Origin of the sequence: Lacticaseibacillus styriensis (genome assembly GCF_030770295.1) — a bacterium.
GTDB classification, from domain to species: Bacteria; Bacillota; Bacilli; order Lactobacillales; family Lactobacillaceae; genus Lacticaseibacillus; species Lacticaseibacillus casei.
The window spans coordinates 1-115,343 of the sequence record NZ_CP132483.1 but is presented as its reverse complement, the minus strand read 5'-3'; the positions used below and the strand labels follow the sequence as shown (position 1 = coordinate 115,343).

Annotated in this window: 100 protein-coding genes, 1 pseudogene and 1 riboswitch (1 of these 102 running past the window's edge); of the genes and pseudogenes, 45 read left to right on the top strand and 56 right to left on the bottom strand. The window is 48.5% G+C overall.

Annotated elements, in window-relative coordinates; all coding sequences use genetic code 11:
* The 7 genes and pseudogenes from LACSTY_RS00505 to LACSTY_RS00475 all read right to left on the bottom strand — a co-directional run.
* On the bottom strand, positions 1–1,110 hold the 5' portion of the coding sequence (locus LACSTY_RS00505) for an MFS transporter (RefSeq protein ID WP_306390938.1). Its footprint begins 117 nt before the window's first position; 1,110 of the gene's 1,227 nt are visible here — the first part of the coding sequence; its start codon is at positions 1,108–1,110; the stop codon falls past the left edge of the window.
* Positions 1,088–1,828, bottom strand: coding sequence for a HesA/MoeB/ThiF family protein (locus LACSTY_RS00500; RefSeq protein ID WP_010490066.1), 741 nt, complete (start codon positions 1,826–1,828; stop codon positions 1,088–1,090). Before LACSTY_RS00500 ends, LACSTY_RS00505 begins: the two co-directional genes overlap by 23 nt.
* A gap of 83 nt (positions 1,829–1,911) precedes the next feature.
* Positions 1,912–2,175, bottom strand: a complete 264-nt coding sequence (locus LACSTY_RS00495; protein ID WP_010490067.1) for a MoaD/ThiS family protein — start codon at positions 2,173–2,175, stop codon at positions 1,912–1,914.
* 163 nt (positions 2,176–2,338) lie between these two features.
* Positions 2,339–2,488 (bottom strand): annotated as a pseudogene (locus LACSTY_RS00490) (transposase zinc-binding domain-containing protein); the annotation flags it as partial.
* A gap of 70 nt (positions 2,489–2,558) precedes the next feature.
* Positions 2,559–3,617: an aspartate-semialdehyde dehydrogenase gene (locus LACSTY_RS00485; protein WP_087911293.1), complete on the bottom strand. Its 1,059-nt coding sequence runs from the start codon at positions 3,615–3,617 to the stop codon at positions 2,559–2,561.
* Between the two features lie 3 nt (positions 3,618–3,620).
* Entirely contained in the window at positions 3,621–4,628 is a 1,008-nt protein-coding gene (gene dapF / locus LACSTY_RS00480; RefSeq protein WP_087911292.1) for a diaminopimelate epimerase, read from the bottom strand.
* Position 4,629: 1 nt separating this feature from the next.
* Positions 4,630–6,009: an aspartate kinase gene (locus LACSTY_RS00475; RefSeq protein WP_087911291.1), complete on the bottom strand. Its 1,380-nt coding sequence runs from the start codon at positions 6,007–6,009 to the stop codon at positions 4,630–4,632.
* Positions 6,010–6,499: 490 nt separating this feature from the next.
* Positions 6,500–6,679, top strand: a riboswitch (Lysine riboswitch).
* A gap of 136 nt (positions 6,680–6,815) precedes the next feature.
* On the opposite strand from LACSTY_RS00475, the gene lysA reads away from it, so the two are divergent.
* The 10 genes from lysA (at position 6,816) to LACSTY_RS00425 (ending at position 18,178) form a co-directional block, all read left to right on the top strand.
* Entirely contained in the window at positions 6,816–8,165 is a 1,350-nt protein-coding gene (gene lysA, locus LACSTY_RS00470; RefSeq protein ID WP_087911290.1) for a diaminopimelate decarboxylase, read from the top strand.
* A gap of 9 nt (positions 8,166–8,174) precedes the next feature.
* On the top strand, positions 8,175–8,879 hold the full coding sequence (gene dapD, locus LACSTY_RS00465; protein ID WP_087911289.1) for a 2,3,4,5-tetrahydropyridine-2,6-dicarboxylate N-acetyltransferase: 705 nt from the start codon (positions 8,175–8,177) through the stop codon (positions 8,877–8,879).
* Between the two features lie 6 nt (positions 8,880–8,885).
* Positions 8,886–10,037 (top strand): N-acetyldiaminopimelate deacetylase, encoded by a 1,152-nt coding sequence (locus tag LACSTY_RS00460; RefSeq protein WP_087911288.1) that lies wholly within the window; start codon positions 8,886–8,888, stop codon positions 10,035–10,037.
* Positions 10,038–10,306: 269 nt separating this feature from the next.
* Positions 10,307–11,212: a 4-hydroxy-tetrahydrodipicolinate synthase gene (dapA, locus tag LACSTY_RS00455; RefSeq protein ID WP_087911287.1), complete on the top strand. Its 906-nt coding sequence runs from the start codon at positions 10,307–10,309 to the stop codon at positions 11,210–11,212.
* The gene (dapB, locus tag LACSTY_RS00450; RefSeq protein WP_087911286.1) at positions 11,209–11,976 is read left to right on the top strand and encodes a 4-hydroxy-tetrahydrodipicolinate reductase; all 768 of its coding nucleotides are present in this window, start codon (positions 11,209–11,211) and stop codon (positions 11,974–11,976) included. The genes dapA and dapB overlap by 4 nt, the downstream gene beginning before the upstream one ends.
* Before the next feature lie 148 nt (positions 11,977–12,124).
* Positions 12,125–12,394, top strand: coding sequence for a hypothetical protein (locus tag LACSTY_RS00445; protein WP_087911285.1), 270 nt, complete (start codon positions 12,125–12,127; stop codon positions 12,392–12,394).
* A 242-nt stretch (positions 12,395–12,636) separates the two neighbouring features.
* Positions 12,637–14,130: an MFS transporter gene (locus tag LACSTY_RS00440; RefSeq protein WP_087911284.1), complete on the top strand. Its 1,494-nt coding sequence runs from the start codon at positions 12,637–12,639 to the stop codon at positions 14,128–14,130.
* 291 nt (positions 14,131–14,421) lie between these two features.
* A complete protein-coding gene (locus tag LACSTY_RS00435; protein ID WP_087911283.1) occupies positions 14,422–16,722 on the top strand; it encodes a glycoside hydrolase domain-containing protein in 2,301 nt (766 codons plus the stop codon).
* A gap of 106 nt (positions 16,723–16,828) precedes the next feature.
* Positions 16,829–17,455 carry a hypothetical protein gene (locus LACSTY_RS00430; protein WP_087911282.1) on the top strand — a complete coding sequence of 209 codons (627 nt, stop codon included), beginning with the start codon at positions 16,829–16,831 and terminating at the stop codon, positions 17,453–17,455.
* A 120-nt stretch (positions 17,456–17,575) separates the two neighbouring features.
* Positions 17,576–18,178: a hypothetical protein gene (locus tag LACSTY_RS00425; RefSeq protein ID WP_151466775.1), complete on the top strand. Its 603-nt coding sequence runs from the start codon at positions 17,576–17,578 to the stop codon at positions 18,176–18,178.
* A 92-nt stretch (positions 18,179–18,270) separates the two neighbouring features.
* Here the strand turns inward: LACSTY_RS00425 and LACSTY_RS00420 are convergent, their stop codons facing one another.
* The gene (locus LACSTY_RS00420; RefSeq protein WP_087911280.1) at positions 18,271–18,747 is read right to left on the bottom strand and encodes a hypothetical protein; all 477 of its coding nucleotides are present in this window, start codon (positions 18,745–18,747) and stop codon (positions 18,271–18,273) included.
* 47 nt (positions 18,748–18,794) lie between these two features.
* A complete protein-coding gene (locus LACSTY_RS00415; RefSeq protein WP_151466776.1) occupies positions 18,795–19,322 on the bottom strand; it encodes a hypothetical protein in 528 nt (175 codons plus the stop codon).
* Between the two features lie 285 nt (positions 19,323–19,607).
* On the opposite strand from LACSTY_RS00415, the gene LACSTY_RS00410 reads away from it, so the two are divergent.
* On the top strand, positions 19,608–20,330 hold the full coding sequence (locus tag LACSTY_RS00410) for a hypothetical protein (protein WP_087911278.1): 723 nt from the start codon (positions 19,608–19,610) through the stop codon (positions 20,328–20,330).
* 49 nt (positions 20,331–20,379) lie between these two features.
* Here the strand turns inward: LACSTY_RS00410 and LACSTY_RS00405 are convergent, their stop codons facing one another.
* A complete protein-coding gene (locus tag LACSTY_RS00405) occupies positions 20,380–20,961 on the bottom strand; it encodes a TetR/AcrR family transcriptional regulator (RefSeq protein WP_087911277.1) in 582 nt (193 codons plus the stop codon).
* Positions 20,962–21,153: 192 nt separating this feature from the next.
* On the opposite strand from LACSTY_RS00405, the gene LACSTY_RS00400 reads away from it, so the two are divergent.
* Positions 21,154–21,465, top strand: a complete 312-nt coding sequence (locus LACSTY_RS00400; protein ID WP_087911276.1) for a DUF4260 family protein — start codon at positions 21,154–21,156, stop codon at positions 21,463–21,465.
* A gap of 32 nt (positions 21,466–21,497) precedes the next feature.
* Here LACSTY_RS00400 and LACSTY_RS00395 read toward each other — a convergent pair whose 3' ends face one another.
* Positions 21,498–22,046, bottom strand: a complete 549-nt coding sequence (locus LACSTY_RS00395) for a GNAT family N-acetyltransferase (protein ID WP_087911275.1) — start codon at positions 22,044–22,046, stop codon at positions 21,498–21,500.
* Between the two features lie 135 nt (positions 22,047–22,181).
* On the bottom strand, positions 22,182–23,372 hold the full coding sequence (locus tag LACSTY_RS00390) for an NAD(P)/FAD-dependent oxidoreductase (protein WP_087911274.1): 1,191 nt from the start codon (positions 23,370–23,372) through the stop codon (positions 22,182–22,184).
* A gap of 334 nt (positions 23,373–23,706) precedes the next feature.
* On the opposite strand from LACSTY_RS00390, the gene LACSTY_RS00385 reads away from it, so the two are divergent.
* Complete coding sequence (locus LACSTY_RS00385; RefSeq protein WP_087911273.1) at positions 23,707–24,540, top strand: CPBP family intramembrane glutamic endopeptidase; 834 nt, start codon at positions 23,707–23,709, stop codon at positions 24,538–24,540.
* A 107-nt stretch (positions 24,541–24,647) separates the two neighbouring features.
* On the opposite strand, the gene LACSTY_RS00380 is transcribed toward LACSTY_RS00385, so the two are convergent.
* The 7 genes from LACSTY_RS00380 to LACSTY_RS00350 form a co-directional block, all read right to left on the bottom strand.
* A complete protein-coding gene (locus tag LACSTY_RS00380) occupies positions 24,648–25,304 on the bottom strand; it encodes a Crp/Fnr family transcriptional regulator (RefSeq protein WP_087911272.1) in 657 nt (218 codons plus the stop codon).
* 187 nt (positions 25,305–25,491) lie between these two features.
* Entirely contained in the window at positions 25,492–26,073 is a 582-nt protein-coding gene (locus LACSTY_RS00375) for a ferritin family protein (protein WP_087911271.1), read from the bottom strand.
* Positions 26,074–26,084: 11 nt separating this feature from the next.
* Positions 26,085–26,312 carry a heavy-metal-associated domain-containing protein gene (locus LACSTY_RS00370; protein WP_049172431.1) on the bottom strand — a complete coding sequence of 76 codons (228 nt, stop codon included), beginning with the start codon at positions 26,310–26,312 and terminating at the stop codon, positions 26,085–26,087.
* Between the two features lie 19 nt (positions 26,313–26,331).
* Positions 26,332–28,188 carry a heavy metal translocating P-type ATPase gene (locus LACSTY_RS00365; RefSeq protein ID WP_087911270.1) on the bottom strand — a complete coding sequence of 619 codons (1,857 nt, stop codon included), beginning with the start codon at positions 28,186–28,188 and terminating at the stop codon, positions 26,332–26,334.
* Between the two features lie 214 nt (positions 28,189–28,402).
* Positions 28,403–28,927 carry a PadR family transcriptional regulator gene (locus tag LACSTY_RS00360; RefSeq protein WP_087911269.1) on the bottom strand — a complete coding sequence of 175 codons (525 nt, stop codon included), beginning with the start codon at positions 28,925–28,927 and terminating at the stop codon, positions 28,403–28,405.
* A 143-nt stretch (positions 28,928–29,070) separates the two neighbouring features.
* Positions 29,071–30,771 carry an MFS transporter gene (locus LACSTY_RS00355; RefSeq protein ID WP_087911268.1) on the bottom strand — a complete coding sequence of 567 codons (1,701 nt, stop codon included), beginning with the start codon at positions 30,769–30,771 and terminating at the stop codon, positions 29,071–29,073.
* A gap of 525 nt (positions 30,772–31,296) precedes the next feature.
* Positions 31,297–32,304 (bottom strand): dipeptide epimerase, encoded by a 1,008-nt coding sequence (locus LACSTY_RS00350; RefSeq protein WP_225362704.1) that lies wholly within the window; start codon positions 32,302–32,304, stop codon positions 31,297–31,299.
* Between the two features lie 347 nt (positions 32,305–32,651).
* On the opposite strand from LACSTY_RS00350, the gene LACSTY_RS00345 reads away from it, so the two are divergent.
* The 16 genes from LACSTY_RS00345 to LACSTY_RS00270 all read left to right on the top strand — a co-directional run bounded on the left by LACSTY_RS00345 (position 32,652) and on the right by LACSTY_RS00270 (position 51,100).
* Positions 32,652–33,899: a betaine/proline/choline family ABC transporter ATP-binding protein gene (locus LACSTY_RS00345; RefSeq protein ID WP_087911266.1), complete on the top strand. Its 1,248-nt coding sequence runs from the start codon at positions 32,652–32,654 to the stop codon at positions 33,897–33,899.
* A 2-nt stretch (positions 33,900–33,901) separates the two neighbouring features.
* Positions 33,902–34,531: an ABC transporter permease gene (locus LACSTY_RS00340; RefSeq protein ID WP_049172409.1), complete on the top strand. Its 630-nt coding sequence runs from the start codon at positions 33,902–33,904 to the stop codon at positions 34,529–34,531.
* 11 nt (positions 34,532–34,542) lie between these two features.
* A complete protein-coding gene (locus LACSTY_RS00335) occupies positions 34,543–35,472 on the top strand; it encodes an osmoprotectant ABC transporter substrate-binding protein (protein ID WP_049172407.1) in 930 nt (309 codons plus the stop codon).
* Positions 35,472–36,134: an ABC transporter permease gene (locus LACSTY_RS00330; RefSeq protein WP_003615771.1), complete on the top strand. Its 663-nt coding sequence runs from the start codon at positions 35,472–35,474 to the stop codon at positions 36,132–36,134. The genes LACSTY_RS00335 and LACSTY_RS00330 overlap by 1 nt, the downstream gene beginning before the upstream one ends.
* Positions 36,135–36,699: 565 nt before the next feature.
* A complete protein-coding gene (locus tag LACSTY_RS00325; RefSeq protein WP_053091149.1) occupies positions 36,700–37,452 on the top strand; it encodes a gamma-glutamyl-gamma-aminobutyrate hydrolase family protein in 753 nt (250 codons plus the stop codon).
* Entirely contained in the window at positions 37,449–38,831 is a 1,383-nt protein-coding gene (locus tag LACSTY_RS00320) for an APC family permease (RefSeq protein WP_087911265.1), read from the top strand. Before LACSTY_RS00325 ends, LACSTY_RS00320 begins: the two co-directional genes overlap by 4 nt.
* The gene (locus tag LACSTY_RS00315) at positions 38,824–39,207 is read left to right on the top strand and encodes a RidA family protein (RefSeq protein ID WP_010490145.1); all 384 of its coding nucleotides are present in this window, start codon (positions 38,824–38,826) and stop codon (positions 39,205–39,207) included. The genes LACSTY_RS00320 and LACSTY_RS00315 overlap by 8 nt, the downstream gene beginning before the upstream one ends.
* A gap of 3 nt (positions 39,208–39,210) precedes the next feature.
* A complete protein-coding gene (locus LACSTY_RS00310; RefSeq protein WP_087911264.1) occupies positions 39,211–40,356 on the top strand; it encodes a trans-sulfuration enzyme family protein in 1,146 nt (381 codons plus the stop codon).
* Positions 40,341–41,105 (top strand): helix-turn-helix transcriptional regulator, encoded by a 765-nt coding sequence (locus LACSTY_RS00305; protein WP_306387719.1) that lies wholly within the window; start codon positions 40,341–40,343, stop codon positions 41,103–41,105. Before LACSTY_RS00310 ends, LACSTY_RS00305 begins: the two co-directional genes overlap by 16 nt.
* Positions 41,106–41,625: 520 nt before the next feature.
* The gene (locus LACSTY_RS00300; RefSeq protein WP_049169051.1) at positions 41,626–42,468 is read left to right on the top strand and encodes a DUF3100 domain-containing protein; all 843 of its coding nucleotides are present in this window, start codon (positions 41,626–41,628) and stop codon (positions 42,466–42,468) included.
* Positions 42,468–42,914 (top strand): hypothetical protein, encoded by a 447-nt coding sequence (locus LACSTY_RS00295; protein WP_070650938.1) that lies wholly within the window; start codon positions 42,468–42,470, stop codon positions 42,912–42,914. The genes LACSTY_RS00300 and LACSTY_RS00295 overlap by 1 nt, the downstream gene beginning before the upstream one ends.
* The gene (locus tag LACSTY_RS00290) at positions 42,915–44,246 is read left to right on the top strand and encodes an amidohydrolase family protein (RefSeq protein ID WP_087911263.1); all 1,332 of its coding nucleotides are present in this window, start codon (positions 42,915–42,917) and stop codon (positions 44,244–44,246) included.
* Positions 44,210–44,950 (top strand): sulfite exporter TauE/SafE family protein, encoded by a 741-nt coding sequence (locus tag LACSTY_RS00285; RefSeq protein WP_087911262.1) that lies wholly within the window; start codon positions 44,210–44,212, stop codon positions 44,948–44,950. The genes LACSTY_RS00290 and LACSTY_RS00285 overlap by 37 nt, the downstream gene beginning before the upstream one ends.
* 414 nt (positions 44,951–45,364) lie before the next feature.
* Positions 45,365–45,967, top strand: coding sequence for a TetR/AcrR family transcriptional regulator (locus LACSTY_RS00280; RefSeq protein WP_087911261.1), 603 nt, complete (start codon positions 45,365–45,367; stop codon positions 45,965–45,967).
* Positions 45,964–49,326 carry an MMPL/RND family transporter gene (locus LACSTY_RS00275; RefSeq protein ID WP_087911260.1) on the top strand — a complete coding sequence of 1,121 codons (3,363 nt, stop codon included), beginning with the start codon at positions 45,964–45,966 and terminating at the stop codon, positions 49,324–49,326. Before LACSTY_RS00280 ends, LACSTY_RS00275 begins: the two co-directional genes overlap by 4 nt.
* 391 nt (positions 49,327–49,717) lie before the next feature.
* Positions 49,718–51,100, top strand: a complete 1,383-nt coding sequence (locus LACSTY_RS00270; protein ID WP_306390935.1) for an MFS transporter — start codon at positions 49,718–49,720, stop codon at positions 51,098–51,100.
* 195 nt (positions 51,101–51,295) lie between these two features.
* Here the strand turns inward: LACSTY_RS00270 and LACSTY_RS00265 are convergent, their stop codons facing one another.
* Complete coding sequence (locus LACSTY_RS00265; RefSeq protein ID WP_087911258.1) at positions 51,296–51,832, bottom strand: TetR/AcrR family transcriptional regulator; 537 nt, start codon at positions 51,830–51,832, stop codon at positions 51,296–51,298.
* A 173-nt stretch (positions 51,833–52,005) separates the two neighbouring features.
* Between LACSTY_RS00265 and LACSTY_RS00260 the strand changes: the two genes are divergently transcribed.
* Complete coding sequence (locus LACSTY_RS00260) at positions 52,006–53,172, top strand: alpha/beta hydrolase fold domain-containing protein (RefSeq protein ID WP_087911257.1); 1,167 nt, start codon at positions 52,006–52,008, stop codon at positions 53,170–53,172.
* A 282-nt stretch (positions 53,173–53,454) separates the two neighbouring features.
* On the opposite strand, the gene LACSTY_RS00255 is transcribed toward LACSTY_RS00260, so the two are convergent.
* Positions 53,455–53,775, bottom strand: a complete 321-nt coding sequence (locus LACSTY_RS00255) for a hypothetical protein (RefSeq protein ID WP_049171850.1) — start codon at positions 53,773–53,775, stop codon at positions 53,455–53,457.
* 230 nt (positions 53,776–54,005) lie between these two features.
* On the opposite strand from LACSTY_RS00255, the gene LACSTY_RS00250 reads away from it, so the two are divergent.
* Positions 54,006–54,269, top strand: a complete 264-nt coding sequence (locus tag LACSTY_RS00250; RefSeq protein ID WP_080978142.1) for an AbrB/MazE/SpoVT family DNA-binding domain-containing protein — start codon at positions 54,006–54,008, stop codon at positions 54,267–54,269.
* 222 nt (positions 54,270–54,491) lie between these two features.
* Here LACSTY_RS00250 and LACSTY_RS00245 read toward each other — a convergent pair whose 3' ends face one another.
* The 6 genes from LACSTY_RS00245 to LACSTY_RS00220 form a co-directional block, all read right to left on the bottom strand.
* Positions 54,492–55,409: a glycoside hydrolase family 43 protein gene (locus tag LACSTY_RS00245; RefSeq protein ID WP_087911256.1), complete on the bottom strand. Its 918-nt coding sequence runs from the start codon at positions 55,407–55,409 to the stop codon at positions 54,492–54,494.
* 51 nt (positions 55,410–55,460) lie between these two features.
* Positions 55,461–57,980: a glycoside hydrolase family 30 protein gene (locus tag LACSTY_RS00240; protein ID WP_087911255.1), complete on the bottom strand. Its 2,520-nt coding sequence runs from the start codon at positions 57,978–57,980 to the stop codon at positions 55,461–55,463.
* Between the two features lie 29 nt (positions 57,981–58,009).
* A complete protein-coding gene (locus LACSTY_RS00235) occupies positions 58,010–59,029 on the bottom strand; it encodes a sugar kinase (protein WP_010490166.1) in 1,020 nt (339 codons plus the stop codon).
* A gap of 67 nt (positions 59,030–59,096) precedes the next feature.
* Positions 59,097–59,789, bottom strand: a complete 693-nt coding sequence (locus LACSTY_RS00230) for a GntR family transcriptional regulator (RefSeq protein ID WP_087911254.1) — start codon at positions 59,787–59,789, stop codon at positions 59,097–59,099.
* A gap of 221 nt (positions 59,790–60,010) precedes the next feature.
* The gene (locus LACSTY_RS00225; RefSeq protein ID WP_080978143.1) at positions 60,011–61,453 is read right to left on the bottom strand and encodes an MFS transporter; all 1,443 of its coding nucleotides are present in this window, start codon (positions 61,451–61,453) and stop codon (positions 60,011–60,013) included.
* A 39-nt stretch (positions 61,454–61,492) separates the two neighbouring features.
* Positions 61,493–62,518 carry a zinc-binding alcohol dehydrogenase family protein gene (locus LACSTY_RS00220; RefSeq protein WP_087911253.1) on the bottom strand — a complete coding sequence of 342 codons (1,026 nt, stop codon included), beginning with the start codon at positions 62,516–62,518 and terminating at the stop codon, positions 61,493–61,495.
* Positions 62,519–63,192: 674 nt separating this feature from the next.
* On the opposite strand from LACSTY_RS00220, the gene LACSTY_RS00215 reads away from it, so the two are divergent.
* The 8 genes from LACSTY_RS00215 to LACSTY_RS00180 all read left to right on the top strand — a co-directional run bounded on the left by LACSTY_RS00215 (position 63,193) and on the right by LACSTY_RS00180 (position 73,531).
* On the top strand, positions 63,193–63,963 hold the full coding sequence (locus LACSTY_RS00215; RefSeq protein ID WP_087911252.1) for a GntR family transcriptional regulator: 771 nt from the start codon (positions 63,193–63,195) through the stop codon (positions 63,961–63,963).
* Between the two features lie 546 nt (positions 63,964–64,509).
* Positions 64,510–65,805: an MFS transporter gene (locus tag LACSTY_RS00210; RefSeq protein WP_087911251.1), complete on the top strand. Its 1,296-nt coding sequence runs from the start codon at positions 64,510–64,512 to the stop codon at positions 65,803–65,805.
* 50 nt (positions 65,806–65,855) lie between these two features.
* Positions 65,856–67,433 carry a glycoside hydrolase family 30 protein gene (locus LACSTY_RS00205; RefSeq protein ID WP_087911250.1) on the top strand — a complete coding sequence of 526 codons (1,578 nt, stop codon included), beginning with the start codon at positions 65,856–65,858 and terminating at the stop codon, positions 67,431–67,433.
* Positions 67,434–67,651: 218 nt separating this feature from the next.
* Positions 67,652–69,286: a mannitol dehydrogenase family protein gene (locus tag LACSTY_RS00200; RefSeq protein WP_087911249.1), complete on the top strand. Its 1,635-nt coding sequence runs from the start codon at positions 67,652–67,654 to the stop codon at positions 69,284–69,286.
* A 4-nt stretch (positions 69,287–69,290) separates the two neighbouring features.
* Positions 69,291–70,376, top strand: a complete 1,086-nt coding sequence (gene uxuA / locus LACSTY_RS00195; RefSeq protein WP_049171839.1) for a mannonate dehydratase — start codon at positions 69,291–69,293, stop codon at positions 70,374–70,376.
* Positions 70,376–71,806: a glucuronate isomerase gene (gene uxaC / locus LACSTY_RS00190; RefSeq protein WP_087911248.1), complete on the top strand. Its 1,431-nt coding sequence runs from the start codon at positions 70,376–70,378 to the stop codon at positions 71,804–71,806. Before uxuA ends, uxaC begins: the two co-directional genes overlap by 1 nt.
* A gap of 24 nt (positions 71,807–71,830) precedes the next feature.
* Complete coding sequence (locus LACSTY_RS00185; protein WP_087911247.1) at positions 71,831–72,802, top strand: sugar kinase; 972 nt, start codon at positions 71,831–71,833, stop codon at positions 72,800–72,802.
* Positions 72,803–72,880: 78 nt separating this feature from the next.
* Complete coding sequence (locus LACSTY_RS00180) at positions 72,881–73,531, top strand: bifunctional 4-hydroxy-2-oxoglutarate aldolase/2-dehydro-3-deoxy-phosphogluconate aldolase (RefSeq protein WP_049171844.1); 651 nt, start codon at positions 72,881–72,883, stop codon at positions 73,529–73,531.
* 188 nt (positions 73,532–73,719) lie between these two features.
* Here LACSTY_RS00180 and LACSTY_RS00175 read toward each other — a convergent pair whose 3' ends face one another.
* The 11 genes from LACSTY_RS00175 to LACSTY_RS00125 all read right to left on the bottom strand — a co-directional run bounded on the left by LACSTY_RS00175 (position 73,720) and on the right by LACSTY_RS00125 (position 87,993).
* Positions 73,720–74,004: a hypothetical protein gene (locus LACSTY_RS00175; RefSeq protein ID WP_087911246.1), complete on the bottom strand. Its 285-nt coding sequence runs from the start codon at positions 74,002–74,004 to the stop codon at positions 73,720–73,722.
* A gap of 318 nt (positions 74,005–74,322) precedes the next feature.
* Entirely contained in the window at positions 74,323–78,669 is a 4,347-nt protein-coding gene (locus LACSTY_RS00170; RefSeq protein WP_087911245.1) for an FIVAR domain-containing protein, read from the bottom strand.
* Between the two features lie 442 nt (positions 78,670–79,111).
* Positions 79,112–80,923 carry a beta-glucuronidase gene (uidA, locus tag LACSTY_RS00165; RefSeq protein WP_087911244.1) on the bottom strand — a complete coding sequence of 604 codons (1,812 nt, stop codon included), beginning with the start codon at positions 80,921–80,923 and terminating at the stop codon, positions 79,112–79,114.
* 472 nt (positions 80,924–81,395) lie between these two features.
* Positions 81,396–81,725 (bottom strand): AzlD domain-containing protein, encoded by a 330-nt coding sequence (locus tag LACSTY_RS00160; protein ID WP_010490208.1) that lies wholly within the window; start codon positions 81,723–81,725, stop codon positions 81,396–81,398.
* Positions 81,712–82,422 (bottom strand): AzlC family ABC transporter permease, encoded by a 711-nt coding sequence (locus LACSTY_RS00155; protein ID WP_010490210.1) that lies wholly within the window; start codon positions 82,420–82,422, stop codon positions 81,712–81,714. The genes LACSTY_RS00160 and LACSTY_RS00155 overlap by 14 nt, the downstream gene beginning before the upstream one ends.
* A gap of 199 nt (positions 82,423–82,621) precedes the next feature.
* Entirely contained in the window at positions 82,622–82,888 is a 267-nt protein-coding gene (locus LACSTY_RS00150) for a bacteriocin immunity family protein (RefSeq protein ID WP_087911242.1), read from the bottom strand.
* A 33-nt stretch (positions 82,889–82,921) separates the two neighbouring features.
* Complete coding sequence (locus LACSTY_RS00145; protein WP_087913207.1) at positions 82,922–83,554, bottom strand: DUF6198 family protein; 633 nt, start codon at positions 83,552–83,554, stop codon at positions 82,922–82,924.
* 206 nt (positions 83,555–83,760) lie between these two features.
* Positions 83,761–85,203 carry a C69 family dipeptidase gene (locus tag LACSTY_RS00140; RefSeq protein ID WP_087911241.1) on the bottom strand — a complete coding sequence of 481 codons (1,443 nt, stop codon included), beginning with the start codon at positions 85,201–85,203 and terminating at the stop codon, positions 83,761–83,763.
* A gap of 286 nt (positions 85,204–85,489) precedes the next feature.
* On the bottom strand, positions 85,490–85,834 hold the full coding sequence (locus LACSTY_RS00135) for a hypothetical protein (RefSeq protein WP_087911240.1): 345 nt from the start codon (positions 85,832–85,834) through the stop codon (positions 85,490–85,492).
* Positions 85,835–85,866: 32 nt separating this feature from the next.
* Positions 85,867–86,478 (bottom strand): sugar O-acetyltransferase, encoded by a 612-nt coding sequence (locus LACSTY_RS00130; RefSeq protein ID WP_087911239.1) that lies wholly within the window; start codon positions 86,476–86,478, stop codon positions 85,867–85,869.
* Between the two features lie 138 nt (positions 86,479–86,616).
* Positions 86,617–87,993 carry an Nramp family divalent metal transporter gene (locus LACSTY_RS00125; protein WP_087911238.1) on the bottom strand — a complete coding sequence of 459 codons (1,377 nt, stop codon included), beginning with the start codon at positions 87,991–87,993 and terminating at the stop codon, positions 86,617–86,619.
* Between the two features lie 230 nt (positions 87,994–88,223).
* Here LACSTY_RS00125 and LACSTY_RS00120 point away from each other — a divergent pair, with 230 nt between their 5' ends.
* A complete protein-coding gene (locus tag LACSTY_RS00120; RefSeq protein WP_087911237.1) occupies positions 88,224–88,862 on the top strand; it encodes a TetR/AcrR family transcriptional regulator in 639 nt (212 codons plus the stop codon).
* A 256-nt stretch (positions 88,863–89,118) separates the two neighbouring features.
* On the top strand, positions 89,119–89,892 hold the full coding sequence (locus LACSTY_RS00115; protein WP_087911236.1) for a sulfite exporter TauE/SafE family protein: 774 nt from the start codon (positions 89,119–89,121) through the stop codon (positions 89,890–89,892).
* 106 nt (positions 89,893–89,998) lie between these two features.
* On the opposite strand, the gene LACSTY_RS00110 is transcribed toward LACSTY_RS00115, so the two are convergent.
* The 3 genes from LACSTY_RS00110 to LACSTY_RS00100 are packed head-to-tail and all read right to left on the bottom strand — an operon-like array spanning position 89,999 to position 91,710.
* Complete coding sequence (locus LACSTY_RS00110) at positions 89,999–90,319, bottom strand: hypothetical protein (RefSeq protein ID WP_087911235.1); 321 nt, start codon at positions 90,317–90,319, stop codon at positions 89,999–90,001.
* Positions 90,320–90,327: 8 nt separating this feature from the next.
* A complete protein-coding gene (locus tag LACSTY_RS00105) occupies positions 90,328–91,134 on the bottom strand; it encodes an HAD family hydrolase (protein ID WP_049172011.1) in 807 nt (268 codons plus the stop codon).
* Between the two features lie 24 nt (positions 91,135–91,158).
* Positions 91,159–91,710, bottom strand: coding sequence for a TetR/AcrR family transcriptional regulator (locus tag LACSTY_RS00100; RefSeq protein WP_049172009.1), 552 nt, complete (start codon positions 91,708–91,710; stop codon positions 91,159–91,161).
* 185 nt (positions 91,711–91,895) lie between these two features.
* On the opposite strand from LACSTY_RS00100, the gene LACSTY_RS00095 reads away from it, so the two are divergent.
* The 3 genes from LACSTY_RS00095 to LACSTY_RS00085 all read left to right on the top strand — a co-directional run bounded on the left by LACSTY_RS00095 (position 91,896) and on the right by LACSTY_RS00085 (position 96,639).
* Positions 91,896–92,597, top strand: coding sequence for an ABC transporter ATP-binding protein (locus LACSTY_RS00095; RefSeq protein WP_087911234.1), 702 nt, complete (start codon positions 91,896–91,898; stop codon positions 92,595–92,597).
* A 9-nt stretch (positions 92,598–92,606) separates the two neighbouring features.
* On the top strand, positions 92,607–95,180 hold the full coding sequence (locus tag LACSTY_RS00090; RefSeq protein WP_087913206.1) for an ABC transporter permease: 2,574 nt from the start codon (positions 92,607–92,609) through the stop codon (positions 95,178–95,180).
* Positions 95,181–95,382: 202 nt separating this feature from the next.
* Positions 95,383–96,639 (top strand): cell wall hydrolase P40, encoded by a 1,257-nt coding sequence (locus LACSTY_RS00085; protein ID WP_087911233.1) that lies wholly within the window; start codon positions 95,383–95,385, stop codon positions 96,637–96,639.
* A gap of 196 nt (positions 96,640–96,835) precedes the next feature.
* Here the strand turns inward: LACSTY_RS00085 and LACSTY_RS00080 are convergent, their stop codons facing one another.
* From LACSTY_RS00080 to LACSTY_RS00060, 5 genes are all read right to left on the bottom strand, one after another.
* On the bottom strand, positions 96,836–97,945 hold the full coding sequence (locus LACSTY_RS00080) for an NAD(P)/FAD-dependent oxidoreductase (RefSeq protein ID WP_087911232.1): 1,110 nt from the start codon (positions 97,943–97,945) through the stop codon (positions 96,836–96,838).
* A gap of 17 nt (positions 97,946–97,962) precedes the next feature.
* Entirely contained in the window at positions 97,963–99,036 is a 1,074-nt protein-coding gene (locus tag LACSTY_RS00075) for an ammonium transporter family protein (RefSeq protein ID WP_087911231.1), read from the bottom strand.
* Positions 99,037–100,089: 1,053 nt separating this feature from the next.
* Complete coding sequence (locus LACSTY_RS00070) at positions 100,090–100,284, bottom strand: hypothetical protein (RefSeq protein WP_010490250.1); 195 nt, start codon at positions 100,282–100,284, stop codon at positions 100,090–100,092.
* A 232-nt stretch (positions 100,285–100,516) separates the two neighbouring features.
* Entirely contained in the window at positions 100,517–101,536 is a 1,020-nt protein-coding gene (gene cydB / locus LACSTY_RS00065; RefSeq protein WP_010490252.1) for a cytochrome d ubiquinol oxidase subunit II, read from the bottom strand.
* Positions 101,529–103,007, bottom strand: coding sequence for a cytochrome ubiquinol oxidase subunit I (locus LACSTY_RS00060; RefSeq protein ID WP_087911229.1), 1,479 nt, complete (start codon positions 103,005–103,007; stop codon positions 101,529–101,531). Before LACSTY_RS00060 ends, cydB begins: the two co-directional genes overlap by 8 nt.
* Before the next feature lie 357 nt (positions 103,008–103,364).
* On the opposite strand from LACSTY_RS00060, the gene LACSTY_RS00055 reads away from it, so the two are divergent.
* Positions 103,365–103,871, top strand: a complete 507-nt coding sequence (locus tag LACSTY_RS00055; RefSeq protein ID WP_025013654.1) for a type 1 glutamine amidotransferase domain-containing protein — start codon at positions 103,365–103,367, stop codon at positions 103,869–103,871.
* 79 nt (positions 103,872–103,950) lie between these two features.
* Here the strand turns inward: LACSTY_RS00055 and rpsR are convergent, their stop codons facing one another.
* From rpsR to dnaA, 10 genes are all read right to left on the bottom strand, one after another.
* Positions 103,951–104,187, bottom strand: a complete 237-nt coding sequence (gene rpsR, locus LACSTY_RS00050) for a 30S ribosomal protein S18 (RefSeq protein WP_003568467.1) — start codon at positions 104,185–104,187, stop codon at positions 103,951–103,953.
* 89 nt (positions 104,188–104,276) lie between these two features.
* Positions 104,277–104,870: a single-stranded DNA-binding protein gene (gene ssb / locus LACSTY_RS00045; RefSeq protein WP_010490295.1), complete on the bottom strand. Its 594-nt coding sequence runs from the start codon at positions 104,868–104,870 to the stop codon at positions 104,277–104,279.
* 29 nt (positions 104,871–104,899) lie between these two features.
* On the bottom strand, positions 104,900–105,196 hold the full coding sequence (gene rpsF, locus LACSTY_RS00040; protein ID WP_010490297.1) for a 30S ribosomal protein S6: 297 nt from the start codon (positions 105,194–105,196) through the stop codon (positions 104,900–104,902).
* Positions 105,197–105,322: 126 nt separating this feature from the next.
* Positions 105,323–105,754, bottom strand: coding sequence for a single-stranded DNA-binding protein (gene ssb / locus LACSTY_RS00035; RefSeq protein WP_087911228.1), 432 nt, complete (start codon positions 105,752–105,754; stop codon positions 105,323–105,325).
* Between the two features lie 180 nt (positions 105,755–105,934).
* Positions 105,935–108,559, bottom strand: a complete 2,625-nt coding sequence (gene gyrA / locus LACSTY_RS00030) for a DNA gyrase subunit A (protein ID WP_087911227.1) — start codon at positions 108,557–108,559, stop codon at positions 105,935–105,937.
* Positions 108,560–108,632: 73 nt separating this feature from the next.
* Positions 108,633–110,594 carry a DNA topoisomerase (ATP-hydrolyzing) subunit B gene (gene gyrB, locus LACSTY_RS00025; protein ID WP_087911226.1) on the bottom strand — a complete coding sequence of 654 codons (1,962 nt, stop codon included), beginning with the start codon at positions 110,592–110,594 and terminating at the stop codon, positions 108,633–108,635.
* Between the two features lie 41 nt (positions 110,595–110,635).
* Positions 110,636–111,754: a DNA replication/repair protein RecF gene (gene recF, locus LACSTY_RS00020; RefSeq protein ID WP_087911225.1), complete on the bottom strand. Its 1,119-nt coding sequence runs from the start codon at positions 111,752–111,754 to the stop codon at positions 110,636–110,638.
* Positions 111,751–111,963, bottom strand: coding sequence for a S4 domain-containing protein YaaA (gene yaaA, locus LACSTY_RS00015; RefSeq protein WP_047106738.1), 213 nt, complete (start codon positions 111,961–111,963; stop codon positions 111,751–111,753). The genes recF and yaaA overlap by 4 nt, the downstream gene beginning before the upstream one ends.
* 717 nt (positions 111,964–112,680) lie before the next feature.
* Positions 112,681–113,820, bottom strand: a complete 1,140-nt coding sequence (dnaN, locus tag LACSTY_RS00010) for a DNA polymerase III subunit beta (protein WP_010490312.1) — start codon at positions 113,818–113,820, stop codon at positions 112,681–112,683.
* Between the two features lie 173 nt (positions 113,821–113,993).
* Complete coding sequence (gene dnaA / locus LACSTY_RS00005; protein WP_047106740.1) at positions 113,994–115,343, bottom strand: chromosomal replication initiator protein DnaA; 1,350 nt, start codon at positions 115,341–115,343, stop codon at positions 113,994–113,996.

The following is a 115,343-nucleotide window of genomic DNA, read 5'->3' as shown; positions in this document are numbered from 1 at the left end:
TGCGCTACCAAACATTGTTGGGCCTAAAATGTTCTGCAACTGTCCCCCCAAATTTATAGCACTCAAGTCAGTGGTTAAGGATTCAGAACGACTATAAATCACCATGTACATCGCTAAGGCAGCACTGCTAAATAACTCGGCTAAGACTTGACTGACTATTAACATTAACAAAGCCATAAAGATGAGAGTATCAATATGCATTACGGTTATTACGGACGTGACAAGGAATGAAGCTGCTATTATTGCGCCTGATATAACCCATAGCCTATCATACCTTCTATTCTCAGCGGCCCAGGTGTTTACCTTCCCTTGAAATAAGGAAATAACCACTGTATTAATAATAAAGGCCATCGGTGATAGCCAACTATAGTTTTTAAAGTACATGACAACTATTAATGGAACATACACACTCAATAAAGTCCTATGAAAAGAAAACAGGAAATTCTCCATGATAAGCAATCTTCTAAACTTATTTGCCAATGCAGACTTTATCACCTTTATAGATATTGGCTTTTTTAAAACCTTACCAGACGTTACAGCTACACCTTTCAATGCCGTTCTGTATAAAAAAATCACCAGCAAAAAAGACAGGGAATTTGTAATCACAGTTGGCATTAATCCCCAATTTATAGCGAGCAATAAAAAACTAAATCCAGCTCCTAGACCATATCCAATGTTTGTTGGCAACATCATTTTACCCATTAAAACTGTCGCGTCTCTTTTGGATAAAGGCGAAATTATTAGACTTCTAGTTAAAGAAGCAGCAGATCTATCTATAATTCCAAATAAGGACATATATATTAAGAATTGAAGATTGCCACTTATAAACAGCCAGCATAGTGCACCCACGCCTCTTAAAAAATATGAAATTGAAAACAATTTAAGCCTTCCATATTTATCTGCTAAATAACCCACTGGCAGCGATGATATCATCCCTGATATCGCAGATAAGGTTAGCCCTATCCCAATAATACTCGGAGATACGTGACTGTACGTAGAGAAAAAAACCGTTGAGACACTAACGAATGATCCAGTCCCAAAGGAATCAATTCCTGAAGAAAGCAAAGCAGCAAACTGTATATTGTTTCTAGGCTTTTGTTTTCTTACCACAGGCTGGACACCTCGGATTTTTTGGTATAGGAAGTTTATAATAATCATTTTGAAAGTTTGAGCAGGACATTAAATAGCCTCGCGCTAGCTCTCCTTCCTTCAAAGCAATCTTTAAGACTTCATTAGCACCCATAATCCCGGCAATCCCTGTTCCAATGCCCCAAACAGCTACAGGACCTTTTCTGCTTTCAGGCAAATCTGGGAATGCACATTGTAAGCATGGATCATCGTCAGTTAGTCTTGTAAACGCATAACCATATCCATATTGAGCGGAGACATGAACCATTGGAACTTTATAATCAACAGCATACTGATTCACCATCAATCGTTGCTCAGGACCATCTCCGCCTTCTAGGATCACATCAAATCCACCCAACAGATCATCTATGTTGTCGGGAGTTACCTTTTCGACTGAGTATTCTATTTCAATGTCCGGGTTGAGCAATCTTAACTTCTTGGCAGCGGCTACGGCTTTATATTCACCAATGTCCTCAGTTGTATATAGAATCTGTCTATTCAGGTTGCTTAACTCTACCCTATCAAAATCAATAATTTTAATTTTGCCGATGCCAGCAGCTGCTAGATAATACAGAAGCGGCGACTTCACACCACCAGCGCCAACGCTAACAACGCTAAAGTTGTTTATTAATTGTTGGCCATGCTCCCCAACCTGAGGCATGAGTAATTGTCTATTGTACCGTGAATTGTTAAATTCCATATTATTCTCCTAAAGTTTAAAATATGTGATATTTATAAAATAAAAATGGCCACCTGATTGTAGGTGGCCATTCTTATTTCCGTTTAGCCATCGCAGGTCATAACAGAGGCAAGCATAACCTCGTCATTAGGATTGACTGGTTGATCAACGGTTGCCAATTTTCCGTTAATCAAGACGCGGCAAAGAAGCCGTGGCTTATTGGTTCTCTCATCAAACAAGTTATGTTTCAGGTCGTCATCTTTGAATGCAACATCTTTAACGATCTCGCTCACAGTAGAGCCAGAGGACAAGATGGATCCCTTCCCAAGGCGGCCTTCTGCAATACCACGAAGTTTAACATTGACCATAAAATCACTTCCTTTACTTTTGATAAGTCAAAGTTAAGGCAAGCCTAAACAAAATGCAACCCAAATTTTAAAAAATAACGTTTAATTACGGCCTTATGCTAATTTGATTATCATTTTAAGTTCAGAAGCACAGAGCGCTTTTGGGTCGCTTTTACTTTGCAAAAGCGACCCATTTAGTGTTACGACAGCCTTCACAAACAAATAAACGATAACCTTTTTGAATATCTCCGCAAGATTCAAATTTGGCAACCTCTTTTTTTACCACTGGCCGAATTCTTCGTCCATGGTTCTTCAAAAGTTTATAATTCTTTATACGTTAAAAAAACCGACACCACCCCGCCGCCAAACAGCGACCATACATGGTATCGGTCCTAACATATTTTTTACTTCGGCTGAATCAAGCCCATCGCATCCATCGTCTCCGCAATTTGCATGGAATTCCATGCGGCACCCTTGAGAAGATTATCGGAAACATCCCACATGTGGAAGAAGCGTGGATTTTCTGCATCGGCGCGAATACGCCCGACAAAGACCTCTTTACTGCCAACGGCGTTTCTGGCTTGCGGGTAAAGTTGCTGGCTCGGATCATCTTGAACAACCACGCCGGGCGCCTCTGCTAACGTTGCGCGAATGGCGTCAGCGGTAGCATTGCTATCTTCCACTTCGAAGTAAACTTCTTCTGAGTGGGCAATGGGAACCGGAATGCGGACACAGGTGGCGGTGACTTTAATCGCATCGCTGTTCATATCGCCGGCCATGATTTTCTTGGTTTCATGAATCATTTTCCATTCTTCATGACTGTAGCCGTCTGGTTCGAAAACATCAATCTGCGGCAAGGCGTTGAAGGCGATCGGATAGTGCTTCTTATCGCCGGCAGTCGGTAAAATTTTCGGCTTCAGCGGCTGGTCATCCAGTGCTGCCCGGGTTTCATCAAACAATTCATTCATGGCCGACTGTCCGGCACCGGAAACTGCCTGATAGGTCGAGACAACAACCTGTTTCAAGCCAAATGCCTTACGAATTGGCTCCAGCGCTGTGACCATCTGAATTGTTGAACAATTAGGGTTGGCGATGATACCTTGATGATGGCGCAGTGCCTCAGGATTTACTTCTGGCACAACCAACGGAATATCCGGTTCCATCCGAAATGCGCTGGTGTTATCGACCACCACGGCGCCGGCTTTAATGGCTGCCGGGGCAAACCGTTTGGAAACCGACCCGCCAGCGGAAAACAGCGCAATGTCAATACCTTTAAATGAATCATCGGTTGTTTCGTGAACGGTTAATGTTCCATCGCGAAACGGTACCTTTTTGCCTTCTGAATGCTTGCTGGCAAGTGCCAAAACCGATGCAATCGGTAGTTTGCTTTCTGCGACCATTTTCAACATCCGGGTTCCAACGGCTCCGGTTGCACCCACAACTGCTACGTGATAACCACTCATGATTTAAACTCCTTCTGTCAATGTGTCAACCAATGCGCGATGCGGTAATGCGGCAACGAATCGTTCATAAGCCGCCTGCTCGCTCGTCTGCTTGATAACCGCCTGCTGCAAATCGCCGCCGATCAATGTTGCTTCTGGCAACGTAATCGTGGCGGTAACCGTCGCATTGCCGATTAATTCAATCCAATAATGGTCGTGATCGCGATGAACCACCGTTTTGACCATTCCTCCTGGATTATACACGGTATTGACGCGATCCAACGCCGCTTGGTGGGGATGGGTCAAAATAAACGCCAGGGTCGTTGCTGACATGCCGGTGCCGCAAGCATTGGTAAACCCGACGCCGCGCTCATAGGTCCGGGCAAACAGCGTATCCTGCCCTAAGATTTCGGCAAATGTGACGTTAACCCCTTCCGGAAAATAAGGATTTTCCCCGTTCAATTGCTTGCCAATCCGTTCAAGATCAGGACCAGCCAACTCGTCCTTGGACACAAACGCAATCAAGTGCGGATTGGGCACGGCAACTGCGGTGAACTTCAGATGCGGATGAATAGCCGGCAAAACCGTATCAACAATGCGATCCGTGCCTAAATTAGCAAACGGCAAAGCCTGTGGCGCAAAACTAACCGGGGAAATTTCAACCGAATATGCCGGTACGCCGGCAGCTAATGGCTTCTGCTTGGCGACCGCCAAATCCGCAAAGTCAGTGTGGACGCGGAATGATGTTTGGCCGGTTTTTTCACTTAAATATCGTGCCACCGTCCGCAACCCGTTGCCACAAAGCTTGGCAAAGCTACCGTCCGTATTAACGACGGTCATTTTTCCCGCTGTTCCAGGTGCATCCGTAATCGCCAAAACACCGTCCGCACCGCCTAGCAAACCAGTCTGACTGTCGGTTAGCCGTTGCGTCAATGTCGCCAGCTGCGTCTTCGTCAACGGCTGGGTCAGTTGCGTTTCATCCAATAAAAAGAAACTATTTTCGGAACCGTGAACTTTTTGCAATGTCACCATGTTAGTGTACCTCCAGACGCTGATTAATCGGAATGAAAAAGGCGTTGTAAATTGCCTTGACCGCGCGATTGGCTGACTCCCGCGAGGTGCCTAGCATCAGTGAAATCTGCGAGGCGCCTTCGTTGATCATCGACACGTGAACACCGGCACTCGCTAACGGCTGCAAAATCGTCTGAATCAAGCCAGTCCGCTGCGCCATTCCTTCGCCGACAACCATGATAATCGCGTAATCATCGATCCACTTCAAAACATCGGGATGGACCGCCGCTTGGATCTCATCGCACACAGCCTTCCGCTTGGCCTCGTTCAGCTGCCGATCATCCAGAATAATCGTCAGATCGTCAATCCCGCTTGGCATATGCTCGTAGCTGATGCCGTGTCGCTCCAAAACCTGCAGCAACTTCAGTGTAAAACCGACTTCCTTATTCAATAGATAACGATGCAGGTAAATGGCGCCGAAGTGTTGCGAACTCACGATGCCGGTAATGGCGTGCTTCGGAACAAAATGCTGTTCGGGAACAATCATGGTCCCAGGAGCATCAGGATGATTAGTGTTCTTCAAATTAATGGGAATCTGTCCCGCAATGGCTGGCAAAATTGCTTCATCATGAAAAACGCCAAACCCACCATATGAAAGCTCCCGCATTTCCCGATAAGTCATTTCCTGAATCATCTGGGGATTTGCCACCACACGCGGATCAGCTGCGGCAACCCCATCCACATCGGTAAAGTTTTCATATAAGTCGGCGTGAAAACCGTTGGCGAGAATGGCTCCGGTGATATCGGAACCGCCGCGCGAAAAAGTGGCAATGGCACCTTTACTGGTATACCCATAGAACCCAGGCACCACCAGCACACCCAGCGGTCGACTAAAAGTTTCCAAATGCGTGTAAGTTTCACGTGAAACTTCCGCATCATTCGGATCATCGGTCACCACGATGCCCAAGTCTTTCGGCTCGCCATAAGTAGCTTCAATACCTTCATGATTCAAAACGGCGGTCATCAGAAACGCATTCAACTTTTCGCCGCGAGCCTTGAATCCGGCCAGAAGATAATCGCGATTGGCAAATGCCTTTTTCGGTAATTGGTATAGTTCTTTTCTGATTTGCTGCATGACTTGGGGATCAAGTCCGAAATCATCGGCGATTGCGTGATAACGCGCAACAATTTCGGTAACGACTGCAGTTGCTGATTCATGGCGCAAGACCGCTTGGGCATACTGAATCAACAAGTCTGTCACTTTAACGTCACCGGGATGCCGTTTACCAGGCGCGCTAGTCACCATCACCTGCCGCGCAGGATTTGCTTTCATGATTGCCACAACTTTGGCAAACTGCGACCCATTTGCTAATGATGACCCGCCAAACTTTACGACCCGCACGATAAACTGCCTCCCTAATGGGTTCTCTATCGCAAGCAACTCGCAGCTATTCGCTCACAGACATCGCGTTTTGTCAGCTCGTTTCTGCAAATGAGAACTCTGTCATTTTATTTTGTACTTTAGCAGACTCTCCCAGAAACACAACCCCCAGCGACGGCGGAAAATCAGCACGTTTTGTCGGCATTGCATAGAAACAAAGTGTTGAAATTTGTTTCTAATTTTTTTGCTCAAATGGGTGACGGGGCGTTTGGGGTAGTGGGTGGCGAACAATGGGCTGGCGCAGGAACGAGTCTGCATGTAAGGAGCTTGATTCAATGGCTAATCTCTGCTGCTCTCGTAAACGCGTTCACTGGGCCAGAAACCTGCGTGTAAGGACCTCAGGCGCAATGGCCAAGTTCGGGCCATCACGCCTGAGGCCACTTACACTCCGGTTTCTAACCGGCCCAGTTCACGCTCTTGACGCCTTCGTTTTTTTATTATAGTCTGGTGATAAACAGATAGAGGTTGCAACCAACATGAGTATCCGAATCGAGCGAGATCCTTCGCATTGACATTTGGTGAAAGGGGCGGTTGCCGAAATGGGGGCGCCGGGATCGGCAAGCCTGTTGGGCCAGGGTTGAATAAATCCTGTACTGTCGCTTAGAAACCTAAGCGGGGCGCTATCATTCAAGTAGATTGCAAGTTGGGATCTTTTTGTTTGACGCGTGGCCAAACAAAAGGATCCCTTTTCGTTTGCCATCGCCCTGCCGTAACGCGTTCACTGGGCCAGAAACCGGCCCAGTGAACGCTCAAGGAGGATGCCTGATATGAATTTTGCTACAAATCAAGAAGGTCAATTAACCATTGGCGGCGTTGCGGCCAGTCAACTGGCGCACACGTTTCAAACACCGCTTTACGTGTATGATGTCGGAGCGATTCGCCACCAGATTCGCGCGTTTAAACAAGTTTTTGAGGCTGCCAACGTCCGTTATGCTGTCAGTTATGCTTCCAAGGCGTTTGCGACCATTGCAATGTACGATGTCGCCAAGGCTGAAAACATTCATGTCGATGTGGTTTCCGGCGGCGAATTATACACGGCTCAAGCCGCCGATTTTCCCATGGCAAAGGTCAGCTTTCATGGCAATAACAAAAGCAAAGCTGAATTGCAACAAGCACTGGATGCCGGCGTCGGCACGATCATCGTGGACAATTTTCATGAATTGGATCTGCTTGATGAGCTCTTGAAAGCAGCAGTTGGCCAACAAGATGTTTTGATTCGGGTCGCTCCCGGGATTAGCGCCCACACCCATGCTTATGATCAAACCGGCCAAACTGACAGTAAATTCGGCTTTGATCTTGAAAGCGGGCAGGCAGATGAAGCAGCCAAGCGGATTTTAGCCGACGAACATCTGAACCTGCTCGGCATCCACGCCCATATCGGCTCGCAGATTTTTGAAGTAGCCGGATTTGAAGCCGTCACCCAAAAGCTGCTGACAGTCCTCGATAACTGGCACCGGCAATTCGGTTTCACCCCGCAAGTGCTCAATGTCGGCGGTGGGTTCGGGATTGCTTACACCAGCCAGGATGATCCGTTGCCGCCAGAAGCGTTTGTCAAAGCCATTCTGAGCACCCTCAAGACGCAAAGTAGTCAGCTCGATTGGCCGCTTCCGGCAGTCTGGATTGAACCGGGGCGGTCGATTGTCGGCCCCGCCGGCTACAGCCTTTACACGGTCGGCAGCCGTAAAGACGTGCCTGGGCTGCGGCCATATGTTGCAGTTGACGGCGGCATGGGCGACAACATTCGCCCCGCCCTTTATCAGGCGCAATACACTGCGGTGGTTGCCGATTACCCGACCGCCAAGCCAACCGAGCATGTCCATCTCGTCGGCAAGTACTGCGAATCCGGGGATATTTTAATCGACGATGCCCCATTGCCCGCCACCCAGCCAGGTGATGTGGTTGCCGTTTTCGACACCGGCGCTTATGGCTACTCCATGGCATCCAACTACAACCGCAACCCGCGGCCGGCCGTCGTTTTCGTTGAAAATGGCCAGGCCCAGCTGGTCGTCACGCGCGAAACTTACGCCGACTTGATTCAGCACGATCACCACTACGCCGCACCGAGCTCGTCAACACCCGCAACCACCGCCAACAACGCTACTACCGCAACCAAATAGGAGGCCATCATGGCACAATTAGACACCCAAAAGATCATTTCAACCATTGCCAACAGTCAGAAAACAACACCCGTTAAGGTCTATCTCAAAGGCGAGTTAGCTGATTTGCATTTTCCAAAAAGTGTTCACGCATTCGTTGGGGAACACACCGGAACGGTCATCGGCGACTGGGCGGTTATTCAGCCAATTTTGAAAAAGGCCAAGCTTGACGACTACTATGTCGAAACCACGGGTCGTAATACCGGCGTTCCTTTGTTGGATATCAAAGCGGAAAATGCCCGGATTGAGCCCGGCGCGATCATCCGCGACCAGGTTCTGATCGGCAACAATGCAGTGATCATGATGGGCGCCATTATCAATATCGGCGCTGAAATCGGTGATGGCACCATGATCGACATGGGTGCGGTGCTGGGCGGTCGAGCGATTGTCGGCAAGCATTGCCATATTGGTGCCGGTACCGTTTTGGCCGGCGTGGTAGAACCGCCGTCAGCGAAACCCGTCACAATCGGTGATCACGTCATGATCGGCGCCAATGCGGTGGTTCTTGAAGGCGTGTCGGTCGGCGAAGGGGCGGTTATTGCCGCCGGAGCTGTCGTCATTAACGATGTGCCGGCACACACGGTGGTTGCCGGCGTTCCCGCCAAAGTCATCAAGCAGGTTAACGATCAAACGGAAGCCAAAACCGTCCTGCTCGACGAACTCAGAAAGCTGTGATTTTTAATGAAGGAAGCTGAATTGATTGCCATTCGCCGCCAGCTCCATCAAATCCCCGAGCTAGCCTTGCAGGAAAAAGAAACGCATGCCTTCCTACTTAAAACGGTGCAAAGTTTTCCGCAAACCCACCTCACCATTCGGACACTGCCTAAATTGCCAACTGCCTTACTGGTCAAAGTTCACGGACAAAACCCGCAACGAACCATCGGCTATCGAACTGACATTGACGCCTTGCCGGTGACGGAACAAACCGGCTTACCGTTTAGCTCGCAGCATTCCGGCATCGCCCATGCTTGCGGCCATGACATCCACATGACAGTTGCGCTAGGAATTCTGGATTATTTTGCCCACCACCAGCCAAAAGATAATTTGATTTTCTTCTTCCAACCGGCCGAAGAAAGCAAAAACGGCGGCAAATTGGCCTACGACATGGGCACTTTCACCGGTGATTGGCACATCGATGAGTTTTACGGCTTGCACGATCGCCCTGACTTACCGGCTGGTACCATCAGCACGCGGCTTGGCACTCTTTTTGCCGGGACAACTGAAATCAATGTCGATCTCATCGGGAAAAGCGGCCACGCAGCCTTGCCGCAAAATGCCAACGATATGATCGTGGCGGCCGCCAGTTTTATCAACCAGATTCAAACCGTTGTTGCCCGTAACGTCAGCCCCACCGACAGCGCGGTCATCACGTTTGGCCTGATGCGCGCCGGAACCATTCGCAATGTGATTGCTGGACGCGCCCACCTGGAAGGTACTTTACGCGGGTTCACCCAGAAACAAATCGATTTCTTACAGCAACGTATCCGCGATATCGGTCGGGGAATCGCCGCCAGCTTCAACTGCGACGTCAACGTTGATTTGAATCAAGGCGGCTATTATCCGGTCGAAAATAACCCGCAGCTGACCAAAGATTTCATTCAATACATGCAATCCGATCCAGCCGTCACGTTTGCACCCACAGGCTCCGTGATGACCGGGGAAGATTTCGGCTATCTATTGAATAAAATTCCCGGCACCATGTTCTGGCTAGGCGTTAACGATCCAGATTCCCAACTACATGCCGCCGACTTTTCACCAGACGAAGCTGCGTTAGCACCAGGTGTCACAGCAGTTGTGCATTTTCTGGAACATCGGATGGCGGAAAATAATTGAATCAGTAGCTATCGATATTGACTCATGCTTGATGCGCCGAGACGGCTTTCACCATACGCGCTCCGGAGCAATCATCATGCACTCACTGGCGCAAAAGCTTACCCGTAAAAAGCACCAGCTCGCGCTTAACCATAACGCGCTCGCCAGCGCAGAAGCCTGCATGTAAGGACCTTGGTCGCAATGGCAAAGGCCGCCATCACGCCCAAGGCCACTTACACTCCGGCTTCTACCCGCGTTGGCTCACGCTCATTTTAATTGGAGGTTTTTGAATGCAAAAAGCAGAATTGATCACCGCGATTGTGACACCGTTTAATGATCGCGATGAAATTGACTACGCAGTCATGCAACGGTTGGTTGATCATCTGATTGCAGAAGGCACCGATGGCTTTGTCGTCGGCGCTACTACGGGTGAAGGGCCGACGCTCAGCCATGACGAGAAAATTACCTTGTACACGCGGTTTGTCGACATGGTTCACGGCCGAGCACTGGTCATTGCCAATTCAGGGTCGAATAATACTCGGGAGACCGTTGATTTTACCCATGAAGTCGGCGGGATTGCCGGGATTGACGCAACGCTGGTGGTCGTGCCTTACTACAACAAGCCTGATCAAAACGGCATGATCGCTCACTACACGGCGGTCGCGGCCAACGCCCAAAAGCCGATCATCATTTACAACATCCCCGGTCGAACCGGCGTGAAGATGCTGCCGGAAACCGTGGCAACGTTAGCGCAAAACCCCATGATTCAAGGCATCAAGCAATGCGGCAGCCTCGCCGCCCTGAGCGACATCATTGATCGAACCAAACACGATGCTTTTAGTGTCTGGACCGGCGAAGATGCTCAGGCGCTGACGATTAAAACACTCGGCGGTATGGGCGTGATCTCGGTTGCTTCCCATCTTTACGCACACAGCATTCGGGAAATGTATGCGGCATTGGATCGCGGCGACATCACGACGGTGGCTGCGCTGCAACGGCAACTATTGCCGAAAATGGCTGCTTTATTCCATTTTCCATCGCCTGCCCCGACCAAAGCTGCACTCAACGCATTAGGCTTCAATGTCGGCAGCCCGCGTCTGCCAATACTGCCATTAACTGCCAAACAACAACAGGAACTCGCCCATCTCTTAGGCGTTCCGGACCTATCAGCCATTGAAGCGGAGGTGCTCGCATGATTCACGTTCTTGTCGCCGGTTTTCGCGGTGCCATGGGTCAAAAAACCGTCAAAATGATCCAGTCACATTCAGATTTCGCATTAAGTGCCGTTTTTGACCCTAAAATAACCATCAATAACCCGCAAAATTACGGATTACCGGCTGAGGTCAAAGTCCTCAACCGTTACGATCAACTCAACGCTAGCGTTGCCGATGTCTGGGTCGACTTCACCAATCCCGGCGCGGTCGCCGCTAACACCGAAGCCGCGATTAATGCCGGCATCCATCCGGTCATTGGCACAAGCGGGATGGCGCCGGCTGATCAAGCGCGCCTCATCAAGCTAGCCAAAGCGAAACACCTCGGCGGCCTGATCGCACCAAACTTTGGCCTCTCCGCCGTTTTATTGATGAAATTTGCCCAAGAAGCCGCCGCCTATTTTCCTGATGCCGAAATCATTGAAATGCACCACCAAGACAAAGCCGACGCCCCTTCAGGCACCGCCATCGCCACCGCGCACAAAATCGCCGCCGGACGTACCCAAAAGCCATTGTCCACCATCGACAACGACACCCGCGGCCAGCGCATCGATGACGTCCCTGTCCACGCCGTCCGCCTACCCGGCTACATCGCCCACGAAGAAGTTCTCTTCGGTGGCCCGGGTGAAGCCCTCACCATTCGCCAAGACTCCTTCGACCGCCAAAGCTTCATGCAAGGCGTTGCCGTCGCCATTAGCAAGGTGCAGGAAGCGGATCAGTTGGTGGTTGGGTTGGAAAACTTTTTATAGAAAAATAGAAAACGCGTTGATCGATTTTATGAAAAAGAATCGATCAACGCGTTTTTGACTGTAAGTAAAACTACTTTGTCTGTCCATTCTTTTTGCGTGCCTTTACCAAATCGAATCGATATACTCATACTTACAGGAGGACAGGCCAATGAGTACAAAACAGCATCAAAATCAAATACTCGGTTCATTCACTGTTAAACGCACCGGTAACGCGCTTAGTTTGCCGATACCCGCTGAGGCAGGCGTTACTGAAGGTCAGGAATATCTTTTATCCGTTACCGAAGACGGTACATTGAGATATGAGCCTCAGCGAATGAACCCATGGCACACAGAAACCATTCGAAAAATTGATTTTGCTGCCATGAAGAAAAACATTGGAATTGCTTCCGAAGAGTCATCACGAGGGAAAGAAATATAATCTAACAATTGGAATAACCTGCTTTCGGAACTTCCAACTGATTTTAAAGGCACACCTACGCTCCCAAGCAGCACACCATCACATTGGCTGTGCTGCTTTTAATTTGCCTCCATCCCATAATCGAGAACAAAAAGTTGACACCGTGTCACTTTAGCGTTAAGCTCATTTTCGAAAGTGACACAGTGTCACCATTGCTCAAAACGAGCCGTCAAGTTATCAACATTATGGGAGGTCACACACCAATGACCAAAAAGAACAGTATCTTTGCTCTAAGCATCTTCATCATTGGCGTTTTCATGTCAGCGCTAGACAACGGCATCATCTCCAGCACGCTGTCAACGATCAATTATTCTTTTCACGTCAATGAAGTTCAAGGAACATGGGCGATTACCCTGTATACCTTGGGCATGGCCATTGCAACGCCGATTATCGGTAAACTAGCTGACAAATTCGGCCGCCGCAAATTATTTTTGATTGAAATTCTGATTTTTGCCATCGGGTCATTGCTCGTTGCGTTAAGCCCGAGCTTTATCTTCTTCCTGGTCGCGCGGCTCGTGCAGTCCATTGGCGGTGGCGGAATTTTCATCATTGCGTCTAGCCATATTCTGGCAACTTACCCCAAACCGCAACAAGGCGCCTTACTCGGTGCGCTGGGTGCCGTCAATGGGATCGCCTCAGTGGTCGGACCCAATCTCGGCAGCCTGATCTTAAACATCACCGGTCAATGGCACTGGCTATTTCTCATCAACCTGCCGATCGCCGTCTTCATCCTGATCAGCGGGTTCATCGCCATTCCCGAAACCAAAGCCGCAGCCATCAATGGTCTAGATTTGAAGGGGCTCGTATTCTTGACATTAGGCATTTTCAGCACGATGCTGGCCATTACCAATTTGAACAGTGATCAGCTGCTAGCCAGCGTCCTAACGCCACAAGTCTGGGGCCTGTTCCTACTAAGTCTCGCCTTTTTCTTCGGCTTCACGCGGATTGAAAAAGGCATTCGCGGCAACGTCGATCCTTTCCTGCCATACAAACTCATCAAAAGCCCGGGATTCCTGCTGACGCTATTCATGGGCCTCTTATCCGGCGCCTTAATTGCCGTTTTTGTCTTCATCCCCAGCTTTGTTGAGCAGCGATACGGCATTTCAGCCAACAACAGTGGTGTCTGGATGAGTGGTATTGGTCTAGGTTCGATCGTCGGCGCTGGGGTCGGTGGGATGTTAGTCGGCAAACTCGGCGCGATCAAATCCATCATTGTATCCGGGACGCTTTCCACAATCGGCTTTGCAATGGTAGCCTTCCTCAGCCCCACAACGCTATGGTTCATCATCGCCTCAACAGTCGCCGGTATCGGCTTCGGCATGCTGATGGGCGCGCCATTCTCCGTCCTCATGTCTGAAATCGCCAGCCAAAAAGACAACGGCGTCGCACTCGGCACCCTTTCCGTCAGCCGCCAAATCGGCCTGACAATCGCCCCAACCATTTACGCTACACTCATTCAGACAGGCTTCAGCAAGCTAGCGGTAAAAGGCGGCACCGCTTCAATCGAAAGCTTCTACCGCGGCCTACAGGGACTTGCCGCCAGCACGCATAAAAATCAACTGCTGCAAAACTTCTATGCTATCGCCCAACAAGCCTACCAAAACATGTTTTTCCTATCAGTCGCCGCTTCCGCAATCATCTTGCTAGGCGGTCTCTATCTGCAGGCGCGGCATCGCAAGCTTGATGAGATTGCGTGAACAGCGAGCATTTTTGCCAAGCGAACAAGTAACCACTAACTGGTCGCTTGGCAGAAGATAAGAATCGTCTCACCAGCTATTTTGCTGATGCGGCGATTTTTTATTTCTAGAAATTTTTAAAAATATTTGCGTGTTACGAACACCTGTTCCCACAACGATTCCCGCCATTTCAGCGTCTGTTTGACTTTATTTTTAGAAAAAATCAGTTGTCAATTTAAAAAAATGAGTGCATACTGATTTTGTTGAACCGAACGTACGTTCCCTTTGGCAATTATACGAGGGGGTTTTAACATGGCAGATCAAGCAGTATTAGAAGTTCAAAATTGGCTCAACGCGACTTATGGCAATGTGTCAGGTTTTGAGAAAGTAAATCCAGATGGTCATACCGGGTGGCCAACGATTTACGCATTACGTGAAGCATTGCAACACGAACTTGGTATCACGGATATTGGCGAAGGATTTGGTCCGGCAACGCGGTCAGCGCTGGCTAGCGTTGTTGGCAATCTGAAACCAGGTTATACAGGTAACATTGCACAGCTAATCCAAGGTGCCTTTTGGTGCAAGGGTATCGATCCAGGAAGCAACTTGAATCAAGAGTTTTCAACTGCAACACAGCAAGCCTTCAAAACCTTACAAACCGATGCAGGACTTAATGCAGACGGTATTGTAACCGTTAATTTAATGGCAGCACTTTTCGACATGAGCGCCTTTGTTCTGGTCACTGGTGGCGATAAAAATGTTCGTCAATTGCAACAATGGCTCAATGCTGACTATAGCCAATACATTGGGATCATGCCTTGTGATGGTATTTACCAGCGCGATACCAATGTCGGTCTCATTTATGCGTTGCAACGCGCACTTGGCATCTCTGCTGATGTTGCAAACGGGAACTTCGGCGATGCTACCAATGCAGCTTTGAAAGCAGTGAGCCTTTCTGTCGGAGCTACCGGTTTACTCGTTAAAATTGTCAAATACGGCCTTTATCTGAACAGCATGTATGATGGCGATTTTGGTGAAAACTTTGGATCCGATGTAGCAACAAGCATTATCAAATTTCGGAAATTCATGAAGTATCCAAACGAAGACTCCGGTGTTGCAGACTACACAGTCATCAAGGGGCTCGTTACAAGTAACGGTGACACAGGCCGCGATTCAATCGCGCTCGATACAGCAACCCAACTGACGGCAACTGATGTGCAACATTTCCGCGACTATGGATTCAGCATCGTTGGCCGGTATCTCACAGGAACAGTCGGTGCCGATTTCAAACCAAAGAATCTTACGTCAACAGAAGTTAAAACAATTCTGGATGGTGGCTTAAAGTTCTTCCCGATCTACGAAGATGGCGGCTACGTTGAGAGTTACTTCACTGCCGCCCAAGGTCAAAAAGACGGACAAACGGCAATCAGTACAGCGCTCAGCTTAGGTTTACCTGCCGACACTGTCATCTACTTTGCGGTGGACGTTGATTTTCAGGAAGGCGACATTGATGGGACGGTTATTCCGTATATCAATGCTGTGCAGAACGTTTTGATTGGCTCTATATACAAAACCGGGATCTATGGGACTCGAAATGTTTGTCTTCATGCTGAAAAAGCCGGTATCAGTTACAGTTTTGTTGCTAATATGTCTTACGGTTGGAGTGGCAACTTAGGCTTTAAGATGCCCGATAACTGGGCGTTTGATCAGTTTGTCGAATATCCAATTTACGGCATCGACATTGATCAGGACGCAAGCTCTAACCGAGATATGGGTGTTGCAAAAGTCAACTCGCCAACTAAAGATCGCAATACCCCATTCTTTGACCAGCTAAAATCTGTAGAAGATTACGCCTTTGCCTATATTCAACAAACGGGTGTCAATACAACACCTGCAGAACTAATTGCGCAGTTTTATCGACAATTTAAATATGTTGGTGCAGACTGGATACCTGTTGCTGGTGGCACTAACACAGGCTGGTTGGCTAAAGTAAATGCTTCTTTAGGAGTTTCGGGGGCAAATCAGATTGAACCCCTCTATGACAGTGCAACTGGTATTCGGATCGGCACGGATCATTTGATGGCAGCCTTAAATTCACTATTGTTTTGGGGTGAACCTCAGTCTGCGTCAGGCATCCAAGATTTAGGTGGTTGGTGTGGAGATCTGTTGACGGCTATCAACGATGCGCACCGTCAAATTGCTAAGTATAATTCATTTTACGATTCCTTGACCGATGTCGTGGGAAAAGGACAATCATTCGGACCAGAAGACTTAATTGATGACATGGACGCCATTAACTTATATAGTTCTATTCGAACAGAAAATGATTTGCCAGACGGTGCCACACCATCCGCAATCATTACCGAGTACTATTCTGAGCATGGAAATGAACAAAGGGCTAACTCCTATCTGAATAATCGATTCGACGGTTCTTTAGACAGATTGTCATCGGACACAAATACTTTACTCACTGGAGGTACGGGTTCTTGGGGACAAGCATACAGTGTTGCATTAGCCGCTTTTAAAAAATTTAAGGCTCCATATGATTACTCCAGTTCAGAAGCAGTAGACGCCGCAAAAGTTTATAAAAATGTAATTGACAGTCATCTTTAATCTTTAGTTAAAAATCTTCAGCTCAAGAAGATAAGACTTTTTAAGTATGACAATATATCAGGTGATAATGATGTATTGTCATACTTTTAATGTTGGAGAAATAAGAATGAAGAGCAAGCTGTATTTCAAGAAAAGCACCATAGTGTTCTTAATCTTACTGAGCGTCCTACTGGTAAGCGCGAACTTTGCCATGATTCAAACAGAACTGTCATTTTTTTTGATCGCCATAACAATCTTGCTGTTGCTTCTCATTGCTTTTCTGGACGGTCGGAAATTGACATCAATCCGTTGGTTTCTCAAAACACTCCGAATCGGTGCTGCTCTCTGCCTGCTCATGGTTTCTTTAAGCGTTCATGAAACCGGATTTTCAACTGGCGGTGAGGTGTCGGCGCTACAAATGTCTTATTCTCACAGTACAGCCATCACGATTGGCCACAGAAAATTCATGCTAACAGAGGCGGATAATATGGCCGGCCATACAAAGACCTACTTTTTCAATTTATACGAGCGGCAACCATTCTTCTTTCATCGCGTTAATCCGACTTTTTGTTTTGTGCAGTCTACTAATAAAACGCCTGAAAGAAGTCCTTTATGGGTATTCAAGAATGTGGTCCTCAGGAACCATCACGTGGTATTCGGGCCAGATACTGAATATATCAATGACAGTCCAGACGTTAAAACTTTCTCATCGGAACAGATTAATTTTCAAAAAATTGTAGGAGAATGGCATTAAGTTAAATTTTCGTCCAAAGCATTCTTCGTTCTATTTATTGATAATACGCCAAGATAGCGTTGTATTCGTTTGAATGAGCCTCAATCATTCAGCACAAACTTAACAACTTGGAGAAGTAAAGTGAAGAGGAACATTTGCTTTAAAAAAAACACCATATTGTTGTTGATCTTGCTTATCATCCTTCTGGTCTCAGCAAATTTCGTCATGATCCAAACCGCACTGGCATTTTTTTGGATTGCGACAACAATCTTACTGTTGCTTCTCATTGCTTTTCTGGACGGTCGCAAATTACCATCAATCCGTTGGCTTCTCAAAACGCTCCGAATCGGCGCTGTCCTCTGCCTGTTCATGATTTCTTTAAGCGTTCATGAAACCGGATTTTCAACTGGCGGTGAGGTATCGGCACTACAAATGTCTTATTCGCATAGTACGGCCATCACGATTGGCCACGGAAAATTCATGCTGACAGAGGCAGATAATATGGCTGGTCATACAAAGACCTACTTTTTCAATTTATACGAGCGGCGACCATTCTTCTTTCATCGCGTTAATCCGACTTTCTGCTTTATAGAATCGACCAATAAAATTCCAAAGCAAAGTTACTTATGGATTTTCAAGAATATCGTGCTTAAACATCGATTGTCGGTCACTGAGCCAGATACTGAATACATCAATGGAAGTCCCGATCCCAAAGAGTTTGTCTCATCGCAAATTAAATTTTAAAAGTAAATTCTCTTTAGAAACAGCGATTTTAAGCTGGATCCGGACGGAAACCTGATATCCATGCTGCTTATTTGTACATTTAAACTTAATTTTTAAAATGAACTCATTTCAAAAATAAAAAAGATCAGGAAACTCCCGAAGTCTCGAATCACAACACCTGCCAGCCTCTTCACAAATGAAGCCTCTGGCAACTTATTCTTGTTCGTCTTGCCAACGCGTTGGAGAAAAAATGATGTTGCGGATGTATAAATAGCGAAGAACAGTAGAAAAATCGAGACTATTAAATAAGCATTCTTGGCGCTTGCCGGTAAGACCGTAATAGACCCCAGCGAAAAAGAAAGAATGAAGATATAGCTGATTGTCACACCAGCTAGAATACGGTTGAAAATTTTCCCGATTGCATTATCGATAAACTTTCGATCTATCGCTTCTCTGCGCATAATCTCAGAACGGCTCATGTTCAAACGCTTCTCTAAGTTTTTTCGAAACCTCTCTTTAATTATTCGGCTGTAAACGATCGTTGCCACCCAAAGAACCGCGGTTAAGATATATGGCATGTAAATATCCATCGTTTTCTTCTCCCCATGTACTCGGTTCAAATTACCGTGTACATTTTTTAATATAACCACACGGCCACTGCGTAGAACAATCCAAGGTTGATGAATCCTTCTAAAATCAATAAAGCAAGGTAAACATAGTACCGTCTTGCCCCGTGATTTTCTATGATATGTACACCTCGATCAACTGCGAGATACTTTTTAAGTTGTCGTTTTTTATAAAGCCGAAAAGCTTGCTCTTCTACAACAAACAGGATATTAGCAAACAAGCAGAAAACACCAATGCTCGGAAAAAGATAAACGCCAGTGCTCTCCTCTGCATAAAGAACTCCAGCCGAGAAACAAAAGGCCGCGAGGTAAACACCTGCGAATTGCGCGTTTATTAGTATTTCAGTGATGAAGTGTCGCTGATTTAGAACTGCCTCTTGTTTCAGAACTTTGGCTTGTAATTCCTGATCGAGATTTGAATTTTCAAAACTGATTTCTCTGTGTTGCCGCTCTTTTTTTAAAGCAGAATTTTTAAACCTGAGCGTCAATGTAAGTACCACCATTGCAAAAATGTGGGGAATCAAGTACGTCAGTTCCATTTCAGCCATCCTTTCAGCGTTAAAGCTGCTCCCTATACAAGCAAGTCGACTTCTTAACGATATCATGAACTGCAGTGTACTTCCTCAGAATTTCGATTAACCTCAATACACCAGTATAATGGCATCTCAATATTGATTTTAACTGTTTTCATTCCCACACAAAGGCACAAAAGCCTGTGCTTAGTTTTTTGTCCCTCACAAGTCTATGCCTATGCTATTGTATAGATAGCATTTGCCGCGAAGCCCCAATAGCATTGCCAAACTAATAAAAAGGAAAGATGAACGATGAAAAGACTCGGATGGTTTTCATTATTGACGCTCTCATTGATCTACACATTGATCCCTGCACAGACAGCATCTGCGCAAAGCACGACCGCCGCGAAAAAAGCACCAGTGGCTAAACAGATCAAAATTAGCAACGTCCATCAGTCCCTGAACCTAAAATTCCACTTACCGGCTCGCACTGATTACAGCTTAAAGGACCTCAACAATCAGACATTGGCCGAGAAAAAATCTGCCAGTGGGGTGGTTAGCCTCAAACGATTACAGTCGAGTTCAACAAAGCTTATTTTGAAAACATCGCGCAATCGCCACACATCCAAACAGGTGATCAACGTTCCCGAATCATATCCAATTGCTCACCCGGCCATTTATCGAAAACCGGTGATAGTCGGCAGCAAAGTTACCTATGTTGGCGCTAAACGTCTACGCCTATTCACCATCCAAACGAAGTACCTGCCAAATGTCCCTAAGAACCAAACCGGAATCGCCTTGACCATTCATAACGCCCACTATGCTGTTCCTTTGAGCTTTTCCGAAAAACATTTCTCGGCGTCCAATGATCAGCACCAAGTCGCGGTCAAAATGCTTTCCACCCCACCCGTTATCAAACCAAACGAAACGAAAACGATTCGCCTGCTGATTGATGTCCCGCAAGGAAAAGGCATTAATGGTACCCTCGCGCTTGATCAGGTCAATTTGACAGCGCCCATCAACTTTTACTTGTAATCTTTTTGAAAGAGCTGTACCTATCTAAAAAGATCGCTAACTTAGCGTATTAGTTTGAATGACCAATGCTCTGCGCCAACTGGCCAAAACCCGCCAGTGCCACCCTTTGCACTTGTTCCGGCGGTTCAGGCTGATCTTGTGCCAACCATAAGCGTAAGACATTGGTAAACCCGCCGAGTGCAAATGCCATGATATAATTCACCTCTCGATCAGTCCCTGCCGCATGCCACGGCGCCGGAAACTGGCGATACTTGTCAACGGCATCACGTTGCCAAACACCATTCAAATGATCGAACAGACCTTGCCGAATCAATAAGCGGACAAGGTCTTTTTGTTGCCACCAAAATGTGAAAAAGTGCTGCATGGTTGTTTCAAAACTAATCGGCGTTTGTCCGCGGGTGGCCTGTTTCAGACTTTCAAAATAATTGTCTGTCAATTGGCGGCATAAATAATCAATTAAATCATCCTTGGTTTTAAACGCCCGATAAAAGGTTTTGCGCGAAAGATCCGCAGTCTGAACAATTTCCGTGATTGAAATATCTGTCACCGCCTCACCACGTTGCATTAAAGTGACCAAGGCGTCCACCAACCACTGTTTCGATTGCAGCGCCATCCGTTGCTTCCCATTCATTTTCGCAATCCCCTAACTGATACAAATACCACCAATTTGTAGCACTTGTCGCCAAACGCTTGTTGCTTGTCGTTGTTCCCAGTATACTCAAAGTGCGTTTAAGTCACACATGTGTCACATACGAGTCATGCCTCGTTCTCTATCTCTGCTTGATCGTGGCGCTCACATGAATAATTTCAAGGAGTGACCTTCATGAAGTGGCTTCCAAGAACAGAATCAGCACTAGGATTTGCACTCATCATTTATTTTTACTTTGTCCAATTCAATTTCAGCTGGCTATTATTTATTGTCGGCTTCCTAATTCCCGACATCGGTGCTTTAGGCTTTCTCGCCAACGAAAAGACTGGCAATGTCTGCTACGATATTGGCCATACGTTAATTGGGCCGATTATTCTCGGCGGACTGGCGCTCATTGGTGCTTGGTATGGCTTACTGGCTGCAGCGTTGATCTGGTCCGCGCACATTTTGGGTGATCGAACACTCGGTTTTGGGTTGCGCTACTGAAATGAATTGACCTTTTTGAAAAGATCACATAGTCAAGCTTTCTTAACCAATTCCTTCTTCATTAAGATATCCCTCTGCAAGTCTCCGCCTAAGTTAAAGCGATGGTCACTAAAAGCTACGAAGCCTAATTTTTTATAAAATGCAATGGCTGCGGGATTATGCTCCCACACGCCGAGCCAAATGTATTCTTTTCCCAATGCTCTCGCCTGCTCAATAGCATCGTTAATGAGTGTTCGCCCGATTCCTAAGCGCTTAAATGCTGATTTAATGTAAATCCGCTCAACTTCGAGTCCGTTATTTTCTCGTAGTTCGGACTGAGCCTGCCCCACATTGATTTTTTGATAGCCTGCCAGTTCTTTTCCGTAATAAGCGAATATAAATGAGGTCTCTGGGTTATTAATTTCTGTTGTGAGACGTTCGCGACTATAGGCTTCATTCAAGTAGGCGTCTAAATTGCTCTTAGAATTCTGTTCTCCAAAGGTATCTGAAAAGGTGCTTCTACTAATTGCGATGAGAGTCTTAAGATCACGAAGCGTCGCCTGGGTTAAAACGATGTCTTCATTTTGTTTCTTTAAATTCATTTTTGCCTCCTAGTTGTGATCATGATATCGAACTGCTATCCGAGTGTACGCCATCATATTTCTAAGTATCAAAAGAGGCAGCGTCTTTCGCTGCCTCTTTTACGATCATAACGCTTGTCACTTTTGCCTAAATCATTAAAGCGGCCAGCGCCCTTGTTTCAACATCGTTGCCAAGTTGGCGTCTTCAAGTAAGGACTTGTCCGTGATGACGCGCTTGAGCATTTTAGCAATGAAGCCAGTGTACTTGTGACCCTTGCCAATTTGGGCGATACCATCTTGGCTGCCAAGTGATGCCACAGTGCCCTTAGGCTTGTAAACAAAGTCCGTTAACGGCTGACCGTTTAACGCTGCGGCAACATTCTTACCGGCTTGATCGCCTTCCTGTGTGGAGATTTGTGCAGTGGTTGGATAAGGCCGGCCGGAATCGCCTGCCATTACCGCCGAGACATCCCCGATAATGAAGACTTCAGGATGATCGTCCAAGTTCAGGTGATTGGAAACCACCACGCGGTTACGGCGCTGCTTGAAGCCGGAATCCGCAATCACATCGCTGCCGGAAACACCGACCGTCCAGATAATTGTGTTCCCTTCGACTTTCTTTTCCTGGTCGCCATCAGCATAAACCACGGCATTCGGCTCGATCTTCGTAATCTTGGAGCCAGTCATCATCGTTACCCCATGACTCTTGAGGTAATCCATTGCATAATTGGCTAATTTTTCATCGAACATCGGCAAAATTCGTGTTGCCATTTCCATGGAGATGATTTTAATTGGCGGCGTATTGTACTTTTTAGCCAGCGCTGGCATACTGTGCGTCAATTCGCCCAGTAATTCAACGCCGGTGAACCCTGCGCCGGCAACAATAACCGTCAAGTCTTTAGGATCTTGTGACTGCTTGTAATTGGCGACGTGCTGCTCAATCGTCTTGGTGATCGTTTCCGCGGAGGTTACATTGTCCAGCGGCAAGGCGTTTTCCGCGGCACCCGGCAACCCAAAGTCCTCAGACCGGAAGCCAAGCGCGATGATGAGATAATCGTAGCGTAACGGCGCATGGTTAGCCAAAATCACCATCTTGGTCGACACATCAACCTTGCTGACTTTCGCCTGAAGAAACTGAACATCCTTTGGAAGAACCTGTTGAATATTAAACGTGATTTTCGATGCAGGCACAGTACCTGCCGCCACTTCATGAAGCTGCGTGCGCTCTTCGTGTTCGGCGTTTTGGTCAACCACTGTGATCGTCGTTCCCTTTGGTGCGAGCTTACTCAACGTTTTAACGGCCCGAATGCCCGCATATCCGGCACCTAAAATGACAACATCTGCCATTGATTCACCACATCCTCATCTACAAAATTATTTCAACGTACGGTCAATTGGCCACAACCTTATTGTAACAATCTTATTACCATTCACAAACTTTGGGCTCATATATTTACGAAAAGTGGGTGAGAAATTTGAATGTATCGCGCCTTGCTTCCAAGTCATTTCATGCGCGATAGTTGAAAACAGTTAGGAGGAGAGAAACATTTGCCCATTTGCCCTATAAGAAAACTAAGGCTATCCTAAAAGAAGCTTATTTTGCCGATTTTGGCAACTTTAAGCCAAACTTTATTCGGAGGCGAGCACGATTAATCAGCTCAAAAAACTACCTAAGTCACTCATGACGATTGCCCTTGTTTTTGTCATTGCCTTTGCTTGGTCACTCTTATCTGACATTATTCCTTTTCTAATGGGCTTATTCGGCACCTTAAAGGACGAGGCCAATATTCCGCAATCCTTTGACCTGCTTTTCTTATTCGGTGAGGCCATCGGTATTATTGGCATGGTCATTTATTACCGCGGTGATCACAACATCTTACCGTTTGCAAAAGACCACGTTGCCAGAAACTATTCACTGGGCTTACTTTTTGGATTCATGATGTTCAGTCTCATTTGGGGCATCATCACCTTATTTGGCGGGTATCAAGTCCTTGTTATCTTCCAAGGATCAAACCTGCTTTGGCTGGTTCTTTTCTTTTTTGGTTACGCAATCCAGTCCATGTTTGAAGAACTGCTTTGTCGCGGCTACGTCATGGGTTATTGGCTTAAGCAAAATAAGGTCATAATGGCTGTTTTACTCAACGCGATTCTTTTTACGCTTCTACATATGGCCAATCCCGGCTTCAACCTTCCTGCGGCCATTGGCTTGTTCTTATTTGCCATAGCAATGTCACAGTTTCGGTTGTTGACTGGCAGTATCTGGCTTTGCGGCGCTTTTCACGCCATCTGGAACTTCGCGGAAGGCCCTATCTTCGGCGTCGCTGTGTCGGGCACGTCCAGTGAAAGCTTCATCCTGAAGTCACTGCCTACGACAACATTCCAGCCACTGACTGGTGGCACTTTTGGCCTCGAAGCCAGCTCAGTTTCGAATATCGTTCATTTGTTGCTGGTTATCTTGCTAGCCACCATTATTTGGAAAAAACGGCGCACGCGCCCGATAATCTCTGCTCGTTAATTCGATTTGGAAAAGCTCAACAGCTTCTAACTCAAAACTTAGACCGCAAAAAAGCCAGCGAATCTCTCACTGGCTTTTTATATGAATTCACGCTCAACTTGACGCATTTACCAAACAAAATCTTCCATGTCCTCAGCATTCAAAATCGTCACCTGTTTACCCGTACGCCGAATCAACTTTTCATTTGCCAACCGTTTCAAAGTACGGGAAACCGTTTCTGGCGTCGTTCCTAGGTAATCGGCTAATTGCGTCCACGCCATTGGCACGGTTACGGTGTCTTTTCCAGCCGCGGTGCGCAGGTCGAGCAGGTAATGGGTGAGGCGCACATTGATGGAATCATTGCCGAGATAGCCCGCCTGCTTTTCTAACGCCTGCATTTTGCGGGTGTTTTCTGTGAGCAGCTGTAAACTAATCTGTGGTTGTTTCATGAGGAGTTGTTGAAAATCCGCCGCGCTAATGGTGCAGACTGTGGCGGTCGTTAGCGCCTCGGTGTAAACGTTTGGACTAGCGATGTTGAGTAAGCCAGCCTCGCCTTCATAATCACCGGGGCCATCAACGCGCAACAATTGCTCTTTGCCGTTGGTCGCCAACTGGTAGGTTTTGAGCTTGCCCTGAGCGACCACCAATAAACGGGCGTCTGTATCCGGACTGATCAAAACCGTTCCTTTTTCAACCTGCCGCTCATGGGTTAAGGCGTCAATGGCTGCACGCGCCTTGTCATCGAGTTTTTTAAACAACGGCACAACTGCCGTACAACTATGCAATGTGTTGTCACCTCCTGCGCCGGTGAACGCGTTAATAAGCTGAGCGTGAACCAGCCCGGTTAGAAACCGGAGTGTAAGTGGCCTTGGGCGTGATGGCGCGGGCTTAGGCCATTGCGACCGAGGTCCTTACACGCAGGTTTCTGGGCTGGTGAACGCGTTAACGCAAGCACCGTTTCTAAATCACCGATTAATCATCTTCATCCTCGTCAAGCAGCTCCCGGCCGGCTGTCACTGCCCGACCAAGGCGCATCTGCAGGCGAAGGATACTCTGTTCATGCCAGCGCTGCAATTGTAACATATCCGCCGCCAATACGAGTTTGTTCTCCTTATTGGCAAGTGGAATCGCGCGACTGACGAATAGCTGACAAGTATCAAGATCATTCACAACCGCATCCAGCTTCATGTCGTTGGTCCAAAAACGCAACGCCGGATCTTCCTTCAACATGGTATATTCATCGAACTCTGCTGTTGTGGTCGGAAAATCTTCGTCCTGTGCTGCTAGGTCAGCGGCCAGGACCGCAAAATGCTGCCGGGCTTGCCCTAGCAATTCGGTTAACAGCTGTCTATCAGACTCGCTTCTCGAGCCATTCAGCGTCAAGCGAAATTGTTCCAGCTTCCGTGCCAGAACCTGTAAATTTGCTAAAACATGCCCGCTCATCGCTCCGGCTGTCGGGACATGGTGATCATGATCGGCTTGCTTTGCCGCTGCTGCTTGACGAGCCTTGACTTGCTCGGCACTAACTGTCTGCATCCCTGTTGTGACACTCATCATCCAACCTCCTACGCTTCCTGACTACGCACATTGACAACGGTGTACCCTAAATCCGTGATCGTCTTCTTCAGGGTATCGGCGTTCGTAACCGCCGGATCAATCTGCGCCTTAACTTTACTACTATTAAAAAGTGCCTTAACACTCTTAACGCCAGCTTGTTGGCCAACCGCCCCTTCAATCTTCTGTAAGCAACTCGGGCAGGTCAAGCCGTCTAATTGATAAACTAATTTTGTCATTTTAAAAATCCTTTCTTGTTTATTTACCTTCATTATTCACAGTTTGCGGCTGATGCGCCTTGATCGCCGTCAAGTTTTGCCATTTTCTTGGCGTGTGCCGCAACCTCAAAGCATTCGCAATGACGAGGAGAATCGAGATCTCGTGAAACAGCATGCCACTCGCCATGTCGACTAAGCCGACCAGCAAACCACTCAGTAGCAGCGCCACTGTTCCGATCGCAATCACCAAATTTTGTTTGATGTTGTGATTCATCCGCTTGGCTAAATCGAAAAGAACGCCAAGATTAGTGAGCCGACTGCTGGTCAAAATGACATCCGCGGTATCGATCGCCACATCCATCCCGGAACCCATCGCGACGCCCACGTCCGCCTGTGCCAACGCCGGACCATCATTGATCCCGTCACCGACAAACATCACTTTTTCACCATGGGCCTGTGCGGCTTTGATGGCGCTGACTTTATCGGCCGGAAGTAACCCGCCGTGTGTCTGACTCAGCGGTAAATCCGTCATCATGTGTTCAACGGCTGCCTGCGAGTCGCCTGACAGAACGATCGTCTTTTTGCCACTTGCGGTTAAGTCCGCCAGCATCGTTGCGGTATCCGAACGCAGTTGATCCCGCAAGCCATACGCGGCAACCAGCTTGTCATCAATCGTTGCCAAAACCAGTGAAGCGCCGCCGCTCACAATCGCCTGGATTGCGGCCTGTTGTTCCGGTGTTTGCGGCTGTTTCAAAATCTTTTGATTGCCGACACTGACAGTATGCCCAGCTACTTGTGCTTGCACACCAACGCCGCGAGTCACCCTGACGTCTTCAACTGTCTGAGTTGTCTGCGGCTGAAGATAGGCCACTAAGGCTTGTCCCAACGGATGCGCGGTTGCTGCTTCAACCGCCGCAACCATCTCCGCCACATTCGCCGTATCAGCCGCCCAGTACTGCGCGGTTGCGACGCTGATTTTTCCTTGGGTCAACGTGCCGGTTTTATCAAACATTACCGTATCGATCTGATCCAACTTGGTCGCAACATCGCCGCCTTTGATCAAAATGCCATGCTTGGCGCCAAAACCTAGTCCGACAACATTGCTGACGGGTGCCCCGATCACCAACGCGCCGGGGCAGCCAAGCACAAGAATCGTGATGGCCAGCCGCACATTCTGGCTCACCAAACCGACTATCAGTGCGATCACCAATACCAGCGGCGTGTACCAGCGCGCAAACTTCTGGATGAAGGTTGCGACCGGCGACTGAGCATCCTGGGCATCTTCAATCAAATCGATAATCTGTTGATAAACCGTATTGTAGCCGGTTTTCTCGACTTCAATATCAACGGTTCCATCGCTAATCTGCGTGCCGGAATACACGGTCGCGCCGGCCTGTTTTCTTTTCGCATCCGGTTCACCGGTAATCGCCGCCTCAACAATGTTCGCATGCCCACCGATTACTTTTCCGTCTGCCGGCACGGTCTCACCTGCCAACACGCGCACCTGATCGCCAACCGCTAACTGATCCACCGAAACGGTTGAGCCATCCACCCGGCGTGCTGTTTTAGGTGCCGCCGCCGCCAAACCCTGAATCGCCGATCGCGTCTTCGCCAAACTGCGCTGCTCCAGCCAGTCACCAAAAAGAAACAGAAAACTGACCACGGCACTTTCAACCGGCTCGCCAATCAGCACCGCGCCCACCAATGCAATCGTCACCAGCAGCTCAATGCTAATTTGCTTATACCGCAACGCTTCCCAGGCATTCACCGCAATCGGCAGCCCAGCCACCAAACTCGCCAGCACCAACAACCACGCCTGACTGAAAACCAGCCCCAGCGCCGTCAGCACCCCGCCGCTAATCATCGCTTCTTGTTTATGTGTCTGAATAAAATGCATCGTCTTTTTCCCTCCTGAACGTGAACCTTAGTGTCGAGTTCAGTGTACCGAGGCATTCAAAAAGCCGCCTTGACCGTGATCAATTTTCGGGGAAAGGCGGCGGGATTTTTTATGCGATTGAAAAAAGCCGGTACCAGCTTCCTAATCATTTAGGAAAGGCTGACACCGCCTCAAGTTAAATACTAAGTAACTGATCTCATGCTGCTTCCGACGTTTAATTCTGATTTTTCAACTGCTCTAACGCTTTATCGAGCACTTCGATTTCACTTTTATAATAAGCTATCCCGTACATAAAGGTGATTTCTTGGAAAGAGTTCATGCCATTATCCGTCCAGCGCTCATAGTTATCCGTCAGTTCCGAGAGATTCGTCTTTTTTCGCGTGATTTCTTGCTCAACAAATGAAATGACTTTATCTCGATCAAGATCCTGCCCAAAGTACATACGCATTAAAAAGTCTGATTTGAAGGTTTCCTCAACCGTTTTTGAGTTGAGGTAGGTCATAAACTCTTTCTTCCCTAGCTCTGTAATACTGTAAATATTTTTATTCGGCTTAAGATCTTGAACCACATGCTTTTTTTGAATCAATTCGTCCTTTTCCAGTTTTCTAAGGATGGGATAAATCATGCCAAAAGTGCCATCGAAGAAGAACTTCAGCTGTGTTTCAAATACTTCCTTTATCTCGTACCCAGACATATCGCGTTGATTCAATAAGCCTAAAACAACGTCTTTTCCTTGCAACCTGTTTTGCTCCTTTATGTTGATATTGTTTATGTAATTATTGACAATAGTAACATAATGAAGTTTCAATTTAAAAGTTACCAATGCTATTTGTCAAGACAACCACACGGCAACATCCAAAAATGCTCATTAACGACTGATCGTCAGTGGCACACATTTCTAACCTTTTCCCGTTTAAAAGCAGGGAAAATAAACGATGCTAGGATTGCAAAAAATACAAACGGGAGCGTGTTTCTGTACAGAAGCTTAAATGCATTAGTGAAGTAGCTTTCCGATTTTGTTTGAATATCACCGATGGCTGCATTGATATTGTGATTTTGTTTTATGAGCGCTAAATCCACCTTTTTCTTGACCTGTCTCATTATTTGAACTTTTTCGGAATTTGATGGGCTGATTATTCGAGAAACCGCGGCGACGTAGTTTGTATGAATCATCGCTCTTCGTTCTATTTTTGAAAAGTGATCGACTGGAAATCTCTGATGTGTTTTACCTGTGCTAATGGCATCTTTAGTCGTTTTAAGCATTGTGCTTTTCTGCTTTTGCGGAATTGTTAAGCGTTGAATTCGGCCACTGGCAAATTGCACAGAGCTAACTTTCGCCGAAGCCAGCCCAGCGTATAAATTGGTTACAAAGATGGCCACAGCCAGCACCACCCCCACTTGTCTTAGAACTCCGGCAACACTTTGCGAAGAATTCAGCTTTTCGCCAGTGAAATCTGCGGCTGCCAAAACTGTAATAGGTCCGGCAATGATCCCATAGCCCGTTCCTAGGATCGTGCAGGCAACAAAGATCTCTAAGGAGTTATATAAATTGACAGTAAAGAACATGGCATATCCGACTGCCATTAATACAAACCCCAAAAGGACGACGATTCTCGCACCCACTTTGTCAATGATTAGCGCAGCAACAGGGGAGAATATGAATATCATAACTGTTATCGGAGTAATAATCAGTGCCGCAGTCAGCTCAGTTTTTTGCTGAATATTTGTAAAGTAAGTCGGCAAGATCACTGTCACACCAACTAAAAACAAATTGCTTAAGACAATCGCTACCGACGCACCGACAAATTGCCGATTTTTAAACAGATCTAGCGGAACCATTGGATTCTTGGAAAAGTGTTCAGTGAAAACAAATGCGATACATCCCGCTAAAAATGAAATTGCCAAACAAATAACCGAAAAAGATGTCCAGCCCCATTCACGGCCTTTTACCAATAAAAGTGTAAGGGAGAAGAGCGTGATCATGCTCAATATGCATCCCTGTAAATCAATCGGCTTTGCATTTCTTTCCTGATTCATTGACAGATTAAAAGTCACTAGCAGCAACACAAGGATCATTAAGGGAATGTTGATTAAGAATATCCATCTCCATGATAGAAACTGTGTCACGATTCCGCCGATAACTGGGCCCAGAGCTGCCGCTAGTCCTTGAGTGACACCCAAAGCAGCAATCACCTTTGGCCTATTTGACGTGTCAACTGTCGAAATGCCGATTGTCATTGACAATGGAAATACCGTAGCGGCGCCGACACTTTGAATGGCTCTGCCAACATCAAGTAAAACAATATTGGTTGCGAACGCCGATACAAGTGAACCCAGGGCAAATGTTACCAGTCCTATTAAGTAGAACCGGTTAATACCAACTCTTTCAGCCAGCTTGCTTAACGGTATGGTCAGTGTGGCAAACAAAATTGTATAAATGTTCAATGCCCAGGAAAGATCCGACAAGTTGACATTTAGTCCTATTTGAATAGCCGGCAGAGCGATATTCATTATTGTCGTATCTAGCATGCACAGGAAAATTCCAATGCAAGTTGCAATGACGACTGATACGGTTTTTTTCATAAGCGTCTCCTAACATAGTTACTATTAACATTGTTAATAGTAACTATGTTAAATCGTCGTGTCAATGTTTTGTGGTGCACGAAAAAGCCGCCTCACCATCATTAAGTTTTTGGCAAAGCGGTCAGCATCTGTTTTGGTTTTCAAATCATCTATTGATCTATCAGCACCTGAAAATAACCTAGTTCATTTACGCAACGATTTTCTCATTCTCAACAAGGAAACAATGTTGAAGGTCATAACGACGAAAAAAATAAGCACGAAGATTTTGAATAGGACTGGGCTGTCATGCGTTGATAAAGCTGCCACCAAAATTATGAGCATGATAGCCACTCTGATTCTAGAAGTTTTTTTCAAGTGTTCAAACATCTCGCATTCTTTTAGTTGAGTTATCGTGATTAAATCAAACTTGGTAATTGTTGTCTTACGCATATGTACTGTCATCAGGTAATGGGGTTAAGGTATTCAGAACTCGTTTCAACATCTATCCCCAAGCCCATTGCCTGAGGAATATAAGTTAACCCATTGTCAGTGTGAATCCCCCCCGCTAAATGGTGTGTTGTCAACATAATCAAGCCCATCAAGATCGATAAAATGAACATTCGAAAGACCGGCGCTCAAGCAAGCAGCCATGCTTAAGGCAATGTTCACTTCGGATGTGCAGCCAAAAAGACATCCGATTCCTTTTTCCTTTGCAAAATTAGCGATGCGTATTGCTTCAATAGGGCCACCGCACTTAATAAGCTTAATGTTAATGATGTCGGCACATCTCTCGTCAATGACCTTTTTGGCATCGTTCAACCCAAACACGGACTCATCAGCAACAATTGGGATACGGCTGAAGCGGGTGATTTCTTTCATACCCTCTAGGTCGTCGACTTTAACTGGCTGTTCAATAAAGTCAACTTTAATGCCAGAGTCTTGTAGTTTACCAATATTACTAATTGCTTCTTGGCGCGACCAGGCCTGATTGGGATCAATTCGAATCGATACGTCATCGCTTAATAAATCGGCAACGCTCAAGATCCGATTTAACTCGTCAGTTCCACTTTTGACTTTGTACTTGATACATTTATAACCAGCTTGAATCGTGGCAGACGTTGCGTTTCTTGTGCTAATTTCATCCATAATACTGATCGTTGTATCGTTATGAAGTGATCGCGTCGCCGCATCAATATTCAAATAACTGTTGACAGATTCGCCGTTAGATCGCGCAATGGCATCGACAAGCGCCATTTCAATGCCATACTTAGCCGAGTGGTAGTGCTCTGCATCGACAATCGAGGTCAAGGCAGAATCCGCATCCATTCCTTTGATCGTTGAAATGGCATTTTCCGAATAATCGATCATATCCGTTAAAGACTCGCCCGTCAGCTTATAATTTTCTGCAGATTCGCCATAACCATTCGATCCATCTTCAAGAACGACTTGATAGATAAGACTACGTAAGCTGGTAGAGGCCCGAATATTAGTAATAAACGGCTTTGATAGTGGCATGACCAACTTGAACAGCTTAACGCTTTGTATTTTCACCATAACAACGTCTCCCACTTCTATGTTTTGAACCGAACATGGTAAAACTTTATACGGTCATCCTTTGCTTATCTTAAGCTCCATTTACATATATCAAATCTTTAATATAACTATAAAATATTTCTTTTATCATAGACTTCTATTTCCTAATAAACAACCAGGATTTTAGTCCTTTTATCAACTCTCTCTTCAAAAACCTCATCTCACGATCATCACCTAGTACACCTAGTTAACCTGCATCCCTCCCACCCAACCCGCGCAAAATTCACTCCCCACAACCGGTCTTCGATTAAAATACAATTAACTTCATGTGTTATTATGGAATCATCAAATAAAGGAGGGCGCGTCAGATGCCAGAAGAACAACCAATGGTCCAATTCAAGGACGTTGAAAAAGTTTATCGAGGCGGGAATGTCGCGGTCGAACATATCAACCTTGAGATTCATAAGGGTGAATTTGTTTGTCTTATCGGGACGTCGGGTTCCGGAAAGACAACTACGATGCGCATGATTAACCGCATGCTGGAACCCAGCGGCGGCCAAATCCTGTTTAACGGCAAGGACATTCACAAAATCGATGCCGTCAAATTGCGGCGTCAAATCGGCTATGTTATCCAAAACATTGGCCTCATGCCGCATATGACCATTTATGAAAACATCACCATTGTCCCGAAGTTATTGAAGTGGCCGGAAGAAAAGCGACGCGAGAAAGCTAAGGAGCTGGTGGACCTTGTTGAATTACCGGAAGATTATCTGGATCGCTATCCATCCGAGCTTTCCGGTGGCCAGCAACAGCGAATCGGCGTTATCCGGGCGCTTGCTGCGAATCAGGATCTGATTTTAATGGATGAACCTTATGGCGCTTTGGATCCGATTACCCGTGAGGCTTTGCAGGAACTGATTAAGAATCTGCAGGAGAAGCTTGGTAAGACCGTGGTTTTTGTCACGCATGATATGGATGAAGCGCTCAAGCTCGCAACCAAAATTGTGGTGATGGACCACGGGCATATCATTCAAAATGCGACGCCAACCGAACTGTTGACGCATCCAGCGAACAAATTCGTTGAGAACCTGGTCGGCCAGGATCGATTGGTTCAAGCGAGGGCTGATGTGACCACCGTTGAGCAGATCATGCTGAAAAATCCTGCCGCCATCACGCCAGGCAAGTCACTGGCCGAAGCGATTTCCCTGATGCGTAAACGTCGGGTTGATACACTGTTGGTGACGGATGATGAAAACCATCTGAAAGGTTTCATTGATTTGGAATCGCTGGAAACCCGGTATCAAAGTGCTACTAGCGTTGGCGATATTACCAAGTCGAGTATTTTCTATGTGAATAAGAATGCTCTGCTGCGCGATACCGCTGATCGCATTTTAAAGCGCGGTTTCAAGTATGTGCCGGTGGTTGATAACGATCAGAAATTGGTCGGTATTGTCACCCGTGCTTCATTAGTTGATGTCGTTTACGACACCATCTGGGGCGAAAATGAAGACGATCAAGCCAGCGATAGCGCCAAAGAGTCGGCAACGCCTACCGATCAGGAACCGGCAACCGATTCGGCAGCGGCAGATGACCGAGACGCACCTAAGGAGGTGTGACCATGTTTGCTTTTTTAAACGCACATGGCAGTGAACTGATCACCAAAACCTGGGAACAGCTTTACATCTCGGCAATTGCGTTAGGTCTTGGGGTGATCGCCGCCGTTCCGCTGGGTATTTTACTGACACGTTTTCCTAAGACCGCTAAAGTCGTGATCGGTATTGCCAGCATGCTGCAGACGGTGCCATCATTGGCGTTGTTGGCCTTGATGATTCCTTTATTCGGGATCGGGAAAGTGCCAGCTATCGTTGCACTGTTCATTTACTCGTTGTTACCGATTCTGCGGAATACGTATATCGGTATGGAAGATGTCGATCCGGTGTTAATAGACGCGGCTAAAGGTATGGGCATGACGGCGATGCAATCGATTCGGCAAGTCGAAGTGCCTTTGGCGATGCCGGTGATCATGGCGGGCATTCGCTTGTCAGCTATTTATGTCATTGCCTGGGCAACCTTGGCTTCGTACATCGGGGCTGGTGGCCTTGGGGATCTGATCTTCAACGGTTTGAATCTCTTCCAGCCGGATCTGATTATCGGCGGCACGATTCCTGTTACCATTTTGGCACTGGTCGTTGACTGGTTGCTTGGGCGGTTGGAATACCACCTGACACCTGTCAGTGAACGCGCTTAGGAGGTGGCAAGATGAAACAGTTCAAAAAATTATTCCTGTCACTTTTGCTGATTCCGGTTCTCTTGTTGAGCGGCTGCGGCTTTCCTGGCTTAGGCGGCTCCGGTAATGACGGGACGGTGCGGATCGCCTCGCAAACCAGTACCGAGTCGCAGATCATGGCCAATATCATTGCCGAACTGATCAATCACGAGCTAGGTTACAAAACCACGTTGGTCAATAACCTCGGCTCCGGAACCGTGGTGCATCAAGCCATGGTCCGCAACGATGCCGATATTAGTGCTACGCGTTACACCGGCACCGAGATTACCGGCACATTAGGCATGAACCCGGTCAAGAACTCAGCTAAGGCCACCGCCATCGTCAAGCGCGAGTTCAAAAAGCGCTACGATCAGACTTGGTATCCATCTTATGGCTTTTCCGACACCTATGCCTTTATGGTGACACAAAAAGAAGCCAAAGAAGACAATCTCAACACCGTTTCCGATTTGAAGAAAGTCGCACCGCAATATAATGCCGGCGTTGACTCCAGCTGGATGAACCGGAAAGGCGATGGCTATAGCGATTTTACTAAAGCATATGGCTTTGACTTTAAGCGGGTTTATCCGATGCAGATTGGTCTGGTTTACGATGCCGTTGAAGCAAACCGAATGCAGACAGTTCTTGGCTATTCCACTGATGGACGGATTCGCAGTTATAATCTGAAAGTACTGAAGGACGACAAAAACTTCTTCCCGCCTTATCAGTGCTCATTGGTCGTTAATAATAGCCTTTTGAAGAAATACCCTAAACTAAAACCGTTACTGCATCGCTTAGACGGCAAGATCAACCTGAAAACCATGCAGGAACTCAACTATCAAGTCGACGACCAGTTACTTGAACCAAATGTGGTCGCGCAAAAGTTTCTTGCCAAACACAACTATTTCAAAGGAAGTGACGACTAATGGCTAACATGGATACTTGGCAGCAATTCTGGTATTACCTTGCCAACAATGGTTCCTACGTGCTGAGTCAGTTCGCCCGCCATTTTCTGATTTCGATCTATGGGGTGCTCATCGCAGCGGTGATCGGCATTCCGGTTGGGCTGGCAATTGCGCGCCATCGCACCTTGAGTAACACAGTCATCGGCATCGCCAACGTCATTCAGACCATCCCCAGCCTAGCGATGCTTTCGATCATCATGCTGGGACTCGGACTTGGCGTAAACACCGTCATTGTCACGGTCTTCTTATACTCGCTGCTGCCAATCATCAAGAACACTTACACCGGCATGCAAAATGTCGATAAGAACCTGATGGACGCAGCTAAAGGCATGGGCATGACCCGCTGGCAGTCACTGTATATGGTCGAAATCCCCTTAAGCATGTCGGTCATCATGGCCGGGATTCGTAACGCTTTGGTCGTCGCCATCGGGATCACCGCAATCGGCGCCTTCGTCGGAGCTGGCGGCCTGGGCGACATCATCATCCGCGGCACCAACGCCACCAACGGCGGAGCCATCATCCTCGCCGGCGCGTTGCCGACAGCGCTAATGGCCATCATCTCCGACCTCGTCCTCGGCTTCTTGGAACGCCGACTTGAGCCGAAGGGAAAGGCTGCTTCATAAAAGTAGGTCTGACACTATTGCTCTTCATTTAGCAAAACTCAATACAATTCATGGTGGCTGGGTTATAACTCAATGTCACCATAGATAGACGGACACAATTCGACGTTTCGATTGTGCCCGTCTTTTGTTTCGTCATGAATAATTTGTCAAAAGTTGTGCGATCTTAGTGCCAAGGCGAAGCAATCGGAGGCGGGAACGGGCTCAGTGGTGAGATTGTACTAGCCGGGCGATTTTCCCGGCGTAGTACAAGGCCGAGCTTAGAGACTCTGCCAGGTTTGCAGAGGCTCTAAGTCGTGCCCACCACGTTCCAGCCCAGTTCCCGCCGGAGATTGCGGAGTTTGGCACGGCACGGGACTCATTGCCAAAATTCACAATGTTCAGAACAACACTAATGTTATTTATAAAAATCCCGCGTCCACACTCGTTTTCAACACAAAATCAACGTTATTATAAGATTGCTTAATTAAAGCGATTCCACTTGCTGATATAAAATACCTTTAGTTATTTTTATAAAATATTGTACTTATTAGAAGTTATGTTATACTCAAAATCGGAGGTGAATAATATGAAGAAACCACTTATCGGCATTTCAGCAGGCGTCCTTGTCGACCAAGGAGGCATGTTCCCCGGCTACAAACGTGATTATGTGAACGAGGACTACATCACCGCAGTTTCCGAAAATGGCGGGATTCCCGTCATTTTACCGTTACTCGATGATCCTGCTGACATTGACCGACAAGTCGCGGCCTTGGATGGGCTGATCTTATCCGGCGGCCATGATGTTGACCCGAGCAGCTACAATCATGATCCCCTGGACAAGTTAGGTGACACGTCACTAAGACGGGATGCGTTTGATTTAAATCTGATTCGGTCGGCGAAACAACGCCAGCTACCGATTTTAGGGATTTGTCGCGGCACCCAGATTCTGAATGTCTATCACGGCGGCACACTTTATCAGGATCTCAGTTATCGCGATGCGCCGACGATCAGGCACTGGCAGGCAACGAATTCGGCACAGGTCACGCATGCCGTGCGCATCGACCAACACAGTCGCCTATTTACGATTTTAAAGCAGGCAACGGTGCGGGTGAACTCGTTTCATCATCAGATCATGGCCACCATCGGCGAAGGTTTTCATGTCGTCGCGACCGCTTCGGACAATGTGCCGGAAGCGATCGAAGCAGATGGCGATCACATCATGATGGGCGTGCAGTGGCATCCGGAAATGCTCACGCACAGCCAACCGCTCATGAACGCCCTATTCAGCCACTTCATTCAACAAACGCAAGCTACCGCGGCAAGTAGCACGAGCCTATGAAAAAGAAAATCGGTTTCTGGTCAATCGTTTTATTGGCCATCAATTCCATTATCGGCTCCGGTATTTTTCTTTCACCAGGCGCCGTGGTGCAGTCTTCTGGCTCCAAAGCGTTAATTCTCTATGGCATCGCGGCTTTCTTTGCGGCGATCCTGGCAGTGACCTTTGCCGCAGCAGCTAAGTATGTCGCACACAGCGGCGCGGCTTATATTTATGCCAAGGCAGCGTTTGGCGAACACGTCGGCTTCTACGTCGGCATTACGCGCTACATCGCCACCTGCATTGCCTGGGGCGTCATGGCCACCGCGGTTGTCAAAACCGTCTTGCGCATTTTCGGTTTTGACCAAAACGACTTGATGCTGGTCACAATTAGCTTGATTTTGCTAATGCTGTCACTGCTAGTGATTAACTGTTTCGGGCCAAAATTCTTCGAGCTTGTCAACAATCTGTCAACGATCGGTAAGTTAGCCGCCTTGCTGGTTTTCATCATTTTCGGCATCGGCGTTATTGCCACCACCGGCGTGAATCATTTTGCCCAGATTGACCGGTTGACCAGCGCGGGCAGCAGCGCAACCCTGAGCACCCTGGTCATGGGCGTCATCGCCGCGTTTTATGCTTTCACTGGTTTTGAAAGCGTTGCCAGTGGGGCGGATGATATGGACAAGCCGGAAAAGAACCTGCCGATTGCCATTCCCCTTGCCATTTCGGTGATCGCGGTTGTCTATATCGGTGTCGTTTGGATTGCCATGATGGTGAATCCGCAGGCGATGATGGCCACCAAAGAAGTCGTGGCCTTAGTGGCGGTTTTCAATAACCCGCTGATTCAAAATATCGTGTTATATGGGGCACTGATTTCGATGTTAGGCATCAACGTTGCGGCTTCTTTTCACAGCCCGCGGGTGTTGGAAGCCATTGCCAAACAAGGGCAACTGCCAAGCTGGCTAGCCGGGCGGACCGCGAAAAACTTCCCGCTGCCGGCGTTTCTCTTGACGATTGCTTTGGCGGTGTTGCTACCGATGGCTTTCCGTTATGACATGACGAGCATCATCATTCTCAGCTCCATCTCCCGCTTCGTTCAGTTTCTGATTATTCCGCTGTGCGTCATGAAATTCTTCCGTGGCCGCGGTGATCGCCGACTTATCAATCCGGCTCGCCCAAATGTGCTCACTGACATGGTTTGCCCAGCGGTGTCACTGATCCTGACCGTTTTATTACTCATCAAATTCGATTGGATCGGTCAATTTACCATCCTCGATGCCAACAACCAGCATGCCCCGAATTATTTTGCGATTGTCGCCATGATCCTCGGTTATGTCGTGATTCCGTTTGGGATGATGCTCTTCAACTATCAAACTAAGAAAAAGAGGTATGAATATGATTAAGCGTTTGACCAGCACCCACATCCCCGCTCCCCTTGGCAGTTACGCCGCCGCGACCCAGATCGGTTCGGTCCTTTTCACCTCTGGCCAACTGCCGCTCAGTCCGGAATCCAAGGCCGTTCCGGAAGGAATCATTGCCCAAACCAAACAAGTGATGACCAATTTGAATCACGTACTGGTTGATAACGGAACGTCTTTTGATCACGTGGCCAAAACCACCGTGTACATCAACGATCTCAAATTACTGGCGAGTTTTGATCAGGTTTATCGGACTTACTTCCATGACGGCTACCCAGCGCGCACCGCGGTTTTGGTTAGCGAATTACCGGCGCAGGCATTACTGGAAGTCGACATGGTGGCAGAAGTCCCGGAGGATTAAAAAGTGGGTATCAATACGGATCTTTTACATGGCTACCCGGTCATCGACAGCCATACCGGTGCGTCTTCGATTCCTAAGTACCAAGCATCCACGTTCAACAGCCCGGCATTGGGAACCAACCGCGACTACATGTACACGCGGTTTGGCAACCCGACCATTGACGCCTTGCAGGAAGGCTTAGCCAAAATGACCGGGGCACAATTCAGCTTTGTCTTCAGCTCGGGTATGGCTGCTATTGCCAACACCATCATGTTGCTCAATGCCGGCGATCAGATTATTTTCCCGGTCGAAGTTTACGGCGGCACCGGTGCGTTTGCGACCAAAATCCTGCCTAAGTATGGCATTGATGTCGTGTTTACAGCCTACGATCAACTTGCTAATATTGAGCAGGCACTGACGCCCAAAACCAAAATGATCTACGTGGAAACGCCGTCGAACCCGCTGCTGAAAGTCACTGACATTCAGCCCATCGTGACGCTGGCCAAGGCACATGGTATCCTGACAGTGGCCGATAACACGTTCATGACGCCGCTTTACCAGAAGCCACTGGCACTGGGCTGCGATATCGTCATCGAAAGTCTGACCAAGTTCATCAATGGTCACAGTGACGTGGTCGCCGGCGCCGTTTTGACAAACGATCAGGCCATTGCCGAAGAACTGTCACTGTTCCAAAAAGAGTTCGGCAGCATCCTCGGCGTTGAAGACGCATGGCTGGTTTTGCGCGGCATGAAAACCATGGGCTTGCGCATGCAGCAATCAACGCAAAATGCCCAAAGTATCGCAGCATTTTTACAAAAGCATCCCAAAATCAAGCAAGTTTACTTTCCGGGCCTGCCGGAGCATCCCGGGCATGCCGTCCACATGCGGCAAGCAGAAAACGGCGGCGCGGTGTTGTCATTTGAAATTGCCGGTGCCGACAAAGCGCGGTTGAACACGTTTATCGAGGCGCTGCAATTGCCGATTTTTGCTGTCAGTCTGGGCGGGGTGGAATCCATTTTGTCCCACCCGGCCACCATGTCACACGCCTGTTTAACCGCCGAAGAACGCGCTGCTCAAGGCGTGACCGACAGCTTGCTGCGCCTATCTTGCGGCATTGAAGATACTGAAGACCTAATCGCTGACCTGACCCAGGCATTAGCCAAAATCTAACTCCGACGAATCCTGGGACTGCTGCGGTTATCAAGAAAGGAAGGATTTCGATCACCCCCGATTCTTACCGTCCATTTTTAAAATTTCTTGCGCATGTGCTCGGTCCCACGACAGAAATCGTGATGCACGCCATTAATCCCGCGACCGATGGCTATGATTCTTCGATTGTTTTCTTGGCAAATAGCATCTCCGGACGCACCATGGATTCACCGGCGACCGACTTCATCGCAAAAGTCTTACACGATAAACTGTATCAGCATCAGGATTACGTCGTGCACTATCAAAGCACGTTGATGAATGGCAAAAAAGTCAACTCCGCCAGTTTTTTCATCAAGAACCAAGCCGGTGAGCTGATCGGTATGATCTGCATCAACACCGACGTCAGCCGCTTCCAACAACTGGCGACGCTCGAAAAATTAAGCGAAGAACTCCTTCAGGCCTTCCAACCGGAACTAGCCCCTGCCGCGGACCTGCTTGAATCGACTCCCCCAACGGAAAACCTGTTCATTCAACCAGAAGGCGCCATTCGGCAAGTCGTCATCGAACAAACGGGTACCCCCAACCCGCCAATCGCCGACCTGACCCGCAAGGAAAAAATCGCCATCGTGCGCCGCCTTTACGAGCAGCACTTCTTCGAACTCAAAGACGCCGTCGCCAAAACCGCGGCATACCTCAACATGTCCACCGTCAGCATCTATAAGTATTTGCAGATCATCAAACAGGCTGATAAAAGCACGTCGTATGAGTGATGAGTTTGGATTAGTTAGTGACTGAGTGATGATCAAAAAAGAATGCGCGACCGAATTTTCACCAGTAGAAAATTCGGTCGCGTTTTTCTGTATCGGAAATTAGTTGGGTAAGCTTAAGTTAAAAATGTAAGTGCCAAGGCGGAGCAATCGTAGGCCAGATGGGGCTCAGTGGTGAGATTGTACTAGCCGGGCGATCTTCCCGGCGTAGTACAAGGCCGAGCTTTGAGACTCTGCGGTTTTTGCAGAGGCTCAAAGTCGTGCCCACCCCTCTAGCTTCGCGGTCGCCAGCCTTCATCTGGCCGGAGATTGCGGAGTTTGGCACGGCAAAGAACATCTAAGGTAACTACACTTATCACAATTTACAAGTTCGTCGATAGTGTCATTTATTTTATTTTAACCGCAGATATATCAGTTCACAAAAGGTAAACACGAACATTAAACCGTATTTTAATCTAATCGTCCTTTATTTACCCAAATAATTGCGCTAAACTAGGTCTATTCATTTCACAAGGAGGACCCCATGACTTACCCTAGCTTACGCGCACGTATTAAAGTCGAATGGAAAAGTTATCTTGTCGCTGCTTTATTCACCGCGATCGCTGAATACATCGGAACCGTGAAACTCAAAGTCGGTCCAGGGATGATCATTTTATTTCCGGTTTTCTACGCCATTATTCTCGGCATGTTAAGTGGCCCGCAAGTGATGCACTGGTTTGACAACAAACACGTCAAAGCCGCATCGAAACTGGTCATCGTTGGGATCTGCCCGTTTGTTGTGAATCTCGGCATTACGGCTGGTGCGAATATGGATATGATTCTGCACGCCGGCCCTGCCTTGTTAGTACATGGTTTCGGCAATCTGCTCGGTATTTTCTTCGGCCTCCCTTTGGCCATGCTGCTCGGGTTGCGGCGCGAGTCGATCGGCGCTACGAGTTCGCTTAATCGCGAGTATCACCTCGCCTTGATCAATTCGGCTTATGGTTCGGATTCTGACGAAGCCAGCGGCAGTATGGCGATTTATATCGTCGGTGGCATTCTCGGCACGATTTATTTTGGCATCATGGCCACGGTGCTCGGCATGACCGGCTGGTTTGATCCCAAGGCGCTGGGCATGTCCACCGGCGTCGGTGCCGGCATTTTCATGGCCTCGGCCAGCGCCAGTCTCGCCCAGCTGTTCCCCCACGATGCCAACACCATCACCGCCATGGCGTCAGCCGCCAATACCATCGCCGGCATCACCGGCATTTACATCACCATGTTCCTGGCAATTCCGCTGACAGATAAGCTTTACACGATTTTGGATAAAATGTTTGCTGGCCGCCGTGCCAAAACGCCTGCTGCAGTGAAAGGACGGATTAAGTAATGCGATTACGTGAATGGTTGTTTCTCCTCAGTGTCTGCGGTGTCGGTACCTTGCTAGCTAACTGGATCGGTTCCGGCGTCAGCATCGCCAAAAGTCTCCCCGGCGTGGTCATTCTCATCGCCATCACCCTCGTCGCCGTTGTCTTAGCCAAAATCATGCCGTTCAAGTTACCCATCATCGCTTATTGTTCGGTTTTAGGACTACTGGCAGCCGCGCCATTTTCACCGATTGCCGCGGTCGTCATCAGTTCGACTAAAGTCATCGCCTTCGCCGCACCGTTCACCGTAGTCGGCTCTTTTGCCGGGATTGCGATTTCCGATAAGCTGGGTACCTTCATTCATCAAGGCTGGAAGTACATCATCGTCGGAGTTGCCGTGATGACCGGAACGTTTGTCGGCTCGCTTTTGTGGGACACCCTCACATTGAAACTGACAGGGGTGATTTAATTGGCCAGCACACTGATTCAGGATACGTTGACCATGACCGCGCCCGGTGAGATCAAGCCGCATCAGGATATTTTCATCAACGACGATAAAATTACGCAGGTAGGCGACCATGGCAGTTTTCCAGCCGAAGCTGATGATGTCATTGACGGCACCCATCGTTTATTCATGCCCGGCTTGATCGACAGTCATTTACATACCGGCCAGCAATTACTCCGCGGCCGCGTGCTGGACACCAAAGGCATTATTTGGAAAAAGATCATGCTGCCGTTTGAAGCCAATACATCGGCCGAAACCATGACGCTTAACGCGCAGCTAGCGGCACTGGAAATGATCACCAGCGGCACGACCGGATTTGTGGACGCTGGCGGTTACCACATGGCCGCCGCCGGAACTGTTTATGCGCAAAGCGGATTACGCGGCGCCCTTGCCTATTCAACCATGGACGATCCGAGGCTGCCGGCTTCGATTAACATGGATGCCAAAACCGCCATTGCCCACACTGATGCACTTTATGACCAGTTTCACGGCCGCCATCATTTACAGGTTTATTATTCGCTGCGGGCGTTGAATAATTGTTCCGACGAACTCGTGGATCTGGCCGCCCAACGCGCCGCCGATCGCCATACTTTTCTCGAAGCTCATATGAACGAATACCCTCAAGAAGTGGCTGGCATTCTGACCCGTTGCGGTGAACGACCTTATGTTTACCTTGCCAAACGCGGTGCCTTGAGTGATCATTTTCTAGGTGCGCATAGCCTTTTTCTAGACGACGCCGAAAAAGCCTTGATCGAAAAGTATCACGTTAAGCTGAACCACAGCCCGTTCAGTAACTCTGGAAAAGGGGTGCCGCCAACGCCTGAACTGTTGAAGGCCGGCGTTTCCATTGGTCTGGGAACCGATGGCGCAGCCCATGGCGGCTTGAGTCTGTGGCAGGAAATGAAAATTTTCCGGGCGATCATGACGCTGCATTATGGTGTGCCGCAGCACATCGCCAATATCATGCCGGCAACCACCATCATGTCGCTGGTCTTAGATGGTGGCGCGGCTGCTTTAAATATGTCCGGGCAGCTTGGGCGCATCGCTCCGGGGTATCAAGCAGACATCATTGGTCTGGACATCGACAGTCCGCACTTATGGCCAACCGGTAATTGGAACAACACGTTATTAGAAAGTGTTAACGCCAATGATGTGGCTGATTCCATGGTGGCCGGCAAGTGGCTGATGCGAAAACGAAAAGTGTTAACATTAGATGTAGAAAGGATCAAAGCCGTGTGTGCACGGCGCTACCCAACATTATGGCAATCTTCATCATCACAATTGGCAACATCATAATCGGCGGCCTCGTCGGCATGACCGGCGTGGCTGGTTTTTTACTTCCAATCTTATACACGGCAGGACTCGGCTACAGCACTACGGAGGGTCTGGCGTTTAGTTTTCTTGCGTTCATTATCTCCGGCTGGCTCGGATCGCGCCATTATCAACGACAGGGATTGATGGATCGGCGCATCGCCTATCTGCTCAGCGGCGGCAGTTTTGTCGGCGCTATTCTTGGTGTCCGACTAAACCTGCTATTGCCGACCAGCTGGGTTCAGCTGTTACTCTACCTGGTCGTTTTGCTATCCGGCATCGCCATTCTGATTCAACAACGCTATCCGCCAAAACCCGGTGTCGATCACCTGAATCACCCGATTTTACTTGTCATTTTAGGCATCGTCACCGGCTTAATCTGCGCACTTTCCGGAGCAGGCGGCCCAGTGCTGGTCATGCCGCTGCTCGTACTGCTTGGCTGTGAACCACACGCGGCAGTCGGCATTGCCCTACTCAACTCAGTCTTCATCAGCTTACCCGCCGCGGTCGGCTACCTCAGTCAGATCCAGCTCATGAACACCCTGCCACTACTCGCCATCATCCTCGTCACCCACGGCCTCGGCGTCATCGTCGGCAGCCGCCTCGGCCCCAAAATCGATGGACGTTTATTGAAAAACGGCACTGCAATTTTTTCGATTATCCTTGGTTGCATTAAGCTTTGGCCTTGAATAGTGATGATAGAAAAAGAAAGCCGGTCACAAACCAAATGTCAGAAGCGAATGGACTCCATTTAAGGAATTCATTCGTTTTTTGTTTCTCAAGAATAAGCTATTAAGTTTTTTTAATCACCAGTGCCAAAGCGGAGCAATCGGAGGCCAGATGGGGATCAGCCGTGGAATTGTTGTTGGTGGTGCGGTCTTTGCCCCGCCTACAACAAGGCCGATCTTTGAAACCGCGGTTTTTGCGGGTTCAAAGTCGTGCCCTCCGCTCTAGCTTCGCGTCGCCACCCCATCTGGCCGGAGATTGCGCAGTTTGGCACGGCAAAGAATCGCCGAAAGAAAAATATTTTCATACCTCCTTGACAAGAATATTCATAAACACTAACATATGCGAATGAACGTTCATTCCACAAGGAGGTTATCATGGCATCTATTCCTGTACCAAGTCCGATTATCGAGCAGGCTGTGAAGTTATTCGCCGAACGCGGTTACGCCGAAACCAACCTGCCGTCGATCGCCAAAGCGGCAAAAGTCGCGGTTGGCACAATTTATCGGCATTTTAAAAGCAAAGAAGATATTCTCAACACCGCCTTTACGGATATTATGAATTTCTTCCACAACTCGCTAGCCGAAGCCGCTGACTGTGATCCCGATGACCCAGAGACCATGTTCGGCCGCTTGTTTGACGCAGCAACCGCATCCATGGAGCAGTACCCGACAGAGTTGCATTTTATTCAGCAAAACGTCTTCAATGAAGCACTCAATGCCGAAAGCCGGGCCGCCCGCGGGCGCGTGATTACACTCATTAACAACATGCTCATGGATGGCCAGGACCGCGGGGTGATTGTCAAAGCCGATGTCCGCACCCAACTCGCCATTCTATACGGCAGCATCGTCAGTATGATTGATATCGTCTGGGCGCAGCAGCAAATCGAAGGCCACGTTTCGAACCAAAAAGCATTGGCCGCCGATTTGAAAAATCAGGTCTGGAACGGTCTCACCAGTGAAAGAAGGATCTTTAATTGAAAAATCTTCGCAATCGTCACATCCCTGCCCTGATTTTCTGGCTTGTCGTTATTTTGGTGACCCTCGTGACCATGCCTGACGTCTCGGGAATTGTCCGCGATAAGGGCGCGCTGTCACTGCCCAAAAACGAAGAAAGCCAGATCGCGGCCACCATTGAGAAAAAAGCCAACCACAATCAAAAGATCCGCTCCTTCGCCCTCGTCTTCAGCAATGGTGACAAGAAGCTGACGGCAACCCAGAAAAAAGCGATCACCAAAACGCTCAAGGGTCTCAAAGATTCCAAAGCCGTTAAAATTGTCAACGTCACTCAGTCATCTGACAACGCCGAAACCAAAAAGCAGCTTGATGCCAAAGATGGCACCACTCAGATGGCGTTGGTTGACGTGAAAGCCAAGGGTCAGGTACGGCCCCAAACCAAGAACCTCGAGCAGCAAATCAAAACTGCGAACGTCAAAACGTACGTCACCGGCAGCGATGTGCTCAACGATGACTTTGCCACAGTAACCGAAAAAGGCATCCAGAAAACGGAAATCATTGCCGCTATTTTCATCTTTATTGTGCTGATCATTGTTTTCCGTTCACCGATTGTGCCGTTGGTCTCGCTGTTAACCGTTGCGATTTCCTTCCTGACGTCATTGAACATCATCATGACGCTCGCCGATAAGGCCAATTTCCCGATTTCCAATTTCACGCAAGTCTTCCTTGTGGTTGTCTTATTTGGGATCGGGACAGATTACAACATTTTGCTATATGACGACTTTAAAGCCGCATTGTCCCAAGGCATCCCAAGGACCAAGGCAGCCGACATTGCCAGACGTTTCGGCGGCCGCACGATTCTTTATTCCGGACTGTCGGTTTTGATCGGCTTTTCCGTTCTCGGTCTAGCCAACTTCAAGTTCTATCGTTCCGCGGTTGGTGTCGCCATTGGGGTGTTCATTCTTTTGACGGTGCTGTTAACCCTGAACATGTTCTTCATGGCAACTATGGGCGAGAAACTCTTCTGGCCGAGCAAGAATCTGGATGGGCATAGCACCAGCCGCCTGTGGCATGGCCTTTCCAAAATTGGCATTGCCCGGCCGCTCATCACGCTTGGTGTTATCGGCATCATCGCCGTGCCATTTTTACTGAATGCCAACCAGACGCTTAACTTCAACAACGCCGATGAACTGCCGGAAACGTTGCAATCCAAAGTCGGTTATCGCCTGATTCAGGATCATTATTCAAAAGGCATGGCCTCGCCGACCACGATTTATATTCAAAGTAAGCACCCGCTGAATAGCCAGACCGTTTTGGGCACGATCGATGACGTCACCACCTACCTGCAGAAGGAAAAAGGTGTCAAAACCGTGGCGTCGGTCACCCAGCCAGGTGGCAGTAAAATCAAGTCGCTGTATCTCAACGACCAGCTCAAGACGATCAACAGCGGCTTAACGCAAAGTGTCAAGGGCCTGAAACAGGTTCAGGCCGGGCTGAATGATGCGAACACCCAAATCAAAAACGCCAATGTCGCAGGCAGTACCCAACAGGTGCAAACCTTGGCAGACGGCACCACGACATTGTCCTCTGGCGCCACCAGCCTCAGCAGCGGCATTAGTCAGTACACATCCGGTGTCACCTCGCTGAATAATGGCCTCGGCCAGTTAAGTAGCCAGCTACCAACGCTAACTTCTGGCGTCAACACCTTGAGCACCGGTTCCACCCAGCTAGCCAAAGGTATGAACGAGCTCAATAGCAACAGCACCGTGCTTGCCAGCGGGATGAATCAGCTCAGCAGCAAGTCAGGCGAACTCACCAGCGGCATGGACACGTTGAATAATCAGATTCAGACGTTAACCGGAACTGCCCAACAAATCATCACACTCATCAATCAATTGCCGGATGCCAGTCAGCTCACCCAGCCAATTCTGGACAAAATCAACGCCTTTTCCAGTGGAGTGCAGCAATTGACCGATGGCACAAGTGCCTTAGGTGATGGCATTAAGACCTTAAACGCCGGCACCACCGCCATGAACAACGGCATCGGAACACTCACTAGCGGTACCAATCAGCTGAACAGCGGCATCAATTCGCTGAACAGCCAAGTCCCGACGCTGGTTTCCGGTGTCAACCAACTCAGCTCGGGTTCTTCTCAACTCGCCAGCCAAAATGGCACGCTGAATAATGGCGCGTCGCAAATTGCGAGCGGCGCGGATCAGGTCAACACCGGCGTTCAGACGCTGAATACGAAAATCAAGGCGATTTCCCAACAGGTCAGTTCCATGCAAAGCGGCCTCACTTCCGCCAATCAAGCCCTCGGCACGATTGCGGACGGCAGCACTAGCATGAAGCAATATCTGACTGAGTTACAGCGATCGTATTTAGGTAAAAAGTTCTATATTCCAAACGCCACGCTGAAAAGTAAGACCTTTAAGCCAGCATTAGCGACTTACATGGCTGATAACAATAAAATCACGAAGTTTACCGTGGTGTTAAAAGGCGATCCAAGTACCGATGCGGCCGCCCAACAAATTAAAGCGATCAAAGCGGATCTCACCGCCAAGTTGAAACACACGCCGCTTGATGATGCGACTGTGGCAATTGGCGGCCAAACGTCGCAAACCGCTGACCTCCAGGACTTGGCAAACGGCGACTTCGAACGAACCGCTGCCATCATGATTATCGGGATCGGTATCGCGTTGATCGTCGTCACGCGCTCCGTGATTCAGCCAATCAGCATCATTACCACCCTGTTGATGGCCTATATCACATCATTGGGATTGACTAGATTGTTTTCAACCTATGTACTTGGGCGCGCCATGCTAACGTGGAACACCCCATTCTTCTCCTTCATCATGCTCGTTGCCCTCGGCGTTGACTACAGTATCTTCCTGATGGTTCGTTACCGTGACAACGCGCTGGAAGGCGGCACCATGACCCAACGCATTGCCAAAGCCGCCACCGTTATCGGCGCCGTTGTCATCTCAGCTGCGGTTATCTTAAGCGGCACTTTTGCGGCCATGATCCCGTCCGGCATTACCACCTTGATTCAGGTAGCGCTGGCCGTCATCATCGGACTGATCTTATTGGTCTTCCTGCTGCCACTGGTCATGTCCAGTGTTATCAGTCTGACCGACAAACAGATGCACAAAAACAACCACCCGCAAGGCCCCGGACCGGCTCCTGATCCAGATGCACCCGATCCAGATGGCCCAACCAAGCCAACACCTAAAGCGCCGGTTGTGACCACTGCAGCCGCGAATTCGACGCCTAAGCATCCGCAACCATCGTCGCATGCTGCACCGCGTGTCCATTTAGCGGCGATGCCAAAAGCAGACTCACAAGCCTCGATGTCTAAAACTTCACGGCAGCGGTCAAAGTAAGTATCAGCATCGGCCTCCTCAAAAAGCAAGCCGTCAGATACGAACAATCCAGAGTCGTGACTCATCGATAAGTTTCGTCACCGCGATGAGCAATGCCGGGTTTATCTTCGGTATAGATAGTGTTGGTCAGTCCTTGACCATCGACAACGCAATTTAAAATCAACATGAGTCCCATTGTTATTAGCGAAACATCTGCTAATGATGATGGGGCTTTTTATAGCGTGTACCGGCCTTAATTGTATTCGTGGCCTTTAGCGACTAACACGCTGCTAACAGTGTGTAATCTTTTCCACGTGAAAGCGCTTGCGTTTGCGTGTCGCTGAGGAATCTGCTATCGTCAGCAGTGGCCTGAATCTGGTTCAGACTAAATTATAGAAATGAAGGCACGCACATGACGACTTCACCGGTTTCGCATCGCACGCAGCTCGCTATTTTGTCAGCTGGACTACTGACATTTGTCGGTATTTTGGTTGAAACGTCAATGAATGTCACTTTTCCGACATTGATTAAAACGTTACATGTGTCTTTATCCACAGTGCAATGGCTCACCTCTGGCTACCTGTTGATGGTCACGTTAGTCATGAGCACTACCGCTTTTTTATTACGCCGCTTTAACACGCGGTCCCTGTTTCGTGGCGCCGCTTTGTGCGCACTGGCCGGAACAGTGCTGTGTATCTGGGCACCGAATTTTCCGATCCTTTTTGCTGGGCGACTCCTACAGGCACTGGCAACTGGGGTTTCGACGCCGTTGATGTTCCATCTGATCCTGACCTTAATCCCACAGGCACATCTTGGCCTTTACGTCGGCATGGCCAGCGTTGTCACGTCACTGGCACCAGCGTTAGGGCCAACATATGGCGGTTTGTTGACCTACTACGCATCATGGCGGATGATTTTTTGGCTGGTATTGCCTGTCATTTTATTAGTCTGGTCCATGGGTGAAGCCACTATTCGCGTCAAAGCGCGCGCCACGGACGAGCACTTCGACTTCATTGGCTTCTTGCTGTTGGCGGTAGGCTTGTTTTCACTCATTGAACTGCTCGATCAATTCACGGCAGCTGGTATCACCGTTGCTTTCTGGATCTACGCCGCCGCATTAGCTGTAGCCATCATTGGCATGGGCACGCATTTACGCCGTACATCGACGCCATTACTCAATTTTTCATTACTCAAACACGCCGGTATTCGCGCCCGCGCCATCAATTTCTTCATTCTGCAATTTGGCAACATCGGCATTGCTTTTGTCATTCCGATTTTTGCCGAAAATGTCCTGCACACCAATGCCTCTGTCGCCGGGCTACTATTATTGCCCGGCTCCCTGCTCGGCGCAGCAGTTTCACCAATTGGCGGCGCCTTGTACGATCGCTTTGGTGCCCATCGATTATTGTTGATCAGTGACGCAGCAATGGTGGTCGGCGCCATGTTGCTTGGTCTGTTCACACATCAATTAAACATGGCGCTGATTGTCGGGTTCTATCTGGTTTTTCGGGTGGGCTTCAACCTCGGCTTCGGCAACACCATGTCCGATGCCAGCACTATGGTAGACGGCCCAGCAAAAGCCGACATCAACTCTCTGTTCAACACCTTACAGCAATACGCCGGCTCACTAGGCACAGCCAGTCTGTCAGCCATTATCACGCTGCAACAACGCCTCGCCCCCACTGGTGCCGAGGCGACCGGCAGCCAGATTGACTTCTTCCTGCTGGCTGGACTGGCGGCATTAACCTTCGTTATCCAGTGGCGGCTGGGCGACAGGCGTCAACAAGCCGCATAACCGCACGCGATAAAGATGTCATTTCCTATCAAATCAGAGACTCACTGCACTTTGTCTGAGAATTACAAAGTGCGGTGAGTCTCTTTTCTGCGTACATGCCACAACTATATCTCTTTTCTCAAGCAGTATATGTCGTCACATATTTTTTGGGTTCAAAGTTCGGTCTTCACAACTCTTCTCCAACAGCTGGTCTTTTCAGAGTGTTGCAAAAATATGTTTCTGGATGTCATCAATAGACCTAATGACGTCAACGTCTAACCCATTCCGTAATGAATATGACAAGAAGACCATCGAAATAGCAACATAAATTTCAATCAAGTAATTTGAGGGAAAAACTGAACTCTTATGTTGTCGCGTAACATAATCAGCGAACTCAATATGCAAGACTTTTTTAAATAGCTCTTGTAAATCGCTTTCTGGTGTATGAATTGTCAATAAAACTAAAATCACCTCGGAATTTACTGACAAAAATTTTGCAATATCGACTAAAGATGCCGTGATGTTTTCTTGATGTACTCGATGCTTTAAAAAGTAACCTAGCGACGTAGAAAAGTAATGATTTATTGTGCTAAGCAATCTATATTTATCAACATAATGACGATAGAAAGTTGTTCTGCTGATTTTAGATTGCTTGCAAATTTCGTTAATGGTTATTTTCTCGAACTTTTCCACTTCCAGAAGCTGAAAGAAAGCTTGCCAGATTCTCTTTTCCGTGTCCTTATATTTAATCATCGTATCATCTCCAAAATGGGCATTACTACGCTATTAATTAAAGTTACAATTGTTCACCTTTTGATACTTATATCTTTGAAGCTCCTTCATTAGACTAAAGCCGTAAGTATTAAGAAACAGCCGGTTGACCTAAAAACCGTCAACCGCACGTTCATAGTTAGGAGATTTTCACGATGATAAAATTAACATCTATTTGCTTTTACTTATTAACCGGTATCTTGTTCATCCTAGCAATCTTATCGGCTCTTTTTCTCGATTCTAATTGGCTAGCTTATTCGGTCACCATCGTTCTTTTTGCGGGAATCATTTATTTGAAACGATTTAAAAAACTCAAACCATTTTGGCTGCAACTGACAGCTACACTGCTATTCTTTGGCGTCTCCTTAATCACTATCACTCTCACTCGGCCAAACTTAACTGTCTCTCTATATGGTAACCTCGTCAATAATTCCTTAAAAATGGCTAATCATATGTACGAAGCAAAGCACGGTATTTCGCTGTTCGTTAAGAAAATAGAAACTGAATCAAAGCCATATCGTGCCAAGGATTGGCAGTCGCCAGCAGGCTACACCAATAAAACGATTAATTTGGGCAAGGCTCGTGGTTATATGCTATCAGCTAATAAAGGCAAACATACGAAAGTTATTTACCAAATTCACGGTGGCGGTTATTTAGCTCAATTCAGCAACACGTATAACAAAGCTGCAGTTAACTATTCAAACGCAGATAATCAAGCCAATGTTTTTTCTCTAGACTACCGAACTGCACCAAAACATCCATTTCCAGCAGCGTTAAACGATGCTCTTACTGGTTATCAATATCTTCTGAAACATGGCTACCAGGCAAAGAACATTATCATAGCCGGTGACTCTTCAGGTGCCGGTCTATCACTCGCGCTCACATTATATCTCCGAGATCATAAAGATCCACTTCCCGCAGCACTTGTTCTCGCTTCTCCGTGGGCAGATCTTACGGCATCTGGCAAATCATACCGTACCAACATAACCAAGGATCCGCTTTTCGGCTCGGCCTCATCCAAGAAGTCCCCAAGACATCCAATACCGATCACATATGCTGGCAAACACAATCTAAAAAACCCATACATCTCCCCTGTGTTTGGCAATTTTAAAGATTTCCCACCAATGTTAATTCAAACTGGTAGTAACGAACTGCTGTTGAGTGACAGCAAAACAATCGTTAAAAAAGCAAGGGCTGCCAAAGTTCATGTTAAATTTCTCGAGTTCAGCGGCATGTATCATATTTTTTATATTTCAACACCTCAAATTCCAGAGGGACAACGGGCATGGGCAAATATAAGGTCTTTTGTATCCAAATATTAGAGCTTGCACTTTTTACTCCTCAAAAAAAGATTGCAACTTGTACGATTCCAAATAAATATAATTAGCTAAATTATAGTGACCCTCAGAACAGAATCAGCTCGACATCATCTCGTTCAAATGTCGTAAAGTCGTTCGCGGAGGCGGCGGGTGATAAATATCAACAAGTCATTTAATCGTGTGCTGTAAAAACGTCGTCCCATACCAAAAAGAAAAGACGTAGATTTACCAAATTTAGTAACTATCTGCGTTCTTTTCAATGCCCAAAAGTTTCAACGGTTACCTTCACACATCTTCCAGCATCTGATATTGCTTCAGGAACTTTTTCTTAGAAACAACCCGATGATTGGTCACGTCCAAATAGTCACCCGGATAACCCAGCACATACATGTCATAACCGGCAAAGCCGCCGCCAACCGTGCCAACTGCCCCGAACTTTAAGTTGGTTCCCATAGACGGGTTCAGGCCGCTCATCAAAACACGTAGGTGATTGTCCATCCAATAAAGATAATTCTCTTCAAATGCTAACTTCACCCAATCAGGTTGTTCGTTAGTTCTGCTGATTTCCCAAACTTCGGCTGGCTGGCCTTTATATAAAACTTTCATGATCTTCACCTCGCTGCCTTTGTGTCTTGGAATGAAAGCTGACGGCATGTCCTATATCGTTATTTTTACGGCCTCATTTTAATCCCTGTTGTGCACGCAGGCAATGATACTGGCCTAAAAATCTTTTCCGAGTCAGTCACATACTAGCAATTAAGAAGTAAGCATGTCAGAATAATGACATAAGCTGTATGAAGAAAAAACATTTACCTTTTATTAAGGAGGCCGTGTCAATGACAGCCAAAGTCAAAATGTCGTCTGAGGGTCAGATTGTCATTCCGATTGAAATGCGTAACCAGTTACATCTTGACGAAAATAGTGAGCTTGTCGCTACAATCGTTGATGATAAAATTGTTATCCGCGCATTACCGACTGCTGATGAGTGGACAGATTTGTTCAAGAATACACCCACTGAAGTCGTCAACCTCGATAAACGTGGCCATTATGACCCAGAAAAATCCCCCGCCTTCCATGACTGGATGCACGAGAATGATTAGTCGTAGAAAATACCATTAGAGCATCTTAAACCAGTAAGATGAAATCAGGCAACAGAAGCACGAACAGTCAAAGTACAGTGTCGATCAACAAATCCAATTTATCTCTGAAATGAACAGTCCATCTAAAAAATAGCCATACCCCAAAACCGGGATACGGCTATTTCATTGTCATGGTGACTCGCACATGACCCTAGATCGTTTTTCTTACTCACTAAATCATTTTCACTGCCAACGTTTAATCAACCGCGCATAGTCCGCCTGATCAATCGGCAGCACCGACCCGTGGCGCGGCCGGTCTGGCAACTGATAGGTTCCCGCAGATGGCTGCGTGAATTGACCGCTGGCAAGATCTTCGGTCAGGGCTGGCACATACGCCCGGACGTCATGGTTAACTTGATCCAACAACAAACACCACTGACCATCCGGCAACTGGTAGGCTTGCGGTCCTTCCACACGCTGCATATTGGCCAGATAAGTCGACGCAATCGGATGACCAGCAACATCATCCAAATGCTGCACGCGATCCATCACGACTTGCCCGCGCTGATTCAGTTTCCAGAATCGATAGAAACCGCCATCCGCCGTAACTACATCCAGATCAATCACATCATAAGTCGCATCGCTAAGATAAACTTCCGGCGCTGTAAAATGCTGAAAATCTTTGGTGTGGGCTGAATAGATGCGCAATCTTTTCGGATTCTCTGTGATATCCGTCGCCGACCAGAACAGCCGGTCATCCCCGTGATCAGGATCAAAGATGGCCTCCGGCGCCCAGACACAGCCAAAATGGGGCCCTAACGTAACACTCTCCCCTTGCTCCCAAGTGACTAAATCCTTGGAATGCCAGACGAGCAATTGATCACTGCCGGCAACCTCGGCGCGGGTCCAGGCACCGGGTTCTGTGTGCCCATACATCCGCAGATCCGTTGCCAGTAAAACGTAATCGCCGTTCTGCGTCCGAAACAGAAACGGATCGCGGGCGCCATGTGTCCCACGCTGGTTGGTGACGACCGGCGTACTGTCATGCAACGTCGTAAAATGCAGACCATCCCGACTCAGCGCAAAGTAAATTTGCTCGCCATTTTGGTACTGCTCACCTGTAAAATAGCTCATTAAATACCCATAAGCTGGCTGAGCCACCTGATTCACCTCCCTTTGAAACATACTGCCAGAAGTCGCAACTCCTGCCGCTTACAAGATCGGGGCCACGCCGTCAAAGGTATAGCTGCCATCAACAACTGTCACGGTAACGTGATGTTGTCCCGCTGCCAAATCCGTCACCATCGCATTAGGCTGTTTAGCCAATGCTGTCAGCGGTACGACTTCCTGAGCGCGGCCGTCTACCGTAATCCGCAGACGACTCGGTTGATCTTGAGTGCCAAAGAGGACAAAACCGGTCCCGTCAATATCAAAATCAAGCGTGGCGCCTTGTTCGCCAGTCGATTGCGACCGTTCCCAGGCGTGCGGGAACCGGGCTGCAATGCGTGCCCAATGCTCGTCACTAAACGCTAAACTGGCATCCAGATCATCGCGTCGATGTCCCAAAACCGCGGTCGCCGACGTACTCGTCACTGTCAGACTGTGAATCACGGTCTTGAAATAACCGGTGCCGACTTTCACCTGCCCGGCTAATCCCGGCTGGTTGCTTGGATCATCATAAGTCACATACGTTTCGCCATCGACTTGCACGGTAATGTGCCGATCCGTTGCCTGCACCACCAATTCGTGATTGACAGCAGCATCAAAAACCGGTACGTCCAATGTGTTCTGCAAGGCACCGCGCACGTAGAACCGCAGCTTACCGCCCACGGTGATCGTGGCGGCATACGGTGCGGAGAATAAGCTACCTTCAAAGTCATCCACACTGCGGACGCCTAAGCCGACATAATTGGCACTTACCGTATTTTGCTGGGTCGTGGTATCAAATGTGAACGTCAACGCCGCCGCATAATTCAGCCAACGAATATCGCCAACCGTAAAGTTCGGGTCAGTTTGCGTTTCCCAAGCCAAGGCCCGTGACTGCTCCGTGATCTGTTGCTGGAGCACCGGCTTCCCAGCATGTTCCACCACTTCAAAAGCACCGTCCATGTCAGTTGTATACCGCGGTGTGCCGCCACGCCGTTTGAGATAATCTTCCGGCATGTCCGCATAGGTATAGTCATCATGGAACAACACATGTTTTTCAGGATCCTGTTGTAATGGCTGATCCTGACTCACAGCCGGACTCGTCAACTGCGCTTGCGGCTGAAAGTCCGCCGTAGTTGCACTAACAATGGCCCGAGGTGCGATCGTGACCGTTACAGCCCCGTCTTTTGGCGTCAGGGTTGCCACCTGTTCGCGGTTGTGGATCTTGCCATTTTCATCAGCCCAAGTCTGCCAAACATGAACTGGCTTGTCAGCGGCCGGCAGATCCTTCACACTCACCTGATAGTGCTGAGGAGCATTCGTATCGTTGACCAAAATAACCGTGTAGTCCGCGCGATCAGGTGCCACGAGCGTCATGGCGCTGGCCGCACCAAAAGCTTGACTCAGGTTCTCGGTCCCAGCCACCTCACTCACAGTCGCACTCGGCACATACCGCCAGTTCTTGTCGGCAGTCTGATCACGCCAGCCAGTCAAGGCAAAATCGGTAAAATGATGCATCACTGCCAATCCAACCGTATCCTGCTGGAAATACCCGGACCACGGCGTATCCATTTCCAGCAACTGCTTACCTGGATACTTCGCGCCTGGATACAGGCCGCCAATCGCTGGTTGGAAAATATACAGACTGCGCCGGGACCGCGCGTAGCTTTTGACTAGCCGATTCGCAACATCCAAAGCACTGATAAAACCGCCAATGCCGATGCCGGTCGTGTCTTGCACCCGCAATGTTCCGAATGTGACCGGAGCCACGCCTTCGCTGTACCAAACTTCCTTGTGGAGCTGATCGGCGATTTGGGTGAAGGGATGATCTGGCCCGTCATCGGTATTGTAATGGTAGCCAACCGCCGGAATCACGGCCTGTAACTCGGGATCTTTAAGCAGCTCTGTCCCCATGTCGGTGCCGTAATTCTGGTCAGAAGTAATCAACTTAATTGCATGGTAGTCCGCCAATGGAAAGCCTTCAGGAAAATCATCCTGGTCATTTTGCAGGCGGTGTGCAAACCACTTGAGATACCGATACATCGGGTGTTTGGTCTCGTTACGATCCGGATCGATGTAATCAAACACATACCCATAAGCCTGCCACGCCGCGATCACGGTTTGCTTGTAATATTGATACATCCCTTCAAAAGACGCGCTTGGCACCTTCTGATCAGGATCATCGGACTTCACTTGTTGCCAGGTTGGCCGCAAAAATCCGGGCTCTGCCCACCGCAACATGCAGGTCTTCAAATCCGGCTGAATCTTTTTGGCATCGGCAATCAACTGGAACCCCATACCGCGGGCGACGTTGGCCGGTTCGTCAGCTGCGCGTTGCGGTGCCGGTTCCGTCCCGCATGAGGTATTCGAATCACTGCCAAGCTCCACCTTCAACATGCGCATCAGTGGGTGCTCGCCGCCAAATAAATGTTGTAAAACCTGTTGATAAACTTTTGGCTGTTCCCATTTATAATCCATCAACAAACGTGAGGTATTGTTGCAGCTTAAGAGACCGAATCCTTTGATTGTATTCGCTTCATTTTGATCCAACTGCAGCTGGTCACCATCAATTGTTAAAGTATGCATTCGCGCTTCCTCGCTTCCTGTTCCCTGGCCTAACGATCAACGCCGCTGCCGGTCGCCATGACGGCGCGCACATCGGCATCGGTAATCAAGTTCAGATCACCGCTGATAGTCAGTTTGAGAACACTGGCAGAAATCGCATAGTTGATTTTGGCTTGCGGATCGAAGTCATGCAGTGTGGCATGCATCAGGCCCGCACCAAAAGCATCGCCGGACGCAACCCCTTCCATGACATGCATATGGAAAGTCGGGCCTTGATAGGTTTTGCCATTTTCGGCCAGCAAGCCGGTCCACCAGCTATCTTCAACCGAATGAATATTCCGGACAACACTGGCAACGGTTTTGACATTCGGCCATTGCTTCATGACTTGCAACATGCCGGCTTTGAAACTATCAATCTGATCAATCCCGGTTTCCATATTGCCATCAAATGCCTTGATTCCCAGCGTCGCTTCAAAGTCTTCGTCATTCGCCAAAACAATCGTGATATATGGCATCACCTTGCCAAAGAAATCTTGAGCTTCAGCTGGCGTCCACATTTTGCCCCGATAATTCATGTCACAAACAACGGTAATATCGTGGGCAGCGCAATACTTCACCGCTGATTCAATCGCCGTTTTCATGGCTGGACTGATAGCCGGCGTGATTCCGGAGAAATAAAAATAGGCCACGTCTTTAAGCAGACTGGCCCAATCAAATTCGTCGGCTTCAGCGGTCGCAAAGGAACTGCCGGCACGATCGTACACGACATTCGTATTGCGCACACTGGCCCCTTTTTCAAAGAAATAGATTCCCAAGCGCGGTCCGCCACGTAGAATTTTGTGCGTATCGACACCAAGCCCGCGAATGGTGTTGCGCGCCGTGTCGCCTAATGCGTTATCCGGTAACTTGGTGACATACTGTGCCTGATCGCCAAGCAATGCCAAAGAAACCGCCACATTAGCCTCGGAGCCACCATAATTGGCCTCGAAACCGGACGCTTGAAGAATGCGTTGATGATCGTACGGTTTTAGTCGCAGCATCATCTCGCCGAATGTTAATACTTTTGTCATCTGTAAGCCTTCCTTTCGTGAGGGCACGATTGCGCTTACAGAAGGCAATGTTCGTTATGAGATAGCATTAGTTAGGCTGGTGATTCGGGGTCGCTTGTCCTTCAAAATAATCCGGATAAGCGTTCAGAACGGTTTTGACATCGTCATCAATCGCCAACAAATGATCAGCAACTAAATGACTCGCGAGTTCGGCATTCTTGGCTTTGACGGCATCGACAATCGCCTGATGTTCCGTCACGATGTTGTGCCACTGCAAGCCGCTCGCCTCCAACCGCAAATACCGATAGCGGTTAAATTGCAGGTTCATCTGCTGCACCCACGTCCAGACATATTGTTTATGATCTGCCATATAGAAGATCTCGTGAAAATCATGGTCGAGATCAAAGAAATGCTCATAGTCTCGTGAGTTTTCATAAACACCTTGAAGCGCAACCTGTTGCTCTAACTTAGCAACCTGCTCTGGCGTCATAATATTGACGGCATCTGCCACAATCGTTCTTTCCAAATTGACCCGGGCGAATCGGCCTTGGTACATTTCTTCCAGATTAATCTTTGATACATAAGTACCGCTCTGCGGAATGACATCAAATAGCCCTTCACGTCGCAAGCGGATAATGGCCTCCCGGATCGGGGTCGCACCGATTTTGAGTTGTGCGCTCAAGTCATTCTTGTCGACTTTTTCCCCGGGGGTCAGCTGCATGCTGAGAATCATCTGTTTGATGGCATTGTACGCCTCATCTTGATAATTCGAAATTTGCATGGGCGTCACCCTTCCTTCTTTTTCACTTTGTTACTTGATTGTATAACATCCCCAGCCATTCTAAAAAGATGTTGCTTCAGAAACTAAGTACTTTAACTTTTAAAAAATGCGTAAGCGCTGTCATGCCCTATGAGGCCATACTAATATATCAGTTACGTTAATGTCAATGGCTTAACTTCATTTAACCTAATTTTTTAGGGTTTGTCATGTTTATTTATGAATCAATGTTTCTTAACCCCTGTGTGGGCATCGACAAGTTCCGAGGTTGCCCGGTTGTGCAAATTCTCAGACTTAAGCGAAATATCGTCCATCGCATCGTCTAAGTCGTTCAAGTCGCGCCCGTTAGTATCAACAGAAAGATAAGCGCTTACAAAAGTGAACAAGGAAAAAACAACGATCATAATGGCAACCGGCCACCAACTGCCAATGGCTGCAGAAACTAAACTTGCGGCAATGAGGGGACCAAAGCCAGTTGCAATGACTCCGGCAATTTCTTTTGCTAAAGCCATCAAAGTCATCCGATTTTTGGAACCAAACAATTCTGGTAACATGACATTTTCCAAAGCAAAAATCCCCTGAACCCCGACATTCAAGCCAATCACCATGGCAAGTGTCAGAAGCACCGTATTCTTCGTTTCAATCATTAAAAGCATCGGAATTGCATAGAGGGCCATCGCGCCGGACAAGATCAAATACATCCGCCGGCGACCAATTTTGTCACCCAGCCAGCCCACAATGGGAATGGTCACAAAGGAAACTAAGGAAGCAATAATATTGGCATTTGTCGTAACTGTTTTTTGAATACTGAGAAAAGTGACCATAAACCCAGCCAAGTATGTCTGCATAATACCACTGTTCCCAGCCTGACCAAACCGCAATCCTAGCGCAACCAACAAACTCTTACTAAGTTTGAAATGTTTCTTCTGGACTGTCGGGACATCACCATTTGCCTTCTGATTCTCTAATTCTTTTTGCCGTTGTTCGGTTAATAGCTTCTTTTTCTCCGCCATAACCGGACTTTCCTTAATGAAGATTCGGATCAGAACTGCCACGATCATGATGACGAACGAAGCATAAAACGGAATTCGCCAGCCCCATGCCATTAAGCTCTTCTGATCTAATTTCGTTAAGATGATGGTCCAGATCAGGTTGGCCAACAAGGTACCAGTCGATGTACCCAGGCAAACAAAACTACCGACTAAACCGCGATTGCTTTTCTTGGCAAATTCGGCGACCATCACGCCGGCCCCGGAAATTTCAGCACCCGCGCCAAAGCCTTGCACGATTCGTAAAATAACCAACCCAATAGGCGCTAAAATCCCCACTTGTTGATACGTTGGTAAAAACCCAATTGCGGTAGAAGCCAGCCCCATGAGCATAATTGTCACGAAAAGAACCGTTCGCCGACCGATTTTGTCACCCATTCGGCCAAAAACATACGCGCCTAACAACCGCGCAACATACCCCGCGCCATAAGTTCCCATCGCCATGACCAAACCCATAGCAGGCGTCATCTCGGGGAAAAAGATATCGCTAAAGACAATGGCCGCAGCTAGTGAATAAAGCTGAAAATCCATGAACTCCATGGCCGTTCCCATCCAGCCGCTTGCCGTCACTTTGACTAATTCCTTTGTATCGACTTCGAAATCACGCTTTTTTTCCATTGTTAAAACCCACTTTCATAAGGTCAAAAAGTTATCTACTCAATCAAAGGTCAAAATGATTTTTCGCGCTTTCTCTGGATGTTGATTCATGAGGTCAAAAGCTTTTTGGACGTCCTTGATGTTGAATTCTTGGGTCACAACGCCATCATTGCCAATTTGCCCATTCTCAATGGCTTTGATAATTGGCGCAAACTGATAGGCCTGTAATCTTGAACCGTAAATGGTCAGTTGTTTTTGCATGATCGGCTTTTGAGCAATATGCGCAGGTTCCGGGGACATACCCAATGGCACAATTGCTCCGGCAACCGAAACTAAATCAAAGCAGGTTTCAAAGGTCTTAGGCGCGCCAACTGCATCGATGACGACATTGGCCATTTCACCGTTCGTCCAGTCACGAACGGCGTCCACTAAATCTTCTTTGTTGGCATTCACAATTCTGTCAGCACCATTTTGCTTGGCAAATTCAAGCTTCGAATCAATGACATCACTGATTAACACTGTTGCGCCTTTTGCCTTGGCCACCCGCAAGATTAGCTGGCCGATCGTACCTGCTCCTTGAACAACCAGCATCTTTCCTAAGCCAACCTGTCCTCGCGTTGTTGAGTTGCCGGCGATGGTGTAAGGTTCGGCGAGCACAGCAGTTGTCCAAGGAATGTTCTTGTCAATTTTGTATACCTGTCGCTCTGGCACGCTAATGTATTCCTGCATGCCGCCATCAACGTGAACACCCAAAACCTTCAACTGTGCTGAAACATTGGGCATTCCCTGACGAACAGCGTAATCTTTGCCGCCTTCAGGATAATTGATCGGTTCGATGACCGCGTGATCGCCTACCGCAACGCTGGACACAGCCTCCCCAGTTTCAACAACCTCGCCGACAAATTCGTGTCCCATTACGCGCGGCAACGTCGCAAATGGATTTTCCCCATGGTAAATGTGATTGTCACTGCCACAAATACCAACTGCCTTTACCTTAATCAAAACATCCTTCGAAGACTTGATTGACGGCTTAGGAACCTCTTCGACGCGAATATCTTCTTTACCGTAAACTCGTGCTGCTAACATGTTAAAGACTCCATTCTTTCAAAATTTTTTTGCACCAATAGTTTTGATGTCTTCATCGTTTTTTGTTGATAAAACCCTTCGATTTCCTGCTATTCATAGCACCTCCCTTTTCAGATTCAACACATCTCCGACTTCTGGAATACTAATGAACTAGCATGCCAGTATTGTGACAATGAAAACATAGCACCAAGAGTAAGCGCTGTCAAATATAATTAACTTTCAATTTCGATAACCGTTCGCTATGTATTTTTACTAAACTAAACGCCTACACAGCAACTTTTGTGTGGTATTCTTGAGTCGATTAATGAACCAACGCACTAGGCATAAAGGATACAGTTAATATTGTGAAATAATTATTTTAACGATACCTTTACTTGTGTTCTCCGTTTTCCCATTTGCTGATTATTTTGTTGTAACATGGCATAAAGGGCATTGTGGCGACTTTCGCCCTGTTAAAATATTCCTTGTGTTTTAGCTGGACGAGTCCGTTTATATTCAACAAAATTTTCCGAACATTCGTAAAATTTTCTCGACGAGATCGAATCAAAATAGCCTTACAAAATCAGACTAAGTTGTACAGTTTTAAATAGGTGCGCTCAGGCTAGCTCCGGTGCCAAAAGCATTTTGCAGAATTTTAACCTCTCTCAACTTTCAACCTTCAGGACGTGATTAAAATGGATTTACCAAACAACTCAAATGAACATCGCATTTTTGCAAACGACTACGCGTATCAGACCCTTTTTAGTAAAATCGTTGCTATCGAATTGCCGCCAGGAGCGAGTATCAGCCCAATCGAGTTATCAAAAGAACTTGGTATCAGTCGTACGCCGATCCAAAGAGCCTGCTCCCGCCTTGCCGAAAACGGGTTGGTGAATGTCTTTCCCCAACGCGGGTCGTACGTCTCACTGATCAACTTCGATAAGGTCTACGAGTCGTTTTATTTGCGTAATCTTTTAGAACAAGCAGCGGTACGAAAAGTTTGCAGTTTGCCGGATCGCTCCGAACTTGTCTTTTCGCTAAACCAAACGATTTATAATCAGCGGCAACAGCTGGATCATAAGAACTACATCCGTGCTTTTGATCTGGATAATCAGTTTCATCATCTGATTTACGATGCAGCTTCGATGACTTATATCGAGCAGGCGCTGGCATACATTGCCGCCGACCAAGACCGCATTCGCCACTTAAAGGTGTTATCGGAATTGCGGATTGACTCAACATTGGAGGAACACTTTAAAATTCTGAATTCGATTGAGTCCGGCGATGCTGACGCTGCGGCGCACAATGTTTACCTCCATATCTCCAAGTTTGCCGAAGATATGTCAGCCATCCATCGCAAATATCCCAAATACTTCTCAAACTGGACTGCCGGTCAGGACATTAAGATCGCCCCGGTCAAAGAAAGCTTCTATAATTTCAGACTTTCTCACGACCGCGAGGATTAACCCAAGATTCTCCAGTTGTCTGACGTCGATTCTTTTGCAAAAGGCTCAAAAATTCTTGTCGCTTTTTGCACAAATTCATTCCTCAGGCAACGCAAAAAACGGAAAGACTCTAAAAACGCCAAGCATCGACTTGCGATTTTAGAGTCTTTTTTCCTTGTCACACCGGTCTTTTCGAGCTCTTGCATATTAATATTTTAGTAAAACCTTGACAGCGCTTTTAGTAAGCGCTAACATGGCATTTGTAAGGATATACTAATATATCAACTTCAAAGACTACCTTCAATACGGCACTTACGTTCACTTGTCATGACTTGCGAAGGTCACCACCATTACCAAGTTGATATGCTGGCAGGTATGTCCACCACAGGTTGCAAGTTTCCTCACAAGCTCCTTCATTTTACAAAAGCCTTGAGGCGACTAACGATCACACTACATATAAAGAAAGAAGGGATGCTCGGCAGGTGCGTGGGCTTTACGCCATTATGTTTTTGATTCATATCATTCAACGATTTAAGCCAACTATTCAATTTCATGGGAGTGAAAAAAATGGCAGACAAACTTGATAAAGACCCTAAAGCCGTTAAGACGACGGTTGGGGTTGTCACCAATGCGAAGGTTCAAGATTCGCAGCAGCCAAAATTACCATTCGGTGTTGCGACTGCGATGTTCCTAGCACCGCTTTGCTGGTATGGGCCAATTGGCTCGACCCGAAGCGTTTTAATTCCACAGCTGTTCAGTCAGATTGATGCCGCACATAAGGTTTGGGCGGTCGGCATTTTGGCAACGGTCGCATCGATTACTGGTGCGATTGCCAACTTGCTTTTCGGGGCCTTCTCCGATGTCACCCGGACGCGTTTCGGGAAACGGAAGCCCTACATTGTTCTTGGTACCTTGGTCATCGCGATTTCGTTAGTCGTTATTGCTAATCTAACGTCGATCACCGCAATCATCTTCATCTGGATCATTGCGGCGGCGGCCGAAAATGCCATTGCGGCGGCGATTTATCCGCAAATATCGGATCGTGTGGCACCTAAATGGCGTGGTACCGTGTCGACCTTCTACGGTGTCGGTTTTACCATTGCGCAACAAGGCTTCGCACTGTTAGCTGCCCAATTCCTTGGCAATGTTAAATTCGGTATTTACGTCATGGCAGCAACCACCGTTATTCTGGCGATTATCCACGTTCTGCTCATTAACGAAAAGAGCAACCTTGACGAACCAAAGATCAAACTTGACAAAGATTCGCTCAAGAAGTACTTCTTCTTCCCAACGCATGATGCGCGTGATTTTTACCTGGCATTATCTGGTAAATTCCTGATGGTTGTTGGTTCAACGATCGTTACCACTTTCCTGCTATTCATCTTTACCGACTACATTGGTCAAAGCACCAAACAGGCCGGCGGTTCCATTTCAATCTTCTCGTCCATCATGCTGTTCATCGGTGTCTTCTTCGCTTTAGTCGGCGGACCACTTGCTGATAAAATGAAGCGGGTTAAAGGCCCAGTTGTAATCGCGACGTTCGCGTTGGCAATTGCTGCTTTGTTCCCACTGTTTGTCAAAGAAGCTTGGGCAATGTTTGCTTACGCTGTTATCGCTGCATTTGGTAATGGCTTGTACAACTCAGTCGATGGTGCGTTGAACATGGATGTTCTGCCATCTTCCGATACTGCCGGTAAGGACCTTGGCTTAATCAACCTGGCTAACACTTTAGGCCAGATGCTTGGTGCCATGGTTGCTTCAGCGATTGTTGAAGGATTCGGTTATCAGGCCGTCTTCATGTTCGCGGTTGCTATGGAAATCCTCGGTGGGATTCTGATTGCCGCCATCAAACGTGTTCGGTAATGAATAGAAGTTATTGTTAGCGATAGACGCAAGAAAGGATGTTTATTAACATGACCACAAAAGATTCTGGCTTATACCCAACCGAATTCTGGACTGCTACTGCAGGTGATTTAAGCCAAAAACGTGACCATTTGCCAACGCCGCAACCGACTGCCCAACCTGGCAACGGTGCTAAAATCGTCATTGATCCGGCTGACCAACATCAGGAATGGATTGGTGCCGGTGCTGCGATCACCGATGCTGCTGCCTCTTTAATTTGGAATCAAAGCAAGGAACAGCGCAGTGCCTTGTTACATGAACTGTTTGATCCTGAAGAAGGTCACTTTTCCACGATTCGTGTGCCACTTGGTTCCTGCGAACCTGCCAGCCAGCCTTTTTACACCTATGACGATGTGCCATTCGGTGAACACGATGCTTCCTTAGCCAAGTTCTCGGTTGGTGAAGGCGAACCGGGGGCCCCTGATGCAACCAAAGACTTAAAGTACCTGATTCCGGTTCTTCAGGAAATTCTTGCCATCAATCCGGCCGTTAAAATCATGGCTTCCCCGTGGTCAGCACCGGCATGGATGAAGAGTACCGGCCAGCTCAACATGGGCGGTCACTTACGGTTCGGTGAATACACCAACAACGGTTATGCGGTTAAGGATACTTTTGAAGGTGTTTACGCGCAGTACTTCGTTCGTTACCTCGAAGAATATCGCAAGTATGGTATTCCGATTTATGCTTTGAGTATTCAAAACGAACCATCCAACGCACCGGCTTGGCCAGCCATGATCTGGACCATTCCGCAGTTGGCCCAATTCGGTTACAAGTACTTGCGGCCAGCGTTGGATAAAACGTTCCCGGATACCAAGATGTACTTCTGGGATGGCAGTCTGAATGTGTTGGATGTCATCGACAAGCCGCTTAGCGAACTCATCACCCCTGATGAAGCCGCAGCATTTGACGGTTTTGCCTTCCATACCTATGACGGCCCTTACACGAATCTGTTCAAGGGCAGCCGCTTGAATCCTAACTGGCACTTAGCGATGACCGAACGGCGCTGCATGATCGAAGAAACGCCGGAAGATGCTTCCCATATTATGATGGGACTCATCGGCAACTGGCTCGTGCGTCAAGGCCTCAACATGATTGACCTTTGGAACATCGCTTTGGACGAACGCGGCCTACCTAATCAGGTTGGCGCAACCGGTCGTCGCGGTGTTGTCACCATTGATCATAAAACCGGTAAAGTACAGCGTAACCTCGAATATTACATGCTGCGTAACTTTAACCAGGATGTCGCACCAGGCTCCATCGTCATCGGTTCCACCAACTACACCCAAGACGGTTACACCGGCGGCCTCGGCTCCGTTGCGTTCCTGGCACCGGATGGCTCCATTGCCGCACATATCTACAATCCATCTGGCAAGCCACTAGACGCCGAAGTCACCATTAACCGTGACGGCGCCTACGCTTGGCAACACGTCACCGTCCCGGCATGGGGTACCGTAACCCTGCACAAAGCCTTCGGACCGGTCAACGAAAGCAAGCCGCGCGAAGACGAAGCCTTCAAGCTCAACCCATACCCAGCCAACCTCATGGACGACTGGGCTCCGGGCAAAGGCGTCAACGCAAACAAGAAATAGGCCAAAAGGTCGGAATCTTAATTCGATTCCGACCTTTTTATAGCGCGATCCCACCCTCTGCGTAGGTGAGAGCATTTTTCAAAGCACCCAAATTCCCTGGCTAGATTTTATTTTTACGAAATGTCAAAAGATGACTGATAGCGCTTTCCATTTTACCCAAGTCGTGCTATATTGAGGGTGTAGTTCTGATATATTAGTATATGAGGAGGTTCATTATTGTGGTTAAGTTAACCGACGATTATCAAGCAAAGGCTGATGAATTCAAGGCAGCCGGCATCGCTGTTCCGCAATTTGATCAAGAACAAATGAAACAAGCGACCCAAGCCAATCCGGTCTGGGTACACTTCGGTGGCGGGAACCTCTTCCGCTGCTTCCATGCGAAAATTGCGCAAGATTTACTGAACACCGGCAAGCTTAAGTCCGGGGTTATTGTTGCTGAAACCTATGATGGCGACGTTCCGGCTGACATCTACAAGCCTTACAACGATCGGGTTTTGCAGGTTGTCATGCAGCCAGATGGCACCCTTGATAAGACGCTGATTGCCAGTGTTGCCGAGGCCATCTACTACAACAAGAGCAATCCAGACGGCTGGGAACGGTTGAAAGACATTTTCACCCAACCATCGCTGCAACTGGTGACGATGTCCATTACTGAAAAAGGCTATCAACTCACCGATATCAACGGCAAGCTGACCCCAGCAGCCGAAGCCGATATCGCCGGCAAGCCAGATGATACCGTTACCAACATGGGCGCTATCGCTCGCTTGCTGTTAGCCCGTTATGAAGCAGGCGCCAAGCCAATTGCCATGGTCAGCACCGACAACTTCTCCGAAAACGGCAAACGTTATGAAGACGGTATTTTGACCATCGCTAAGGGCTGGGCTAAGAACGGTACGGTCACCCAAGGCTTCATCGACTATCTGACCGATCCAAAACGCGTCAGCTTCCCTTGGTCCATGATTGACCGGATCACTCCGAACCCTGCCCAAAATGTCGCTGACAAGCTGAAGGCAGAAGGTTTTGAGGACACCACCATCGTCCATACCCCGAAGCACACCAACATTGCGCCATTCGGTAACACTGAAGAAACTCACTATCTGGTCATCGAAGACAGCTTCCCGAATGGTCGCCCGGCATTGGAAAACGCTGGTGTCATTCTCACGGATCGCGACACGGTTAACGATGCCGATCAGATGAAAGTCACCGCCTGCCTGAACCCACTGCACACGGCACTGGCTATCTATGGCAATCTGCTGGGCTACACCTCCATTGCCTCTGAAGTCGAAAATCCTGATCTACTTACATTGATCAAGTATCTTGGCTACAAAGAAGATCTTCCGGTGGTTAAGGATCCAAAGATTATCAATCCGAAGAAATTCCTGGATCAGCTGATCACCAAGCGCTTGCCTAACAAGAACATTCCGGATACGCCGCAACGTATTGCCAGCGACACGTCACAGAAGTTGCCAATCCGTTATGGCGTCACCATTCAACACTATTTAGACAAGGGTCCTGACAGCGTCAAGCAACTTAAAGCCATTCCATTGATCCTCGCCGGCTGGTGCCGTTACCTGATGGCACTGGACGACAAAGGTAATGCCTTCACGCCAAGCCGCGACCCGCTGCTGGATCAATTGCAGCCATATGTTGCTGACATCAAACTTGGCAGCGATGCCGACGTTCACGCCGCCCTCAAGCCAATTTTGAGCAACGCCCAGATCTTCGGCCATGACCTGTATCAAATCGGTTTGGCTGACCAAGTCGAAGCCGACTTCAAGAAACTGATCGCCGGCTCTGGCGCCGTTGCCAAGACACTTGAACAATTCCGTCAAGATCACGAAAAGGAGCTTTGATTTTATGTCTGATTTAAAAATGGGTTTTCGCTGGTTCGGCGAAAAAGATGACCCAATCACCTTGCAACAAATCCGCCAAATCCCTGGCACTGACCAAGTCGTTGGCGCTTTATTCGATGTTCCGGTCGGCGACGTCTGGCCTAAGGAAAAAATTGCCGCTTTGAAGAAACAGGTCGAGGATGCCGGCTTAAAGCTGGAAGTCATCGAATCCGTTAACATTCACGATGACATCAAGATCGGCCTGCCATCGCGCGACAAGTACATCGAAAACTACAAAGAAACCATTAAAAACCTATCCGAATACGGCATCAAAGTCATTTGCTACAACTTCATGCCGATCTTCGACTGGTTGCGAACCAACCTTCACTATCAGCTGAAAGACGGCAGCAATGTCATGGCCTTCCAGCATCAATATCTGAAAGACGATCCGCATGATATCATCGACTCCGTTCGCAACAACTCTGAAGGCTATGTCCTTCCTGGCTGGGAACCGGAACGTCTGGCAGAAATCGAGCGCCTGTTCAAAGCTTACGCCGATGTTGACGCTGCTAAATTGCGCGAAAACATGAAGTACTTCCTCGACGCCATCATCCCAACCTGCGAGAAGTATGATGTACGTATGGCGATGCACCCCGACGATCCGCCGCGCGAACTGTTCGGTCTGCCACGCGTCTACAAGAACGCCGAAGACATGCGCGTCATTGAAGGCATGCACGAATCCCGTTACAATGGCTTCACTATCTGCACCGGTTCATTAGGCGAAAATCCTGACAACGATGTACCGGCAATCATCCGCGAATTCGTCAAGAAAGATCGGGCACCGTTCATCCATGCTCGTAACATCAAGTTCATGAACAAGGAAGGTGACTTCCACGAATCCGATCACCTGTCCAAAGACGGTTCACTGGATATGTACGAAATCATGAAGGCCTTGCACGACTTAGACTACGATGGCTACATCCGGCCAGACCACGGTCGCAACATCTGGGGTGAAAATGGTCGCCCGGGTTACGGCTTGTATGACCGCGCCTTAGGTATCATGTATCTGCACGGCCTCTGGGAAGCACTGGAAAAAGGGAGTGCAAAATAATGGCCTTTTTAGACGATGATTTTCTGTTAACCAACGAGCCGGCGAAGCAGTTGTTTCATCAATATGCTGCTGACTTGCCCATTATCGATTTTCACTGTCACCTCAACCCGGAAGAAATCTACGAAAACCGTAACTTCAAGAACATTACCCGTATTTGGTTAAACGAAGGTACTTACGGTGATCACTACAAGTGGCGGCTTGAACGGGCCAACGGGGTTCCGGAAGAACTGATCACCGGCGATGGCGATGATTACGAGAAGTTCGTCGCGTGGTGCGAAACCATGGAAAATGCTTGGGGCAACCCAGTGTTTGAATGGACCCACCTTGAATTACGCCGCTTCTTTGGCAGTGATCTGGTTTTGAGCCGCGACACGGCCAAACAAGTCTGGGATCTCGCCAATGCCAAACTGGCAACCCCGGAATTCACGCCGCGCGCGTTGATTCGCCGCAGTCACGTCGAAGTTGTCTGCACCACCGATGATCCGGCAAGTGACCTCCACTATCATGAACTCATCGCGAAAGACGAAGATACCAATGGCTTTAAAGTCTTGCCAGCAATGCGCCCAGATAAACTCATGGCCATCTGCGCAAACTCCTATGGCGAATACTTGCAGACCCTCGGCAAGGCAGCCGGCGTTGAAATCACTGACTTTGCTTCCTTGAAGAAAGCCATGAAACAACGCTTCACCTTCTTCGCCCAACACGGCGGCCACCTTTCCGACCACGGCCTCAACAGCTTCCACTACCGTCCGGCAAGTCAGGAAGCCCTCGATGCCATCATCAAAAAGGGTATCGAAAATCGCCCTGTCAGTGATGAAGAAAATGATCAATACATCACCGGCTTAGTCGAAATGCTGATGGACTTAAACCGCGAATTCAATTGGACCATGCAATTTCACGCAAATGTTGCCCGCAGCTTGAGTCTGCCAAATCTCAAAAAGATCGGCCCGGATACCGGGTTTGACGCGATGGGCAGCCAGCCGGATCTGGTCGGTGAAATTCGGGATCTTTTCCAGGCAATGGATGCACGCGGTCCGTTACCAAAGGTCATCTTCTATTCACTCAATCCAAATGACTGGTTACCATTGATCACCATGCTGCAAAGCTTCGTTGGCCAAGGTGACAAACAGCACCTGCAACTGGGCGCTGCTTGGTGGTTCAATGACACGGCTGAAGGCATGCACAAGCAGTTGCAAACCTTTGCCCAACAAAGTCTGTTGCCAAACTTTGTCGGGATGCTGACGGATTCCCGCAGCTTCCTGTCCTATCCACGGCATGAATACTTCCGGCGGGTACTGTGCAACTTCTACGGTGAGTTGGTTGAACAAGGCCGCGTTCCTTACGACCTGGAAGCCCTTGGCCGCATCGTCAAGAATATCAGCTACGGTAACGCCCGCAACTACTTTGGTTTCTACGACAACAAAGACTGAACGTCTAAAGGAGTACGATCACACGTGAATGAATGCCTGACAATCGGGGAACCGCTCGTCGTTTTCGCCGCTGAAGAAGCCGATGTTCCGTTGGCAGCGGCCAAACATTTTACCAAGTATCTGGCCGGCGCCGAATTGAATGTGGCGGTTGGCTTAAGCCGACTGGGCCATTCAGTTGAATATATCACGCATCTTGGCGAAGATCCGAATGGTATTTTCATTCGCCAGCAACTCACGGCGGCCGGGATCGGGTCAGACAATGTCACCACGACCTCGCGCTATCCGACCGGTATTGAGTTCAAAGCGCGCGTCACGCACGGTGATCCGAACACTTATTATCTGCGAGCCGGATCGGCAGCCGCCCATTTTGACCCGGACGCCATTGACCGCGTTGATTTGGCAGGCGTCAAGCTGGCGCACATTACCGGTATTTTCCCGGCGGCTTCGGCTTCGACGTTGGCGGCAACGAAACGCTTGATGAAGCGGCTCATCACCAACCACATCATGATCACTTTCGACCCCAATCTGCGTCCGGCATTGTGGCCTGATCAGCAAACCATGGCGACCACCATCAATGAGTTAGCCAAAAGTGCCACCATCGTGCTGCCAGGTGCGGCGGAAGGTAAAATCCTGGTCGGTAGCGATGATCCTGAGACCATCGCCCACTTCTACCTCGATCAAAGCCCGCAGACGCAGCTGGTTATCGTTAAAGTCGGTAAACAAGGCGCTTACCTGTTAGGCCGCGACGTGCCGGGGCAGTTACTGCCGAGTTTCCCGGCGGCGCACATTGTCGATACGGTCGGGGCTGGCGACGGCTTTGCCCTTGGCGTCATCAGTGCCTTGCTCGAAGGCCGCTCCCCTGCCGAAGCAGCCAGCCGTGGCAATGCCATCGGTGCCTTGGCCATCCAGTCCGCCGGCGACAACACCGGCTACCCGACGCGATCACAACTTGACAAGTTTATGAAAACAAGTCTTAATGAAACAGGGCACGAATAAAAGCGCTTTAACTTTTTCCATGCTTCAACACGCACAAGATTTTCTTCGTTACCAAACACGTTTAAGGAGCAAACAAACATGCAAAAATATGACTACCTGAATCGGTTAGTGAACACCGGCTGTGTCGCGGTTGTTCGCGGCAACGATGCCGATGAAGCTGTTAAAACCGTTGACGCCGTAATTGCTGGTGGCGTGACCGGAATTGAATTGACCTTCACGGTGCCCCACGCAGACAAGGCACTGGACGAACTCAGCGAAAAGTACGCCGACCGTGACGATGTCCTGATCGGTGCCGGAACCGTTCTTGATCCGGCTACGGCACGTCTGGCCATCATTGCCGGTGCCAAATTCATCGTCAGCCCAAGCTTCAACGCTGACGTTGCCAAAATCTGCAACCTCTACTCAATTCCGTACACCCCAGGCTGCTTCACCCCAACCGAGATCCAAACCGCGCTCGAAGCCGGTGTCGACTTGGTCAAGGTCTTCCCTGGCAGCGTTGCCGGCCCAGCCATGGTCAAAGCACTCCACGGTCCATTCCCGCAACTGGCCATCATGCCAACCGGCGGCGTTTCACTCGACAACCTCGAAACCTGGTTCGACGCCGGCGTTACCTTAGTCGGTGCCGGCAGCAACCTCACCGCAGCCGCCAAAACCGGCGACTACGCAGGTGTCACCGCAACCGCCAAGAAGTATCGGGCAAAGTTGGATGAAATTAAGGCTGGTAAGTAGTCTGTGAGTCATCCGCTTTAAGTGCAACAAATGAATAAGTCCTGAAAATGAAACATGCTTGCCAAGAAGCGATTGCTCTTGGACAAGCATGTTTTTTCTATTTTAAAAAAGGTGATAACTGGCATGGCTTTGAGGTAACGATTTTTGTTCAGATCACCACATCCAAAAGATACGAGCAGCTTTCCAATTCATTTCTCAAAACGCTTTTCTTGCAGCCAGGAGAACAGCTTTTCATATTGAGCTTTGCTAATGCGCGTGGAACGCCATGATTCCAACATTTGCATGGCTTCCGAAAAGCCTTTTTCTTCAATACAATGAGCTAGCTCTTCTTTATACCCTTTGAGACTCGTTTCGCCATCCTGAAACAGAAGCACTGTTTCATTCGAGTTATCTTTCTTTGAAAGAATATACCCCAACCCTTGCGCAAAGCTTTTTATCTGCCGAAGTATGAAATCATTATCTTCATTGTTCATACGCTGCTCCTTATCCTAAGGGTAGGACTGCTGTTAAGGGAAATGCTGCTTTCATCTTTTACTATACAGGATGGCTGTGAATCATAGTAGTTTCCGTCCGGCACCGCGGTGTTGCTATATACTTCCTTACGTGAATATACAAGGTATTATAGCAACACATCAAGCCAAGAAGATCAAAATGGAAATTGCGAATTACAAATCTCCTTGAAAGTGACATACCAAAAATGCCCCACAGTCAGAAAGCATCCAGACTGCGGGGCATTTTAAAATACTATGAAATTACTGTTACAACTCCAGCTACGTTCTTAATGCTTCATTCTACTCCTGTTTCGCCTTACCTTTTTCATGCAGAAACCGAGCAAGACCACCAATGCCAGCAAGCAAGGCAAGTGCTGCTAGCGTTACTGCCAGCGACAGTTGTGATTCGCCTGTGTTTGGATATTTGTTCTTGTTCGAGCTAGACGAAGATTCACTTGCTGGCTTGGTTTGATCAGTTGTGGTGGAACTTGATGTTGCGCTGCTTGATGATGAGGAAGGTGCCTGGCTGGTGCTTGACGACTCGCTGCCGCCTGTTGATGGGAGTTGACCACCTGCTGCCACGAGGTTGTTTTTCGCGGCCTGAAGTGCGGTCACTGCGGCATCTAATTCTTGCTGACTCGGCTTACCTGCCAACAGTTTCTGGGCAGCGGTGAAAGCTTGCTGGAACGTGGTCCAACTATCACTCGTGTAGTCGGCTTCTTTGAGCGCTTGCGTTGCCTTGACCAGTTGCGTCAACGGATCGCGGTTAACGGTGATGGCTGCCTTTTTAAAGGTCGCAACAGCTTGGTTGAGGGTTGAAACCGCGTTGGTCACATCAGCTTTGGAAGCAGATGCGTCGGTGAGAACCTTTTTGGCTGCGGTGATGGCGTCCTTCAAGGTTGTCACGGCAGCAGCCGGATAGTTGCCTTCATGCTCGCCGGTGACGGCTGCATCGCTAAGGGCTTGGGCCGCATTAACTGATTCTTGCAAGGCCGATTTGTCCGGCTTGGTGTCTGGATTGACCGTTAAGCCATCATAGGCATCATTTAGCTTCTGCAAAGCAGCATCGACATCGGTTTGGACTGCTTTGTTGTCAGCTAACACTTTCTGGGCATTTTCCAATGCGGACTGGAACGTTTCCCAGCTATCGTCAGTGTACTTATTGTCCGTGTTGGTGACGGTTTTGTCTTTGTCGTAGGCTGTCTGAAGTGCCGACTTATCGGTTTTTTCGCCATTAGTTGGCGTCAAACCGTTATAGGCGTCGTTCAGTTTTTGCAAAGCGGCGTCAACGTCTGTCTGGGGTGCATCGTTGTTGGCCAAAACCGTTTGTGCGCTTGCCACAGCTGTCTGGAAGGTCTTCCAGCTGTCAGCGGTGTACTTGTTGTCGGTGTTGGCGACCGCTTTGTCCTTGTCATAGGCTGCTTGTAACTTCGACTTGCCTGGCTTGGTTGTCGGACTTGGGGTCAAGCCGGCATAAGCCGTATTCAGGTTTTTCAGCGCGGTGTCGATGTCTGCCGATGTTGCATCGGTGTTCGACAAGACTTTCTGGGCAGCTGTCAATGCAGTCTGGAGTGCCGTCCAACTGGCATCCGTGTACTTGTTGTTCGGATTGGTGACGTCTTTTGCCTTGTCATAGGCCTTCTGTAACGCGGACTTGTCTGGGCTGAGTGCCAACCCGTCGTATGCCGTGTTCAGATTCTTCAAAGCGGTGTCAACATCTGTCTGTGAAGCATTGCTGTTGGCCAAAACGTTCTTGGCAGCGGATAAGGCTGTCTGGAAAGCGTTCCAGCTGGCTGTCGTGTACTTGTTGTTGGCGTTGGTCGTGTCTTTATCCTTGTCATAAGCGGTCTGCAAGGCGCTAAAATCAACACTGTTTTCGCCTGGCACCACGCCGACATAGTCCACGGCTAACGTACCGCTTTTGACGGTAAACGTTACGGTGTGTTGGCCATCCTTTAGATTACGCAGCGTGTACGTCTGCTCAAGGTTGCCGGTTTTATTAGTAGACGCATTGGTGGCCACCTGTTTGCCGTCCACGGTCACATCCAACTTAGCCGAGCCATCGTTGCTACCGCAGATGTCCAAGCCGGTACCATTGAACGTATACGTTAGCGTTGCGCCAGCGCCGGTGCTCTTAGAAATTGTCCGATCACGCACGTACATGCCTTGACCGTTTTCGTGGGTCCATTGATTGTTATAAACCAATTCTTTTTGCGGTTTAGCTGACGTGTCATACATTTCCAGGTCGTCGAGTTGTTGTGAATAATACGGCGTGTAGCCTTTAACCTTTTCGACTTTCAGATTATCAAAGTCGGTGTGGTAATAGCCACTTCCGAGTGTAACCCGCCCGGAAAGTTGCGTCGTAACCTTGCCGGATGCGACTTCATGACCATCGATAGAAGCCGTGATCGTATCGCCGGCTGCTTGAACCGCAATGTTGTGCCATGCGGTATTGGCGGTATCAAAATCGGAGATCTTGGTGCCGCCTTGGCCGGTCGCAACATTTCCGCTGATAGTTTGACTACCGATGTGCAGCGACCAACCGCCGTCCTGCCAGAACTTCAGATAAGCTGCCGGCCCGGAATCAGCTTGCTGGCGGACACCGATTGAAGCGTAATTGGCGCTGCCATAAGTACCTTTATCTTCAAACGAAACATCGGTGCTGGCTTTGTAGTTCATCCAGCGATTGTCGCCGATCCAGGCAAGCGCATCTCCGTCATTCCACGCCCCACCAGGCGCCACAACGGTTGAATCCAGTTGCTGGCGGAGAACATAGTTGCCGGACTTGGCATGGCTCGACTGATAACCTTCAAGTGTGCCGTTGCGGTTGAACGTATAGAGCGGGTAAAAGCCGGAGTTGCCACCACGCGAACTGATGAAATCTTCAGTTTGCGTCGTATTGCTGGTTCCATCCGCGTTCAAAGTTGCCACCTTTTTCCCGGCATATTCGTAGTTGTCGGCATAAAGGGTGTTATCTGAAGTGTCATGGCCTTTGCCGTTTGTATCGGTATCCAGCACGGTACGCTCTTTATCCGATGGGGTAGCAGCGTCTTGCTTCAGATCATTATCTTTTGCTTTATCCAGCGTGGTGACGGTCATCATTGACCACGGCTTCACGGTGACCGTGTAAACCCCTTTGCTATCGGCGCTGACATCGCCCACGTGCTTGAGGTAATTGCTGTTATATGCATCGGTGGCACTCGAATCAGCCGCACGGGTTTCCCATTCTTCCAGCGACGGGTTGCCTTTATAGCCCATATTGGTCGCTGAAATCTGGTAATGCTTCGTGTACTTGCTGTCGTTAACAATGACCGTCGAAAAGTTCTTCTTGTCCGGTGAAGCAAGGGTTAAGTAATTGGCTAAGCCATTACGGCCGTTGACAGGATTAGATCCGGTGGCTGTCGAAGCACTGGCTTGGGAAACTGCCCGCCAAACGCCGGAAGTATTGTCGCTATTTTCCCAGCCGAGTTTGGCAAACTTGCTGAACTGTGCCAGTACGTCAAGCGCGACATCGTTGTTCGTCCAACCTGACCACGGATCGGTTGCCTGCAGCACACTCTTGGAGGAATACTGCCCGCCTTCATAAAAGGCTGCAATGGCCGGCTGATAAATGAAGTTCGTCCGCCGCGAATCGGTAAAGCCTTTGACAATGGTGTTGGCCATTTCTAGCGAACTCCCATTACCGCCGATGCCGGTGCCTGAGTTAGGCCGATAATCGGAATTGCCAAAAGTTGCCTGAGCTTCACTATTCCAGACTTCTTTGTTGTACTTGTCTGCTAGGGTTGTAAAGCTTTTGGCACTGTCGTCTTCAGTTGAATAGTGATAGCCGGCCGCTGTGATAGCGTTGCGCAGCGATGAATCCGACACCATCTTTTTACCGAAGCTTCCAACGCCGACTTCATCTGAAATCACGACTTTGATGTTGTTATAAAGTTTGCGTTCGGTATCGTTCTTGAAGCCAGTCGTGTCGGTTTTGACCCGATTGGCGTATTCCTTTGCCCAAGTCAGATCCGGTGCGTGTTCGTTTAATCCAGGGTTGACGTAATCGACCATGTAGCCGTATTTACGGTAAGCCGCCAAAATCGAATTTTTGTACCAGGTGTAAATCTGGTCGTTGGTTTTGGCCCAACCCGGTGCGTTCCACCGCAGAATCGTTACCTTGAGATTCGGATTGAGTTTCTTAGCGTCAGCGGCCAGCTGAAAACCTTGATCGCGGGTCACGTTGGCGCTTTCCGATTCAGTTCGTTGCGTCGCAGGCTCCGAACCGGTGGAGTTGTTGCGATCGTTCCCCATTTCCAGTTTGACGTTGGTCATAAGGGGCTGACTGCCGCCAAACAAGGTTTTCATCATTTTGGCATAAACATCTGGATGCTCGGACTTGTAATCCATCAGCAAGGCGCTGGTGCCATTGCCGCTGAGAACCCCGAAGCCTTTAAACGTGAGCCCATTGGTGTTGTTGCTGGCAATATCGTTCCCGTCCAGCTTAACGGTGACGGGATCTTCCGGATTCTGTGTTGCCGCCCGGGTCGCCGATGGTATCATCAAAAACAAAACCATGGATGCTGCCGCGACAGCCGTTGCAATGCTGGCCCAAAGCCATTTTTTGCTAAAGCCTTTGGGCCGCCAGCCAATTATCTTTGCTTTCATTTGCTCGTTTTCCTCCCATTTTGAACGTGAGCCAGCGTGATGAGGCGCCGGTTTTCGCGTTGCGATGTCGTCTACGGTTCACTGTCAGAAAAGTAGGCAAGCCCCCTTGGATGGACGAGTGTTAAATCGCTTACTGAATGCGCTTACTAAAAGAACTCATATATTAGTATACATGTTGAAGCATTGATGACAACAATTTTTATAAATTTATTTCAAATTTGCTTGTCTCAAAGCGATGTATTGCCTGTCATGAAGCGTTTTTAACCACCCAAAAATTTTTGTTAGCTGAATGAGAAGTTTTTCAAGGTAAAAAAATACCAAACAACTGCTTCTTTCACAGAAACAGTCGTTTGGCATTGGTCATGCGAAACAACACCCATCAGATAGCGCCAGATGGGTGCAGCATCGCTAAATGAACCTTTAGTTTGACGCGGAGATCAGCTTACTTGGCCTTATAATCCAGCGGCAGCTTGTTCCAGCGATCGTGGTAGAAGAAGGCAGCTTCTTTTGGCTGGCGGTCGCGGGTGAAGATCCCTTTCTTGTTACCATTGACCCGCATGTTACCCTCAACGGTCTGGAAGTCAGCAAGGTTCCAGACTTGTTCGCCTTTGATAAAGTCATAGTCATCAAAGACGCGGCTGAACATTTTCAGCACTTCAACTTGATACTCTTCAGTCCACATCACGCTTGGCAGCTTGTGCAAGCCAGCTTCGGTGTCGGCACCGAACTCGGTGAAGACAACCGGCTTCGTGACGCCGGCCTTTTGCCACTTGTCCATTTCATCGCGCAGACCGGCTTCCCCATCGGAAATCTGGTAGCCGCCAAAATGATACCAGCCAGGATACCGATTGAGCATGTAAAAGTCTGGGAAGTCGAGCACTTTGGACGTTTCGATGGTGTCGTCTTCGCTCAGGGTAAAGGTCCGCGGCCGACTTTGTGGGTCAAGATCCTTGGACTCGTCGAAAATTTGTTTGAAGTAAGGAACCGCATTTTCATCAATTGTATCGGGTTCGTTGAAGAGGCTCCATGCCAAAACGGATGGGTGGTTCTTATCGCGCTTGATCAAATCACGGATCTGATCAATATGGCGTTCGTGCAACTTCTTGAGCCATGGCCCTTTAAAGAAGGACTGGTTCAAGCCGCCAAGAAAGGCTGCCGCGGCCATTTTGAAACCAACCGCCGGCACTTCATCCGTTAGCAAGAACCCTTCTTCATCAGCAATCTTGTAGACTTGCTCGTCATATGGATAGTGCGAGGTACGGAAGGAGTTCGCGCCGATCCACTTCATCAAGGCAAAGTCCTTCTTTTCAACATTCAGGTCAAAAGCACGACCGGCAAATGGTGAATCTTCGTGACGGCCGAAGCCCTTCAGGTAGATTGGCTTGTCGTTGACCAGAATATTGGTACCGGAAATCTTGATCGTCCGAATTCCGATGCGATCCGTATAAGTATCAACCGGCGTCTGTGCATCATCGCCAACTTGAATGGTCAGGGTATAAAGATAAGCGTTGCGGACCTGCCAAAGATGAGCGTTCTTAACCTGCAAAGCGCCTTCCTTGCCTTGGGCAGTCGCGACAACCTGACCGTCAGCATCTGCCAAACTAACCGTTACAGGGGCATCCCCGTTGGTTGTCACCGTATAGTTCACGGTGGCGTCTTGGCCATTTAATTCAAACGTGGTGGTGTAATCCAACACCCGCTCCTGTGGCAACGTCAGCAAATGAACGGACCGGTTCAAGCCAGAGTAATTATAAAAGTCAAAGAATGGGCGAACCATTTTCTTCCCATTCCGCAACGTAATCGTGTCGCCGGCTGGTAAGGCTTCGCGGGACAATTCGTTGTTGCCCTTAACGACCACGGTATTTTCGGCGCCGTAATGGATGGCGCTGCTGATGTCCGCGGCAAATGGCAGGAAGCCGCCTTCATGCGACCGGATTTCTTTGCCGTTCACAAAAATCGTTGCGCGGTGGGTAACGGCATCAAACCGTAGAAACAGCGCCTTGCCTTTAGCCGCAGACGGAACGAAAAACTTGCGGCTATACCAGAAATCCCCGGTATATTCGCGACTCTCTTTATCGGTAAAGAAGTCATTGAAACTAGCCGGTACCGGCATCGAAACACCATCGTGAAAGCCGGTCTCCCAGCCATCTTTCACGCCTTGTTTCATTTCATCAAACTTAAATTGCCATAGTCCATCCAGTTTCTGATCAGTGCGCTGATCATTTGTCACTGGGTACAACAACGATGTCTCCATGCAAAAAGCCTCCATTTCAAGTTTTACGAGTGCGCTTTCTGAAATCGCTTTCACCTTGTAGTGTACTTATTTTAGTAAAACTTGTCAATGGCTATTTTGTTTGTGTCTTAAAATTCTGATATATGAGTTAATGAGGTGTCTGTGAATTTCAAGAGGAGAAACAAATTTGTTTTTACTAAAATATTCCACGCCGTGCCAAACTACGCAATCTCCGGCCAGATGGGGCTGGAACGTGGTGGGCACGACTTCGAGCCCGCAAAGTACGCGGTCTCGAAGCTCGGCCTCATTGTAGGCGGTAAACCGCCAACAATGATTTCACAGCTGAGCCCCATCTGGCCTACGATTGCTCCGCCTTGGCACTGGATCTTAACAATTTTAACGAATCATTCTCTCGAAAATAAAAAGCGAACTATTCATTCGCCTTTGTTCAACAACTTTGAATTATGACTCAACACCGCATAGTCCTTACTCCTCAAGCCCAACCAAGCAACCTCAAAACAGCCATAGAAGCTACCCCCGCGACAACGACAGCGAATAAACTTTTAGTGATGATTGCAACGCCGATGGCTGGCAGGGACGCGAATAAATTGGGCCAGTTGACGCTAGGCCAGTGACCGACGTGGATGACGAGGAGATTTTCTACAAAAATGGCTGAGAGGATGGCTACCGGAACAAAACTCAAGAAGTGCAGCAGCCACTTGGGGATCGTCATGCGTTTGACTAAGACGATTGGCACCACGCGCAAGAGCCAGGTCGCTAGCCCACAGCTCAGGATTGCGATCAATGTGTCAGGATTTTGCATGACGTTCTACCCCCATTCCAAATAAACAACCAATCACCGTTGCGACAATAATCGCCGTTGTGCCGGGTAAATAACGCACCAGCAGCACCATGGCGACAGCGACCACTCCGGCGACACTCAAATGCCGCAGGAACGGTTTTGACCGATCCGTAATCATCTGTAGGTAAAGCAGCCCGATGAACATCGCGACAACGGCAAAGTCCAAGCCGAAATTGTCCGGATTGGGAATCATCCCGCCGATGACGGCACCTAAAAGACTCGCAACAAACCATACTAAGTAAGCCCCGACATTGACCGTATGGAACCATGGCGCATTCAGATGGTGGTTAGTGTAATTGAGTTTGTTCATCGACAACGCAAAACTTTCGTCTGTCAGCAAGGTACCGATCAGCACATTCTGAGTCATCGATTCATCTTTTAAATAAGGTGCCACGGTCATGGACATCAAACTCATCCGCGCGTTAATCAAGGCAGTCGAAATCACCATGGCGCCAACCGGGCTGCCGGCAGCCAACATGCTTACCAATACGAATTGCGCCGATCCGGCATACACGATCAGCGACATGAGCCCGATCATCAGCAGCGACAAGTGGCCGGTTTTTGCCACAATCCCATAAGCCATCCCCACCGTAATATAGCCAAACACCGTTGGCATGACATCATGGATGCCACTTCGAATCGTCAGCTCATCGTTCATTCCGGTCCCTCCGTCATTAGTATATTAATGTTAGTGTACTATTTACTAAGAAGGTTGCAACCGAAATCTAATGGAAAATGCTGAGCCCGATCACGCTGAAAAGTTATTACCAGCATGATCGGGTGTTGATGTTTACCTATGAGAAAAGTAATAGCAACTGATGCAAACGGCTAGAAGTGGAACTATCTTGAAGAACCGCTTAATAAAAAATGATGTTACCTCTATTACCCATACCAAGATATTGCGCCGCAACCTGGGTCAGAAAGTCGACAACCTTAGGCGACAATTTTTGGCCAATCGCTAAGGGTTGCAAGCCGGTTCTAATTTCGTAGGCAATTCCTTCCTCATTGTTGCCTTTTTGTCTCCGCTCTTCGGCATGTTTCAAAATTTCCAACTCCGGCCCGGTTGTAGTCGGATCCGCGATGAGCGCTGGCAGTTGGCTTAAAACTGATTCTTTTCTTTTCATTTCGGACGCCTTCCTAACAAACAAAGATTTTTTTCACGCCTGCCCATCAGGCGTTACCTTAAAGTTATGTTTCAACCGCGGCCAAACATGCTCGTCGGCCCATGCAATGATGATACCATTGCCCAAAAACGAGAACAACGTTGCAACATTAATCCCCAGCAGTTTACCGGTCGCGATCCAAGCCACAATAGCCACGATGATAGGTGGAATGAAATCGGCAATCTGTGAGGCGGTTGCGTTGCCTTTGAAATACAGAAATCGCAAAATATTGGTGGTGTCATCGTTAGGATGCATGATAATGTTGGCGCGCTGATAAAGTGAAATCGCCACGCAAAAGCAGAAAACCCCGAAGCAGGAAACAAAAATTCGGGCCAGCACCGACCAGTTGCCAAGGCCCAGCCACGTAAATACCGAAGTAAAGACATTGACGAAGGAGCTGAAAAACAGCGTGTAAATGACTTCGCCTATCAAGCGCGGCCAATCCCAATGGTGAATGAGCACTAAGTTGGTTAAAGCGTTAATCACCCCAAACGTGAACAGCACGGCGCCAATATTCCAGCCTTGCCAATCATTGAGGTTAATCGCTGCTGCCGTCCACAGTCCGCTGCCCATTGCGCCGACAATGCAAAGTCCGTTTCCGGCAGCATTCAGCACAAGTCCGACAATCAAACCGATCCAGCGTTCTGTTTTTGTATTTTTAATGAGCTGACCTTCTTTCTGCTCCGTTGTCTTTTCTGAAACATCTTCTCGACCATTATAAACGCCCAACCGCATTGATGAGAACTCATCAGTACGATTGGGCTTTTTTTGGTGAACGTGTTAAGCTATGTGACTGTGTTTGACGCGCATTCACGGCAAAAGTCAGCCGTTTTTTATAGCTCGCCACCTTTTTCAAACGTCGGCGTCATTTTCTCTGCCCGAATACAAACCAACCGATGCAGTAAGTATTGCAAATCGTTCGTGATCGTTGCGGCGGTTTCGGCATTCAGTTCATCGTGCCAAGCTGGCAGGTCCTCCGGTTTCACATCAGAAAATCCTTCGTCGCCTTTCGCCACTGCTGCGCGCCCTGCTGCGAAACCAAACTTGCGGCTTTCCGAAACAGCTACTTCGGCATCCCAATTGTGCTCAGCGAACAACGGATCGGCAACCATCGCAATCAGCTTGTTCAGCCAATAAAAGCTGGCCGTCGAACTTTTATCGGTCGGCGTGTACTGGAAGTTATCCGGCGTGGTCGTGCAGTTGGCGAAGAACGGTACCGGCGTGTTGAAGATGTTGACGCCTTCCGCAAGCCAATGAATCGCCGCGTGCGCTTTTGGTATGTTCGGCCGAATCTGCAAAATATGCATCTCCTGATTCCGATTCATCCCGATCGGCCGGTAACGCTTGCGGGTTTCCGGCGTGCCTGTCTGCCCATACGGATCAAACTCGGTGGCTTGATAGTGACTGCTCAACACCAGCGCCACATCTTCAACCGAAATCAGGTGATTAGGCACCCGACTAAACGGCATCGTCCGACTTTCGGGGTCTTGCTCAACTTCCGGATTCAGCATTTTCTGGGCATACCAGACACGCGGCGTGTTGTAGTAGTGATCCGCCTGGGTATCTTCACCGAAAATATCGCGAAAATTAAAGCCTTCCTTGGCCTTATTCAAGTGATAGCGATCAGCAAAGTCTTTCAAATCGGCACTGTATTGAAAATGTTCCGGCGCATTAAAATCAATTTCCTGAATCCCAGTCTGGTTCGGCGCGAGGACATAACTGTCGTCGGGAATGCGTTCAGCCGCCCAATGATGGCCGCCAACCGTTTCAAAATACCAAATCTCGTTCGCATCGGAAAAGGCAATGCCGTTGCTTTCACAAGTGCCATACTTGGTCACCAAGTCACCCAGACGCTGCACGCCTTCACGTGCGCTGTGAATGTATGGCAACACCACCGTCAGCATGGCTTCTTCGCCAATACCGTCCGGCTCAAGCGGATCCAGTCCCAGCATCGTGGTATTCGTAAATTCGGTCTCGGTGGCACTCATCGCCACATTGTCGCTATTGATTCCAGCCTCGCCCCATGTGCCATCGCTCGTGTCGGCCACCGGCGTACAGGTATACTGCAGTGGTGACTGCGGCAAATCCAACTGAAACCCATTAAACGTCGACACATACCGTTGCGGCTGCTCATCCGGCTTCACGACAATAAAACGCTTAGGATTAATCCCGCCAGCCGCATCCTCATTCCGGGCAATCATGGTCGACCCGTCAACCGACGCCTTCTTGCCAACCAGCAACGCGGTACAACTCGAATGGTTCACAAACTGATTCATAGACCCGCTTCCTTTCAATTATTTTTATGATAGCACTGGTTGGGGTGCGGATTTTTAAAAAGTTGCTTTACGTATGCACTTTAGAAAAAAGATCATGAAAATTCATTTCTACTACCAAAAAGAGCTAGCGGAAAGATGTTTTCATGATCTAGATCTGTCATATTTGACCATTAATTTGATGAAGATTGCACTGATGCGTTATACCAAAAACAACCTTAGTGAGAGTATGTTGATGAAAGCAAAATTATGATCGTCTACTCAGCGAAACACTGATATTTCAGAAATACTACTCTTCTCCCTCCGCTTTTCGCCTCAAAGCACGTTCAACCATTGATTTAACTTTCTGCGAAGCCTCATCGTATTCAACTTTCGACAACCTGACTGTTACGTAATCAACTTTAGTCTTATTGTCTTTCATCATCACCGAGATTCTCAACGGAACACCGAATTCCTCAAAGAGAATACTCAGTGACGAGAGCGTATTAAAGGCCTGCAAACTTTCTAAACTTGACTGGATATTTGAGATGTTATAAACCACATAGTCTTCAATATCTTGTCTGTCGAATTGGTTTCTTTTAAGCCCAGCGTGTTCGGCTGACTCCTTCACTAAACCGTCAAATGTAAAAGTCATGTTCAGCCCCCTAAAGGTTCGTGCTGTCCATTTCAAAGCGACTCAATGTCAATCGGCTTCCCATGATCATACGTCTTCCGATCGTCATCCGTAATCTCACGAACAACCCGACACGGTGAACCAAATGCCACGACATTAGCCGGAATATCATGCGTGACTAAACTGCCAGCACCGATGACACTGTTATCGCCGATCGTCACGCCAGGCATGACCGTGACATTCGCGCCAAACCAGCAATTCCGGCCGACATGAATCGGCTTATTGTATTGGTACCCTTGTTCACGCAGGCTCGGATCAATCGGATGGGTGGCGGTTACCAAAGTTACGTTGGGACCAAACATGGTTCGATCACCCACGTAAATATGTGTATCATCAACCAACGTTAAATTAAAGTTGGCATAAATCCCACTGCCAAAATGAACATGGGCGCCACCAAAGTTAGAATAGAACGGCGCTTCGACGTAACTTCTTTCACCGATTTCTGCAAACATCTTTTTAAGCTGGGCGAAACGTTCTTCCTGATGGGTTGCTGGAATGCGGTTATACACGGCCACTTCATCAATATCGGCCAGCTGTTCTTTTTGCAAATCCGCATCCATCGGCTGGTAGAGTGCGCCATTGTGCATTTTTTCTTGGATTGTCATGCGATGATCCTCCTTTTTTACTCGTTCTCTCGCTAAATCGTATCACAGTCTCGGTACTCACCATAATGCGCTTTCTAGTTTACTCAAAAGGCCACTGGACAAAATCCCGCCCAGTGGCCTTTTTGCATGCTTTCATATTTATTTAACAAAGCCCAACGTCTGGGCAATCAAGTAAAGGTTCAAGATAATGAGCACCGCGCTGATGAGCCACGCCAGCCACTTGACCCAGGCGTGGTTGGCAAACTCGCCCATGATCTTTTTGTCGCTGGTGTAGCGCACCAACGGGATGACCGCGAACGGCAGCGCAACGCTTAGGAAAACCTGCGAGAATGTCAGCAGTCCCTCAATCTTGGCCTCGTTGCCGTGATAATAAATGGCGAAAATCAAGACCGGCGTGACGGACATGAGCCGCGTCAGAATGCGCTGTGCCCAGAGCGGCATTTTCAGATGAATGAAACCTTCCATAATAATCTGGCCGGCTAGCGTCCCGGTGATCGTTGAGCTTTGTCCGGATGCCAGCAATGCGATCGCAAATAACATGGAAAGCATCGGGCTGGCAATGGCGCCGACAATCTGTGAATTGCTTAAGGCATTGAAAAGATCTACAAAGCGGCCTAATGAGCTATTGGTGCCGAAGAAAAGCGCCGCTCCAAGAATTAACAGTAATGAGTTCACGATAAACGCCATCGTCAGTTGCAAGTTGGAATCAATCGTTGAAAACTTAATCGCCCGTTTGACATCGTCTGGCTTGCTGCGATCAATTTTACGCGTCTGGGAAATCGATGATCCAAGGAAAAGATCATGCGGCATGACCGTCGCACCCACGATCCCTAGTGAAAGGTACAACATGGATTTATTGGTAACAATATCAGCGTGTGGCACGTAGCCTTTTAACATTTCCGGCACGTTGGGTTGGGCCAAAATGACTTCATAGGCGAAAACCAGCAGAATGACGAGGACTAAAGTAGCAACCACCGCTTCGATTTTTCGAAAGCCGAGGCGCATGAGTAGTAACAGAATTAAAACATCTGCCGTAGTAATGATAATGCCGACAATTAGCGGCATCTTGAAAAGCAGTTTTAGCGCAATGGCCGACCCGATAATCTCGGCTACATCTGTTGCCATAATTGCTAATTCGGTAACAACCCAAAGAAAACCGCCCATGACACGTCCGGTATGCTCGCGCGTCATCTGCGCCAGGTCCTTACCGGTCACAATTCCCAGCCTTGCCGCCATTGCCTGCAGCAACATCGCGATCAAACTGGAAATCAAAATAACTGAAAGCAGTGAGTACTTGAATGAAGCCCCGCCGGCAATACTGGTAATCCAGTTACCGGGATCCATGTAACCCACGGCAACCAGAATGCCCGGTCCGGTATAAGCGACTAGTGTCCGCCAAAAACCGGCATTGTGCGGCACTTCAACACTGCCATTAACTTCATCTAGACTTTTACTCGGCGTGTCTTCAAAGTGAATGATCCGCTCACGTTTTGAGTTTTTATTTTCTTTTTCCATGATATAAAGCCCTCTTTCCATTGGTTTGAAATTTGGGTCTCGCTTGAGTTATCACTCAACATCGTCCGACATAAATATACACCCTCCCCAAGTGAGGTCAAGAAAAAGGTTAGGCTGGCTTAACTTATTGCCTAAAGCCCCTACTGACGGCACTCATCGCGTGCTATAATAAAACCACACTGCCGGCTTTAAGTTTTCACTTAATCCATTTTAAGAAAGGATCCTGGTACATGGCCAATTCAACTGATGACATGTTGCATCAAGCGCAATTATTTAATGATTTCACGGCTAAACAGAAACTGATTATCATCGCCGCCATTGATGTGTTTGCCGAGAAGGGGTTCGCCGCAACCAGTACGAAGGAAATCGCCGCGCGGGCCGGGGTCGCCGAAGGTAATATTTACAGTCGCTTCACCAACAAACGTGGCTTGTTGAATGCCATTATTACACCAGTACTCGACCAGATGTTCCCGGCCGAATTGGATGACTTCATTAAGTCTCGGTTGAATCAAGATTATGTGTCATTGGAAACTTTTCTAACCGTTTTAATCAAAGATCGCCTTACTTTTTTGCAGGCGAATGCGCAAATTATCAAAATCGTGCTATCGGAATTGTTGAATGACACGCAAGTTCGTGAACAGGTCATTGGCAACTTCACAGCCCAATATTGGCAGACGATGACGCATGATTTAACCGTCCTGAAACAACAGGGGGTGCTGGTCGACTGGCCGTTTGAAGATATTTTAAGAGCTATCTGGTCGACTACCAGCGGTTTGATTCTGGGATTTTTATACTTCAATCAGCCACTAGACGCCGATACCGTGAATCACAGTATTACCGCAACGATTAAGGCTTTATCGCCAAAGTAGTTGGTGGCGTGCACACATGGTGTAGCCTTCTGTTCCGGTAGTTCTGTGGGTTATGACTCACAACGGTGGTTGGTTTGCGTATAAAATAAAACTATGTGGTTTTGCTCAGGTTCACTTTAACGCGCTCCCCGGCGCAGAAACCTGCGTGTAAGGACCTTGGTTGCAATGGCCTAAGCCAGGGCCATCACGCCCAAGGCCACTTACACTCCGGTTTCTAACCGCGCCGGCTCACGCTCATTCTTTTTGAGGAGGATTCATGACTCTCGCAATTTTTATTTTCCTACTCATTGCCGGCATCGGTGCTGGCTTGACGGCCACGTTGGCTGGGCTGGCTTCGCTGGTTTCTTATCCCGCGCTGCTGGCCATTGGGGTGCCGCCGGTGATTGCCAACGTGACCAACACCGCCGCCTTGGTATTCACCGGTGTCGGCTCAGCAGTTTCATCCCTGCCTGAACTGCATGGGCGCGGCAAATTTCTGTGGCGGCTCATCCTGTTAGTTTCGCTTGGCAGCATTTTCGGCAGCGCCTTGTTGCTGATTGCACCTGCATCGACTTTTGAAAAAATTGTCCCGTTCTTCATTATTGCTGCGGGCCTGTTATTGTTGTTCAGCGGCAAACTGCCTACACAGGAACACCGCCCGGACGAACCGGCGCGCCGCCTGACATTTCGGCAAGAAGCTGCCCAAACCATCGTTATCTTCGTGACCGGAGCCTATGCCGGTTACTTCGGTGCTGCTGCCGGCGTCGTGATGTTGGCAACGTTGACCCTGACCGTGGATCAGCCCTTCATCGTGTCCAATTCAATGAAAAATCTGACCGGCTTTGCGGCCAATGGCATCGCCACCGTCATATACGCTTTCACGACCAAAATCGAATGGCTCATGGTCATTCCCCTCGGCATCGGCCTTTTCATCGGCGGCTATATTGGACCCATCATCGCCCGGCGTCTGCCAGTGCAGTTACTACGCGTCATCATTGCGGTTTTGGCTTTCCTGTTGGCCGCCAAGCTGTTCGCCCAAGCCTATTTTTAATGAAATTTTGACACTATCAAACAAAAAAACTTCTCAGCGATCATGTTGCAATGTGCAAATGATTGCTGAGAAGTTTTTTCTAACGCATATCGTACAAATGATTCAGTTATAACAACCAAACCGCTAACCCAAACAAAACCAAATGTACCAATAATCTTACCATATGATGGCTTACGTGCGGCTTGCCGTACATCGCTATCCCATTAAGCCACGCTACTGCGGACAAACCCAGCAACCCGATCAGCAAAACGATGACCGCGTTGACCTTATCCGGAATCACCGCCGCTGTCAGTACCAAAACCGCAGCCAGCGCCGTTAGCTGATTGAAAAGCGGGTTACCTTGTTTGGCTTGCCATGCCTGCCAAGCAACCAGCAGCATCACAAACCCATAACCGCCGATCACCACGCGCATCCCGATTGCCGCCATGCGCTCGCCTAGCCTTCCTGCGCCTGCAAGACTTGATCCATCACATGTAAAACGCCATATTCATCATTGCTACGGGTACGATATTTGGCATGCTGTGCCATACCCTGCGTCGCATTCGCCATTATATAACTGTAACCAACCGTCTCGAGCATCGGAATATCATTATCATAATCACCAAACGCCATCATCTGGGCAGTCGGAATATCAAAATGCCGACTCAAAATCCGCATCCCGCGGCCTTTGTTCACGCCAAGATTTTGAATATCCAACCAAGTTTCGCCACTCACCTGAACCGTATAATCCTGACCAAACACCGGCCGAAAATAGCGATCAGCATTCTTGCGACTATCCGCATTGGGAAAATAAATCGTGACCTTATCGACTTCTAGCGACATATCCAGCAAATTCGGCACCTTTTTGAGCTTGTGGTAAAACGGCAACAGCGCCGGTGCGTATTTGGCATCAACCGCATTGATATACGCGGCATCCAAGGCACATAGCACCGGAACGCCATCGGTTTTTTCAAGAATGAATGACACAATCTCGCGATACTTGGCCGCGGAAATCAAACTTTTTCCGATGATATGGCCATGCGTTGCCACTAAACCGCCATTATCGCAAACCAGCGAGATGTGCTGGCTGAAGTGTGGAAAAGTTTCCTGCAGCGTATATAACGGTCGGCCACTGGCAGCGACGAATTCGATGCCTGCCTGATGAAGCCGGTGTAAGTAACGATCAAAGTGCGGTGGTAAGACGCCTTTGCTGGTTAACAGCGTCTGGTCCATATCACTGGCAATTAATTTTACATTTCGCATCTTTTTCTCCCATAAACGAATTAGTTAGTGCGGCGCCCCTTTGGTAACCACGTTCTCGATCACCTTCGCAATCTGCTCCGGCGGCTCTTGCATGCCATGCTTCAGCCACATGGTTAATACACCCACGGCCCCATTAATGAAGAACGTATAATAATAATCGAGATGATCTTTATCGGTCTCGCCGTACCAAGTTTGATAACGTGACTGCGTTTGTGCCTGAATCGGCCGCACGATTTTTTGTAAAACCGAACTATCCGGTGTGGTTAAAAGAATCGTTGCGGCTTGCGGATGTTGCATGATGACCTTGAGAATCGGCACCAACATCCTGGTCATATCGTCTATTTTAACACTGAGATACGGTTGGATTTCATTGAGTAAATCGGTTTCAATCTGTTCGAATAAAGCCAAGGGTGACTGGAAGTGCAAGTAAAAGGTTCCGCGATTCAGATCCGCCTGGCGACAAATCTCCGTCACGGTGACGTCATCCAGCGCCTTGGTTTCCAAAATCTGCAGTAAGGCGGTCTTAAACCGACTCACCGTATACTGAACCCGGCGATTGTCCCGTGTCCCTGACATCAACATTCACCTCTAAACCAACATGATTTCAACAAAGTGTTCATTTCAAAACAGATTTTCCGTTTCTGTGCTTGAACGAACACTTTTAATCTAACATAATGTCATTCAATGAACAACGTGTTGAGTTTATGAGCACAGCGGAAGCACATGCCCAGCTCAATGCGATTGCAGGAGGTTTTTTAATATTGGCATATATCGAAGTCAAACATGAATCCAAACGTTACAAAATGGGTGAAACCACCATTACCGCCAATCAGGATATCAACTTTACCGCGGATCAAGGCAAGCTGACGGTCATTCTTGGCCCCAGCGGTGCGGGCAAGTCGACGCTGCTGAATATTTTGGGTGGAATGGATTCGCCCACAGAAGGGGAGGTCTGGATTGACGGGACTGACATTGCGACGTTTTCCGATAAGCAACTCACGGCTTTTCGGCGGCACAATGTCGGTTTTGTTTTTCAGTTTTACAATCTAATCCCGAACCTGACGACTAGGGAAAACGTTGAGCTGGCTGGGTCCATTGTGAAAGATGCGTTGGATCCGACCACGGTATTGCAGCAAGTTGGTTTAGGCGCGCGGCTGGACAATTTTCCTTCGCAGCTTTCCGGCGGCGAGCAACAGCGGGTGGCCATTGCCCGCGCTTTGGCGAAAAATCCGAAGCTGTTGCTGTGTGACGAACCCACTGGCGCGCTTGACTACAAGACCGGTAAGCAAGTGCTGCAACTATTGCAGGATGCCAGCCGCAAAGATCATAAAACCGTTTTGATCATCACCCACAACGCTGCGATTGCCAAAATGGCTGATCGGGTAATCGAAATCAATGATGCGCAGGTCCGCAACATTCATGACGAAGCCGCACCAACGCCAGTCGCAGACATTGAGTGGTAGGTGATCAGTTTGAAACCATTAACGAAAAATCTTTGGCGAAACATTCGCGATTCATTGGGCCGATTCATCGCAATTGTTATCATCATTATGCTTGGCGTTCTTTTATTTGTCGGGGTCAAAGCGACTGGGCCAGCGCTTAAGGACTCCTTGAACACGACTGTTAAAGCCGATCATCTCGCTGACAGTCAGCTCCTGGCAACTACCGGCGTCACCAAAGCCCAGGTCAAGGCAGCACAATCGGTTAGCGGCACTCAGGCAGAAGCCGTCAAGTTCAAATACGCAATTGGTGGCAAGGCCAGCGATGTCGTCGCCTTGTATGGCTATCGGAAAACAGCCACGATCAACCGCCTCCACCTGACCAGCGGCCACTTGCCGACCCACCATAACGAAATCGTGCTAGATTCAGTCGCCAAAAAAAGCGGCTACAAACTCGGGCAGCATTACACCTTCGCCCGCAGCAGCGGTCTCAACCGGCGAACTTACACGATCACCGGCTTCGCGGACTCCCCGGCCTACATTGAAGACACCAGTCGCGGATCCGCCAATATCGGTGATGGCACGGTCCGGTATTTTGCCTATATTCCTGATCAGCAAATGAACATGCCCGTCGTCTCGCAATTGAACATCCGCTTCCCGGGACTGCAAAAGCGCGACACATTCAGTTCTTCTTACAAAGATGCGGTTGCCGCCAAAATGAAACAAGTCAAACGCCGCGTCAAAGCACAGGCACAAAAAGATTTGCAAACCATGATTGAAGCCAAAATTGTGCAGGCCGCCACCAAGAAGGCCACTGCCCAGGCCACCGCAGCAGGTATGCCAGCCAGTGCCGCTGCAACCACCGCGCAGGCCGCTATTCAGAAGCAACAAGCAACTCTGAAAAAACAAGCCGTTACCCGTGCGCAGAAGCAACTATCCACCAGTCTCACTTGGCAAACCCGTGATGACTTGCCAGGATTTGGGGACTACGGCGGTTCAGCGGATCGAATTGCCGCAATTGCCAACGTGTTTCCGGTGTTCTTTTTCCTTGTGGCTGCCCTCATCACCTTTACAACCGTCAGTCGCATGGTCGAAGAAGCCCGCGCACAAATCGGCACGTTCAAAGCACTCGGTTACGGCAAATGGGCCATTGCCCGTAATTACCTTGCGTATGCAGCACTGGCCGGGTTATTCGGCGGAGTCATCGGCGTTTTTGCCGGCAATCTCAGCATTCCGCGTATCGTCTTGAGTTTGTATAAAAACTACATCCCACTCAAACAAGTCGTGACACTGCAATGGCCACTCATTGCCTTGTCGATCGTACTCGCCTTAATTGCCACGTTGGGCGCCGCCATCATCGTTGTCCGCAACGAATTAACCGAAAAACCGGCAGCCTTGATGCGTCCGCGGGCACCTAAATCCGCTAAACGCATTTTACTCGAACGGATCACCCCGTTATGGTCGCGGCTTTCGTTTAATCAAAAGGTCAGTTACCGCAACCTTTTCCGGTATAAATCACGGCTCATCATGACCATTCTTGGCATCGCCGGCGGAACCGCCTTAATTCTTACCGGCTTCGGCATCAAGGATTCCATCACTGCCACGGGCACCTTGCAATACAATGATGTGGTTCATTACCAAGCCATAGCTCGCTTGGCGGATGGTAAAACTCCTACAGCAGCGCGCACCGTCTTGAAGAAAAGCAATGCCTATCGCAGCGCCGGCGCCGTCAGCAGTGCCGTGGCCAAGCTCAGCGCCAATGGCCACCAAATCAGCGATGTTAACCTCTTTGCCCCATCAAGCGGCAGCTCCCTTGAACCGTACGTTAGCCTCCGCTCAACCAAAACCAACCAAAAGCTGACGTTGCCGCGTTCCGGCATCGTTATTACCAGCAAAGTGGCCAAATCACTTAAAGTCGGCACTGGCGATCGCTTAAAAATCACCACAACGGATGGCAAGAAACATAGCTTTAAGATTAAAGGCATCGCCAAAAACTATGTCGGTCATTTTACCTATCTCTCAAACACCAGCTATCGGCAACTTGCCGGTCAGCACACTAATCCCAATACTTTGCTCGTCCGCTTACGACCGCAAACTACTAAGCAAAACGACCGGCTAGCCAAGCGTCTTTTGAATCACCACGCCATTGTCGGCATCAGCTTCACCACCACAGCGAAAAAGACGCTTAGCAACATGAGCGGCATGCTCGATCCGATTGTCCTGATCTTCATTCTCTTGAGTGCCGTTTTATCCTTCGTGGTCCTGTACAACCTGAACAATATCAACGTTTCCGAACGCATTCGGGAGTTGTCCACGATCAAGGTGCTGGGGTTCTTCGATCGTGAAGTCACCATGTACATCAGTCGCGAAAGCATCGTGCAGACCATTGTCGGGATTCTATTCGGCTATGGGTTAGGTAACCTTTTAACGGCGTATATTTTGCAACAGGCAGAAACTGCCGACGTCGTTTTCCCACTGACCATCAGTTTCACCGGCTACCTCACTGCCACGCTGCTGATGATCGGGTTCACCGCCATTGTCACTTGGCTCACCCACCGGCGCCTTCAGCGGGTTGACATGGTCGAAGCGCTTAAATCCAACGAATAACTTACAATTTTGTCATGCAGTCGCAGCGCACGGCTGCTTTTTTTCATCCAAAATTCACCAAAACTGCCGAATAAAAACCTAAAATCACGTAAATTTGACCGCCAGATGAAGATTGAGAACAACTCCTAACAGTTCTGTAATGGTGACGTAACATTGACACGGTAAAGTAGCCTTTAGTTAATTAATTAAGGGTGAGGTCAAAATGAAATTCAATAAAGCTATGATTACATTGGTTGCCGCAGTTACCTTAGCAGGTTCTGCCAGCGCCGTAACACCGGTTTTCGCTGACACAAGTGCCAGCATCGCTTCTAACAAAAGCGAAACGAACGATTTATTAAAACAAATCGAAGCAGCCAACACTGAGGTCATCAATCTTAACAAGCAGATTGATGATAAGAATTCGCAAATCAGTGATGCCACAGCCAAGATCAGTGCAACAGATGCCCAGATCAAATCATTGAGCGGCCAAATCACGGCTGCCCAAAAGAATGTGACGGCACGGAAGAACAACTTGAAAGACCAACTGATTTCCCTTCAAAAGAAGGCTGGTAGCTCGGTTAGCGGCAATGTCTACATCGACTTCGTGTTGAACTCACAAAGTCTTTCGGACTTGATCGCCCGCACCATGACCGTTGGCAAACTCAGCCAAGCCAGCAAGGAAGCGCTGGACGCTGTGACCGTTGCCAAGGACAAACTGGCAGGACTGAAGAACCAACAGGAAACAGCGCGTCAGACGTTGGTTTCAACCAAGTCATCGCTTGAAACCCAGAAGTCTCAGTTGGTTACCTTGCAAAAGACAGCTAGCGACAAGCAGGATGCCTTGAACAAGCAAATCAATGATCACCGTGACGAATTGGTTGCATTGCAGAGCCAGTTCGCCCAAGAACAGGAAAAGACCGCTGCGGCAACTCAAGCTGCTTTGAAGACAGTCGCTGCATCGACCGGTTCTGCATCAAGCAAGAGTGCCGACAGCAGCAGTTCAACAAATAAGGCTGCTTCAAGCCAAAGCACCCTCTCCACAACCAGCACTTCTTCCAACAGCGGTGCCTCATCATCCGTCATCAGCAACAACACCAATTCAGGTAGCGGCAGCCATGCTGATTACAGTAGTTCAGCCAACACTTATCCTTGGGGTCAGTGCACCTGGTATGTTAAGTCTGTTGCTTCATGGGCAGGCAATGGCTGGGGCAACGGCGCTGAATGGGGCGCTTCCGCTGCAGCTGCAGGCTTCACGGTTAACCACACACCGGCAGCCGGCTCAATCATTGTCTTCGCTGCTGGCCAATCCGTTGGCGGCCAATGGACTGCTGATGGTCAATATGGTCACGTTGCTTACGTTCAATCTGTTTCCGGCGACAGCGTCACCATTTCCCAAGGCGGCATGGGCTTCAGCTCACCAACCGGCCCGAACACCCAGACCATCTCTGGCGCAAGCAGCTACACTTATATCCATCGGTAATTTTACCCACCCTTAATCACGTCTTGGGATCCTATTTTCGGATACCAACCTAAAAATACCGCGGGAACCAAAAGAAGCCTCTGAATCTTTGCAAGTGCATAGATTCGGAGGCTTCTTTTTATGGTTGTTGTGGTCATTGCATTGCCGCGTCTTCAGCGCAACAGGCAATGCAACGACGCGGCAGATGCATTGAATCCTAGCAATCGCACGCCACATCGCATGTGTCGCAATCGTCAAGATAGAAACTGTTGGCACGACTCACCGTTACAAAATCGCCAATGTCCCATTTTTCCCGTGCGGCTATTTCATTCACGATGACACCAAACCGTTGGCGAAACTTGTAAATGTAGCAAAAGATCGCTTCTTGGTGGCGAACGTCCGGACCGACAACAAACACGTTTTTGGCGCGGGTCGATTCATCAACGTCACTTAACTTGATTTCGCCATCAGCACTTTCGAAAAGTTCCGGCCATAATTTTAGCGGGCCCGGGTTAAATCCCGTGCACAGGATCGGTTTGTATGGCGTCGTGATGGTGCGGCCGTCGGTGAACCACAACTGATACTGTGATGGGGAATCGCTGGTCACCGTTTTTAAGGTTGCATTTTGTTGTAAGGTGATCCGATCCGCAACTGCTGGCGGCAAATCCAAGAACCGACGCCGAGTGTATGGAGCCAGGCGGATGCTGGGATCAGGTGAAGCAGCGTTTAAGCCGGTCGATTCCGTGATCATCAAAACTTTATGCCCAAGCGTGGCCAGATTGATCGCAGCATCCACGCCGCTTTCATTGCCACCGATGACAATTTGGGTTTCCCCTGGCAAATCCTGCCAAGAATGCACCTGCTGATAGTGAATGACATTTTCAGGGTGATCGGTTAACTTCGGAAAAGCGAATTGCCCGACTGCCATAATCAGATATTTACTTTCAACGACACCGTGATCGGTCTCAATGGTGTAGCTGTCGGCGTTGGCTGTAATGGCGCCAACACGTGTATGTTCGGCAATCGGTAACGTATAAGTCTCTGCCACCAGCTTCAAATAATCGACAAACTGAGGCCCGCTAAGATGTTCGGTTCCCAGCGTATAGGCCGGCGACGTCTCCATGGTAACAGCATTTAAGTCCGGCATGCCGAAACCATTGCTGGTAAATGATGGCGTGATAAAACGGGTTTCTTTTGGCCAGTTGCGAAAACTTTCGCCAATCTCACCTTGCTCCAAAATCTGAAATTGCTGACAACCTAATTGTTTCAAAATGACGCCGACGCCAATTCCGGCTGCCCCGCCACCAATAATCGTAATTTGATTCATGTTTTTATCTCCTTATGTCAATCCAGACGCTTACTGTCACGCACCGTTAAGCGATTCAGGCCGGTTTCACTCACATGCGCCGTAGCCTGAGCCAAAATGGTGCCGACAACGGCCAAACCGACCGCCAACAAGACCGCCAAAAGCTCCACGCCGGCAAAACGGACACCATCTTGACGCATCACCATTCGCGCCACAATCAGCCCGATAACGCCAGTCAATCCGCCAACCGCATTAATCGCAAAAGAATCAACTGCATCGTAGAATCTTTTAGCATGTTGCATCTGCACGACCGCCGTCTGACATAACCCGCCGGAAACAACGGCGACTACGGCCATGGTGCCTGCGCCGACATAGCCGACCAAAGCCGTACTCGTCACCAATCCGCATAAAATGCCATTCAGTAAATCACCTAAGCTCACCGATTGCGTTCGCCGATACGTCAACCAGCACCAGCCGGCAATCGCCGCCAAAACCGCAATGAGCGTTTTGATCAGCACCTGCAAAGCCTCGGCATTCAGACTACCCACCGGCGCTAAATTAAAGCCTAACCAGCCCACCAGTATCATGATCGTTGCGGCATAATCTGTACGAAAATCATTCGCCACAACCGCCTCACGACTGCGGGTCAACGACTTTGCCAAGACAAGACTGGTCAGCCCTGCCGTCAGATGCACGACAATACCGCCGGAAAAATCCAGTGCACCCAGTCGCTGCAACCAACCACCATCCGACCATAGCCAATGCGCGAGTGGGCAGTAAACCAACGCCGTCCAAACCGGCACAAAAATCACCAAGTAACGGCCATGTTTAAAACCAACAACGGTCCCGATCAACATGGCGATCGCATATAAGTAAAAATCCATCTGCACCAAACCACCCAGCAAATCCGCAAAACGATTAACCTGTAACAGATTGGTGCCAAACGCCAGGTAATTCCCAAACACCAACCAGCAGCCGATCGCCACCATCAACGCAACGCTCATGGTTAAAAGTGCCGGCTGCTGCCGCGAGCGAGGTAACATACCCACGTATAACAGCGGTACGCTAAAGATCATCGGCAGCATGATCAGGAAACAGACAAGTGCAAACATAAATGACCCCCTTTGAGCTTTCGTCAGCTTGAAAATCAGGCTGAGCAAGCGTTAGTGACCTTTTGCTATTCAGTTGTGAATGATCGCTTCTACCTATAGACATGCGGTCAGTGAGTGATTGCTATTTTTGAAACTACCTACCTCGCTTTCTAAAACGTAACCATTACGATTAAGAAGCGACTGTTACCTTATCATTTGTTGGTTAGTGGTGTCAACTGATATTTTTGGCAAAAAAAAGACAACACCCTGGAAAAAGTGTCGTCTTGATGCCAATTCTAAAAAAAACCGGCATACATTAATTCCGATTAAACATGGTCACAAATGATCTTTTCTTCCAAAAAGGTTGACCGTTATTTCCGCCACGGACACGACAAACCAAATAAGCGGAATAATCGTTAATATATTCAGCATGGCCTGTCCGAATGTATCACCAAGCAACATTCGAATAACAACATTGAGCAGGCCACAAATCAACCAAAAAAACAGCCTTCGAAACATAAGGGATTGTTCTCCAACGAAATAGGCCAAATCTTTCTTGGCACTTAATTCTTAAGTCATGTTCTCCAAGGTGAGAATTATCGATATTTCCTCGAATAGAAATAATAGGCAAGACCGAGGCCAGTTCCCAAAAGCAAGCAAATCAAGATTAGAACGGGATTGAACCAATTGTTAGGATTGGTGTTGATATTTGTGTTCAATAGACCGCAACGGCACACACTGCGACGACGACCAGAACAGATTTAGGTTTTGGTGTCATATAGCTTCTCCTTTTCTCTGAGTGATTGGTAATGGCAATGAATGCCAGCATCGAAACTAAATACATCATTGATGTAAGGTCTCTTACAAAGTCATCTTCGCTTTTCCAGTTTATGCATAAACTGCCATTCTTTGGCGAAGAAAAAATAAACGTTGGCTTTTGGCCAATTAACGTCGATTTAATCGTTTAACCTTGCTAATTGATGGTCTCCACGCTTTAAACCAAAAAAAGACACCCGAAGTTCCACACAATCACTGTGGAAGTTTCAAGTGTCCTTACGCCGTACAAAATTTTTCTCAAGCTTTCTGCCGACCATATCCCTTCAAGGTTGCCCGAATCGCAAATCCCAAAGCGATGAGTGCAATGGTGTACAAAGCGACATTGCCGTAGAACTTACTGATCGGGTTCCAGAATACCGGCCAGAAGACTTGGTAGAGCCAGAAGCCAACGACTAGCAGGCCCCAGAAAATATTGATCCAGATTTTTTTCATGGTACACACTCCCTTTTGCTGAGCGTGAGCTGGCGCGTTCAGGAGCCGGAGTATAAGTGGCCTTGGGCGGGATGGTCGGGCTTTGACCATTGCGACCAAGGTTCTTATACACAGGCTCCTGCGCCAGCGAACGCGTTATGCCGAGCGTGAACCGGCGCGTTTAGGAGCCGGAGTATAAGTGACCTCGGGCGTCCTTATATGCAGGCTCCTGCGCCGGTGAACGCGCTATAGCCTAAATCATTGGCGATGCCGGTGCGTTGTAATACTTATTGATCAGGTGATAGGCGGTTGCCTGTAAGCCGACCATCAAGATGATCGTGAAGCCAAACAGCCATGCGGTCCAAAGTAGTGAAACCGGGCCGCTTGTGGCGGTTAAGGCGGTGACTGAGGTGCCTCGCGCCCGGCCGACAATCAGCGTTGGAAAGACGCCAAGGAAAATGGTGTAAATGAAGCTGGCCATCGTGCCAACACTGAGCCAGAACGTCACACGCGGATGGTGGTTGGCAATGGACCAAGTCTCAACCCCAAGGAACGCAACCAACAAGATCAGCAGTAACGATACGATGACTGGCCGATTGGTGAAAAACCGGGTATAGAACGGCAACAGGACGGCAAACAGGACAACCGCCGCATAAAGTGCCCAGGTTGTGCGTTTCAGGGCCACGGTTAATTGTTCAGCGACATTCGCACTAACTTTTTTGATCACTCGGGTCAAGCCGACATTCAGACTCAGCAACACCGCTAAAATACCGCCTAAGATGCTGAACGGTGTCAGGATGTCGCCCATGCTGGCATAGACAAACCCGTTACGAATTGGCACGCCGCTGACCGTGGAGCTAAAGACGATGCCGAGCAGGAACGGTGGCATCAGACTGCCGATAAACAACGCCCAGTCCCAGAACTGATTATAGTGTCGGCTATGCCACTGATTGCGATAGTCAAACGCGACGCCGCGGAAAATCAAGAAGAACAGCATCAGGAAAATCAACGGATAATAGCCGGAGGTCAACGCCGAATACCAGCCAGGATAAGCGGCAAACATGACAGCAAATGCGGTAACGGCCCATGTTTCATTGCCGCCCCACACCGGCCCGGTGACTTTCATAATCTGTTGCCGCCGTGACAAATCATCGCCCACAAAGAACGTTGCCATTCCCGCACCAAAATCGGCGCCATCAAGGACGAAGAACAACATCAGCTCGGTAGAAATGATGCCGAGGAAAATGACTTGCAAATTGGAAAGACTAGGCATGGCTGAACGCCTCCTTTGCAAACGGATCTGGAATGGTCCGGTCTTCCGGATAATCGCCGGTAATCTGTGGCAAGCCACGGGTGACGGTACGATGCGAGATATAAATCATGGTGCTTACCAAGAAGACGTCGGCAATGAAGAACAAGGCGAGACTCGTTCCCGCCTCCGTCGCCGTCAAACTTGGCGAAACCGCATCATACTGTGTCAATAAACCATAGACAACAAACGGATAGCGCCCGACTTCAGCAACAATCCAGCCTGAAGTAAACGTCAAGTACGGAAGCCATAACGTCCAGCCCAACGTCCGCAGCGTCTTTGGATGCTCCTCAATCGTTGACTCACGCCGATGCAGCATAATCGTTGCAAACAGCGCGAACATGGTGAAGAAGTAGCCTGCATAAACCATCAGATGCATGGTCCAGAACAGCAGCGTCACTGGTGGATAGTAATTCATCTGGCCGTCATAGGATTTGGCAACGGTCTTATCAAACTTCGCATGATACATTTTGGCCACTTGATTCATGCCAGGCATCGCACCGGTAAACGTGTTTTTACCAAAATACGTGCCCATGTTCGGAATCGAAATGGCTTTGGTCGTGTGATCCTTTTCATTGATCAGCGCCGCCATTGCCCAAGGCGCACCGGTTGTGGCACTCCCTTCCAAATCATAGCGTCCTTCAATTGCCGTGAACTTCATCGGCTGTAGTGCGGCAGTTGCGGCACCTTGATCGTCCCCTTGTGCAGGCTGTAGGAAGGCCGCTGGCAACGCGATCAGTAAACCGATTTGAACGGCAATTTTAAACGCTGCCGTATCGCGCTTATGCAGAATCTGCCATGCCGAGATGCCGGCTGTCACAAAGCCGCCGGTGATCAGAATTGCAAATAAAACGTGTAAAAATTCCGGCCGGTACTGTGGATTCTGTAACAACGTAATCAAACTGTCCAAACGGGCACGGCCGTTTTCCAAGTGGAAGCCATAGGGATTTTGCATAAAGGCATTAATCGCAATAATCCAAACGACGGAAAACAGTGATGCTCCCAACATCCCAACGCCTAGCCAAGCGTGGGCGCGTTTTGGCAATTTACCCCAAGTAAACCGCCACAAACCGATGATAGTTGATTCAATGAAGAACGAAATCATACTTTCAATGGCTAACGGTACACCAGAAACATCGCCCATCAAGCGGGTAAAGGCCGACCAGTTCATGCCGAATTGAAATTCCATAATCAACCCGGTGACAACGCCGGTCCCAAAACTGAAGAAAAAGATACGGCTAAAGAATAGCGTTAAACGGCCGTATTTTTCAGTGTCGCCCCGACCATAGGCATATAAAAATTCAAAAATCATGGTCGTCAGCAACATCCCGATGGTGGTTGTCACAAATAGAAAGTGCGTGATGGCGGTCACCGCAAACTGCATTCGCGATAAGTTCGTTACAGCCAACGGGATCGTGGCTAATGTGAGCCCCATTTTGATCACCTCTGATAATCAAACCCCTGATATAAGTTCGTTTTGCTCTTCTGATCATCGTCATTGTAAAACAAAATCAAAATTTGATATAACGATAAGCTTGTGATTTTATTCGCATTAGCTAACGTTAACATAAGTTACTAGTCAGCGGGTTAGCACGCCTCCGTTTGTTTGCCAAAATAACGAGGGACTGCTGTTAATATGACTCTGATACGGCCGCTCATTTTCTTGAAACTTATAGAGTTGTTCATCCATAATCCTGGATAGCTCACACAAAATTAGGATTTTAATCCTTTGCATCAACACTTTTAAACCGTTAAACTAGAATAGTAATACATGCTGAAAGGGGCTTTTAAAATGGCAAAAATTGCTGTTCTGGTTACCGATAACTTCGAGGATGCGGAATTAACCTCACCCGTCAAAGCGTTAAAGGATCAGGGCCATGACGTCACTTTGATTGAAACGCAAGCTGGGAAGCAAATTACCGGTAAACATGGCGCAACGGCAACGATCGACACCACGATTACCGATGTCAAACCGGATGATTTTGACGGCTTACTGCTTCCAGGCGGCTTTTCGCCAGATGAACTTCGGGCTGACGATCGCTTTGTTAATTTCGTCAAAGCCTTCCTGTTGGCCGACAAGCCAGTCTTTGCGATCTGCCACGGGCCGCAATTCTTCATCCAGACAGGCTTGACCAAGGGCCGCACCATGACCGCCTACACAACCGTTCGCCCGGATCTTTACTATGCAGGGGCCATCGTTAAAAATGAACCGGTTGTCGTTGATCATAACTTGGTGACAAGCCGGACACCTGATGACTTGCCGGAATTCAATAAGGCAATGTTGGCGCAATTAAAGTAATTAACGGTGCTGACTGACGAGCACAAAAAAAGGATGTTTCTGCCGCGATTAGCAGAAACATCCTTTTTAAATACCGATATTAGTCTTCCGAAACAAACGGCAGAAGACCCATAATCCGCGCTCGCTTGATTGCGATCGTCAGCTTACGTTGGTTCTTAGCGCTGGTGCCGGTTACCCGACGTGGCAAAATCTTGCCTCGTTCTGAGATAAACCGATCCAACAAGTTCGTGTCTTTATAATCGATGTATTCGATGTGGTTAGCGGCGATGAAGTCGACTTTACGACGACGACGGCCACCACGGCGTTGTTGTGCCATGAGAATTCCTCCTTCTCTATCAAAGATTCCAAGTCGACATTGCTTCCTTACGAACCAATGTCTTCGCTAAGCATGACCTTAGTCACACATTAGAATGGCAGATCATCATCGGAAATATCGATCGGTTTACCATTATTGGCAAAAGGATCGGGATTAGCAGCATTGCCATTGTTGCCTTGGCTTTGACCTGCCGCCGGGTTTTGGCCCGGATTCGATGATGGTGCATTGTTCGGGGCGCTTTGGGAACCAAAGCTAGGTGGGTTTTGCGGCTGCTGGTTATTACCAAACTGCTGCCCACCGCCATAATTCTGGTTGCCTTGGCCAGCGGGATTCGCAGGTTCGGACGGCCGTTGTTGTGTCGTTGCCCGTGATTCCAGCAATGCAAAGTTCTCAACGACGACTTCGGTCACATAGACTTTCTGCCCTTGCGCATTATCGTAAGAACGCGTCTGAATGTGTCCTTCAATCCCGACCAGTGAGCCTTTCTTGGTGAAGTTTGCGAAATTCTCCGCTGACTTACGCCAGATCACACAATTGATAAAGTCGGTTTCCCGTTCACCGTTTGCACTGCGGAACTGGCGATCAACGGCCAAAGTGAATGAACCGACAGCTGTACCGCTTTGCGTATAGCGCAAGTCAACATCTCTGGTTAAACGACCTGTCAATGCAACACTGTTAAGCATGCCGTAGCGCCCCTTTCAAAAAGTTACAATTAGTCTTCTCGCTTCACGATCATGTGACGCAGAATATCATTATTGATCTTGGCAAGACGGTCAAATTCATTGATCGCTTTGTCATCTTCTGCGGACAAGTTCACGATATGATAGAGACCTTCGTTATACTTGTTGATCTCATATGCGAGCTTACGCTTTTGCCAATCCTTGGAATCAATGATGCTGGCACCATTTTCCTTCAAAATATTGTCAAAACGTTCAACCAAATCAGTCTTTGCAGCATCGTCTAAATCAGGACGAATGATGTAAGTTACTTCATACTTGGTTTCAGCCATGACGATTCACCTCCTTATGGACTTTAGGCCCCAGTCGTTTGCCGGAGCAAGGAGTAATAAGGCTACAAAAATAGCCGGATACTCACGAAATAAAATTGTAGCATAGATTCGCTCCGAATACTACTGCTAAAATGGTAAATCATCTGTCGCCAGCTCCGGTGAGGCGGACGAATCGCCCACTGGCATGCCATCAGTGCCGGTTGCCTGCAATGTGCCAGTCCGCCGACTTTCGGTCATCGCCCGCGACTCCAACCACGCAAAATTATCAACCACCACCGACGTCCGCCACCGCTGTTCACCTTGTTTATTTTCAAAATGATTGTTACTGATGCGCCCGGCAACGCCAATGAGCGACCCTTTCGTTGTTGAGCTGGCAAACGTCAACGCCCGTTTGCCAAAAATCACGCACTCGATAAAATCCGTTTCGCGTTGTCCGGTTTTGTTCTTAAAAACCCGATCCACAGCCAGCGTAAAGCGAACCAGCTCCAAATCAGCTGCTGTTTTAAACACCTCTGGTTCCTTCGTCAGCCGACCCGTCAAACTCACACAATTTAGCATATGCCATCCTCCATCTCATCGCGCTATTTTCGCTGTCGGCTATACATTACGCAAAAAGTTTCGCGCTTGATGGTACGTGTCCTCATTTTGTGGAAAAATGGCAACGCAAAAAAATACCGCTCAATCCACCCATCATCTGGGCAGGATTGAACGGTATTCTTCATAATGACTCAGGCGTGTTTAGTCTTCGTCATCGCTATTAGCATCAGATACAGGCTGATCGGTCTCAGCGCGATCCAGCAGTTTGTTGATCTGCTCATCAGCGTTGCCTGCGTACTGTCCGTCAGCTGGCTGTTGCTTTGAATCAGGATCAGTCGGTCCGGCTTGCGGATCGGTTGGCTGGTCTGGCTTGTTGCCATCTTCCGGATCATCGGTTTCCGGTTCAACCTTGGCCATCGTTGCGACCTTAGCATCATCGTCTACTCGAATTAACCGGACACCCAGGGTTGCGCGGCCTGTCTGCGAGACGCTTTGGATATTGAAGCGAATCATAACACCGGAATCGGTCATGACTAGGATATCCTCAGTCCCGTCAACGGTTGTCACACCGGCAAGCGGGCCGTTCTTTTCGGTAATGTTAGCAGTCTTGATCCCTTTACCGCCGCGACCCTTAATTGGGTATTCCTTCGCGGCAGTGCGCTTCCCGTAACCCTTTTCGGAAATCACAAAGACTTCGGAATCCGGTTTGAGAATGTCGGAGCCGACAACGTAATCATGGTCACGCAGGCGAATGCCGCGAACCCCTGTCGCTGATCGACCCATCGAGCGCACATCCTGTTCCTTGAAGGCCACACTGTAACCCAAATGCGTGCCGATCAGAATATTATCCTGACCTGATGTCAAAATGACATTATTGAGTTCGTCGTGATCCTTCAGATTCAACGCGATCAGGCCATTGCTGCGAATGTTGGCAAACTCTTTGACCGGCGTGCGTTTAACGACACCCTTTTGCGTGACGAAGAACAGGTATCGGTCATCTTTTTGACCTTCGTGGACGTTGATGACGGTTTGAATCTTTTCGCCAGCGCCGACACCAAGCAGGTTGATGATCGGAATGCCTTTTGCCGTTCGGCTGTATTCCGGAATTTCGTAGCCTTTACTACGATAGACCTTCCCTTTGTTGGTGAAGAATAGCAGCACGTCATGAGTTGAGGTTGAGATCAGACGTTCAACAAAGTCGTCATCATGAACGTTCATGCCTTGAATCCCGCGGCCGCCACGATTTTGCGCCTTAAACTCGCTGGTTGCCAGGCGTTTGACGTAACCGTTATGACTCAACGTGATCACGACATCTTCCTGTTCAATCAGATCTTCGTCTTCAAGGCTCAGCACTTCGCCGACTAACAGCTCGGTCCGCCGCTTGTCGCCGAATTTCTTTTGAATATCCAGCAATTCATCATAAATGATCTGGTGAACCCGTTCAGGTTTGGCAAGAATATCGGTGTAATCCGCAATGGCTGCTTCAACATCTTTATATTCATTTTCAACCTTATCGCGTTCCAGACCGGTCAGGCGAACCAGCCGCATGTCCAAAATGGCTTGGCTTTGTTTATCGGACAAATTGAACTTGTCCATCAAGATGACTTTGGCCTTGTCTCCGGTTTCGGAACTGCGGATGATCGTGATGATTTCGTCAATATGATCAAGCGCAATCCGCAAGCCTTCGAGAATATGCTCGCGCGCCTTGGCTTTCTTCAGTTCATATTGTGTCCGCCGCCGAATGACATTTTCCTGATGATCCAGGTAATATTGCAGAATCTGTTTTAAGCTCAACAGCTTCGGCGCACCATTGACAATCGCGACCATGTTAAATGAAAAACCGGTCTGCAGTGGTGTCAGCTTGTACAGATTGTTCAGGATCACCGAAGCACTGGCATCCCGCCGGACATCAATGACGATCCGCATCCCGTCACGGTCAGATTCATCCCGCAACGTGACAATACCATCGATCTTCTTTTCGTGAACCAGATCGGCAATCCGTTCCACCATTTTAGCCTTATTGACCATATACGGAATCTCGGTGATGACGATTCGTTCGCGGCCGGATTTTTCGGTCTGAACATCAACTTTCCCGCGCAGCACGATGGTTCCACGGCCGGTTTCATACGCATGGCGAATGCCCGACTTGCCCATGACTACGCCGCCTGTCGGAAAATCAGGTCCCGGCAGCGCCTGCATTAAGTCCGCCGTAGTCGCGTCCGGATTGTCCATCAGCACGTGCAAAGCGGAAATGGTTTCGGACAGATTATGCGGGGGAATATTGGTCGTCATCCCCACCGCAATCCCGGTAGCGCCGTTCACCAGTAAGTTTGGGAACCGTGCCGGCAAAACAACCGGCTCTTTTTCCGTACCATCATAGTTGTCCTGAAAATCAATCGTGTCTTTATTGATATCGCGCAACATTTCAACGGCGATTTTACTCATTCGGGCTTCGGTATACCGCATCGCAGCGGCACCATCACCGTCGACCGACCCAAAATTCCCGTGGCCATCAACCAGCATATATCGGTAGCTGAAATCCTGCGCCATCCGCACGAGTCCTTCATAAATCGAGCTGTCACCATGCGGATGGTATTTCCCCATGACATCCCCGACAATCCGCGCACTCTTCTTATACGGCTTATCCGGCGTCACTCCGAGTTCATTCATGCCATACAGAATCCGGCGTTGAACCGGCTTGAGGCCATCGCGGACGTCAGGCAAGGCCCGCGCCACAATGACACTCATCGCGTATTCAAGGAATGATTTACGCATTGTTTCGCCGAGATTCACATTCGTAATCCGGCTTTCTTGGCGATCATCCATTAAGCGAAAAGTCTCCTCTCAAAAGTTCTCATATCCGACCGGTTTGCTATCCGTCAATCGGTCAATCGGTCAATTACACATCAATATTGTTCGGGTCAACGAAGACCGCGTTTTCTTCAATGAATTTCCGCCGCGGTTCAACATGGTCGCCCATCAGCATTTCAAAAATGCCATCGGCTTCTTCCGCGTCTTTTGGCGACACTCGTAACAGGCGCCGCGTATCCGGATCCATGGTTGTCTCCCAAAGCTGGCTGGCATCCATTTCGCCCAGCCCTTTGTACCGTTGAATATCCGGCTTCGGACTTGGCGGCAGCTGCCCCAGAATATCTTGCAGCTCTTCATCGGAATCGATGTAGCGCATCATTTTGCCCTGCCGCAAGCGATACAACGGTGGCTGCGCGATATAAACGTAGCCGGCATCAAGCACTGGCCGCATGTAGCGATAAATCAACGTCAGCAACAAGGTGCGGATATGCGCCCCATCGACATCGGCATCGGTCATGATAATCAGCTTGTGATACCGCGCTTTGCTGATGTCAAAATCCTGACCGAATCCGGTGCCCATCGCAGTAAACAGCGTGCGGATTTCTTCATTGGCCAAAATCCGTTCCATCGACGCCTTTTCAACATTCAGGATCTTCCCGCGAATCGGTAAGATCGCCTGTGTCAAGCGGCTACGGCCGGATTTAGCCGAGCCACCGGCGGAATCCCCTTCGACAATGAACAATTCCGAGATTTCCGGATCCTTACTGGTATTGTCCGCCAGTTTGCCGGGCAAGTTAGAGATTTCCAAGCCACTCTTTTTGCGGGTGACTTCACGGGCGCGTTTGGCAGCGAGACGGGCTTTGCTGGCAAGCATGGCTTTATCAATGATCAACTTGCCATCAGCCGGGTGTTCCATCAGAAACTTGTTAAAATGATCGGAAAATGTCCGGTCCACGACCGTCCGCGCATCCGAGTTGCCCAACTTAGTCTTGGTCTGCCCTTCAAACTGCGGATCAGGGTGTTTGACCGAGACAACTGCCGTTAATCCTTCGCGAACATCGTCGCCGCTAAGTGGATCATCGCTGTCCTTCAGTGCTCCGGAACGTCGGGCATAATCGTTGATGACGCGGGTCAGCGCCGTTTTAAACCCGGTTTCATGCGTCCCGCCTTCATACGTGTGAATATTATTGGCAAACGTCAGCAAGGTGCTGTGATAGTCGTTGGTGTATTGCAACGCCACTTCTACCGTGATGCCCTTATCCTGACCTTCCACATAAATTGGTTCTTGCAGCAGGTTTTCCTTTTTCTCCGTCAAAAAGTCGACGTAGGATTTCAGTCCGCCTTCATAGTGAAAGACCAGCTTCTCATGGGTAGCCGCGCGCTTATCGGTAAATGTCAGCTTGAGGCCCTTGTTCAGGAACGCGAGCTCGCGAATCCGCGTGGTCAGCACTTTATCATCAAACGTCGTTGTTTCGGTGAAAATATCCGGATCTGGCAGGAAATGAACTTTGGTCCCGTGTTCATGTTCCGGCGCAGTGCCGATCACCTTCATCGGGGTATTAACTTTACCGCGAACAAAATCAATGTAATACCGCTTGCCGCCGCGACTAACCGTCACGTCCAGATTCGTCGACAAGGCGTTGACAACAGAAGCGCCGACACCGTGCAACCCGCCGGACACCTTATACCCGCCACCGCCGAATTTACCGCCGGCATGCAACACCGTATAAACAGTCTCCAGTGCCGGTCGACCAGTTTTCGCCTGGATATCCACCGGAATCCCGCGACCATTATCTGTCACGGTGACACTATTATCCGGATTGACTTCGACTTCGATTTGAGTCGCAAACCCAGCCAACGCTTCATCAATCCCGTTATCGATAATTTCCCAAACCAAATGATGCAGGCCTTGGCTGCTTGTGGAGCCAATATACATCCCTGGCCGCTTCCGAACCGCTTCCAGACCTGAAAGCACTTGAATTTGGCTGGCATCATATTCTGCTGCCAGCTCTTCTTTCTTCTCTTCGGCCGATTCTTTCTTGTCCGTCACTGGTTATCCTCCTTAAAAACACGTTTCCCGATACAGCAAACCTACGCTTGTTTAGACAAAACCCCATCCTGCACCCGGAAAATGGCTGGTGCCGTGATGATTTCTTTTTGAATGCCATCCAGACTGGTGGTCGTCAGAAACGTCTGGACTTTGCTCTGGATGGCTTTAAGCAAGTGCGTCTGGCGCATCGCATCAAGTTCAGACAAAACGTCGTCCAGCAACAAAACCGGATACTCGCCAGTCTGATCTTTCATTAAATCGATTTCTGCCAGTTTGACCGCCAAAGCCGTGGTGCGCTGCTGTCCCTGACTGCCAAAATCGGCAACATTCTTGTCATTCACAATGAAGGCAACATCATCGCGGTGCGGCCCGACTAGGCTGGTTCCCTGTTCGATTTCGCGTGCCTGCTGTTTTGCAAACAACGCACCCAACGCCGCATAAGCCGCTTCACTATTTTGTTGCGCCTCCGCATCAACCTGTGTCTGATACGAAAAGCGCAACGTTTCGCGTCCTTTGGTAATATCCTGCTGAATCGCCGCAGCATAGCCCGACATGGTTTGCAATAACTTGGCACGCGCGGTGATCAACTCGGCTCCAAAGGCAGCTAACGAATCCGTCAATACATCCAGATACACAAGATCTTTGGCCTGATGGTATTTCAGCTGCTTCAAGTAGGCGTTGCGCTGCTTGAGGAACGTTTTGTATTGGCTCAGGTTATAGAGATATTTCGAGCTCATCTGGCCAAACTCCATGTCGATAAAGCGACGCCGGCCAGCCGGGCTTCCCTTAACGATCGCCAAGTCCTCAGGGGCAAACAAAATGACATTGAAATGTCCTAAGTATTGCGACAGTTTCGATTGTTCGATCCGATCAATTCGGGCCCGTTTGCCTTGATGACTGATGACAAGCTCCAACTGATGGGTGCCGCTCTGCCGCGAAATCCGCCCGGAAACCCGCGCAAAATCGCTGCCAAACCGAATTAAATCTTTGTCACTATTGGTTCGGTGGCTGCGGGCCAATGCCAAGACGTAAATCGCTTCAAGCAAGTTGGTCTTGCCTTGCGCATTCTCGCCTATCAGGACATTGATTTCCGGAGAAAAATCCGTATCGACAGTGGCATAATTGCGATAATCCTTTAACGTCAAATGATCCAGCTTCATGCGCTCACGATCACATAAGTCTGACCGGCAACTTCAATCTGATCATCCGGATATAATTTCCGGCCACGACGGTCTTCGGCTTCACCGTTAACGGTTACCGGATTCTCGCCTAGATACCACTTAGCCGCACCACCGCTATCAATGAGACCGGCTTCTTTCAGAAACTGACCCAATGTCAAAAATGCGGTCGTGATTTTGATGGTTGTCATCGTCGTCGCCCTCCAATCCGAAAAGTACCGGAAAATCGCATCAAATCGCGCTTTGCCGCAGATGAACACATAACAATTATACCCTTTTGTACATTAAAAAACAATTCTAAACGGGCATTTAAGCGGCTCTGAGCCAATTTGACACTAGCACGCCCCCCTAGACTAAAAACCCTTAAAAAGCCCAAAAACAGCCAAATTTTCAATTCTACCGTTTTTAGTCTAGCCTAAAGCCGTTTTTAAGGATACTTAGTTATGGAGGGCTTGTTTATAAATGACGTAATGGCGGTGAACTTTGCTGAAAAAAAGAGGATGAACCATAATTTTGTACGAACGTTCACAGATTAGTAAATTCCGAACGATTAAAAAATTTTAGGCAATAAGTTTCTTGCCGTGCCAAACTCCGCAATCTCCGGCCAGAGGGAGCTGGAACGCTGTGGGCACGACTTTGAACCCGCAAAAACCGCGGTTTCAAAGCTCGGCCTTGGCCTAAAACGGGAAAACCACCCGTTTAAGGCCAATTTCACAGCTGAGCCCCCTCTGGCCTACGATTGCTCCGCCTTGGCACTCATATCTAAAACAATTCCACCGGACTACCTCAGGAAAATAAAAAAACGAACATACACTCTAATCACTACAGAGTATGTTCGTCCTTTATTGTGGCTATGAATTATGACTCAGCCTCTTTATGCTCGGTATTTATAGTTGCTCCATCGCGCTTTAGAACGTCCGCACCGGCGTAATGAGTTGGATGAACTTTTCCTTGTCTTCCGTTGGGACCAAGGTGAATGGGCGCAACGGGGCGGTGAAGTCAACTTCGATGGCGGTTTGGCCAAAGCCTTGGAGCGCGTCCTTCATGTAGTCAGGATTGAAGGAGATTTCGAGATCCTCGCCGGTCAACTTGTTAAAGGTGAGGACTTCTTCGACATTCCCGACATCAGGCGAATTGCCGTAAATCGTGGCTTTTTGATCTGCAATGTTGAGTACTAACCGAACCACATTATTGCTGCTTGCGTGACTCAGCAAGCTGGCACGCTGAATGGATGCTAACAGGACCGGCGCATCGAATTCGACTTGCGTATTGCTCGACGTTGGAATCAGGCGGCTCGTATCCGGGTAATTGCCTTCAAGCAACCGGGAATAAAAGGCGGTTTGACCAAAAACAAACAAAACCTGATTTTCGGCAATCCGGATTTCGATTTTTTCGACATCCTCGCTCAGCATCCGACTCAATTCGGTGAGGCTCTTACCGGGAATAATGATGTCGTAATTGGTGGTACTTGCACTCGGCAATGTCAGGGTTCGTTGCGCTAACCGATGCGAATCAGTCGCAACAGCCACCAACTGATCGCCCATAATCGTGAAATGCACACCCGTCAAAATCGGTCGACTTTCTTGATTAGAAACGGCGATAACTGTTTGATTGATCAACTGGCGCAGCACTTCAGCTGGGACGGTCAACGCTTCATCAGCGGTAATTTCCGGTAACCGGGGATAGTTATTAGCGTCCAAGCCGTTAATCGTAAATTCGGAAGCACCAGAGGTAATGACGGTTTGGAAATTATCTTTGACTTCCAAGGTCATTTTGTCTTCCGGCAACCGTTTGACGATTTCACTAAAGAAACGTGCAGGCAACACGATTTCTCCGGTGCTGTCGATTTGAAGATCGTTGTTCTCATCAGCAATATTGATACGTGATTCGATCGAAATATCGGCATCACTACCGGTGAGCACCAGCCCCGTATCAGTGAGGACGATTTTTAAACCAGTCAGGATCGGAATCGTGGTTTTGGTTGAAATAGCCCGGGCAACGTCATTCAAGGTTTTCAAGAATGTGGATCGGGTAATCGTAAATTTCATAAGAGCCTCCCGTACGTTTATTTATATATATAATATAAAGCTTTTTAAGTAATAGTAATAGGCCGTGTTCAAACTGTGGAAAACTTTGAGAAACAACAGCCGGAAAAGTTATGCACCTGTGGATAAGTGTAAGGGACAAACTTGGCGGGTTTTCGCAGTTGTCCACAAGTGGCTTATCCGCGATTTTTAAGAATATTTCGCAGTTCGACGACTTGGGCTTTAAGATCTTCATTCGTCGTCATTGCGGACATAATTTTTTCGTGCGCGTGGATGACCGTGGTGTGATCTTTACCGCCAATTTCTTGACCGATCTTCGGCAGACTATTGTCGGTCATTTCTCGCGCCAGATACATCGCGATCTGGCGGGGAATCACAATTTGCTTGACCCGTTTCTTACCTTTTAGATCCTGCACGGTGACCTGAAAATACTTGGCGACAGCGTCCAATATCTGCGCAATGGTCAGTTGCCCGCTGCGATCATCGAGTTTGAGCGCCTTTAACGCATCGGCGGCCAGGCTGGTCGTGATATCTTCATTTTTCATAGTAGAAAAAGCCTGGACACGCACCAAAGCCCCTTCCAAATCACGGACGTTACTTTCGATTTGGCCGGCAATGTAGGAAAGCGTGTCATCGGGAATGCTGAGATCTTCGGCATCGGCTTTGTTACGCAAGATGGCAATACGGGTTTCAAGATCAGGCGGTGTCACGTCGACGGACAAGCCTTTGTTAAACCGCGACACCAGCCGTTCCTGCAGCTTAGGAATTTCGTTTGGCAGGCGATCGCTGGTGAGCACGATCTGCTTCATATTTTCGTACAGCGTATTGAACGTATGGAAGAATTCTTCCTGCGTAGCTTCTTTGTCGCCAAAAAACTGAATATCATCAACCAACAACAGGTCAACATTGCGATACTCCTGACGAAATTGCTCCTGCTGCTTGGTTTGAATCGAGTTAATGAAGTCGTTGGCAAAATTCTCGCTGGTGACATATTTAATGTTAGCTGCTGGATTATTTTCCAACACCAGGTTACCGATAGCCTGCATCAAGTGTGTCTTGCCCAAACCGACGCCACCATAAATAAACAGCGGATTATACGTCGTGCCGGGAGCTTCGGCAACCGCTAACGCCGCGGCATGCGCCATTTGGTTGCCTTTGCCGATCACGAACCGGTCAAACGTGTACTTCGGATTGAGATGCGTTTTCGCCTTAAAAGTCAGTTGTTGATCATCGTCATCGGTAGTTGGCTGTTGCTGATGCGTCGTGACCGGCTGTAACTCGTCTTTAGTCATGATCACCGGATCGACTTCCAGCTGCGCAAACTCGTAGACCCCTTCCACGACTTTGGTGACCAGATTTTTCTCCCAGTAAGCCTTATGCAACGATGCCGGAACTTCGATTTCGAGTTTATCTTTGGTTAATTTGACGGGTTTGGCTGTTTGAATCCATGTGCTGTAGCCGACTGGGGTCAACTCTTCACGGAATTTATCATTCAGGTAAGCCCAAAGCTCCTCTAAATTGGGCAT

Excerpts from the sequence above, each read along its gene's own strand:
- LACSTY_RS00405 (WP_087911277.1), bottom strand. The coding sequence starts at position 20,961 with ATGAATGGGAAGCAACGGATGGCGCTGCAATCGAAACAGTGGTTGGTG.
- LACSTY_RS00150 (WP_087911242.1), bottom strand. The coding sequence starts at position 82,888 with ATGAAAAGAAAAGAATCAGTTTTAAGCCAACTGCCAGCGCTCATCGCG.
- LACSTY_RS00070 (WP_010490250.1), bottom strand. The coding sequence starts at position 100,284 with ATGAAAAAAATCTGGATCAATATTTTCTGGGGCCTGCTAGTCGTTGGC.
- LACSTY_RS00105 (WP_049172011.1), bottom strand. The coding sequence starts at position 91,134 with ATGCGAAATGTAAAATTAATTGCCAGTGATATGGACCAGACGCTGTTA.
- dapB (WP_087911286.1), top strand. The coding sequence starts at position 11,209 with ATGATTCACGTTCTTGTCGCCGGTTTTCGCGGTGCCATGGGTCAAAAA.
- LACSTY_RS00135 (WP_087911240.1), bottom strand. The coding sequence starts at position 85,834 with ATGACTTTTACATTTGACGGTTTAGTGAAGGAGTCAGCCGAACACGCT.
- LACSTY_RS00225 (WP_080978143.1), bottom strand. The coding sequence starts at position 61,453 with ATGGAAAAAAAGCGTGATTTCGAAGTCGATACAAAGGAATTAGTCAAA.
- lysA (WP_087911290.1), top strand. The coding sequence starts at position 6,816 with ATGAATTTTGCTACAAATCAAGAAGGTCAATTAACCATTGGCGGCGTT.
- LACSTY_RS00220 (WP_087911253.1), bottom strand. The coding sequence starts at position 62,518 with ATGTTAGCAGCACGAGTTTACGGTAAAGAAGATATTCGCGTCGAAGAG.
- LACSTY_RS00400 (WP_087911276.1), top strand. The coding sequence starts at position 21,154 with ATGAAGTGGCTTCCAAGAACAGAATCAGCACTAGGATTTGCACTCATC.
- cydB (WP_010490252.1), bottom strand. The coding sequence starts at position 101,536 with ATGCCTAGTCTTTCCAATTTGCAAGTCATTTTCCTCGGCATCATTTCT.
- LACSTY_RS00395 (WP_087911275.1), bottom strand. The coding sequence starts at position 22,046 with ATGAATTTAAAGAAACAAAATGAAGACATCGTTTTAACCCAGGCGACG.
- LACSTY_RS00435 (WP_087911283.1), top strand. The coding sequence starts at position 14,422 with ATGGCAGATCAAGCAGTATTAGAAGTTCAAAATTGGCTCAACGCGACT.
- LACSTY_RS00120 (WP_087911237.1), top strand. The coding sequence starts at position 88,224 with ATGGCCAATTCAACTGATGACATGTTGCATCAAGCGCAATTATTTAAT.
- recF (WP_087911225.1), bottom strand. The coding sequence starts at position 111,754 with ATGAAGCTGGATCATTTGACGTTAAAGGATTATCGCAATTATGCCACT.
- LACSTY_RS00325 (WP_053091149.1), top strand. The coding sequence starts at position 36,700 with ATGAAGAAACCACTTATCGGCATTTCAGCAGGCGTCCTTGTCGACCAA.
- LACSTY_RS00130 (WP_087911239.1), bottom strand. The coding sequence starts at position 86,478 with ATGACAATCCAAGAAAAAATGCACAATGGCGCACTCTACCAGCCGATG.
- LACSTY_RS00160 (WP_010490208.1), bottom strand. The coding sequence starts at position 81,725 with ATGCAAAATCCTGACACATTGATCGCAATCCTGAGCTGTGGGCTAGCG.
- LACSTY_RS00235 (WP_010490166.1), bottom strand. The coding sequence starts at position 59,029 with ATGACAAAAGTATTAACATTCGGCGAGATGATGCTGCGACTAAAACCG.
- LACSTY_RS00115 (WP_087911236.1), top strand. The coding sequence starts at position 89,119 with ATGACTCTCGCAATTTTTATTTTCCTACTCATTGCCGGCATCGGTGCT.
- LACSTY_RS00125 (WP_087911238.1), bottom strand. The coding sequence starts at position 87,993 with ATGGAAAAAGAAAATAAAAACTCAAAACGTGAGCGGATCATTCACTTT.
- LACSTY_RS00080 (WP_087911232.1), bottom strand. The coding sequence starts at position 97,945 with ATGAATCAAATTACGATTATTGGTGGCGGGGCAGCCGGAATTGGCGTC.
- LACSTY_RS00390 (WP_087911274.1), bottom strand. The coding sequence starts at position 23,372 with ATGGCAGATGTTGTCATTTTAGGTGCCGGATATGCGGGCATTCGGGCC.
- yaaA (WP_047106738.1), bottom strand. The coding sequence starts at position 111,963 with ATGACAACCATCAAAATCACGACCGCATTTTTGACATTGGGTCAGTTT.
- LACSTY_RS00385 (WP_087911273.1), top strand. The coding sequence starts at position 23,707 with ATGACGATTGCCCTTGTTTTTGTCATTGCCTTTGCTTGGTCACTCTTA.
- LACSTY_RS00230 (WP_087911254.1), bottom strand. The coding sequence starts at position 59,789 with ATGCAAATTTCGAATTATCAAGATGAGGCGTACAATGCCATCAAACAG.
- LACSTY_RS00355 (WP_087911268.1), bottom strand. The coding sequence starts at position 30,771 with ATGAAAAAAACCGTATCAGTCGTCATTGCAACTTGCATTGGAATTTTC.
- LACSTY_RS00335 (WP_049172407.1), top strand. The coding sequence starts at position 34,543 with ATGAAACAGTTCAAAAAATTATTCCTGTCACTTTTGCTGATTCCGGTT.
- LACSTY_RS00460 (WP_087911288.1), top strand. The coding sequence starts at position 8,886 with ATGAAGGAAGCTGAATTGATTGCCATTCGCCGCCAGCTCCATCAAATC.
- LACSTY_RS00260 (WP_087911257.1), top strand. The coding sequence starts at position 52,006 with ATGATAAAATTAACATCTATTTGCTTTTACTTATTAACCGGTATCTTG.
- LACSTY_RS00110 (WP_087911235.1), bottom strand. The coding sequence starts at position 90,319 with ATGGCGGCAATCGGGATGCGCGTGGTGATCGGCGGTTATGGGTTTGTG.
- LACSTY_RS00250 (WP_080978142.1), top strand. The coding sequence starts at position 54,006 with ATGACAGCCAAAGTCAAAATGTCGTCTGAGGGTCAGATTGTCATTCCG.
- LACSTY_RS00240 (WP_087911255.1), bottom strand. The coding sequence starts at position 57,980 with ATGCATACTTTAACAATTGATGGTGACCAGCTGCAGTTGGATCAAAAT.
- LACSTY_RS00180 (WP_049171844.1), top strand. The coding sequence starts at position 72,881 with ATGCAAAAATATGACTACCTGAATCGGTTAGTGAACACCGGCTGTGTC.
- LACSTY_RS00210 (WP_087911251.1), top strand. The coding sequence starts at position 64,510 with ATGGCAGACAAACTTGATAAAGACCCTAAAGCCGTTAAGACGACGGTT.
- LACSTY_RS00345 (WP_087911266.1), top strand. The coding sequence starts at position 32,652 with ATGCCAGAAGAACAACCAATGGTCCAATTCAAGGACGTTGAAAAAGTT.
- LACSTY_RS00365 (WP_087911270.1), bottom strand. The coding sequence starts at position 28,188 with ATGCATTTTATTCAGACACATAAACAAGAAGCGATGATTAGCGGCGGG.
- uxuA (WP_049171839.1), top strand. The coding sequence starts at position 69,291 with ATGTCTGATTTAAAAATGGGTTTTCGCTGGTTCGGCGAAAAAGATGAC.
- dnaA (WP_047106740.1), bottom strand. The coding sequence starts at position 115,343 with ATGCCCAATTTAGAGGAGCTTTGGGCTTACCTGAATGATAAATTCCGT.
- LACSTY_RS00215 (WP_087911252.1), top strand. The coding sequence starts at position 63,193 with ATGGATTTACCAAACAACTCAAATGAACATCGCATTTTTGCAAACGAC.
- LACSTY_RS00205 (WP_087911250.1), top strand. The coding sequence starts at position 65,856 with ATGACCACAAAAGATTCTGGCTTATACCCAACCGAATTCTGGACTGCT.
- rpsF (WP_010490297.1), bottom strand. The coding sequence starts at position 105,196 with ATGGCTGAAACCAAGTATGAAGTAACTTACATCATTCGTCCTGATTTA.
- LACSTY_RS00430 (WP_087911282.1), top strand. The coding sequence starts at position 16,829 with ATGAAGAGCAAGCTGTATTTCAAGAAAAGCACCATAGTGTTCTTAATC.
- LACSTY_RS00100 (WP_049172009.1), bottom strand. The coding sequence starts at position 91,710 with ATGTCAGGGACACGGGACAATCGCCGGGTTCAGTATACGGTGAGTCGG.
- ssb (WP_087911228.1), bottom strand. The coding sequence starts at position 105,754 with ATGCTAAATTGTGTGAGTTTGACGGGTCGGCTGACGAAGGAACCAGAG.
- LACSTY_RS00055 (WP_025013654.1), top strand. The coding sequence starts at position 103,365 with ATGGCAAAAATTGCTGTTCTGGTTACCGATAACTTCGAGGATGCGGAA.
- LACSTY_RS00440 (WP_087911284.1), top strand. The coding sequence starts at position 12,637 with ATGACCAAAAAGAACAGTATCTTTGCTCTAAGCATCTTCATCATTGGC.
- LACSTY_RS00350 (WP_225362704.1), bottom strand. The coding sequence starts at position 32,304 with ATGGTGAAAATACAAAGCGTTAAGCTGTTCAAGTTGGTCATGCCACTA.
- LACSTY_RS00445 (WP_087911285.1), top strand. The coding sequence starts at position 12,125 with ATGAGTACAAAACAGCATCAAAATCAAATACTCGGTTCATTCACTGTT.
- LACSTY_RS00330 (WP_003615771.1), top strand. The coding sequence starts at position 35,472 with ATGGCTAACATGGATACTTGGCAGCAATTCTGGTATTACCTTGCCAAC.
- LACSTY_RS00415 (WP_151466776.1), bottom strand. The coding sequence starts at position 19,322 with ATGGAACTGACGTACTTGATTCCCCACATTTTTGCAATGGTGGTACTT.
- LACSTY_RS00495 (WP_010490067.1), bottom strand. The coding sequence starts at position 2,175 with ATGGTCAATGTTAAACTTCGTGGTATTGCAGAAGGCCGCCTTGGGAAG.
- LACSTY_RS00340 (WP_049172409.1), top strand. The coding sequence starts at position 33,902 with ATGTTTGCTTTTTTAAACGCACATGGCAGTGAACTGATCACCAAAACC.
- LACSTY_RS00170 (WP_087911245.1), bottom strand. The coding sequence starts at position 78,669 with ATGAAAGCAAAGATAATTGGCTGGCGGCCCAAAGGCTTTAGCAAAAAA.
- LACSTY_RS00075 (WP_087911231.1), bottom strand. The coding sequence starts at position 99,036 with ATGTTTGCACTTGTCTGTTTCCTGATCATGCTGCCGATGATCTTTAGC.
- uxaC (WP_087911248.1), top strand. The coding sequence starts at position 70,376 with ATGGCCTTTTTAGACGATGATTTTCTGTTAACCAACGAGCCGGCGAAG.
- LACSTY_RS00500 (WP_010490066.1), bottom strand. The coding sequence starts at position 1,828 with ATGGAATTTAACAATTCACGGTACAATAGACAATTACTCATGCCTCAG.
- LACSTY_RS00085 (WP_087911233.1), top strand. The coding sequence starts at position 95,383 with ATGAAATTCAATAAAGCTATGATTACATTGGTTGCCGCAGTTACCTTA.
- dnaN (WP_010490312.1), bottom strand. The coding sequence starts at position 113,820 with ATGAAATTTACGATTACCCGATCCACATTCTTGAAAACCTTGAATGAC.
- LACSTY_RS00315 (WP_010490145.1), top strand. The coding sequence starts at position 38,824 with ATGATTAAGCGTTTGACCAGCACCCACATCCCCGCTCCCCTTGGCAGT.
- LACSTY_RS00255 (WP_049171850.1), bottom strand. The coding sequence starts at position 53,775 with ATGAAAGTTTTATATAAAGGCCAGCCAGCCGAAGTTTGGGAAATCAGC.
- LACSTY_RS00285 (WP_087911262.1), top strand. The coding sequence starts at position 44,210 with ATGGCAATCTTCATCATCACAATTGGCAACATCATAATCGGCGGCCTC.
- LACSTY_RS00280 (WP_087911261.1), top strand. The coding sequence starts at position 45,365 with ATGGCATCTATTCCTGTACCAAGTCCGATTATCGAGCAGGCTGTGAAG.
- ssb (WP_010490295.1), bottom strand. The coding sequence starts at position 104,870 with ATGCTTAACAGTGTTGCATTGACAGGTCGTTTAACCAGAGATGTTGAC.
- gyrA (WP_087911227.1), bottom strand. The coding sequence starts at position 108,559 with ATGGATGATCGCCAAGAAAGCCGGATTACGAATGTGAATCTCGGCGAA.
- dapF (WP_087911292.1), bottom strand. The coding sequence starts at position 4,628 with ATGGTGACATTGCAAAAAGTTCACGGTTCCGAAAATAGTTTCTTTTTA.
- LACSTY_RS00320 (WP_087911265.1), top strand. The coding sequence starts at position 37,449 with ATGAAAAAGAAAATCGGTTTCTGGTCAATCGTTTTATTGGCCATCAAT.
- rpsR (WP_003568467.1), bottom strand. The coding sequence starts at position 104,187 with ATGGCACAACAACGCCGTGGTGGCCGTCGTCGTCGTAAAGTCGACTTC.
- LACSTY_RS00175 (WP_087911246.1), bottom strand. The coding sequence starts at position 74,004 with ATGAACAATGAAGATAATGATTTCATACTTCGGCAGATAAAAAGCTTT.
- dapA (WP_087911287.1), top strand. The coding sequence starts at position 10,307 with ATGCAAAAAGCAGAATTGATCACCGCGATTGTGACACCGTTTAATGAT.
- LACSTY_RS00155 (WP_010490210.1), bottom strand. The coding sequence starts at position 82,422 with ATGAACGATGAGCTGACGATTCGAAGTGGCATCCATGATGTCATGCCA.
- LACSTY_RS00410 (WP_087911278.1), top strand. The coding sequence starts at position 19,608 with ATGAAAAGACTCGGATGGTTTTCATTATTGACGCTCTCATTGATCTAC.
- LACSTY_RS00295 (WP_070650938.1), top strand. The coding sequence starts at position 42,468 with ATGCGATTACGTGAATGGTTGTTTCTCCTCAGTGTCTGCGGTGTCGGT.
- uidA (WP_087911244.1), bottom strand. The coding sequence starts at position 80,923 with ATGGAGACATCGTTGTTGTACCCAGTGACAAATGATCAGCGCACTGAT.
- LACSTY_RS00060 (WP_087911229.1), bottom strand. The coding sequence starts at position 103,007 with ATGGGGCTCACATTAGCCACGATCCCGTTGGCTGTAACGAACTTATCG.
- LACSTY_RS00485 (WP_087911293.1), bottom strand. The coding sequence starts at position 3,617 with ATGAGTGGTTATCACGTAGCAGTTGTGGGTGCAACCGGAGCCGTTGGA.
- LACSTY_RS00420 (WP_087911280.1), bottom strand. The coding sequence starts at position 18,747 with ATGGATATTTACATGCCATATATCTTAACCGCGGTTCTTTGGGTGGCA.
- LACSTY_RS00375 (WP_087911271.1), bottom strand. The coding sequence starts at position 26,073 with ATGAGTGTCACAACAGGGATGCAGACAGTTAGTGCCGAGCAAGTCAAG.
- LACSTY_RS00140 (WP_087911241.1), bottom strand. The coding sequence starts at position 85,203 with ATGAATCAGTTTGTGAACCATTCGAGTTGTACCGCGTTGCTGGTTGGC.
- LACSTY_RS00270 (WP_306390935.1), top strand. The coding sequence starts at position 49,718 with ATGACGACTTCACCGGTTTCGCATCGCACGCAGCTCGCTATTTTGTCA.
- LACSTY_RS00300 (WP_049169051.1), top strand. The coding sequence starts at position 41,626 with ATGACTTACCCTAGCTTACGCGCACGTATTAAAGTCGAATGGAAAAGT.
- dapD (WP_087911289.1), top strand. The coding sequence starts at position 8,175 with ATGGCACAATTAGACACCCAAAAGATCATTTCAACCATTGCCAACAGT.
- LACSTY_RS00370 (WP_049172431.1), bottom strand. The coding sequence starts at position 26,312 with ATGACAAAATTAGTTTATCAATTAGACGGCTTGACCTGCCCGAGTTGC.
- LACSTY_RS00265 (WP_087911258.1), bottom strand. The coding sequence starts at position 51,832 with ATGATTAAATATAAGGACACGGAAAAGAGAATCTGGCAAGCTTTCTTT.